71 protein-coding genes (1 of these 71 running past the window's edge) are annotated in these 80,947 nt (G+C 71.2%); 54 read left to right on the forward strand and 17 right to left on the reverse strand.

The window, feature by feature from the left end; genetic code table 11:
• A protein-coding gene (locus QZ500_RS09880) for an SGNH/GDSL hydrolase family protein (protein ID WP_295854505.1) crosses the window boundary here: on the forward strand, nt 1-309 show its final stretch. It extends 645 nt beyond the left edge of the window; only the last 309 of its 954 coding nucleotides appear in the window; its start codon lies off the left edge, out of view; its stop codon occupies nt 307-309.
• A 124-nt stretch (nt 310-433) separates the two neighbouring features.
• Here QZ500_RS09880 and QZ500_RS09885 read toward each other — a convergent pair whose 3' ends face one another.
• The 3 genes from QZ500_RS09885 to dacB all read right to left on the reverse strand — a co-directional run bounded on the left by QZ500_RS09885 (nt 434) and on the right by dacB (nt 4,242).
• A complete protein-coding gene (locus tag QZ500_RS09885) occupies nt 434-1,186 on the reverse strand; it encodes an OmpW family outer membrane protein (protein ID WP_295854508.1) in 753 nt (250 codons plus the stop codon).
• Nucleotides 1,187-1,218: 32 nt separating this feature from the next.
• Nucleotides 1,219-2,784, reverse strand: a complete 1,566-nt coding sequence (locus tag QZ500_RS09890; RefSeq protein ID WP_295854511.1) for a prolyl oligopeptidase family serine peptidase — start codon at nt 2,782-2,784, stop codon at nt 1,219-1,221.
• 75 nt (nt 2,785-2,859) lie between these two features.
• Nucleotides 2,860-4,242 carry a D-alanyl-D-alanine carboxypeptidase/D-alanyl-D-alanine-endopeptidase gene (gene dacB, locus QZ500_RS09895; RefSeq protein WP_295854692.1) on the reverse strand — a complete coding sequence of 461 codons (1,383 nt, stop codon included), beginning with the start codon at nt 4,240-4,242 and terminating at the stop codon, nt 2,860-2,862.
• A gap of 270 nt (nt 4,243-4,512) precedes the next feature.
• On the opposite strand from dacB, the gene tsaB reads away from it, so the two are divergent.
• The 6 genes from tsaB to QZ500_RS09925 all read left to right on the forward strand — a co-directional run bounded on the left by tsaB (nt 4,513) and on the right by QZ500_RS09925 (nt 11,081).
• On the forward strand, nt 4,513-5,226 hold the full coding sequence (tsaB, locus tag QZ500_RS09900) for a tRNA (adenosine(37)-N6)-threonylcarbamoyltransferase complex dimerization subunit type 1 TsaB (RefSeq protein WP_295854513.1): 714 nt from the start codon (nt 4,513-4,515) through the stop codon (nt 5,224-5,226).
• The gene (gene rimI, locus QZ500_RS09905; protein WP_295854516.1) at nt 5,223-5,696 is read left to right on the forward strand and encodes a ribosomal protein S18-alanine N-acetyltransferase; all 474 of its coding nucleotides are present in this window, start codon (nt 5,223-5,225) and stop codon (nt 5,694-5,696) included. Before tsaB ends, rimI begins: the two co-directional genes overlap by 4 nt.
• Complete coding sequence (locus tag QZ500_RS09910) at nt 5,693-6,460, forward strand: uracil-DNA glycosylase family protein (RefSeq protein WP_295854518.1); 768 nt, start codon at nt 5,693-5,695, stop codon at nt 6,458-6,460. Before rimI ends, QZ500_RS09910 begins: the two co-directional genes overlap by 4 nt.
• Nucleotides 6,461-6,570: 110 nt before the next feature.
• Nucleotides 6,571-7,398: an orotidine-5'-phosphate decarboxylase gene (gene pyrF / locus QZ500_RS09915; protein ID WP_295854520.1), complete on the forward strand. Its 828-nt coding sequence runs from the start codon at nt 6,571-6,573 to the stop codon at nt 7,396-7,398.
• 146 nt (nt 7,399-7,544) lie between these two features.
• A complete protein-coding gene (locus tag QZ500_RS09920; RefSeq protein WP_295854521.1) occupies nt 7,545-9,539 on the forward strand; it encodes a DUF1800 family protein in 1,995 nt (664 codons plus the stop codon).
• 81 nt (nt 9,540-9,620) lie between these two features.
• Nucleotides 9,621-11,081, forward strand: a complete 1,461-nt coding sequence (locus QZ500_RS09925) for a DUF1501 domain-containing protein (protein WP_295854695.1) — start codon at nt 9,621-9,623, stop codon at nt 11,079-11,081.
• On the opposite strand, the gene QZ500_RS09930 is transcribed toward QZ500_RS09925, so the two are convergent.
• The gene (locus QZ500_RS09930) at nt 11,071-12,429 is read right to left on the reverse strand and encodes a diguanylate cyclase (protein WP_295854523.1); all 1,359 of its coding nucleotides are present in this window, start codon (nt 12,427-12,429) and stop codon (nt 11,071-11,073) included. The genes QZ500_RS09925 and QZ500_RS09930 overlap by 11 nt on opposite strands.
• 95 nt (nt 12,430-12,524) lie before the next feature.
• Here QZ500_RS09930 and QZ500_RS09935 point away from each other — a divergent pair, with 95 nt between their 5' ends.
• From QZ500_RS09935 to QZ500_RS09955, 5 genes are all read left to right on the forward strand, one after another.
• Nucleotides 12,525-12,737 (forward strand): SlyX family protein, encoded by a 213-nt coding sequence (locus tag QZ500_RS09935; protein ID WP_295854526.1) that lies wholly within the window; start codon nt 12,525-12,527, stop codon nt 12,735-12,737.
• 257 nt (nt 12,738-12,994) lie between these two features.
• The gene (locus tag QZ500_RS09940; protein WP_295854529.1) at nt 12,995-15,244 is read left to right on the forward strand and encodes a cellulose synthase; all 2,250 of its coding nucleotides are present in this window, start codon (nt 12,995-12,997) and stop codon (nt 15,242-15,244) included.
• A gap of 19 nt (nt 15,245-15,263) precedes the next feature.
• The gene (locus QZ500_RS09945; RefSeq protein WP_295854532.1) at nt 15,264-17,537 is read left to right on the forward strand and encodes a glycosyl transferase family protein; all 2,274 of its coding nucleotides are present in this window, start codon (nt 15,264-15,266) and stop codon (nt 17,535-17,537) included.
• A 52-nt stretch (nt 17,538-17,589) separates the two neighbouring features.
• A complete protein-coding gene (locus tag QZ500_RS09950; protein WP_295854535.1) occupies nt 17,590-19,236 on the forward strand; it encodes a hypothetical protein in 1,647 nt (548 codons plus the stop codon).
• Nucleotides 19,236-20,162, forward strand: a complete 927-nt coding sequence (locus QZ500_RS09955) for a hypothetical protein (RefSeq protein ID WP_295854538.1) — start codon at nt 19,236-19,238, stop codon at nt 20,160-20,162. Before QZ500_RS09950 ends, QZ500_RS09955 begins: the two co-directional genes overlap by 1 nt.
• Nucleotides 20,163-20,211: 49 nt before the next feature.
• On the opposite strand, the gene QZ500_RS09960 is transcribed toward QZ500_RS09955, so the two are convergent.
• Entirely contained in the window at nt 20,212-20,652 is a 441-nt protein-coding gene (locus tag QZ500_RS09960) for an acyl-CoA thioesterase (protein WP_295854540.1), read from the reverse strand.
• Between the two features lie 218 nt (nt 20,653-20,870).
• Here QZ500_RS09960 and QZ500_RS09965 point away from each other — a divergent pair, with 218 nt between their 5' ends.
• Both QZ500_RS09965 and QZ500_RS09970 read left to right on the forward strand, forming a co-directional pair.
• Entirely contained in the window at nt 20,871-21,041 is a 171-nt protein-coding gene (locus QZ500_RS09965) for a hypothetical protein (protein ID WP_295854544.1), read from the forward strand.
• 130 nt (nt 21,042-21,171) lie between these two features.
• Entirely contained in the window at nt 21,172-22,131 is a 960-nt protein-coding gene (locus QZ500_RS09970; protein ID WP_295854547.1) for a tripartite tricarboxylate transporter substrate binding protein, read from the forward strand.
• A gap of 81 nt (nt 22,132-22,212) precedes the next feature.
• Here QZ500_RS09970 and QZ500_RS09975 read toward each other — a convergent pair whose 3' ends face one another.
• Nucleotides 22,213-24,723 carry an ATP-dependent DNA helicase gene (locus QZ500_RS09975; protein WP_295854549.1) on the reverse strand — a complete coding sequence of 837 codons (2,511 nt, stop codon included), beginning with the start codon at nt 24,721-24,723 and terminating at the stop codon, nt 22,213-22,215.
• Nucleotides 24,724-24,853: 130 nt separating this feature from the next.
• Between QZ500_RS09975 and QZ500_RS09980 the strand changes: the two genes are divergently transcribed.
• The 4 genes from QZ500_RS09980 to QZ500_RS09995 all read left to right on the forward strand — a co-directional run bounded on the left by QZ500_RS09980 (nt 24,854) and on the right by QZ500_RS09995 (nt 29,229).
• Nucleotides 24,854-26,041 carry an NAD(P)/FAD-dependent oxidoreductase gene (locus QZ500_RS09980; RefSeq protein WP_295854551.1) on the forward strand — a complete coding sequence of 396 codons (1,188 nt, stop codon included), beginning with the start codon at nt 24,854-24,856 and terminating at the stop codon, nt 26,039-26,041.
• Nucleotides 26,042-26,196: 155 nt separating this feature from the next.
• Nucleotides 26,197-27,342 carry an SLC13 family permease gene (locus QZ500_RS09985; protein ID WP_295854553.1) on the forward strand — a complete coding sequence of 382 codons (1,146 nt, stop codon included), beginning with the start codon at nt 26,197-26,199 and terminating at the stop codon, nt 27,340-27,342.
• Nucleotides 27,343-27,398: 56 nt separating this feature from the next.
• Nucleotides 27,399-27,944, forward strand: coding sequence for a hypothetical protein (locus QZ500_RS09990; protein WP_295854556.1), 546 nt, complete (start codon nt 27,399-27,401; stop codon nt 27,942-27,944).
• On the forward strand, nt 27,937-29,229 hold the full coding sequence (locus tag QZ500_RS09995; RefSeq protein WP_295854560.1) for an MFS transporter: 1,293 nt from the start codon (nt 27,937-27,939) through the stop codon (nt 29,227-29,229). The genes QZ500_RS09990 and QZ500_RS09995 overlap by 8 nt, the downstream gene beginning before the upstream one ends.
• Before the next feature lie 63 nt (nt 29,230-29,292).
• Here QZ500_RS09995 and uvrA read toward each other — a convergent pair whose 3' ends face one another.
• Together uvrA and QZ500_RS10005 are read right to left on the reverse strand one after the other, a co-directional pair.
• Nucleotides 29,293-32,358 (reverse strand): excinuclease ABC subunit UvrA, encoded by a 3,066-nt coding sequence (gene uvrA / locus QZ500_RS10000; protein ID WP_295854562.1) that lies wholly within the window; start codon nt 32,356-32,358, stop codon nt 29,293-29,295.
• Nucleotides 32,359-32,423: 65 nt separating this feature from the next.
• Nucleotides 32,424-34,004 carry a diguanylate cyclase gene (locus tag QZ500_RS10005; RefSeq protein WP_295854565.1) on the reverse strand — a complete coding sequence of 527 codons (1,581 nt, stop codon included), beginning with the start codon at nt 34,002-34,004 and terminating at the stop codon, nt 32,424-32,426.
• A 269-nt stretch (nt 34,005-34,273) separates the two neighbouring features.
• On the opposite strand from QZ500_RS10005, the gene QZ500_RS10010 reads away from it, so the two are divergent.
• Both QZ500_RS10010 and ssb read left to right on the forward strand, forming a co-directional pair.
• Entirely contained in the window at nt 34,274-35,461 is a 1,188-nt protein-coding gene (locus tag QZ500_RS10010) for an MFS transporter (protein ID WP_295854697.1), read from the forward strand.
• A 135-nt stretch (nt 35,462-35,596) separates the two neighbouring features.
• Nucleotides 35,597-36,130, forward strand: a complete 534-nt coding sequence (gene ssb / locus QZ500_RS10015; protein ID WP_295854568.1) for a single-stranded DNA-binding protein — start codon at nt 35,597-35,599, stop codon at nt 36,128-36,130.
• Nucleotides 36,131-36,259: 129 nt separating this feature from the next.
• Here ssb and QZ500_RS10020 read toward each other — a convergent pair whose 3' ends face one another.
• Both QZ500_RS10020 and mnmA read right to left on the reverse strand, forming a co-directional pair.
• A complete protein-coding gene (locus QZ500_RS10020; protein WP_295854570.1) occupies nt 36,260-37,033 on the reverse strand; it encodes an expansin EXLX1 family cellulose-binding protein in 774 nt (257 codons plus the stop codon).
• Nucleotides 37,034-37,154: 121 nt separating this feature from the next.
• Nucleotides 37,155-38,294, reverse strand: coding sequence for a tRNA 2-thiouridine(34) synthase MnmA (gene mnmA, locus QZ500_RS10025; RefSeq protein WP_295854573.1), 1,140 nt, complete (start codon nt 38,292-38,294; stop codon nt 37,155-37,157).
• Between the two features lie 62 nt (nt 38,295-38,356).
• Here mnmA and QZ500_RS10030 point away from each other — a divergent pair, with 62 nt between their 5' ends.
• From QZ500_RS10030 to QZ500_RS10070, 9 genes are all read left to right on the forward strand, one after another.
• A complete protein-coding gene (locus QZ500_RS10030; RefSeq protein WP_295854574.1) occupies nt 38,357-39,301 on the forward strand; it encodes a LysR family transcriptional regulator in 945 nt (314 codons plus the stop codon).
• Nucleotides 39,302-39,505: 204 nt separating this feature from the next.
• Nucleotides 39,506-40,936, forward strand: a complete 1,431-nt coding sequence (gene tcuA / locus QZ500_RS10035; protein WP_295854699.1) for an FAD-dependent tricarballylate dehydrogenase TcuA — start codon at nt 39,506-39,508, stop codon at nt 40,934-40,936.
• Complete coding sequence (gene tcuB / locus QZ500_RS10040; RefSeq protein ID WP_295854577.1) at nt 40,920-42,170, forward strand: tricarballylate utilization 4Fe-4S protein TcuB; 1,251 nt, start codon at nt 40,920-40,922, stop codon at nt 42,168-42,170. The genes tcuA and tcuB overlap by 17 nt, the downstream gene beginning before the upstream one ends.
• A 52-nt stretch (nt 42,171-42,222) precedes the next feature.
• Nucleotides 42,223-43,194, forward strand: coding sequence for a tripartite tricarboxylate transporter substrate binding protein (locus QZ500_RS10045; protein ID WP_295854580.1), 972 nt, complete (start codon nt 42,223-42,225; stop codon nt 43,192-43,194).
• Nucleotides 43,195-43,204: 10 nt separating this feature from the next.
• Nucleotides 43,205-43,984: a class II aldolase/adducin family protein gene (locus QZ500_RS10050; RefSeq protein ID WP_295854582.1), complete on the forward strand. Its 780-nt coding sequence runs from the start codon at nt 43,205-43,207 to the stop codon at nt 43,982-43,984.
• A gap of 61 nt (nt 43,985-44,045) precedes the next feature.
• Complete coding sequence (locus tag QZ500_RS10055; RefSeq protein ID WP_295854584.1) at nt 44,046-45,029, forward strand: tripartite tricarboxylate transporter substrate binding protein; 984 nt, start codon at nt 44,046-44,048, stop codon at nt 45,027-45,029.
• A gap of 20 nt (nt 45,030-45,049) precedes the next feature.
• Nucleotides 45,050-45,952, forward strand: a complete 903-nt coding sequence (locus tag QZ500_RS10060) for an amidohydrolase family protein (RefSeq protein WP_295854587.1) — start codon at nt 45,050-45,052, stop codon at nt 45,950-45,952.
• A 39-nt stretch (nt 45,953-45,991) separates the two neighbouring features.
• Nucleotides 45,992-46,981 (forward strand): tripartite tricarboxylate transporter substrate binding protein, encoded by a 990-nt coding sequence (locus QZ500_RS10065; protein ID WP_295854590.1) that lies wholly within the window; start codon nt 45,992-45,994, stop codon nt 46,979-46,981.
• Nucleotides 46,978-47,949 carry a D-2-hydroxyacid dehydrogenase gene (locus tag QZ500_RS10070; RefSeq protein ID WP_295854593.1) on the forward strand — a complete coding sequence of 324 codons (972 nt, stop codon included), beginning with the start codon at nt 46,978-46,980 and terminating at the stop codon, nt 47,947-47,949. Before QZ500_RS10065 ends, QZ500_RS10070 begins: the two co-directional genes overlap by 4 nt.
• Nucleotides 47,950-48,057: 108 nt before the next feature.
• Here QZ500_RS10070 and QZ500_RS10075 read toward each other — a convergent pair whose 3' ends face one another.
• Nucleotides 48,058-48,861 (reverse strand): IclR family transcriptional regulator, encoded by an 804-nt coding sequence (locus QZ500_RS10075; RefSeq protein ID WP_295854596.1) that lies wholly within the window; start codon nt 48,859-48,861, stop codon nt 48,058-48,060.
• Nucleotides 48,862-48,995: 134 nt separating this feature from the next.
• On the opposite strand from QZ500_RS10075, the gene QZ500_RS10080 reads away from it, so the two are divergent.
• Genes QZ500_RS10080 through QZ500_RS10100 form a run of 5 tightly spaced genes read left to right on the forward strand, consistent with a single transcriptional unit; the run spans nt 48,996 to nt 53,944 of the window.
• The gene (locus QZ500_RS10080; protein ID WP_295854599.1) at nt 48,996-50,372 is read left to right on the forward strand and encodes an MmgE/PrpD family protein; all 1,377 of its coding nucleotides are present in this window, start codon (nt 48,996-48,998) and stop codon (nt 50,370-50,372) included.
• A gap of 38 nt (nt 50,373-50,410) precedes the next feature.
• Nucleotides 50,411-51,376: a tripartite tricarboxylate transporter substrate binding protein gene (locus QZ500_RS10085; RefSeq protein ID WP_295854602.1), complete on the forward strand. Its 966-nt coding sequence runs from the start codon at nt 50,411-50,413 to the stop codon at nt 51,374-51,376.
• On the forward strand, nt 51,373-52,212 hold the full coding sequence (locus tag QZ500_RS10090; protein ID WP_295854604.1) for an alpha/beta fold hydrolase: 840 nt from the start codon (nt 51,373-51,375) through the stop codon (nt 52,210-52,212). The genes QZ500_RS10085 and QZ500_RS10090 overlap by 4 nt, the downstream gene beginning before the upstream one ends.
• Nucleotides 52,209-52,982, forward strand: coding sequence for a hypothetical protein (locus QZ500_RS10095; protein WP_295854606.1), 774 nt, complete (start codon nt 52,209-52,211; stop codon nt 52,980-52,982). Before QZ500_RS10090 ends, QZ500_RS10095 begins: the two co-directional genes overlap by 4 nt.
• Before the next feature lie 5 nt (nt 52,983-52,987).
• Nucleotides 52,988-53,944, forward strand: a complete 957-nt coding sequence (locus QZ500_RS10100) for an ornithine cyclodeaminase family protein (protein ID WP_295854607.1) — start codon at nt 52,988-52,990, stop codon at nt 53,942-53,944.
• Nucleotides 53,945-54,047: 103 nt separating this feature from the next.
• On the opposite strand, the gene QZ500_RS10105 is transcribed toward QZ500_RS10100, so the two are convergent.
• Genes QZ500_RS10105 through QZ500_RS10120 form a run of 4 tightly spaced genes read right to left on the reverse strand, consistent with a single transcriptional unit; the run spans nt 54,048 to nt 57,077 of the window.
• Nucleotides 54,048-54,539: an NUDIX hydrolase gene (locus tag QZ500_RS10105; protein ID WP_295854609.1), complete on the reverse strand. Its 492-nt coding sequence runs from the start codon at nt 54,537-54,539 to the stop codon at nt 54,048-54,050.
• A gap of 40 nt (nt 54,540-54,579) precedes the next feature.
• A complete protein-coding gene (locus tag QZ500_RS10110) occupies nt 54,580-55,569 on the reverse strand; it encodes a tripartite tricarboxylate transporter substrate binding protein (protein WP_295854613.1) in 990 nt (329 codons plus the stop codon).
• A 20-nt stretch (nt 55,570-55,589) separates the two neighbouring features.
• Complete coding sequence (locus tag QZ500_RS10115) at nt 55,590-56,381, reverse strand: cyclase family protein (RefSeq protein ID WP_295854614.1); 792 nt, start codon at nt 56,379-56,381, stop codon at nt 55,590-55,592.
• A gap of 21 nt (nt 56,382-56,402) precedes the next feature.
• Nucleotides 56,403-57,077: a TetR/AcrR family transcriptional regulator gene (locus tag QZ500_RS10120; protein ID WP_295854617.1), complete on the reverse strand. Its 675-nt coding sequence runs from the start codon at nt 57,075-57,077 to the stop codon at nt 56,403-56,405.
• Between the two features lie 193 nt (nt 57,078-57,270).
• Between QZ500_RS10120 and QZ500_RS10125 the strand changes: the two genes are divergently transcribed.
• The 5 genes from QZ500_RS10125 to QZ500_RS10145 all read left to right on the forward strand — a co-directional run bounded on the left by QZ500_RS10125 (nt 57,271) and on the right by QZ500_RS10145 (nt 62,982).
• The gene (locus QZ500_RS10125) at nt 57,271-58,404 is read left to right on the forward strand and encodes a Re/Si-specific NAD(P)(+) transhydrogenase subunit alpha (protein ID WP_295854620.1); all 1,134 of its coding nucleotides are present in this window, start codon (nt 57,271-57,273) and stop codon (nt 58,402-58,404) included.
• 20 nt (nt 58,405-58,424) lie between these two features.
• Nucleotides 58,425-58,760 (forward strand): NAD(P) transhydrogenase subunit alpha, encoded by a 336-nt coding sequence (locus QZ500_RS10130; protein ID WP_295854623.1) that lies wholly within the window; start codon nt 58,425-58,427, stop codon nt 58,758-58,760.
• A gap of 85 nt (nt 58,761-58,845) precedes the next feature.
• Nucleotides 58,846-60,333, forward strand: a complete 1,488-nt coding sequence (locus tag QZ500_RS10135) for an NAD(P)(+) transhydrogenase (Re/Si-specific) subunit beta (protein WP_295854626.1) — start codon at nt 58,846-58,848, stop codon at nt 60,331-60,333.
• A 152-nt stretch (nt 60,334-60,485) separates the two neighbouring features.
• Nucleotides 60,486-62,162, forward strand: a complete 1,677-nt coding sequence (locus QZ500_RS10140; RefSeq protein WP_295854629.1) for a long-chain-fatty-acid--CoA ligase — start codon at nt 60,486-60,488, stop codon at nt 62,160-62,162.
• 58 nt (nt 62,163-62,220) lie between these two features.
• Nucleotides 62,221-62,982: a 5'-methylthioadenosine/adenosylhomocysteine nucleosidase gene (locus tag QZ500_RS10145; RefSeq protein ID WP_295854632.1), complete on the forward strand. Its 762-nt coding sequence runs from the start codon at nt 62,221-62,223 to the stop codon at nt 62,980-62,982.
• Between the two features lie 50 nt (nt 62,983-63,032).
• On the opposite strand, the gene corA is transcribed toward QZ500_RS10145, so the two are convergent.
• Nucleotides 63,033-64,022 (reverse strand): magnesium/cobalt transporter CorA, encoded by a 990-nt coding sequence (corA, locus tag QZ500_RS10150; protein ID WP_295854634.1) that lies wholly within the window; start codon nt 64,020-64,022, stop codon nt 63,033-63,035.
• Between the two features lie 430 nt (nt 64,023-64,452).
• On the opposite strand from corA, the gene raiA reads away from it, so the two are divergent.
• The 3 genes from raiA (at nt 64,453) to hprK (ending at nt 66,352) form a co-directional block, all read left to right on the forward strand.
• Nucleotides 64,453-64,782: a ribosome-associated translation inhibitor RaiA gene (gene raiA / locus QZ500_RS10155; RefSeq protein WP_295854637.1), complete on the forward strand. Its 330-nt coding sequence runs from the start codon at nt 64,453-64,455 to the stop codon at nt 64,780-64,782.
• Nucleotides 64,783-64,908: 126 nt separating this feature from the next.
• On the forward strand, nt 64,909-65,376 hold the full coding sequence (locus QZ500_RS10160) for a PTS sugar transporter subunit IIA (protein ID WP_295854639.1): 468 nt from the start codon (nt 64,909-64,911) through the stop codon (nt 65,374-65,376).
• A 19-nt stretch (nt 65,377-65,395) separates the two neighbouring features.
• Nucleotides 65,396-66,352: an HPr(Ser) kinase/phosphatase gene (hprK, locus tag QZ500_RS10165; protein WP_295854641.1), complete on the forward strand. Its 957-nt coding sequence runs from the start codon at nt 65,396-65,398 to the stop codon at nt 66,350-66,352.
• A gap of 45 nt (nt 66,353-66,397) precedes the next feature.
• Here hprK and fur read toward each other — a convergent pair whose 3' ends face one another.
• Nucleotides 66,398-66,832 (reverse strand): ferric iron uptake transcriptional regulator, encoded by a 435-nt coding sequence (gene fur, locus QZ500_RS10170; RefSeq protein ID WP_295854643.1) that lies wholly within the window; start codon nt 66,830-66,832, stop codon nt 66,398-66,400.
• Nucleotides 66,833-66,927: 95 nt separating this feature from the next.
• On the opposite strand from fur, the gene QZ500_RS10175 reads away from it, so the two are divergent.
• The 12 genes from QZ500_RS10175 (at nt 66,928) to gshB (ending at nt 80,785) form a co-directional block, all read left to right on the forward strand.
• A complete protein-coding gene (locus tag QZ500_RS10175; RefSeq protein WP_295854645.1) occupies nt 66,928-67,479 on the forward strand; it encodes an outer membrane protein assembly factor BamE in 552 nt (183 codons plus the stop codon).
• Nucleotides 67,480-67,558: 79 nt separating this feature from the next.
• Nucleotides 67,559-68,392, forward strand: a complete 834-nt coding sequence (dapB, locus tag QZ500_RS10180) for a 4-hydroxy-tetrahydrodipicolinate reductase (protein WP_295854650.1) — start codon at nt 67,559-67,561, stop codon at nt 68,390-68,392.
• Between the two features lie 13 nt (nt 68,393-68,405).
• The gene (locus QZ500_RS10185) at nt 68,406-69,020 is read left to right on the forward strand and encodes a MotA/TolQ/ExbB proton channel family protein (protein WP_295854653.1); all 615 of its coding nucleotides are present in this window, start codon (nt 68,406-68,408) and stop codon (nt 69,018-69,020) included.
• Nucleotides 69,021-69,045: 25 nt separating this feature from the next.
• A complete protein-coding gene (locus QZ500_RS10190; RefSeq protein WP_295854656.1) occupies nt 69,046-69,498 on the forward strand; it encodes a biopolymer transporter ExbD in 453 nt (150 codons plus the stop codon).
• A gap of 81 nt (nt 69,499-69,579) precedes the next feature.
• Nucleotides 69,580-72,258: a leucine--tRNA ligase gene (gene leuS, locus QZ500_RS10195; RefSeq protein ID WP_295854661.1), complete on the forward strand. Its 2,679-nt coding sequence runs from the start codon at nt 69,580-69,582 to the stop codon at nt 72,256-72,258.
• A gap of 26 nt (nt 72,259-72,284) precedes the next feature.
• The gene (gene lptE / locus QZ500_RS10200) at nt 72,285-72,788 is read left to right on the forward strand and encodes an LPS assembly lipoprotein LptE (RefSeq protein WP_295854664.1); all 504 of its coding nucleotides are present in this window, start codon (nt 72,285-72,287) and stop codon (nt 72,786-72,788) included.
• On the forward strand, nt 72,788-73,858 hold the full coding sequence (holA, locus tag QZ500_RS10205) for a DNA polymerase III subunit delta (protein ID WP_295854667.1): 1,071 nt from the start codon (nt 72,788-72,790) through the stop codon (nt 73,856-73,858). Before lptE ends, holA begins: the two co-directional genes overlap by 1 nt.
• 35 nt (nt 73,859-73,893) lie before the next feature.
• On the forward strand, nt 73,894-75,174 hold the full coding sequence (locus tag QZ500_RS10210; protein WP_295854669.1) for a glutamate-5-semialdehyde dehydrogenase: 1,281 nt from the start codon (nt 73,894-73,896) through the stop codon (nt 75,172-75,174).
• A gap of 142 nt (nt 75,175-75,316) precedes the next feature.
• A complete protein-coding gene (gene gshA / locus QZ500_RS10215; RefSeq protein ID WP_295854672.1) occupies nt 75,317-76,609 on the forward strand; it encodes a glutamate--cysteine ligase in 1,293 nt (430 codons plus the stop codon).
• A gap of 115 nt (nt 76,610-76,724) precedes the next feature.
• Nucleotides 76,725-78,593 (forward strand): potassium transporter Kup, encoded by a 1,869-nt coding sequence (locus tag QZ500_RS10220; RefSeq protein WP_295854675.1) that lies wholly within the window; start codon nt 76,725-76,727, stop codon nt 78,591-78,593.
• 3 nt (nt 78,594-78,596) lie between these two features.
• A complete protein-coding gene (locus QZ500_RS10225) occupies nt 78,597-79,790 on the forward strand; it encodes a benzoate/H(+) symporter BenE family transporter (protein ID WP_295854676.1) in 1,194 nt (397 codons plus the stop codon).
• 44 nt (nt 79,791-79,834) lie between these two features.
• On the forward strand, nt 79,835-80,785 hold the full coding sequence (gene gshB / locus QZ500_RS10230) for a glutathione synthase (RefSeq protein WP_295854680.1): 951 nt from the start codon (nt 79,835-79,837) through the stop codon (nt 80,783-80,785).
• The last annotated feature ends 162 nt before the right edge of the window (nt 80,786-80,947 follow it).

An 80,947-nucleotide genomic window follows, 5' to 3' on the forward strand; every position in this document is an offset into this window, starting at 1 on the left:
GTGGCAATCGCCGACCTGGGCGCCAACGTGCTCGCGGTCGACGCGGCCTTCTACTTCAACCTGCTGACCGGCCTGCCCGGCAACTACAGCCTGAACGACGGCGTGACGCAGGTCTGCACCTCGGTCGATCCGGGCGTGGGCATCGGCACCGGCACCGGCCAGGTGAACTCCGGCCTGTGCACCCCCAGCACGATCAAGCCGGGCCTGGACTACAGCCGCTACGTGTTCGCCGACAACGTGTACTTCACGCCGCGCGCCCAGCAGCTGTTCGGCGACTACGCCTACGACCGGCTGCGCACGCGGTTCTGATCGCGGGAACGGCCGAGCGGCGAGGCCGCCGGGGTCGTTCGGACCGTCCGGGGTCCGGAGCGCACCCACAAAAAAGCCCGTGGACCTTCGCAGGTCCACGGGCTTTTTGCTGGCCGCTCGCCGGTCAGAACCGGTAGGCCGCCGCCAGCGTGAACACGACCGGCCGGAACTTGATGTCCAGTTCGCGCGCCTGGCCGGCGGTGGTGGCGACCAGATGGGTCTTCACGCGGGCGGTGGCCAGCGAACCGTGGATCGACCAGCGCTCGTTGATCTTGTAGTCCAGGCCGGCCTGCGCGGCCAGGCCCCAGGAGTCTTCCAGTTCGATGCGGGTCGGGCCGCCGTTCAGGCCGTTGCCGGCAGCCGTCGAGGTCCGCTTGTCGAACTTGGTGTAGTTCACGCCCAGGCCGACGAACGGCCGCAGGCGGCTGGTCGGCTCGCCGAAGGCGTAGTTGACGAACAGCGTCGGCGCCATTTGCCGGACCTTCGCGATCGTCTGGCCGTTGTAGCCCTGCACGTTGGCGGGCAGGTAGGAGGCGATCCGCGCGGTCACGTCGTGGGTGGGCGGATAGCCCAGGGCGAGCTCCACCTCGGTGTTCGGCGTGATCGCCCGGGCGATCGAGAAGAACGCGGTGGTCTTGTCTTCCACCCGCAGGCTGACGCCCGACGGGTTGGGCGGCAGGAGGGGGCCGGTCGCGTCGGTGGCGCGGGAGTGCGGCACGATGTGCGAGACGCCGCCGCGCACCGTCCACGGGGTGGACGGCGTGGGCGAGGAGAGCGACGCGAGGAACGACGGCGGCTCGGAGGCCTGCTGCGCCTGGGCGGCGGTGCCGGCGGCGGCCAGCACGCAGGCCGCGGCGAGGAGATGACGGTGCTTCATGGCAAAGAGTCCTTGTGACGGAGGGCCGGCGCTCAGCCGCCGGCGGCCAGCACCTGCTGGAAGAAGCCGCGGGCGGCCGCATTGCAGAACGGCGGCACCAGCGTGCCGTGGTAGGCGGTGGTGACCGCTTGGGCCTGCGCGGTGGCCGAGCCGCCGGCGGCAGCGACCTGGGCAGCGGTCGCGGCCTTGGCCTGGGCGAAGCCGCCCTTGGCAGTGGCGAACGGATCTGCGGCGCTGGTCGGCGCGGTCTCCAGATCGAGCACGGTCAGCGCCGCGGCCGGCACGCCGCGGGCGGCGAAGTAGCCGGCGGTGGAGCGGGTGCTCTCGAAGTTCACCGTCGGGTCGTTGGCGCCGCCGCAGAAGAACACCGGCCGGCTCGGCACGAAGTTGCGCAGGTCGTTGGCGACCGCCGCGCGGCGGAAGCCGACCGCCGGCGCGCAGGCGAGCGGCGACGTGCTGGTGCGCGATGCCGCGGTCGCCGGGAAGGCGTTGCCCGGGCAGGGATTGGCCGCGGTCGCATCGACGGCGCTGGCGGTCAGAAAGCGTTGGGTCAGCAGGTTGTTCGGGCCGTAGAAGGCCGCGAAGGCCGGCAGCGCCGGGCCGGGCACCGCGTTGGCCGGATACAGCGCGGTCTGCGGCAGGCGGCCGGTGGCGAACAGCGTATTGACCGGCGTGGTGCTCGGCAGCAACGTCTCGATGCCGGTGGCGTACTGCGCTTCGTAAAGGTCGGTCGGCGCCGTGTAGACGTTGCCGAACTGCTTCTGCCAGCTGGTCGACAGCAGTGGCGTGAATACCGTACCGCCGAGCGCCGGCGCGCCGAGCGAGGCGTAGTCCACCAGCAGGCTGATCGCCGACGGGGCCGACAGCGGCGCCGCAGCGGTCACGGTCTGGCCGGCGGCCTGCAGCGCGCGCTGGGTGGCCAGCGCCACATAGCCGCCCTGCGAATAGCCGGTGACCAGCAGCTTGCCGGAGTCGGTCGCGCCGCCCAGGCCCGGCAGCGCCTTGCGGGCCGCGGTGAGCGCGTCGATCATGTCCTTGGACTGCTGGTCGGCGTTCAGGTAGGGGTGGTAGGGCAGGGTGGAGCCGGTGTAGCCCGCATAGTTGGGCGCCACCACGGTGAAGCCCTGCGCCGCGTACAGCGCACCGACCAGCGAGCCTTCGCTTGCGCCCGGACGGGTGCTGTCGAGGATGTCGGCGATGTTGTAGTTCTTGTCGGTCGTGGTGCCGTGGGCATACAGCACGATCGGCTTCGGGCCCGCGCAGGCCGGGTCGGTGCCGGTCGGCACCATCAGTGCGCCGGAGGCGGTCGTCGCCTCGTTGGCGCCGCCGACCGTGCCGTACTGGATGTAGTGGAAGTTGACGCCGCACTTCGGCGTGCCGGCCACCGCCAGCAGCTGCTTGCCGCTCGCGGTCTCGTTCAGGCGGGCGGTGAATTCCGCGGCCGTCAGCGCGGTCACCCGCAGCGGCGGGTTGAACTGCAGCGTGCCGCGGCCACCGCTGTTGTCTACCGTCTCCGGGCCGCCGCTGTCCGCGCCGCCGCCGCCGCAGGCCGACAACACGACGGCGCTGGCGACCGCCAGCAGGGGGAATTTGGTCATCTCGACTCCTGAAAGAAAAATAGAACGGGCGTTCTTTTTGGTGGGCCTCATCGTAGCGAGAGGACTACCAAGGGCCTATCGGGTTAGTACCGAGCGCGCCGACCAATCCACCAATGCATCGAACACCGGCCGCGCCGCTGCGGCCTCCGGATGGTTCACCACCGCGACCAGCACCATGCGGCGGCCGTCGGCGCCGTGCACGTAGCCGGCCACCGCCGCCACGTCGCGCAGGCTGCCGGTCTTGAGATGCGCGGTGCCCTGGCGGGCCTGGCTGCGACGCAGGGTGCCGTCGATGCCGCTCTGCGGCAGGGAGGCGACCAAATCGGGCATCAGCGGCGAGCGCCAGGCGGCCTGCAGCATGCGGCCGAGGCCGGCGGCAGTCAGGCGCGCCTCGCGGCTCAGGCCGGCGCCGTTGCCGACGACCGGCGGCGGCGCGTCGCCGAAGCGCTCGCGCCACCAGCGGTCGAGCAGCTCGCGCGAAGCGTCGACGCTGCCGGTGCCGCGGGCCTGCAGCGACAGTGTCAGGAACAGCTGCTGGGCCATCACGTTGTTGCTGAATTTGTTGGTGTCGCGCACCGCCAGCGCCAGCGGTTCCGAGGCGAAGACGAAGGCCGGCCGCGCACCCGCAGGCGCCCGGCCGTCGCGTACCCGGCCGGCGAGCCGGCCGCCCATCGCCCGCCACAGTCCTTCGATGGCGCGGCCGGCGAAGCCGTCGGCATCGGCCGGCGCGAAGGGCCACTGGCGTTCGCCGCAGCTGGCGGGGTAACTGCCGGCGAAGGCGATGCGCTGCGGGTCGGCCAGCTCGGCGCGCAGGCCGCCGCGCCAGTCGCCGCAGTCGGTGCCGGCCGGCGCGAGCGGCACCGCGGCCGGCAGCCGCAGTCCGGCGAGCGGCGGCTCAATCGCCACCCGCGCCTGGCCGGTGGTTGGTTCGGGGATGAAGGTGAGCACCGCCGAGCGGAAGTTCACCAGCAGCGCGTCGGGCGCGGCGTTGTAGGGCTTGCTCGGCTCGCCGTCGAAGGCGGCCGGGTCGTGCGGCGGCAGCACGAAGGCGCTGCGGTCGAGCACGATGTCGCCGGCGATGCTGCGCACGCCCTGGGCCTGCACCCGCCGCAGCAGCAGCCACAGCCGCTCGGCGACGAGGGTCGGATCGCCCTGGCCGCGCAGGATCAGGTCGCCCTGCAGCGTGCCATCGACATCCACCGGGCCACCGAAGGTGACCGGCGTGCCCCAGGCATAGGCCGGTCCGAGCAGGTCGAGTGCGGCATAGGTGGTGACCAGCTTCATCACCGACGCCGGATTGACCGATGCATCGGCCCGGTGGGCGAGGCGCGGCGGGCCGCCCTGCGCATCGGCCACCAGCAGCGCGAAGGCCTCGCGCGGCAGGCGGGTGCGGGCGATCGCGGCATCGATCTCGGCGGGCAGCGGGGCGGACGCGGCCAGGGCGGCGGGCGGAACCAGCGGGCCGGCGGCAGGCGGCGGCTGCTGCGCCCGGGCAGCGCCGAGCAGCGCGGGCAGGACGGCGCAAGCGACGAGACAGGCGCCGGTGCGGAGCCGGAGGCGTCGGGACGCCGGTGCAGGTGGGGATACAGCTGTGGGCGAGAGGGCAGGGGCGAGGGTCACGGCAGACGGACCGCCCGCAGGCGGCGGAGATGGAACGGGCGCAGGGCGCAGGACGGCGGACCAGTCTAGCCCCCGGCTCCGCGCGGCCCAGCGTCCGATAATCGCCGGATGCAGATCGACCCCGCCGCGCCGTGCCTCGCCTTCGATACCAGCACCGAGCAGCTGTCGGTGGCGCTGTCCGCCGCGGGCCGGGTCTACCAGCGCAACGGCGCCGGCGGCGCGCAGGCGTCGGCCACGCTGATCCCGGCGCTGCAGGCGGTGCTGGACGAGGCGGGCATCGGCTTTGCCGACCTGGGCGCGATCGCATTCGGCCGCGGGCCGGGTTCCTTCACCGGCCTGCGCACCGCCTGCGCCGCCGCCCAGGGCCTGGCTTGGGGGGCGCGGCCCGGCGGTGTGCCGGTGCTGCCGGTCGACACCCTGCTCGCGGTCGCCGAGGACGCGCGGATGCGCCACGGCGCCGAGCGGGTCGTGGCTGCGCTCGATGCCCGGATGGGCGAGGTCTACACCGCTACCTACCTCTGGGAAAATGGTGCCTGGCGGCCAGACGGTGAGTTGCGGCTGGCCGCGCCGGAGGCGGTCGAGGTGCCCGCCGGCTGGACGCTCGCCGGCACCGCCCGCGCGGCCTACGGCGAGCGGATCGCGCCCGGTGCCGCATCGGTGCCCGCGCTGCCGACGGCCGATGCGCTGTTGCGGCTCGCGCCGGCGCTGATCGCCGCCGGGGGCCTGGTGCCGGCGGCCGGCGCGCTGCCGCTCTACATCCGCGACAAGGTCGCCAAGACGACGGCCGAACGGCTGGCCGAGCGGGCCGGGGCGCAGCCATGAGCGCCCGCATCGACGCGGTGGAGGCGCGCTTCGAAAGCCTGACGCCGCAGGACCTGGACCGGCTGCTGCCGGTCGAGGACGCGGCGTATTCCCATCCCTGGACCCGCGGCAACTTCCTCGATTCGCTGCGCGCCGGCTACGAGGCCCAGCAACTGCTCGCCGACGAGACGCTGCTCGGCTACTTCGTCGCGATGAAGGGCGTGGACGAGGTGCACCTGCTCAACCTGACGGTCGCGCCGGCGTACCAGCGCCAGGGCTGGGCCCGGGTGCTGCTGGATGCGCTGGCGGTGTGGTCGCGCGGCCAGGGCGCCCGCTGGCTGTGGCTGGAGGTGCGGATGAGCAACCTGCGCGCGCAGCAGATCTACGAGGCCTACGGTTTCCGCAGCGTCGGCACCCGCAAGCGCTACTACCCCGCCGACACCGGCACACGCGAGGACGCCCGGGTGATGAGCCTGGCGCTGTGGCCATGAGCGGCACCACCGCTGCAGGGCTGGTGCTCGACGACCGGCAGCGCGCGATGCTGCAGGAGATGGGCGTGACCGTGTGGCTGCCGCGCACGGCGCCGGCCACCGCAGAACCCCAACCGGCGGCCGATGTTGCGCCGGCGCCCGTCGCACGCACTCCGGCTGACGTGCCCCGACCGGCGGAGGCGGACGCCGCGCCCCGCGTTCCGAACGCGGCATTTCCGGCCCCGGCACCCGCCCGTGTGCCGCAACCCGCGCCGGCCCTGCAGCCGAGCCCCATCCCCGGCACCGCGCCGGTCGTCGCCCTGGCCTGGGAGGCGCTGGCCGACCCGCCGCCGGCCGGCGATGCCGCGCCGCTCTGGCTGGTGCTGGCCGAGGGCATCGGCGATTCGCTGCGGCACGGCGATGCCGGGCGCCTGCTCGACGCGATGCTGCGCGCCGCCCGGCTGCCGCAGCGGGTACGCCTGCAGGGGGCGCTGGTGCGCCGGGCACCCGACGGCAGCGCCGACGGCACCGCGCCGGCCGACGCGCTCGACGTCGCCGTCGCCCGCGAACGGCCCGCGATGGTGCTGGCGATGGGCCGGCTCGCGGCGCAGGCGGTGCTCGCCAGCGGCGAACCGCTCGGCCGGCTGCGCGGCCGGGTGCACGACCGTGCCGGCGTGCCGGTGGTCGCCACCTACGACGCCTGCTACCTGCTGCGCGCCCAGGCCGACAAGGCCCGTGCCTGGGAAGACCTGTGCCGCGCCCTGGACGCCGCGCCGCCGGGCTGATGCGCTCCTGTTTTCATAGCTGGTAGCGCAGGTGGGACGGGCGTTGGTGCCCGATTTACTTCTCAAATTCGACCTGTCCGGCGCAGGGCCCGCCCGTAGAATCGCCGCCCATGACCTTCCTCGACATGCTGCGCGCCGCCGAGCGGCAGAACGGCTCCCTGCTCTGCGTGGGGCTCGACCCGGAACCCGCCCGCTTCCCCGGCGGCTGGCGCGACGATCCGTCCAAAATTCACGACTTCTGCGCCGCCATCGCCGAGGCCACCGCCGACCTCGCCATCGCCTTCAAGCCGCAGATCGCCTACTTCGCCGCCCACCGGGCCGAGGACCAGCTCGAACGCCTGATGGCCACGCTGCGCCGCATCGCGCCGCAGGTGCCGGTGATCCTCGACGCCAAGCGCGGCGACATCGGTTCCACCGCCGAGCAGTACGCGGTCGAGGCCTTCGACCGCTACGGCGCCGACGCGGTCACGCTGTCGCCCTTCATGGGTTTCGATTCGGTCGAGCCGTACCTGCGGCGCGCAGGCAAGGGCGCCTTCCTGCTCTGCCGCACCAGCAACCCCGGCGGCGACGATCTGCAGGCACAGCGGCTGGCCGACGTGCCCGAGGCGCCGCTGCTCTACGAACACGTCGCGCGGCTGGCGCAGGGCGACTGGAACCGCAACGGCCAGCTCGGCCTGGTGGTGGGCGCGACCTACCCGGCCGAGATCGCGCGGGTCCGGGCCGTCGCGCCGACGGTGCCGCTGCTGATCCCGGGCGTCGGCGCCCAGGGCGGCGACGCGGCCGCCACCGTGCGCGCCGGCTGGCGGCCCGATGCGCCGATCGTCGTCAATTCCTCGCGCGCGATCCTCTACGCCTCCTCGGGCGAGGACTTCGCGGCCGCTGCCCGCCGGGCCGCGCAGGCCACGCGCGACCAGTTGCAGGCAGCCAAGCCGGCCTGACCGGCGCCTGACGGCGAAGCGGGGCCGCGGCCGACCGTGGCGCGGCGGCCGCAGACCGGCAAAAAAGGCAGATTTGGCACGCCAATTCCGGTGCTGAAAATGTAGGCAGTCTCCTACACTGGTGCATCTTTTTTCGGCACCCGACCATGGCCCCCTCGACCCTTCCGGATGCGTCCGCCGACTTGGCCGACGCGGGCGATCCCCACACTGCTGTTGCGCACTGCGGCGCTGACGCTGCGGACCCGGACCGCCGCTCCCCGGCGACGCTCGCCGCTCTTTCCGCCTTCGCCAGCTTCGCGCTGCAGGCCTGCGGCGGAGGCGGCAGCGATGCCGCAGCCCCCGCCACCCAGGCACCGACCGCAGGTAGCTTCGCGCCCACGGCCGACACGGCGACCGCAGGCACGGCCGGCGACAGCGATGCCCGCTTCGCACCGATGGCGGCCGAGGACATCGCCAACGTCGCCGGCGGCACCGCCGGCCCGCTCGGTGCCGCGCGGGCCTATCCGGCGCCCGCCAGCGATGCCGATGCCGCCCGCTTCCTGCTGCAGGCGCAGTTCTCCGCCTCCGACGAGGAAATCGCCGCGGTGCGCGCCCAGGGCTATGCCGCCTGGCTCGCCGGCCAGTTCGCGATGGCGCCCGACATCAGCGCCTGGGACTGGCTCAACCAGCGCGGCTACGCGGCGATCGACAACGCCACCCGCTACTACGACGCGACCTACCCGGCCGACTACATGATCTGGTCGCAGCTGATGACCGGCCGCGACGCGGTGCGGCAGCGCGTCGCGCTCGCGCTGTCGGAGATCTTCGTGGTGTCGGTCAACGGCGTGGAGACCGCCTGGCGCAGCCACCTGATGGCGAGCTGGTGGGACATGCTGTCGGCCAACGCGCTCGGCAGCTATCGCCAGCTGCTGGAAGACGTGACGCTGCATCCGGCGATGGGCGTGTACCTCAATACCCGCGGCAACCAGAAGGAAAACGCGGCTACCGGCCGCCAGCCCGACGAGAACTACGCCCGCGAGCTGATGCAGCTGATGACGATCGGCGTGTCGCGCCTGAACGCCGACGGCAGCGTGCAGCGCGGCGCCGACGGCCTGCCGCTCGACAGCTACACCCAGGCCGACGTGACCAACCTGGCGCGCGTCTTCACCGGCTACGACTTCGACCAGAGCCAGAACGTCAACACCGTCGAGCCGGTGCAGAACCGCACCGTCGGCAACACCGCCTTCGCGCGGCTGCCGATGACGCTGCGGGCGGCGCTGCATTCGACGCAGGACGTGAACTTCCTCGGCACCCGCATCGCCGGCAGCACCGACGGCGCGACCGCCCGGCGCATGGCGCTGGACGCGCTGTTCGCCCACGAGAACGTCGGCCCGTTCATCGCGCGGCAACTGATCCAGCGGCTGGTCACCAGCAACCCCGGCGGCGGCTACGTGGCGCGGGTCGCCGCGGTGTTCGCCAACAACGGCCGCGGGGTGCGCGGGGACCTGGGAGCGGTGGTCGCGGCGATCCTGCTCGACGACGATGCGCGCGGTCCCGCCGGTCTGCGCTGGATCGGATTCGGGCACCTGCGCGAGCCGATGCTGCGGCTGGTCCAGTGGGGCCGCACCTTCGGGCTGCAATCGGCGCGCGGCTCCTGGAAGATCGGCGACCAGTCCAACCCGGCGACCCAGCTCGGCCAGAGCCCGCTGCGCTCCGGGTCGGTCTTCAATTTCTTCCGGCCGGGCTACGTGCCGCCCAACACCATCGTCGCTGCGGCCGGCGGGGTGGCGCCGGAGTTCCAGCTGGTCAACGAATCGTCGGTCGGCGGATACCTGAACTTCCTGCAGAGTGTGGTGCGCAACGGCTTCTACGTGAACGCGCCCGATGTGCCTGCGGCGACCAGCAACGGCACGAACGGCTATGACATCACCGCCGCCTACACCCGCGAGAAGGCGATCGCGCACGACACGGTGGCGCTGATCCTGCGGCTCAACCTGCTGCTCGCGGCGGGTCAGCTGTCCTACGACACGATGGTCACCATCTACTACGCCTTGATCGCGACGCCGGTCAAGCCGACCGACACCGACGCGGTAAAGCTCAACCGCATCGCCGCCGCCGTCCTGCTGGTGATGGCCTCGCCCGAATACCTGATCCAGAAATAGCAACCGGACCCCCACGGACGCCCGACGGTCATGAACCCTCCTTCCGCTCACACCGCCTGCCCGGACGCCTATCCGGCCGACATGCACGGCAGCGACGCATCCGCCGTGCCGGATGCTGCCCGCCGCGCCTTCCTGCGCCGCTCCGGCCAGCTCGCGATGGCCGGCACCGCGCTGCCATTCGCGCTCAACCTCGCCGCGATGGGCGAGGCCGCGGCCGCCGGCGCCGACGACTACAAGGCGCTGGTCTGCGTCTTCCTCTACGGCGGCAACGACTACGCCAACACCGTCGTGACCTACGACGACGCCAGCTACAACGCCTATGCGCAGATCCGCGGCGGCAGCGGCCAGGCGGGCGGCGGCATCGCGCTGGCGAAGAGCGCGCTCGGCGCCACGCTGCTGCGGCCGACGGTGCCGCTGCCCGACGGTCGCCAGTACGCGCTGCATCCGGCGATGGCCGAGATGGCGACGCTGTTCAACAGCGGCAAGGCCGCGGTGCAGCTCAACGTCGGTCCGCTGGTGGTGCCGCTGACCCGTGCGCAATACAACAGCGCCGACCGCACGACCTACCCGCTGCCGCCCAAGCTGTTCTCGCACAACGACCAGCAGTCGGTCTGGCAGTCCTCCTCGCCCGAGGGTTCGACCGTCGGCTGGGGCGGCCGCATCGGCGACCTGGCGATGGGCGCCAACGCCAACAGCCTTTTCACCTGCATCTCCGCCACCGGCAATGCGGTGTTCCTGTCGGGGCGGCAGGCGCTGTCCTACCAGGTCAGCACCAGCGGCGCGGTGCCGATCAACGGCATCAAGTCGGCGGTGTTCGGCTCGACCGCGGTGCGCGATGCGCTCGGCCGCATCGCCCAGCAGCCGCGCGCCCATGCGCTGGAGAACGAATATGCCAAGGTGGTCGCCCGCTCGGTCTCGGCCGAGCAGCAGATCACCGGCGCGCTGGGCAGCACGCTCGCCACCGGCTTCGTCGCCGGCAATCCGCTGGCCGACCAGCTGAAGATCGTGGCCCGGCTGATCGCGGCGCGCAGCGCACTCGGCGCGCGGCGGCAGGTGTTCTTCGTCTCGCTCGGCGGCTTCGACCTGCACGACAACCTGATCGCGCAGCAGCCGACGGTGCTCGGCCGGATCAGCAATGCGATGGCGTCCTTCTACAACGCGACGGTCGAGCTGGGCGTGGCCGACCAGGTCACCGCCTTCACCGCGTCGGACTTTGGCCGCACGCTGGCCTCCAACGGCGACGGCTCCGACCACGGCTGGGGCAGCCACCATTTCGTGGTGGGCGGCGCGGTGAAGGGCCAGGCGTTCTACGGCACCGCGCCGCCGGTCAGCGTGGGCAACACGTCAGCCGCCCAGGACCAGTGGCACGTCGGCCAGGGCCGGCTGCTGCTGACCACCTCGGTGGACCAGTACGCCGCCACGCTAGCGCGCTGGTTCGGGGTGCCGGCCGACGCGCTCGGCGGGCTGCTGCCGAACCTGCGCCGCTTCGGCGCCGAAGCCGGCCGGCCGGACTACCCGACCGACCTCGGCTTCATGGGCTGAGGCCCGGCTGCTCCGCCGGCCCGCCGGCCGGCACGCGCTTGGCGCGGTACATCGCCGCGTCGGCGCGGCGCAGCAGCGCGGAGGCATCATCGCCGTGGTCCGGATAGCGCGCGATGCCGATGCTCGCGCCGACATGCACGCAACGGCCAACGAGGTCGAACGGTGGTGCCAGGACCGTCCGCAGGTGGTCGGCGACCGCATCAGGATCCGAGGCACCGTCGGGGCTTTCCAGCAGCACCAGGAACTCGTCGCCTCCCAGCCGGCCGACCGTGTCGGAGGCCCGCACCGCCGTCCGCAGCCGTTGCGCCACCTGGCGCAGCAGCAGGTCGCCGGCGGCATGGCCCAGGGTGTCGTTGACCGCCTTGAACCGGTCGAGATCGATGAACAGGAGCGACAGGCCACCACCGTGCCGGCGTGCCCGGTCCAGCGCATGGGCCAGGCGGTCGTCGAGCCGCAGCCGGTTGGGCAGGCCGGTCAGACCGTCGTGATGCGCCATGTGTGCCAGCCGGGCCTCGGCCTGGCGCCGTATCGCGGCCGCCGCAAGCTGCTGGCCGACGAACTGCAGCAGGGCGACGTCGTCCTCGCGATAGGCAGGTTCGTCGGGCTCGCGCTGCACGGCCAGGGCACCCACCACCCCATGCTCCGGCGTCGCAAGGGGCACGCCGAGCCACTGCGCTGCCGCCGGCGACACGTCAGCGGCGCAGCCGTGGTGCGCCGGCGCATCCTCCAGCAACGGAAGGCCGCTGCGCACCACCTGCGCAGCCCGGGTGGCGCCGGCGTCGGCCGGCGGTGCGGCCGGTCCGTCGGGCGTGAGGATGCACGGAAAGTCGATGGTGCCGTTCTCCACGTCACGCAGGGCCACGGCGAAATGACGGCAGGGCAGCAGCGGCAGCAGCGCAGTCCTGACCTGTGCGCACAGGGCGGCCAGGTCGTCCTCTGCGAAGCTGGCTTCGGCCACGGCGTACAGCGCAGCCTGGCGCATCTCTGCCTGTCGCAGCGCCGTGACATCGCGGGCGACCGCGACACGGACCTGCTTCTGCGGCGACCAGCGCGCCGTCCACATGATGTGGACCGTGCTGCCGTCACGGCGTACATAACGGTTGTGGAAATGCGGCTCCGCCGTGTCGGCGACGATGTGCGCCATTTGGGCGCGGGTGCGCTCCCGGTCGTCCGGATGCACGAGGTCCATGACCCGCAGGCTGCGCATCTCCTCGGCGGTGTAGCCGAACAGCTGTTCGCCCGCGGCACTGACGAACAGGAAGCGGCCCTCGACATCGACGACGCAGACCGCATCGACGAGCATGTGGATCACTTCGGCAAGCGGCAGATCGAAACCACGAAGCGGCATGGAGGGGGCGACGGTCATCGGATGCGGGTGACACATTCTGGCCGAGGACTCCGCCGGCGTGCCGCCCGTGGCGCGGCTGCGGTCCAATCGGCGCCATGGACGCATCCCTCACCATCCGCCGCCTGGACGACCTGGAGGTCAAGGCCGCCTATACCGAAGACCTGCTGGACCAGCTCAACCTCACGATCTACCGCCAGCAGCAGCAGATCGACCGCCTGACCGAGCAGGTGCGCCTGCTGCGTGAGCAGGCGCCGGAGGCCGGTCCGGGCGCCCGGGGGCCCGCAGACGAACGCCCGCCCCATTACTGAAAGACGCCGTGCGGCGCGCCTCGTTGTAGGACAGGAAGCCGAGGCGCCGGCGGACACCATGCGCGGTGCTCTCAAAAAAAGAGCATGCCACGGGCCTGGTGCATGGCCTAGTGGCCGATTGGGGCAACGGTCAAAACGCTACCGGTTGTTAAATCTGGTCACACATTGCACGGGTGGCGCTGTTCTCATCGACGGCGCCCGACCTTCCGGCGGACCGATGTCCCAGGCCGACCCTCCCGTTTTTTTCGTTTCGCACGATGTCCATCTTCCACTCCACCCGGCAGCGGTTCGCTGCGTTCGCCGTCTGCGTCGCAGCGGTCCTGCCCGGCCTCGCGGCCGCCGCGCCGGCCGACGTGTTCCGACAATGGGCGGCGGACCCGTCGCTGGAGCGGCAGATCACGCTGGCCGAGCTCGGCTTCCAGACGCCGATCGCGCTGCAGGGCGGCGAGAACGAAAGCCGGCGCGAATTCTTCCTGCCGGTGCCGGCCGGCCTGCAGCTGCAGGGCGCCACGCTGCAGCTTGATGCCGACTATCTGCGCGGCGACGGCGGACGCTCGGTGTTCGTGCTGTCGCTCGACGGCTACCCGGTGTCCTCGCGCCGCTTCACCGACGACAAGGGCGATGCCAGTCTGACGATCGGCGTGGACGGGGCACCGCGCGACAGCGGCTTCGTGCGGGTCGGCGCCGTCTGGAATTCGACCATCTCCGATGTGGTCTGCGCAGACCAGCGCGCGCCCGGCAACGTGCTGCGCATCCTGCCCACCACCCGGCTGCGCTACCGCATTGACCGCAACCGGCTGACCAGCTTGGCGAGCGTCTGGAGCACGCTGCCGCCGCGGCCGGTGCTGCTGGTGGCGGGCCGCAACCTGTCGCAGCCGGCCTACGACGCCGCTTGGCGCGTCGGCCTGGCGCTCGAACGCGCCGGCAAGCGGGTGCAGGTCCGGTCGCTGCCTGCGGTGGGCGACACGGTCGACGTGAGCGCCGACATGGTGCCGGCCGACCTGCGCAGCCTGCCGGCCTTCGCCGCCATCGCCGGTGACGGCGTGAGCGGCGCCACCGTGCGCAGCCACCGTATCGGCAGTCAGGCCGAAGTCGGCGCGCTGCTGGCGCTTGGCGCCCGCGGTCCGCTGCGGGCCGACATCGTCGTGGCCGACCCGGCGCTCGGCACTGCCATCGGCGGTGCGCTCGACGCGCTCGGCACGCAGATGGCGTCCGATGCGGCGGCCACGGCGTCCTATACCCAGTGGCGCACCGGCGCCTTCGGCGTGACCGGCCAGCCGCTCGCCGCCGGCGAAGTGTCGCTGCGCAGCATGGGCGGCGCGCCGGTGGTGGCGATCGCCTCCGACGCCGGCCCGCAGGCCGCACTGCTGTTCGACAGCCTGTGGCGTCCGGTGGCCGGCGGCGGCAGCATCGCGCCGGCGACCGTCGCGCGTCCGCGTCCGGACGACCGCATCCTGCTGTCGCAGCTCGGCGGCAAGCCCGGCTCGATCGACGTCGGCAACCGCAGCGACTGGACTGCCACCTTCTCGATCGAGGACGTGGTCGCCGACGGCCGCGCGCCCAAGGCCCTGGTGTTCGACCTGTCCGCCACGCCCGACAGCAGCGGCGCCGGCCCGGTCGCCTCGGTCTACCTCAACGACTACCTGCTGTCGGCCAAGACCCTGACGCCCGACGGCAAGCCCGAGCGCCTGCGCGCCGAGGTGCCGCAGCACATGCTGGCACCGCGCAACGTGGTGCGGGTGACCTTCCTGCGCCAGCTGACCAAGCCGCGCTGCCACGACCAGCAGACCGCCTACCCGGTCAGCGTGCTGCCGGCCAGCCATGTGGAACTCGGCAAGGTCGACACGGGCAACGACTTCTCGGGCGTGGCCCGTCGGCTGGCCGACGGCGGCGAGGTGCTGGTGCCGGCCTCCTGGCTGTCCGACGCCACCCGCAGCCTGCCGCGCGCGATCCGCCTGGCCGATGCGGCCGGCGTCACGCTCTCCAACACCAAGCTGGTCGTCGTGCCGTCCGATGCGGCCGCCAAGCCGGTGTCGCCGGGCAATACCTTCCTGGCGCTGGACCTGCCGGTGTCCGACGCGACGGCGCGGGTCGATGCCGCGCAGGGCCGGCTGGTGCTCGCCAACGGCAAGACGACGATGCTCGACGTGGCCCGGCTGAGCAGCGTCAGCGTGCTCGACGTGGCCAAGGCCGGCGGCCACCACGGCGTGGTCTGGCGGCCGGTCGGCAGCGACGTGCAGGTGCCGGTCAAGCCGATCCAGCTCGGCCGCGGCGACGTGGCGGTGCTCGACGCGAACGGCGTGGCGCTGGAGATCGACAGCCGCGATCCGCGCGGCGCCCAGCTCGCCGACGACGCCAATCCGGAGTCTCCGCTGGCGCGCTACGCCGGCTGGTGGATCGCGCTGATCGTCGTGCTGCTGCTGATCCTGCTCGCCGCCCGCATCGCACAGGTGCGCCGCCAACGCCGGGCACGCCTGGGTCGCCCGACGGAGACGCCGCTTTCGTGATGCAGCGGGTAGGACGGCCATGAACCTCGACTGGCAGATCGCGCTCGCGCAGCACTACAGCTGGCTGGAATGGTTCGCCGCGGCGGTCGCGGTGATCATCCTGCTGTCGAGCATCGACGACCTGGTGATCGACGCTTGGTACTGGACCAACCGCATCTGGCGCCGGCTGACGGTGCTGGAGCGCAAGGACTACCGGCCGCTCACGCCCGAGCAGCTGCACATCCGCGCCGAGCAGCCGCTGGCGATCATGATCCCGGCCTGGCTCGAGTACGACGTGATCGCGCAGATGCTCGAGACCATGGTCGGCACACTCGACTACCGGAACTACCGCATCTTCGTCGGCACCTATCCGAACGACCGCCGCACCATCGAGGAAGTCGAGCGCATGCGCGGCCGCTACCGCCAGCTCGAGCGGGTGGAAGTGCCGCACGCGGGGCCGACCTGCAAGGCCGACTGCCTGAACTGGATCGTCCAGGCGATCGTGCTGCACGAGGAGCGCAGCGGCGAGAAGTTCGCCGGCATCGTGCTGCACGACAGCGAGGACGTGCTGCATCCGCTGGAACTCAAGTTCTTCAACTACCTGCTGCCGCGCAAGGACATGATCCAGCTGCCGGTGGTGTCGCTGGAGCGCGAGTGGTTCGAGCTCGTCGCCGGCACCTACATGGACGAGTTCGCCGAATGGCATGCCAAGGATCTGGTCGTGCGCGAGGGCGTGACCGGCATCGTGCCGTCGGCGGGCGTCGGCACCTGCTTCTCGCGCCGGGCGATCCAGGCGCTGATCGACGGCACCCGCAACCAGCCCTTCAACACCGACAGCCTGACCGAAGACTACGACGTCGGGGACCGCCTGGGCAAGCTCGGCATGCGCTCCATCTTCGCGCGCTTCCCGGTCGAATTCCGGGTGCGCCGCAAGCGCTGGTTCGGGCTGCGCAAGGACCGGATGCTGACGGTCACGATGCCGCTGTGCGTGCGCGAGTTCTTCCCCGGCACGCTGCGTGCGGCCTACCGGCAGAAGTCGCGCTGGGTGCTCGGCATCGGGCTGCAGAGCTGGGAGCAGATCGGCTGGAAGGGTTCGCTGGTCACCAAATACCTGCTGTTCCGCGACAGGAAGGGCATCGTCACCTCGTTCGTCAACGTGCTGGCCTACCTGCTGGTGGCCGACTTCATCCTGCTGTGGCTGCTGGAGACCTTCGAGTTCACCACCGTGCGCTTCCCGTCGCCGGTGGACGAGGGCGGCTGGCTCGCCGGCCTGATCGCCATGAACGCGGTGGCGCTGGTGCTGCGGGTGGTGCAACGTGTCTACTTCGTCTGGAAGCTCTACGGCTGGGAGCAGTCGCTGATGTCGGTGCCGCGCATGGTGGTGGGCAACGTCGTGAACTTCATGGCGACGGCGCGCGCCTGGAAGCTGTTCCTCGGCCATCTGCTGCTCGGCCGCGACCTGGTCTGGGACAAGACCATGCACGACTTCCCGACCACCGACCAGATCGCACGCACCCGGCGGCGCCTGGGCGACCTGCTGGCCGGCTGGCAGGCGGTGGACGACGCACGTCTCGCCGCGGCGATCGCCGAGCAGCGCAGCCGCAGCGTGCCGCTCGGCCGCATCCTGGTGTCGCGCGGCTGGCTCGACGACGAGACGCTGGCGGAGGCGCTGTCCTACCAGTCGGGCCTGCCGCGGGCCCAGCCGGATGCCGACCAGATCGAGCGCGCCGCCGGTCTGCTGCCGGTGGCGGTCTGCGTGCGCTGGCGCGTGCTCGCGCTGGGCGTGGACACGCCGCAGATGATGCCGCTGCCGACCGGGCCGGCGCCCGAGCCGCACGAGCTGGAAAGCCTGGAATCCGCGCCGGCCCTGCGCATCGCCGTTGGCAGCCCGCTGTCGGACGAGGCGCGCGCGGCGATCGCCGAGGCCGCCGGCATGCCGCTGCTGCAATGCATCGTGCGCGAGAGCGAAATCGTGGCCGGCCTGCGCCTGCTGCGCGGCGGGCAGGACGGGTTCGCCCCCGATGCGGCGCCGCTGCTCGGCGAGATCCTGATCGACATGGGCCTGGTGGATCGCGAGGACTTCCGGCAGGCGCTGATCCGCTACCGGCCCGACCGCGACGGCCGCATCGGCGACTACCTGGTGTCGCGCAGCGTGGTGTCGCGCAGTGCGATCGAGCAGGGCATCGCGGCCCAGCGGGCCCGCTGGCAGGCGCCGCCGCCGGCGCCGCTGCCGCCCGGTCCGTGGAACGCGGCCACGGCGTCCGACGGGCGGTCGTCCGATCTGCCGCCGTCCGCGGGTATGGTGCAGGCATGACCCCGATTCCTTTCGCCCAACCGGTCCCGCACGGCCGTTCCAGGGCCCCACGATGACCCATTTCCGCCCCTCGCCGGCGCTGCTGCGCCGGGGTGTGCCTGCGCTGCTCGCCGCCGCCGTGCTGGTGCCGCTGGTGCCGCAGGCCCAGACCGACGAACTGCCCTTGACCGGCCCGGCCTACCGGATCGCCGACGAGGCCTACCGCGCCTACGAACGCGGCAACTACGCCGCCGCCGCGGCGCGCGCACGCGAGGCGCTGCGGCTGCGTCCCGACGTGCAGCGGCTGCATGCGCTGCTGCGAGACGCGGAAGCCGCCGCCCGGCGCCAGGCCGACTCCGCCGGCCGCACCGACGCCACGCCGCCGCCGACCACGACGGCGCGCCGCGCCGCGCCCGCAGGCCGCAGTGCGGCTCCGGCGACCGCCACGGCGCGGGCCGACCGGGCGCGTACCGGCGGTCGTACGGCCACGGCCCGGGCCGCTGCCCCCGCCTTCCCGCCCGGACCGGCGGATCGCATCGTCGCCGACGGGCCCGACGACGCCTACGGCGTGCCGATGCTGCGCATGGCCTGGTCGCTCGGTGCCGCGCCGCCGGCGGCCTCGCTCCAGGCCCTGGCCGCCGAGCCGCCTCCGCCGCCCCCCGCACCCCTGCCGGACGCGCCGCCGCCGAGCGATGCCGAACAGGCCTACCAGTACCTGCGCGAACGCCGTTCGCGCGAGGCCGCGGTCGCCTTCGCCCGCGCCGACCAGGCCGGGGCGCTGCGGCCGCCGCAGCTGCTCGATGCCGCCTACGCCAGCCTTGCCGCCGGCGACCCGACCGCATCGGCGGCCTACTTCCGCCGCGCGCTCGACGCGGCCGATGTCGGCCAGGTGCCGCTGACCCCGCAGCAGCGGCTGGACACCAAGCTCGCCGTGGCCGACCAAGAACGGACCAGCGGCGCGAGCGCGGCGCTCTTCTACCGCGGCGGCGGCACGCTGCCGGGCCTCACGCCCGAGCAGGGCGGCGACGGCAGCGGCGGTGGCCGCGACCGCAGCCTGCAGGCTGTCGCCGAGGCCTACTGGCGGCCGCGGCAGCTCAAGAGCTTCGCCGGACCCAACACCTATGTCGACCTGTACGGCCGTCTGCTCGGCACGCCCTACAGCGGCGCGGGCTTCGCCGAAGGCGGCGCGAGTGCGCAGGCCGCGGTCGGTGTACGGGTGCGGCCGCTGAGCTCGGTCAACGCCGTACTGGCGGCCGAGCGGCTGATCAAGGTGGGCTCGGCCAGCCGCAACGACTGGCTGCTGCGCGCGGCCGTCTCCGACGGCTTCGGCATGGCGCCGCGGGTGGACCGCGACAGCTGGTGGGCCGGCGACGTCTACGCGGAAGCCGGCCGCTACCTGGACGCCGGCGAAAAGTACGTCGTCAGCGAAGGCCGGCTCGGCCGTGCCTGGCGGCTGCAGCGCCTGGACGCGCCGGCCGTTCCCGGCCTGTCGCAGGCGGTGCTGATGCCGCATGCGGTGGTCGCGGCCGACTACAACACCGGCTTCGCCCGGCCGCGCGCCGTGGGCGCCGGCGTGGGCGTGAACCTGCGCACCTGGTGGCGGGAAGACGACCGGTCCGGTCCCAAGTCGTATTCCGACCTGACGGCCCAGTACCGCTGGCGCCTGGGCGGCGACGACCGCGCACAGGGCCTGGTCGTGCGGCTGTCGTACAACTACTGATGGGCCCCGCCCGCTTCTTCGGCCGGACTGCGGCCGTGCCGGGGGCTTCCGCTCGCGCTGCGGCCGTGGTGCTGGCAGCGGCCGCGGCACTGCTGCTCGGCGGCTGCCGCAACGCCACGACGGCGCCCGGCGCGCAGGCCGCCGTGCGCATCGCCGGCACCGTGTGGCAGCCCGATGCGCAGACGGTGCATCCGCAGGGCATCTGGGAACGTCTCGGCGCCCGCACGCTGCTGGTCCAGTGGACCGCCCGCGACGGCCACGCCTTCGTCGACGGCTGCCCCGCTGCCGGCGCGGTCGAGCCGCCGCAGCCCCGGCCCGACTGGGCGCGCATCGCCCGCGAACCGTGGGCGCAGAACGTGATCCTGGGGCTGGCCGCGCACGGCGACGAGACCGCGGCTCGCGCGAGCGTCGAGTCGCTGGTGGCGCGCTCGCGCTGCCTGGCGGCGCTCGCCACGCCGCTAAAGGTGACCGGCTGGTACTTCCCGGTGGAGGTCGATCCGACCTGGAAGGACGCCGCCGGCCTCGCCCGCCAGCTCGAAGGTCTGCCCCGGCCGCTCTGGATCAGCGCCTACGACGGCGCCAACGTCGGCCCGGCGGCGCTCGCCGACTGGCTGCACGGCTGGCTGCCAAAGGACGTGGGTGTCTTCTTCCAGGATGGGGTGGGTGTGCATGCGCGCAGTGCACCGGTGGCGCGCGACTACCTGCTGGCGCTGCGCCAGCGCCTCGGTCCGCGGCGGGTCAGGCTGATCGCCGAAGCCTTCCGGCCCGCGCCCGGCGGCGGTTTCCGGCCGGCGACGCCGGAGGAACTGGTGCCGCAGCTCGCCACCTACGGGGGCCACGAAGTGTTCCTGTTCGACGGGCCGCACTACGTCGATACCCGGCTGGTCGAGGTGTTGCGCGAAAAACTGGTGCCGGCAGGCCGTTAGCGCCTGTCCTGCCTGCGCAGGCAGCTATCGAAAAAGGAGCGACGGCCGTTCAGCTGGCGTTGCGCGACGCATCCAGGTGCGCCTTGGCGCGCTGGGCGAGCGCGATGTCGCCCGGCGTCTCCGGGTTCCAGGGCGTCACCGGGATCGGCCGGCCGTGCGAATCGACCGAGACGAAGACGATCAGGCATTCGGTCGTCTTCTCCATCTGGCCGCTCTTCATGTCGCCGCTGCGCACCTCCACCGAGATGTTCATGCTGGTCTTGCCGGTGTAGGCCATGCGGGCCTCCACCTCGACCAGATCGCCGATCATGATCGGCCGGTGGAAACGGATGCTGCCCAGGAATACCGTCACGCAGTAGCGCTTGGCCCAGCTGGTCGCGCAGGCGTAGCCGGCCTCGTCGATCCACTTCATGACGGTGCCGCCGTGGACCTTGCCGCCGAAGTTGACGGTGCTGGGCTCGGCGAGGAAACGCAGGACGATGCTGGACATGGTGGGGGCGTGCGCGCGTGCGCCTCTCTAAGGGTGGACGGACGGCAAGGGGCCGCAGGAGCGCGGATTATGGAGCTCGCGTTGCTGCTGCCGGATGGTCGGGACGGTAGGAATCGGACGACGGCATCTGGGTACGCGCCGCTACAGCACAGGTATGCGGATCATGGGAAGAATCCGCTCCACTACAACTCGCCGGCAGCCGGCAAGAGGAGCTTTTCATGTCTTTCGCCCTGTACATGGTTGGATTCGCGATCTTCCTGGGCGGCCTGATCTGGGCCGCGGTGGTGGCCGGTGTGCCGCAGCTCTACATCGGCATCGGCACCCTGATCCTGCTCGGCATCGGCATCTTCAGCGCCGTCGCGCGCACCCGCAGCAAGGACCCGTCCTGATCCAGCGCTCTGCGGGCAGGCGAGGGAAAGCACGCCTGGGCAGACATCGCAGGGCCGCCGACAATGGCGCCCCTGCCGCATCCGCACCCGGATGCGCTGCCGTTCCATCCTGATTCCGGGGTTCCCTCGCATGATCCGCAAGTTGCTTTCCTTCGCCGTCCTGGCGTTCGCCGTCGGCGCCCAGGCACAGACCTATCCCACCAAGCCGATCCGCCTGATCGTCCCGTTCCCGCCGGGCGGCGGCACCGACATCCTGTCGCGGCTGGTCGCCACCCGGCTGGCCGAAGCCACCAAGTGGACCGTGGTGCCCGACAACAAGGCGGGCGCCGGCGGCACCATCGGCATCACCGAGGCGGTGAAGGCGCCGCCGACCGGCTACGACATGGTGATGGGCCAGAAGGACAACTTGGTCGTCGCGCCCTACCTCTACAAGAACCTCAGCTACGAGCCGACCCGCGACCTGGCTGCGGTGGCGCACGTCGCCTACACCCCGGTCGTGATCGTGACCGCCGCCGGTTCGCGCTTCAAGACGCTGGCCGACGTGGTCGCCGCCGCCAAGGCCGCGCCCGACACCATCACCTACGGCTCGCCCGGCAACGGCACCACGATCCACCTGGCCGGCGAGATCTTCAACGGCGCGGCCGGCGTGAAGCTGCGCCACGTGCCGTACAAGGGTTCCAACCCCGCGATGGTGGACGTGCTGGCCGGCAACGTGGACCTGATGGTGTCGTCGGTGCCGTCGGCGATGGGTCAGCTCAAGGCGGGCAAGTTGCGGGCGCTGGCGGTCACCTCGGCCAAGCGCAGTTCTTCCCTGCCGGACGTGCCGACGGTCGCCGAGTCCGGCTACAAGGACTTCGACGTCAGCACTTGGTACGGCCTCTTCATGCCGGCCGCCACGCCGAAGGACATCGTGACCCGGGTGAACGGCGAGGTGAACAAGCTGCTCGCCACGCAGGAGATGAAGGACGCGATCCTGGCCCAGGGCGCCGAGCCGCAGGCGATGACGCCCGAGCAGTTCGGCAGCCTGCTGAAGACCGACTACCAGAAGTGGAAGGCGATCGTGCAGGCGTCGGGCGCCACGCTCGAGTAAAGGGCATATTCCGACCCCGAAGGGCGCGGCCGCAGAGCCTGCGCCCTTTTTTAGCGCCGACGGTGCCGCCGCCCGCCGCCGTCAATCCGGCAGCGCCCACCACGCCGGCAGCAGCCGCCGCGTCTCGGGCCGTGCGAAGCGGTCGTCCATCAGGCAGAGCACGCCGCGGTCGGTGGGCGTGCGGATCACCCGGCCGGCAGCCTGCACCACCTTCTGCAGGCCGGGGAAGCGGTAGGTGTAGTCGTAGCCCGCGCCGAAGGTCGCCTGCATCCGGTCGCGCATCCGCTCGTTGACCGGGTTGACCTGCGGCAGCCCGAGCGTCGCGATGAAGGCGCCGACCAGCCGGTCGCCCGGCAGGTCGATGCCCTCGCCGAAGGCGCCGCCGAGCACCGCGAAACCGATGCCGCGGCCGGCCGGCACGAAGCGCTGCAAAAAGGCGGTGCGGGCGGCTTCGTCCATGCCGCGCGACTGCTCCCAGACGGGGATGTCGGGTGCCGCGGCGCGCAGCGCGTCGGCGGCCTGGCGCAGGTAGTCGAAGCTGCTGAAGAAGGCGAGGTAGTGGCCGGGCGCCGCGGCGTACTGCGCGCCGATCAGCGACACGATCGCCGGCAGCGAGCGCGCCCGGTCGGGCCAGCGGGTGGAGATGTCGCGGGAGACGCGCACCTGCAGCTGAGCGGCGGCGAAGGGCGGCGGTACGTCGATCCAGGCGGCGTCTGCCGGCAGGCCGAGCAGGTCGCGGTGGAAGGCCTGCGGCTCCAGCGTGGCCGAGAACAGCACCGCCGACCGCGCGGCCGCCCAGCGGGGCGCGAGGAAGGGCGCGGGCACCACGTTGCGCAGGTGCAGCACCGCGGCCGGGCCGCCGCGCACGCCGGGCGGCGGCGCCTGGCGGGTAGCGTCGCAGAGCGAATGCGCACCGAACGATTCGGCCAGCCGCAGGAAGCGCGCGGCGTCGAACAGCAGCCGCTGCAGCGCGCCGCCGGGCGTGGTGTCGGGTTCGGCGGCGAGGTGGTCGGCGATCGCGGTGGCGGCCTGCTGCAGCGCGCGGCATAAGGCGGCGGGCACGGCGTCGTGCTCCTGGGTGGGCGCGTCGTCCGGCGGCAGCAGGGGCTTCCAGGCGCGGCGCAGTCGCTCCAGCGGCGTGCGCAGCGCGGCCGGGGCGGCGGCGCGGGCGGCGTGCAGGGCCGCCGGGTCGAGCGCGGCGGAGTACATGCCGCGGGCGCGCTCGACCAGGTTGTGGGCCTCGTCCACCAGCAGGCCGCAGCGCCAGTCGTTCTCGGCGGCCAGGGCCGGCAGCAGGGCGCTGGCGTCGAACCAGTAGTTGACGTCGCCGACCACCACGTCGGCCCAGCGGGCCATCTCCTGCGCGAGGTAGTAGGGGCAGACCCGGTGTGCGGCGGCGGCGCGACGCACGCCGGCGCGGTCCCAGAAGCCGTCGCCCGCGGCCAGCGCGGCGCGGGCGGCGGGCAGCCGGTCGTAGAAGCCCGCCGCCAGCGGACAGGAGGCGCCGTGGCAGGCGCGGTCCGGGTGCTCGCAGGCCTTGTCGCGGGCGACGAGTTCGAGGACGCGCAGCGGCAGGCGGGGCGGCGTGACAGCGGTCCCGGCGGGGGCCGCGTCGCCCGTGCCAGCCGCATCGTCAGCGACACGGATCGACGTAGGCGCGGATGCGGCCGGCGTAGGGCCCGCATCGCCCGCGCCGTCGGCACCACCTGCGCCGGCGGCCGCATCCACCCGGTCCACGGCCGTCCTGGCAGCCGCATCGGCGCCCGGGGCGGCCGGCACCGCCGGCCCGCGCAGCAGCGCCAGCGCATCGAGCGCCAGCTGCCGGCCGGAGGTCTTGGCGGTCAGGAAACACAGCCGGTCCAGCCCCGGGCGGTCCGGCCCGGCGGGCGGGCAGGCGCGCAGCGCCGGGAACAGCGTGCCGACCGTCTTGCCGATGCCGGTCGGCGCCTGCGCCATCAGCACCCGACCGCTGCGCTGGGTGCGGTAGACCGCCTCGGCCAGCCCGCGCTGGCCGGCACGGAAATCCGGATGCGGGAACGCGAGCACCGCCAGCGCCGCATCGCGCGCGGCGCGGTGGCGGCGCTCCTGGTCGGCCCAGGCGACGTAGCCGGCGCACAGGGCATCGAATTCCGCGTGCAGCGCCTCGGCGGTCCAGGTCTCGGCGAAGACAGTCTCGCGCAGGTCGGCGATATCGACGTAGACCAGCGCCAGTTCGACCTGCGGCAACCCCTGCGACTGGCACAGCAGCCAGCCGTAGACCCGCGCCTGCGCCCAGTGCAGGTGGCGCTGGTTAGCGGGCTGGCGCGCCAGGTCGCCGCGGTGCGTCTTGATCTCCTCCAGCCGCACCGCCTGCGGGTCGAAGCCGTCGGCCCGGCCGCGCACGGTCAATCGGCCGCGCCAGTCGCCCGACAGCACCAGCTCGCTGCGGTGGTGGGCCGGCCGGCGGGCGGCGATCGCGGCATGGCCGGCGATGCCGTCCTCGGCGGTGGGGGAGGGCGTGAAGCGCCGGTCCAGGTCACCCCGCCGCGCACCGAAGGCGCAGAGCGCCCGCACGGCGACGGTCGGGAGCGGGGTGGCGGGCGTACTGGACATAACGACAGTCGATGGTAGCGGGCAGAGGGGTGCTCCTGTTTCGATAGCGCGTTGCGCAAGCCCTACGGGCGCAGGAGGCGTTTTTCCGTCGAATCCTGCGATGCGGCACCGCATCGCCTACCCTTCGCGCATGCCGACCCGCTCCGCCCCGCCGTACCACCCGTCCCGCACCCCCCAACGTATCGCGATCGCCGGCGCCGGTCCGGCCGGGCTCGCGGCAGCGATCGCCCTGGCGCGCGACGGCCATGCGGTCGACGTATTCGAGCGCCACCCCGGCCTCGCACCGGTCGGCGCCGGCCTGCTGATCCAGCCGCAGGGCCTGGAGGCGCTGGCCGCGCTCGGCCTGGCCGACGCCTTCGCCGCGGTCAGCGTGCCGGTCACCCGGCTGCTCGGCCATGCGCACCGCGGCTGGACGCTGGTGGACCTGGACTTCGCCCGCCGCCCGGCGCGCGGCGTGAGCCGGGCCCGGCTGTCGTGGCTGCTGCACGGGGCGGCCATCGCGGCCGGCGCGCAGGTGCATTTCGGCCAGCCGATCGACACCCTCGGCCGCGACGGGCCCGATGCCGTGCTGCGCATCGGCGGCCGCGACGAACGCTATGCCCTCTGCGTGGTCGCCAACGGTGCCGCTTCCACGCTGCGCGAGTCCGCCGGGCTGGCCGCCGCCGCCCGGCCCTACGCCTGGGGCGCGTTGTGGGGCCAGTTCACCGTCGCGGACTGGCCGCAGGCCGACGTGCTGCTGCAGCGTTTCCGCGGCACCCGCGAGATGGTCGGCCTGCTGCCGACCGAGGCGACGCCGCAGGGCCTGCGGCTGTCGCTGTTCTGGAGCCTGCGCCGCGACCGCTACGACGCCTGGCGCACCGGCGACCTGGCCGCTTGGCGCGACGGCGAGCGGCGGCTCTGGCCCGAGGCCGCGCCGGTCCTGGAGCAGATCGTGCGGCACGACGACCTGGCGCTGGCCGTCTACCGCCACAGCTGGCCGCGCGCGATGGCGCGGGCGCCGTTCGCGGTGATGGGCGACGCCGCGCATGCGATGAGCCCGCAGCTCGGCCTGGGCACCACGCTCGCGCTGCAGGACGCGCTCGGCCTGGCCACAGGGCTGCGCGGCCACACCACCCTGGCCGACGGGCTCGCCGCCTACCAGCGGGCCCGCCTCGGCCCGTCGCGCGCCTACCAGACGCTCAGCCGGCTGCTCACGCCCTGCTTCCAGGCCGACCGCGGCGGCTGGCTGCGCGACCTCGCCTTCGCCGGTGGCCGGCGGCTGCCCGGCGTGCGCTGGGCGATGCAGCGCAGCCTGGCCGAGCCGCCGCCGCTGACCTGACGCTCCGCCGCGACGCGCTGCCGCCGCAGGCGCGCGATCCCGCGTCCGATGCAGCCCATCTGCTCCGGTTGCCGGCTTTCGCCTACAGCCCGGCGTGCGCCATTCGGCCCACACTGCGCGCCTGCCCGCTGCGCCACATCTGACCCTTTTGCCTCATGACTGACCCTGTCGCCGCCCGACCGCCTGCCTCGCCGACGGCCCCGGAGGACGGCGCACCCGCCGGCGGCAACGGCCTGCTGTGGGTGCTGCTGGCGGTCGCCGCGCTGTTCCTGGTGCTGCGCCCACGGCCGCCGATGGAACTGCTGCGGCTGGTCGACTGGCAGACGGTCGGCGCGCTGGCCGGGCTGCTGGCGATCACGCAGGGCGTGGAGAAGAGCGGCATGCTGCAGGCCACCGCCCAGCGGCTGCTCGGCCGCATGACCGACCTGCGCAGCCTGGCGCTGCTCTTGACCGGCGGCGCGGCGGTCCTGTCGGCCCTGGTCACCAACGACGTGAGCCTGTTCCTGCTGGTGCCGCTGACGCGGGTGCTGGCCACCCAGGCCGACCTGCCGCTGGCCCGGCTGGTGGTGCTGCAGGCGCTGGCCGTCAACGCCGGCTCGGCCCTCACGCCGATCGGCAATCCGCAGAACCTCTATCTCTGGCACCGCTCGGGCGACAGCTTCCTCGGCTTCATGGCAATGATGGCGCCGACCGTCGCGGTCATGCTGTTCTGGCTGTTCGTCGCGGTGTGGCTGCTGGTGCCGCGCAGCCCGATCGCGCTGCGACCGGCCACCGCGCCGACCGCCGTCCAGCCGCGCCTGCTGGCGCTCGCCGGCGTGCTGTTCGTCGCCTTCGTCGTCGCGCTGGAGCGGCACTGGCTGCCGGCGGGCCTGGCGCTGGTCTTCGGAGCCTTCCTGGTGTTCTTCCCGCGGGTGCTGCGCGGCGTGGACTGGGCGCTGCTGGCGATCATCGCGCTGATGTTCGTGGACCTGCGCCAGCTCGCCGAGCTGTCCGCGGTCGCGGCGCTGCTGCGCGACGCGCCGATCGCCGAGGGCTGGCGCGCCTACCTGGCGGCGATCGCGGCCTCGCAGGTGATCAGCAACGTGCCGGCCGCGATCCTGCTCGACGGCCCGGTGCGCGACCTGCCGGCGCTGGCCGCGGGCGTGAGCGTTGGCGGCTTCGGCTGCGTGCTGGGCTCGCTCGCCAACCTGATCGCGCTGCGGCTCGCCCGGCTGCCGCACGGGCTGCGCGCCTTCCACACGATCAGTATTCCGTTCCTGCTGGTGTGCGCCGTGTCGGCGCTGCTGCTGCGGCTCGGGTGACGGCCCCGACCGATCCGTTCCTTCCTGTGCTTCCCCCACCTTCCAGAAAGATGCCCATGTCCGCTTCCTCCCCCCGCGAAATCGATGTCTGGTCCGTCGAGGGCCGCTTCCAGCATCCGGTCTACGGCCCCAAGGGCACGGTCGAAGGCGTGCTGATCGACTGCGACGGCGCCCCGGCGCAGTTCGTGTTCGAGGCCCACCATCCGGCCGCTACGGCGCTGGCGGCCCTGCAGCCGGGCCAGGCGGTGGTGCTCGAAGGCACTGCCGCCGAGGCGTCGTCCAAGGGCGAGCCGGCGCACGAGGTGTTCGCTCTGGAGCGGCTGGTATCGGTGGACGGCCATCCGCACGCCCTGTCTGCGCCGCAGCCGGTGCAGGGCCGGGTGGTGCGCCTGAACTACGCCAAGCACGGCGCGCCCAACGGCGTGGTGCTCGACAGCGGCGACTTCGTGCACGTCAAGCCCGGCGGCTTCACCCGGCTCGGCCTGCAGGTCGGCGACACGGTCGAAGCCGAGGGCGAGGTGCGTCCGCTCGCAGGCGGCACCGGGAGGGTGATGGAAGCCCGCACGGTCAACGGCCGGCCGGTCGAGGCCGACCGTGGCTGAAGCCGCCGCCCTGTCGCCGGGCCGCGGGCTCGGCTCCGGTGCCGCTACGGACGGCGCCGAAGCGCTTCCGCGGTCCCTCGTGGCGCTCACGCTGCTCGCCTTCTTCATGGCCGACGTGCGCGACGGCCTGGGGCCCTTCCTCGCCACCTACCTGCAGGAAAACCGGGTCCGGCAGGAACTGATCGGCTACACCATGACCGCCGGCGGTCTGGCGGCCGTGGCGATGACGCCGTTCGCCGGCGCCTGGGTGGACCGCTCCACCGCCAAGCGGGCGCTGACCGTCGTCGCGGCGGTGGCGATCCTCGCGGCCAGCGCAGTGGCGTTCTCCACCCTCGACGGCCGCTGGCTGGTGGCCTCTCAGGTGGTGACCGGCGTGGCCGGCGCGCTGCTGGCCGCGACGATGGCCGCCCTCACGCTCGGCCTGGTGCGCGCCACCGGCTTCAAGCGGCAGACCGGCCGCAACGAGGCCTGGAGCCACGCCGGCAACATGGTGTCCGCCATCGGTGCCGGCTTGGCCGCCCACTGGTTCGGCGCGCCGTGGATCCTGGCGGTGATGGGGGCGATGGCGGTCGGAGTCATGCTGTCGGCCCTGTCGATCCGCGCCGCCGACATCGACCACCAGGCCGCGCGCGGCTGCGAATCGCCCGAAACGCTCGGCGAGACGGTGGAGCGCGACAGCGACGGCGGCTGGCGGGCGCTGCTGGCCAACCGGCCGCTGCTGCTGTTCGGCCTGACCTGCCTGTGCTTCCACCTCGGCAACGCGGCGATGCTGCCGCTGCTCAACCAGCGGCTGGCCGCCACCGTGCCGGACTCGGCACCGCTGCTCTGGACCGGCATCGCCATCGTGATCGCACAGCTCACGATGATTCCGGTGGCGCTCTGGGTGTCGCGTAGCCGGCGGTTCGACGTGTCGTGGTTCGTCTATGCGGCGATCCTGGTACTGCCGGTGCGCGGCGCGCTCGCCTGGCTGATCGCCGACAGCTGGGGCAACATCCCGGTGCAGATCCTCGACGGCCTGGCCGCCGGCGCGATGGGCGTCGCCACGCCGCTTTTGGTGCAGCGCTTCACCCAGGGCAGCGGCCGCTTCAACACCGCGCTCGGCTGGGTGATGACGCTCCAGGGCATCGGTGCCGCGCTGAGCCCCACGCTCGCCAACTCGGTGGTCGGCGCCGAACAGCGCTTCGGCTTCGCCTTCCTCGCGCTGTCGGCGGCGGCGCTGCTGGCGCTGCCGGTGTTCGCTTGGGTGCAGCGGCATGCGCCGAAGGTGGCGGAGCACGCCGCCTGACGGCACGTCGCTATCGAAATCGTAGCTGTCAGCGCAGGCGCCGCCTGCGCTGGGGCCGTATTTCTATCCCAGGTAGCGCTGCAGGTACCGCCCGGTGTGGCTCGCCGGGTGCGCCGCCACGTCCTCGGGCGTGCCCTCGGCCACCACCGTGCCGCCGCCGGCACCGCCTTCGGGGCCCATGTCGATCACCCAGTCGGCGGTCTTGATCACGTCCAGGTTGTGCTCGATCACGACGATGGTGTTGCCCGCGTCGCGCAGCTGGTGCAGCACCTTCAGCAGCAGGTCGATGTCGGCGAAGTGCAGGCCGGTGGTCGGCTCGTCGAGGATGTAGAGCGTGCGGCCGGTGTCGCGCTTGCTGAGCTCCAGCGCCAGCTTCACCCGCTGCGCCTCGCCGCCCGAGAGCGTGGTCGCGGCCTGGCCGAGCGTGATGTAGCTCAGGCCCACTTCCAGCAGCGTCTGCAGCTTGCGGGCGATGGACGGCACCGCGCCGAAGAAGCCGTGCGCCGCCTCGACCGTCATCGCCAGCACGTCGGCGATGTTGCGGCCCTTGTACTGGACCTCCAGCGTCTCGCGGTTGTAGCGCGCACCGTGGCAGACGTCGCAGGGCACGTACACGTCGGGCAGGAAGTGCATCTCCACCTTCACCATGCCGTCGCCCTGGCAGGCCTCGCAGCGGCCGCCGGCGATGTTGAAGGAAAAGCGGCCCGGGCCGTAACCACGCTCGCGGGCGGCGGGCACTTCGGCGAACAGCTCGCGGATCGGGGTGAAGAGGCCGGTGTAGGTCGCCGGGTTGCTGCGCGGCGTGCGGCCGATCGGCGACTGATCGACGTTGATCACCTTGTCGAAGTACTCGATGCCCTCGATCGCCTCGTGCTCCGCCGGCTCCTCGTGGGCGCGGTAGAGCTGGCGCGCCACGGCGGCGTAGAGCGTGTCGTTCACCAGGGTGGACTTGCCCGAGCCCGACACGCCGGTCACGCAGGTCAACAGCCCGACCGGGAATTCGACGCTCACGCCGCGCAGGTTGTGGCCGGTGGCGTTCACTACCCGCAGCGCCTGCAGGTCGCCCTGGGTGGCGCGGTGGGCGGCCTGGCGTTCGGCCCAGGCGACCGCGGCGGCGCTCGCCTTGCCGGTCTTCTTCGCGACCTTGGCTTCGGCCTTCGCGTCGTCGCGCACCACCGGCAACCACGCGGTGCGGTGCGCCGGCACCGCGATCGTCCGGATGCCCGCCATGTACTGGCCGGTGAGCGAATCCGGGTTCGCCTTGACCTCGTCGTAGGTGCCCTGCGCCATCACCCGGCCGCCGTGCACGCCGGCGCCCGGCCCCATGTCGATCACATGGTCGGCGGCGCGGATCATGTCCTCGTCGTGCTCGACCACGATCACGCTGTTGCCGATGTCGCGCAGGTGGCGCAGCGTGTCGATCAGCCGGTCGTTGTCGCGCTGGTGCAGGCCGATGCTGGGTTCGTCGAGCACGTACATCACGCCGGTCAGGCCCGAGCCGATCTGGCTGGCCAGCCGGATGCGCTGCGCCTCGCCGCCCGAGAGCGTCTCGGCGCTGCGGTCGAGGCTCAGGTAATTGAGGCCGACGTCGTTCAGGAACTTCAGCCGCAGACCGATCTCGCGCACGATCTTGTCGGCGATCTCGGCCTTGGCGCCGGCCAGGCGCAGCGCGCCGAAATGCGCCTGGCTGTCGCGCAGCGTCATGCGGCTCACGTCCTGGATCGGCAGCGCGCCCGTGCCCTCGCCGAGCCGCACGTGGCGCGCCTCGATGCGCAGCCGCGCGCCGTCGCAGGCCGGGCAGGGCTGGGTGGCGCGGTAGCGGGCGAGTTCCTCGCGCACCGCGGTCGAGTCGGTCTCGCGCCAGCGGCGCTGCATGTTGGGAATGACGCCCTCGAACGGATGCTTCTTGCCCAGCTTTTTGCCGCTCTGCGGGCCGGAGGCGAGCGTGTAGGCGAAGCGGATCTCCTCGTCGCCCGAGCCGTGCAGAACGACCTGGCGGACAGCGTCGGGCAGTTCCTCGAACGGCGTGTCTACCGAGACACCGTAGTGCGCCGCGACGCTTTCGAGCATCGCGAAGTAGAAGGCGTTGCGGCGGTCCCAGCCCTTGATCGCGCCGGCCGCGAGGGAGAGCGACGGGAAGGCGACCACCCGTTCCGGGTCGAAGACCTCCTGCACGCCCAGTCCGTCGCAGGCCGGGCAGGCGCCGACCGGCGAATTGAAGGAGAAGAGCCGCGGTTCCAGCTCGGCGATCGACCAGTTGCAGATCGGGCAGGCGAAGCGCGCGTTGAACAGGTGCTCGACGCCCGTGTCCATCTCCAGCGCCACCACCCGGCCGCCGCCCTCGACGCCGCCGACCCGCAGCGCCGCCTCGAAGCTCTCGGCCAGGCGCTGCTGCATGTCGGGCCGCACCTTCACCCGGTCGATCACCACGTCGATGTCGTGCTTCTCGGTCTTCTTCAGCGCCGGCAGGTTCTCGTGCTCGACCACCCGGCCATCCACCCGGAAACGCACGTAGCCCTGCGCCTGCATCTCGGCGAACAGCTCGGCGAATTCGCCCTTCCGGTCCCGCGCCATCGGGCACAGGATCATCAGCTTGGTCTCGGCCGGCAGCGCCAGCACCGCATCGACCATCTGCGAGATGGTCTGCGCCTGCAGCGGCACGCCGTGCTCGGGGCAGTGCGGCGTGCCGGCGCGGGCGTAGAGCAGCCGCAGGTAGTCGTGGATCTCGGTGACGGTGCCGACGGTGGAGCGCGGGTTGTGGCTGGTCGCCTTCTGCTCGATGCTGATCGCGGGCGACAGGCCCTCGATCACGTCCACGTCGGGCTTGTCCATCAGCTGCAGGAACTGCCGCGCATAGGCCGACAGGCTCTCGACGTAGCGGCGCTGGCCCTCGGCGTACAGCGTGTCGAACGCGAGGCTCGACTTGCCCGATCCCGACAGTCCGGTGATCACCACCAGCTGGTGGCGCGGGATGTCGAGGTCGATGTTCTTCAGGTTGTGGGTGCGCGCACCGCGGATGCTGATGCGCTGCTCGCGCAGCGCTCGCGCCAAGTAGCGGCCATCGGCGTCGTCCGGTGCAGCGGGGGAGGGGAGGGTCAAGGTGGGCGCGTCCGCGGGGAAACCGACCATGATAGTCAGGGCGGGGCCGCACCGCCGCAGGCGGGCATGGACCTGCGGCCCCATCCGCCGCCCGGTCAGGCGGACGCGTCCCTGGCCTGCACCCGGTTGCGGCCGGCGCGCTTGGCGGCGTAGAGCGCCTCGTCGGCCTGGCTCATCAGGCTGGCCGTGTCAGGGCACTGCGGATAGCAGGCGATGCCGCCGCTGAAACTGGCGGTGAAGATGCCCTCGTCGCAGGTGTGGAACACCCGGGCGAAGCTGTCGCGGATGCTCTCGACGAGCGCCAGCGCCTGGTCCGGGCCGCAGTCCAGCAGCACCAGCGCGAATTCCTCGCCGCCGTAGCGGCCGACGATGTCGGTCGCCCGCACCCGCCGCCGCAGGTGCCGGGCGAGGGTCATGATGACCTTGTCGCCGGTGCCGTGGCCGTAGCTGTCGTTGATCCGCTTGAAGTGGTCGATGTCGATCAGCGCGTAGGTCAGCGGGACACCCTGCCGCTCGGCCTGCGCCAGGCTCTGCTGCAGCAGCGCCTTGGTCTTGCCGTGGTTGTAGAGGCCGGTCAGGCTGTCCTGCTCCATCAGGCGGCGCAGTCCGCGGTAACGACGGGCGCGCTGGGTGATCGCCTCGTAGAGCTGCACGGTGGGCACCGGCTTGACCAGGAAGTCGTCGCCGCCCTGGCGCATCGCGGCCTGCTGCGCCGCCTCGCTGCGGTCGCTGGTCATGTAGACGATCGGCACCGACTCGAAGGCCTTGTGCTGGCGGATGATCTTCGCCACTTCGAGCCCGCTGCAGCCGTCCAGGTGCATGTCGAGCAGCAGCACGTCGGGGGTGAAGAACTGCAGCACGTCCAGCACCTTTTCCGGCTGGCTCAGGATGCCGAGCCGCACGTCCGGATAGGCCGCCATCGCCGTCCGCACGCTGGCCAGCACGGTGCGGGAGTCGTCCAGCAGCAGCACCCGGAAAGGTTCCTCGTCCGCGGGGAAGGCGACCGGATCGACCACCTCGGCGATCGCGTCGATCGACAGCGGGGCCACGAAATAGAACAGCGCGCCGTGCCGCACCGCCTCCAGCCGCAGGGCGTAGCTGCCGTGGCCGGCCATGGCGCACCAGGGGATGCCCCGGCGTTGCAGGGTCGCGACGGTTTCGGCCGTGCCGCTGTCGAAGCCGTCGCCGATGTCCACCACTGCCGCCACCGCGCCGCCCCGGACCGCCGCGGCAGCGCCTTCCCGGGGATCGGTGTACTGGGCCATCCGGTAGCCGTAGTGCTCCATGTGCAGCAGGGCGTCGCGCGCCGCGGCATCGTGGCCGCCGATGACGACGATCAGCGGCAGTTCGCCCTTGCGGCGATGGCCGGCCGGCCGTTGGAACGCCCGTGCCTGGAGGCTCGCCTGCTGCACCGCCGCTTCGAGCGCCAGCCACAGCTGCTCGACCTCGGCCACGTCCCGCTCGTCGGGCGTCGACACGGCTTCCAGCCGCAGCAGCAGCGGTGCGAGCGCAGCGAGGACGTCCGGCAGGCCATGCTCCTCCGCCAGGGTGCCGAGCCGGTCGCAGTGCAGCATCAGCACCGCCCAGTGGGCGATGTCCGCAGGCTGGGTGCCCACATCGTCCCAGGCCTGGGAGAGTCCGCTCCAGACGGGGTCGAGGTCGTACGGCATCTGCATATGAAAATTACAACATGCACGTACCGGAAGGGAAATAGAAGCCGGACCCGCGGCCGCGGAGGCCCGACCGGCGGCTTGGCGGACAATGCGGCTCGCCGCGGCCCGATCCGTCTGCGGCCTGTCCTGTCCCTCGTCCCTTCTCCGTCTGCCCGTCCTGCGCAGCCCGTGCCCACGGGCTCCGCGTCCCGGTTGTCCCTGCCGTGTCCGATCCTGCCGCCGCCTCCTCCGCCGCCCTGCCGCCCGCTGCCGGTGCGCCGTCCGCCCGCGCGATGACGCCCAGCGAGCGCCGCTCCGCCGTGTCCCTGGCGTCGATCTTCGCCCTGCGCATGCTCGGCCTGTTCCTGGTGCTGCCGGTGTTCGCGCTGGAGGCGCGCCGCTATCCCGGCGGCGACGACGCGGCGCTGGTCGGCCTGGCGATGGGCATCTACGGCCTGACCCAGGCCTGCCTGCAGATGCCGTTCGGGCTGGCGTCCGACCGGTTCGGCCGCAAGCGGGTGATCGTCGCCGGTCTGCTGGTCTTCGCGTTCGGCAGTTTCGTCGCCGCCCTGGCCGACAGCCTGACCGGGCTGGTGGCGGGCCGGGCGCTGCAGGGCGCCGGTGCGGTCTCGGCCGCCGTCACCGCCCTGCTGGCCGACCAGACCCGCGAGATCGTGCGCACCAAGGCGATGGCGCTGGTCGGCGGCAGCATCGGCCTGATGTTCGCGCTGGCGCTGGTGGTTGCGCCGGCGCTGTCGGGCTGGATAGGCCTGTCGGGCCTGTTCGCCTTCACCGGGCTGCTGGCGCTGGCGGGCGTGGCCGCCGTCGTGTGGTGGGTGCCGGCGGAGCAGCCGCACGGCGCCGGCCAGCCGCGCGGCCGGCTCGCCGACGTGCTGGCCCACCGCGACCTGCTGCGGCTGAACGCCGGCGTGTTCGCGCTGCATACGGTCCAGCTCGCGATGTGGGTGGCGGTGCCGGCCATGATGGTGCAGGCCGGCCTGCCGAAGGAGCACCACTGGTGGATCTACCTGCCCGCGGTGCTGGCATCCTTCGGGGTGATGGGCGGGGCGCTGTTCCCGCTGGAGCGGCGCGGCCACCTGCGGGCGGTGCTGCTCGGCTCGATCGGGCTGGTGATCGTGGTGCAGGCCGGCCTGCTGGCGCTGGCCTGGGCCGGGCCGGGCGCCGGCGGCGGGCTTTGGCCGCTCGGGCTGTTGCTGTTCGTCTTCTTCTGCGGCTTCAATGCGCTGGAGGCGAGCCAGCCGAGCCTCGTGTCGCGCATGGCGCCGGCACCGCTACGGGGGGCGGCGCTCGGGCTCTACAACACGCTGCAGTCGCTCGGGCTGTTCGCCGGCGGCGCCGTCGGCGGCGCCCTTGTGCATGGCGCCGGGCCGGTCGGCCTGTTCGCGGCCACGCTGGCTCTTGCGCTGGGATGGCTGGCCCTCACCTGGGGACTGCGGCCGGTCGGCCGGACGCTCCACTAGGCGGGCAGCGGGCCGGCACCTCCGGCGCAGGTCGATGCGGCACAATGGCGCGCTCCGGCGCCGCGCCCGCCGGCCCCGCGCCGCCGCGGCCCGCCAGCTTCCATTTCCCTCATCTCCCAGCACAGGCAGAGCACCATGGCATCCGTCAACACAGTCATCATCGTCGGCAACCTCGGCCGCGATCCGGAGACCCGCAGCTTCCCGAACGGCGGCCAGGTCTGCAACATCCGCGTCGCCACGACCGACCGCTGGAAGGACAAGCAGAGCGGCGAGATGCGCGAGATCACCGAATGGCACAGCATCGTCTTCAACGACCGGCTGGCCGAAATTGCGGCGCAGTACCTGCGCAAGGGCTCGCAGGTGTACGTCGAGGGCCAACTGCGCACCCGCAAGTGGACCGACAAGGAAGGCGCCGAGCGCTACACCACCGAGATCCGTGCCGACCAGATGCAGATGCTCGGCAGCCGCCAAGGCCAGGGCGGCCCCTCGTCCTCGTCGCAGGAAGACGACGGCTACGGCGGTGGCGGCGGCTACGACAGCGCGCCGCGCCGCGCACCGGCACCGGCCCCCCGTCCTTCGGCCGCGCCCGCACCCCGCGCCGCGCCGGCGCCCAGCCGCGCACCGCAGTCGTCGGGCTTCGACGACATGGACGACGACATTCCGTTCTGAAGTCAAGCGCGTTGCGCGCAGGGATCGACACCCGCCGGCTCCTTGCGAGCGGCGGGTTTTTTCATGCCCGGTGCCGCGGGGCAGGTTGTCGCCATCGCTCCGCCGCACGCCGTGGCGGTCGGCCGACGCTCAGGGGAACTGCCCGCCGCCGGCCACCTGCAGCGCGCTGGCGGGGGCGGGCAGCGTGTCGATCAGCACCGCGCCGGTCACGGCCGTGATCCGCACCTGCAGCGGACCGTCGGCGATCTGCTGCGGGTACACGAAATAGTTGTAGTCCATCCGGGCCACCGGCGTCCACGCGGTGGCGCCCGCCGGCCGGATCTCGAGCGCCGTCACCGGCCAGCGGTGGTTGCGCACCTGCAAAGCCACCCAGTAGCGGCTGCTGCCTTCCTTGTAGCGGTACTGCACTGGCCCCTGCACGTCGCCTGCCACCAGTTGCCAGCGGATCGGCACCCGACCGGCGACCGGATCGGCGATGCGGGCGAACGCCTGCTGGCTGAGGTCGAGGTGGCCGGTCGGGCATTCGGGGCAGCGGTCGGTCACCCGCACCGTGACGTTGCCGCGCGGCCCGGAGACGGCGAGGTAGGCGCCGCAGACCGCACTGTTGGCGTAGTCGGGCGCGTTCATCGCGGTGACCCGCAGGTCGCCCGGGCTCGGATCGAAGCCGCAGTTGCCGGCGCCGGTGGCGTCGTAGTAGGTGGCATTGCCGGTGCGGATCACGCCGGCGGTGGTCGGGGGCGGAGCAGGGGCCGGAGCAGGGGCGGGCGATGGTGCCGGTGCGGGCGAGGGCGCCTGCGCACCCGGTGCGGGCTCTGCCGCCGGTCCGCCATCGCCGCCGCCACCGCCGCAGGCAGACAGGCTGGCCAGAAAAAAGGGAGCGGCGGCGCGGAACAGTCGGGGCATGGAAAGACGCTGTAGAGAAGGCCGCGGAGTATTCGCCGGGGCCGGACCCTGTTCGCCGGAAACCTTGTGACCAATCATGTCGACATGCAGCCGCCCAGGCTGCAGCGGCCGTTGCGCCCTGTTACGACTGTGACGTATCGGCGCGGTCCACCCGGTCGATCACGCCGCCGCCCAGGCACACATCGCCGTCGTACAGCACCGCCGACTGTCCCGGCGTCGGCGCCCACTGGGCGTCCGCGAAGTCCAGCGCGAAACGGTCGGCGGTCGGGCCGCCGTCGGCCGACAGCGTGCAGCCGGCATCTGCCTGGCGGTAGCGGGTCTTGGCCGCATAGGCGCCCGGCGCGGGCGGTGAGCCGGCGACCCAGCTCGCGTCGCCCGCGGCGAGCCGGTGCGACAGCAGCCACGGATGGTCGTGGCCCTGCACCACGTACAACGTGTTGCGCTCGACGTCCTTGCGTGCGACGAACCACGGCGCATGCTCGCCGCCGCCCTTCTGCGCACCCTTGTCCTTCACCCCGCCGATGCCCAGCCCCTGGCGCTGGCCGAGTGTGTAGAACGACAGGCCCTGGTGCCGGCCCAGCGTGCGGCCAGTGTCGTCGCGGATCGGGCCCGGCGCATGGGCGATGTAGCGGTTCAGGAATTCCCGGAACGGCCGCTCGCCGATGAAGCAGATGCCGGTCGAATCCTTCTTCTTCGCGTTCGGCAGCCCGATCTCGGCGGCGATGCGGCGCACCTCGGTCTTGTGCAGCTCGCCCACCGGGAACAGCGCCTTCGACAGCTGGGCCTGGTTCAGCCGGTGCAGGAAATAGCTCTGGTCCTTCGACGGGTCCAGGCCCTTCAGCAGCTGGTAGCGCTGCGAGGCATCGTCGAGGCGCACCCGCGCATAGTGGCCGGTGGCGATCTTCTCGGCGCCCAGCCGCATCGCATGGTCGAGGAAGGCCTTGAACTTGATCTCGGCGTTACAGAGCACGTCGGGATTCGGGGTGCGGCCGGCCTGGTACTCGCGCAGGAATTCGGCGAAGACGCGGTCCTTGTAGTCGGCCGCGAAGTTCACATGCTCGATGTCGATGCCAAGCACGTCGGCCACCGCCGCCGCATCGACGAAATCGACGTTCGACGAGCAGTACTCGCTGTCGTCGTCGTCTTCCCAGTTCTTCATGAAAATGCCCACGACCTCGTGGCCCTGCTGCTGAAGGAGATGGGCGGTGACGGCGGAGTCAACCCCTCCGGAGAGGCCGACGACGATGCGGTGACGGGACATAGGTGTGCGATTATCCCGGGCCCCCTTTTCCGCCCGCCGGCACGCGGGATTGCCGCCCTGTCATGGAACTGCGCCAGCTCCGCTACTTCGTGCGCACCGTCGAGCTCGGCAGCATCAGCCGCGCCGCGGGCGAGCTGGGCATCGTGCAGTCGGCGCTCAGCCAGCAGATCAGCCGGCTGGAAGGCGAACTTTCGGCCCGGCTGCTGCAGCGCAGTGCCCGCGGCGTGCTGCCCACGGAAGCTGGCGCCGCCTTCTTCCGCGAGGCGCAACTGACCCTGCGCCATGCCGAGCAGGCCCAGCGCGCGGCGCAGCAGGCGCGGCTGTCGGGCACGGTGAGCGTGGGCCTCGCGCCCACCACCGCGGCGGTGCTGGCCATGCCCTTCCTGCGTGCGATGCGGGAGCGGTATCCCGACGTGCGGCTGCACATGGTCGAGGCGCTGTCGGGCCACCTGGCGACGATGCTCAACGCCCGCCAGCTCGACCTGGCGGTGCTGTTCTCTACCCAGGTCGGCCGGCGCTGGAGCGTGCTGCCAGTGCTGGAGGAAAAACTGCTGCTGATCCGCGCGCGGGCGCATCTGCCCGCCGGCGCGCCGCCGCAGAGCCGGCCGGTGACGACGCGGGCGCTCGCCGCGCTGCCGCTGATCCTGCCGACCCATTCGCACGGCCTGCGCGCGACGATCGACGCCGCGTTCCTGCGCGCGCGGGTCCCGCTGCGGCTGGTGGCCGAGATCGATTCGCTGGCCATGCTGATGGACGCGGTGGACCTGGGAATCGGGGCCACGGTGCAGCCGGGCGCCGCGGTCGGCCGGTTCGCCGACGCGGCCACGCGCTTCCGCCTCGCGCCGCTGGCCGACCGGCAGGCCCGCCGGCTGAACGCCGTCTGCAGCCTGTCGGACGACGAACTGCCACCGGCCGCGCTGGCCGCCCGGGTGGTGCTGGGCGACACCGCCCGCGCGCTGGTGGCCGGCGGCCAGTGGCCGGGCGCGGAACTGGTCGCGCCGACCTGATCCGGTTGCTTCCTGGGCGGGGAGCCATCACAAAAACCGATGGCCCCATGGCCCCCGCCGGTCTGGCGGGCCGCGGCGGCGGCGCCTACAGTCTGGCCTCCCCATGAGATACCTACAACATTCGCGCCCCGTGCGCACCGGCGCGGCCCCGCGCGCCCATTGTTCCCCCGGCGCACATCCGCGCCGGCCCCAGCCATGACCGCGATGCCCGATGTCCTCGTCATCGGCGGCGGCAACGCCGCGCTCTGTGCGGCCTTGATGGCCCGCGAGGCCGGCGCCTCGGTGCTGCTGGTCGAATCCGCGCCGCGTGCCTGGCGCGGCGGCAACTCGATGCATGTGCGCAACCTGCGCTGCATGCACGACGCGCCGCAGGACGTGCTGGTCGAGGCCTATCCCGAAGAGGAATACTGGCAGGACCTGCTGAAGGTCACCGGCGGCCTCACCAACGAGGCGCTGGCGCGGCTCGTCATCCGCCATTCGTCGCGCTGCCGGCCGTGGATGCGGCGGCACGGCGTGCATTTCCAGCCGCCGCTCTCGGGCGCGCTGCATGTCGCCCGCACCAACGCGTTCTTCATGGGCGGCGGCAAGGCGCTGGTCAACGCCTACTACCGGAGCGCCGAGAAGCTGGGCGTGCAGGTGCGCTACGACACGCCCGTCGCCCGGCTCGAACTCGACGGCGGCCGCTTCATGGCGGCCATCACCGAATCCGGCGAGCGCATCGAAGCCAAGGCCTGCGTGATGGCCTGCGGCGGCTTCGAGTCCAACCTCGCCTGGCAGCGCGAGGCCTGGGGCCAGAACGCGCGCGGCGAATGGACTGCCGAGAACTTCCTGATCCGCGGCACCCGCTTCAACCAGGGCGTGCTGCTGAAGTTCATGCTCGACGCCGGCGCCGACAGCATCGGCGACCCGACGCAGGCGCACTGCGTGGCGATCGATGCGCGCGCGCCGCTCTACGACGGCGGCATCTGCACCCGCATCGACTGCGTGTCGCTCGGCGTGGTGGTGAATCGCGATGCCGAACGCTTCTATGACGAGGGCGAGGACTTCTGGCCCAAGCGCTATGCGATCTGGGGCCGCCTGGTGGCCCAGCAGCCGGGGCAGGTGGCCTATTCGATCATCGACCAGAAGGCGATCGGCCGCTTCATGCCGCCGGTGTTCGACGGCACCAAGGCCGACACGCTGGAAGACCTGGCCCGCCAGATCGGCCTGGACGTGCCGACCTTCCTGAAGACGGTCGGCGACTACAACGCCGCCTGCCGCGTCGGCACCTTCGACCACACCGCGCTCGACGACTGCCACACCGAGGGCGTGTCGCCCGCCAAGACCCACTGGGCGCGGCCGCTCGACACGGCACCCTTCTACGCATACCCGCTCAAGCCCGGCATCACCTTCACCTACCTGGGCATGAAGGTCGACGAGACCACCGCAGTGCGCTTCGGCGGCGTGCCGAGCGAGAACCTGTTCGTGGCCGGCGAGATGATGGCCGGCAACGTGCTCGGCAAGGGCTACACCGCCGGCGTCGGCATGAGCATCGGCACGGCCTTTGGCCGCATCGCCGGCGTGGGCGCAGCGCGCTCGGCCGGTTTCCACCACCCTGCCTTCGACGAGGAATTCGCCCATGCCGCCGCTCGATGAACTGGTGCGCAGCGTGCAGGCCGAGACCGATGCCGTCGGCCTCGACGGCCGCGCGTCCGTCAACCCCCGCGTGATCCCGATCCGCCCCGCGCTGTTGCTGTCGGCCGGCGAGAAGGAAGTCGCCCGCATCCTGCAGATCTGCAACGCCTGCCGCTACTGCGAAGGCTTCTGCGCAGTATTCCCCGCGATGACGCGCCGGCTGGAATTCGGCCAGGCCGACACCCACTACCTGGCCAACCTCTGCCACAACTGCGGCGCCTGCCTGCATGCCTGCCAGTACGCACCGCCGCACGAGTTCGCGGTCAACGTGCCGAAGGCGATGGCCGAGGTCCGCATGCAGACCTACCACGACTACGCCTGGCCGCCCGCGCTCGGCGCGCTGTACAAGCGCAACGGGCTCACCGTGGCGATGGCGCTGGCCGGTGGACTGGCGCTGTTCCTGGTGCTGGCGGTGGCGATGAGCGGATCGCTGATCCACGAGCCGCTGGCGGGCAACTTCTATGCGATCTTCCCGCACAACTTCCTGGCCGCCGTGTTCGGCGTGGTGTTCGGCTATGTGGTGTTCGCGCTCGGCATGGGCGTGCGGCGCTTCTGGCGCGAGGTTTCGCCCGGCCACGACCACCAGCCCGGCCGCGGTCCCGAGATCGCGGAGGTGCGCACCGCCGCCGCGGCCGAGGCGGCGCACGACGTGCTGCGGCTGAAGTACCTGGGCGGCGGCCACGGCGAAGGCTGCAACAACGAGGACGACGCGTTCACGCTCTGGCGCCGGCGCTTCCACCACTTCACCTTCTACGGCTTCCTGCTGTGCTTCGCCTCGACCAGCGTGGCGACGCTCTACCACTACCTGCTCGACCTGCACGCGCCCTATGCGCTCACCAGCCTGCCGGTGATCCTCGGCACGCTGGGCGGCATCGGCCTGGTGGTCGGCCCGACCGGGCTGCTGTGGCTGAACCTGCGGCGCGATCCGCAGCACGGCGACCAGGCCCAGCGGCCGATGGACCGCGGCTTCATCGCGCTGCTGCTGCTGACCAGCATCACCGGCCTGGCGCTGCTGGCACTGCGCGACACCTCGGTGATGGCGCTGCTGCTGGCGGTGCACCTGGGCGTGGTGATGGCGCTGTTCCTGACGCTGCCCTACGGCAAGTTCGCCCACGGCATCTTCCGCAGCGCGGCGCTCTTGAAGCACACCATCGAGAAGCGCCTGCCCAACCGCCTCCAGCTCGGCAGCGATTGAGCGGCCGGCCGGCCGTATCCCGAGACAAATCCCCGATTCACGAAAGCACGACATGCACAAGCGCCTCTTCCTCGCCACCGCCGCCGCAGCCCTCGCTGCCGCGGCCCCCTTCGCCGCCTCCGCCCAGGACTTCCCGCCGAAGAAGCCGGTCACGCTGGTGGTCGGCTTCGCGCCCGGCGGTGCGGCCGACGCGGCGGCGCGCCTGATCGCCAAGAAGCTCGGCGAGAACATCGGCCAGTCGGTGGTGGTGGAGAACAAGGGCGGTGCGGGCGGCAACATCGCCCACCAGTTCGTCGCCACCGGGCCGGCCGACGGCAGCATGCTGCTGTTCGGCTCGATCGGGCCGCTCACCATCGCGCCGCACCTGATGAAGCTGCCCTACGACCCGTTCAAGGACCTGGCGCCGGTATCCGGCGGCGTCAATTTCCCGAACGTGCTGGTGGTGCACAAGGGGCTGGGCGTGAAGAACCTGGCGGAGTTCGTCGCGCTCGCCAAGAAGGGCGAGAAGGTCGAGTTCGCCTCCACCGGCGCCGGCTCGGCGTCGCACCTGGCGGGCGAACTCTTCAACCAGCGCGCCGGCATCGAGATGGTCCACGTGCCCTACAAGGGCGGGGCCCCGGCGCTGCAGGACATCCTGGGCGAGCGGGTCGCGTCGTACTTCTCGGCACCGCCCACCGCGATGCCGCAGGTCGAGGCCGGCAAGCTGGTGCCGCTGGCGACCACCGGCCTCACCCGGCCGGCCTACCTGCCGGGCATCCCGACGGTCGCCGAGGCCGGCTACCCGGGCTTCGAGGCGCTCAACTGGTACGCCTTCGTCGCACCCGGCAAGACGCCCGCGCCGCTGCTCGACCGGTGGAACACCGAGATCGTCAAGGTGCTGAACGACGCGGGCGTGAAGGACGCGCTCAACAAGCACGGCCTGACGCCGCAGCCCACCACCCGCCCCGAACTCGCCGCCTTCATGCGCAAGGAGTCGGACAAGTGGAACAAGGTGGTCAAGGAACGCAAGATCACCGCCGAATAAGGAGACCCGCATGCCCGACATCCGCATTCCCTCGATGCAGGACCGCTGCAGCCCCGCCGAATGGCAGGCCCGCGTCGACCTGGCCGCCTGCTACCGGCTGGTGGAGCTCTACGGCATGGCCGACATGATGGCCAACCACATCTCGTCGCGCGTGCCGGACGAGGATGGCGCCTTCCTCATCAACCCCTACGGGATGATGTACGAGGAGATCACTGCCTCCAGCCTGATCAAGGTCGACCACGACGGCACGGTGCTCAGCCAGCCCGACTTCGGCGACCTGAAGTACGGCGTCAACAAGGCCGGCTACGTGATCCACAGCGCGGTGCACGAGGCCCGGCCGGAAGTCGCCTGCGTGATCCACACCCACAGCTGGGCGTCGATGGCGGTGTCGTCGCTCGCCTGCGGACTGCTGCCGATCACCCAGACCGCGATGCGCTTCCTGAAGATCGGCTACCACGACTACCAGGGCGTGGTGCTCGACACCGCGGAGCAGGAATCCCTGGTGGCCGACCTGGGGCAGGGCGAGGCGCTTATCCTGCGCAACCACGGCGCGCTGGTCGTCGGCCGCACCGTCGGCGAAGCCTTCAACTGGATGCACCGGCTCGAACTCGCCTGCCGCTCGCAGCTGGCCGCGATGGCCTGCAACACACCGCTGCAGGCGGTGCCGCAGGACGTGCTGGAGGAGACCTGGAACAACTACCAGCCCGGCACCCGCCGCCCCTACGGCGTGATGGAGTGGCCGGCGCTGCTGCGCAAGCTCGACCGGATCGATCCCGGCTACGCGAGCTGAGGCGCTACACGGGTGCCGGCGTGGCCGGCGCCGCCTTTACGACAAGAACCGAGACAAAGCCATGCATCGCAGACCCCTCCTGACCCGCGCCGTGCTGCTGGCGTGGGCCGCCACCGCCGGCATCGCCGCGCCGGCCTTCGCCGCCGACCCCTTTCCCTCCAAGCCGGTGACGCTGGTGGTCCCGTTCGCGCCGGGCGGCAACCTCGACGTGGTGGCGCGCACCGTGGCGCCGGCGCTCGAGCGCGCGCTCGGCCAGCCGGTGATCGTGGACAACCGCGCGGGCGCCGGCGGTGCCATCGGCGCGGGCTATGTGGCGCGCGGCGATGCCGACGGCCACCTGCTGCTGGTGACCACGCCCAACGCCGTCGCGGTGCTGCCGCGCATGGCGAAGACGCCGTATCAGCTCTCCTCCTTCCAGGCGGTGGGCCTGGCGGCCACCACGCCGCTGGTCGTGGTGGTGCGCAACACGTCGCGCTTCAAGGACGTGGCGGCCCTGCTGGCGGAGGCCCGTGCCAAGCCCGGCCGGGTGAGCGCCGGCCATGCGGGGCCGGGCACCACCAACCACGTGGCCACGCTGCAGCTGGAGACGGCCGCGAAGATCGAACTGAACGCCGTGCCGTACAAGGGGTCGGCACCGGCGCTGGTCGACCTGATCGGCGGCCAGACCGACATGGTGGTGGACCAGCTCACCAGTTCGGCCACCCACATCCAGTCGGGCGCGGTGCGCGCGCTGGCGGTGATGTCGCGCGACCGCGATCCGGCGCTGCCCGGCGTGCCGACCCTGCGCGAGTCCGGCCTGGCCGACTTCGAGGCGACCACCGCCACCGGCATCCTCGCGCCGGCGAAGACGCCGGCCGCCACCGTGGCGCTGCTCAACGCCGCGCTGCGCAAGGCCCTGGCCGAAGACGCCGTGAAGGCCCGCCTGGCGCAGCTCGGCAGTCCCGCGCGGCCCTCGTCCGTCGAGGAATGGCAGCGGCTGCTGCAGCAGGAAGACGGCCGCGCCGCCGCGCTGGCCCAGGCCGGCAAGCTCCAGTCCGAGCCCTGACCGCCGATCCGGAGAGTTCCATGACACGCCCCTGCCTGCCCGCGCTGGACGTCCCCAGTCCGCCGTCCTTCACCCCGCCGCCCGGCGCCTGCGACAGCCATGCGCACGTGTTCGGTCCCTTTGCCCAGTACCCGCTGGCCGACGACCGCAGCTACACGCCGGCCGAATACCCGGGCGCGGCCTTCGTCGCCCACCTCGACCGCCTCGGTTTGTCGCGCGGCGTGCTGGTGACCGGCAGCGCCAGCGGCACCGACAACGGCGCCGTGCTGGAGGCGCTGCGGCGCTATCCTGACCGGTTGCGCGGGGTCGCCGTGCCGGCGCCCGACACCACCGATGCCGACCTCGATGCCTGGCATGCCGCCGGCATCCGCGGCGTGCGGGCCAACCTGTTCCGGCGCGACGGCCACGCGGTCTACCGCAACGGCGTCGGCATCGAGGTGCTGGAGGCCCTGGCGCCGCGCCTGGCCGAGCGCGGCTGGCATGCGCAGATCTGGATCCATGCGCCCGACCTGGTGGAGATGGCGCCGCGTCTCGTGCGCCTGGGCGTGCCGCTGGTGGTGGACCACATGGGCCGCATGGCCAGCGCCCGCGGCGTGCAGGACGCGGGCTTCCAGCAGCTCTGCCGCATGCTGGCCGACGGCACCGCCTGGACCAAGATTTCGGGGGCCGACCGCAACGGCGCCTCGGGCGCGCCCTACACCGACATCGACCCGTTCGCGCGCGCCCTGCTGGCGGCCAACGATGCGCGGGTGGTCTGGGGCACCGACTGGCCGCACATCAACTATTTCGAGGCCGCGCAGATGCCCGACGACGGCGTGCTGCTCGACCTGCTGGCGCGCTGGATGCCCGACGAACGCCAGCGACGCCGCGTGCTGGTGGACAACCCGGCCGCGCTCTACGACTTCGCGCCCGTACCCGGCTGAGGCCGGGCGCCGTTCCCGATGCACTGGAGGAGACACCCCATGGATTCGATCGCATCCCATTCTTCGCGTCGCGCGCTGCTCGCCGGCGCCGGTCTGTACGCCGCGGTATGCGCGCTGCCGGCATGGGCGCAGGCCCCGGCCTGGCCCGCTAAGCCGGTCAAGGTGGTGGTCGCCTTCACCGCCGGCGGCACCACCGACATCCTGGCACGCGCCGTGACGCAGAAGCTCACCGAGAAGCTCGGCCAGCCCTTCGTCATCGACAACAAGCCCGGTGGCGGCGGCAACATCGGCACCGAGATGGTGGTGCGCGCCCCGGCCGACGGCTACACGCTGATCGTCAACTCGGTCGGGCCGATGGCGGTCAACCAGACGCTCTACAAGAACCTGCCGTACGACCCGCTCAAGGACCTGATGCCGGTGGTGCAGATCGCCGACGTGCCCAACGTGCTGGTGGTGCATCCCGACGTGCCGGCGAAGACCTTCGAGGAATTCATCGCCTATGCCAAGGCGAACCCGGGCAAGCTGAGCTACGGCTCCACCGGCGTCGGCACCTCGTCGCACCTGTCGAGCTACATGCTGAGCCAGCGCATCGGCGCCGACACGCTGCACGTGCCCTACAAGGGCGCCAATGCGCTCAACGACCTGCTGGCCGGCCGGCTGCAGTTCATGTTCGCCACCATCCCGTCGGTGATCCAGCACATCCGCGCCGGCAAGCTGCGCGCCGTGGCGGTGTCGAGCGACAAGCCTTCGCGCTCGCTGCCGGGCGTGCCGACCGTGGCCAGCAAGGGCTTCCCGGGGTTCGCGGCAGGGTCCTGGTTCGGCTTCTTTGCACCCAAGGGCACGCCGCAGCCGGTGATCGCGCTGCTGAACAAGTCGGTCAACGAGGTGCTGCCCTCGCTGGAGGAGCAGATGGTGCGCGAAGGCGCCGATCCGGTGGGCGGCACGCCCGCGCAGTTCGGCGCCTTCACCCAGCGCGAATACGAGAAGTGGAAGGTAATCGTGCGCGACTCCGGCGCCACAGCGGAATGAGCGGCGCCGCGCCGCTGCGCATCCTGGTGTCGGCCGAGGCGGCGGCCCGCCATGCCGACGCGATCGCCGACGCCACCGGCGGCCGGCCGCACCGGCTGGTCCTGCCGGGCGCAGGCGATGCCGACGTCGCCTTCGTCTCGCGCGACGTGACCGGCCTGTCGACCAAGCACCGGGTGCTGCCGGAGACGCAGCTGTTCTACGACGCGCTGACCGCGGCCCCGTCGCTGCGCTGGGTGCATGTGCACTCGGCCGGCGCCGACCGGCCGGTGTTCGTCGCGCTGCGCGCGGCGGGCGTGGCGATCACGACCTCGTCGGGCGCGAATGCCGAGGTGGTGGCGCACTCGGCGCTGGCCGGCATCCTGTCGCTGGCGCGGCGCTTTCCGCAGCTGATGGCGGCGCAGCGCGCGCACGCCTGGGCGCCGCTGATCGCCGGGCCGCTGCCGCGCGACCTGCCGGGCCAGCGCGCCACCATCGTCGGCTGGGGCCCGATCGGCCGGCACATCGCCCGCCTGCTGCAGGCATTCGGGCTGGAGGTCGCGGTGGTCCGCAGCCGGGCCGAGCCGGTGCCGTCGGCCGTCGCGACCGTGGCCTTCGAGGACCTGCACGGCCTGCTGCCCGTCACCGACTGGCTGGTGCTGGCCTGCCCGCTGACCGAGCGGACCCGCGGCCTGGTCGGTGCGGCGGCGCTGGCACGGCTGCCGGCGGGAGCGCACGTCGTCAACGTGGCGCGCGGCGAGATCGTGGACGAGCCCGCGCTGGTCGAGGCGCTGCGGTCCGGGCACGTCGCCGGAGCCTTCCTGGACGTGTTCGCCCACGAGCCGCTGCCGGCAGATTCGCCGCTGTGGGACCTGCCGCAGGTGATCGCCACGCCGCACAGCGCAGGCTTCGCCGACGGCAACGCGGCGCGGGTGGTGGAGATGTTCCTGGCGAACCTGCGGCGCTGGTGCGCGGGCGATGCGCTGGCGTAGGCCGCGCCCGCCTTTTCACAAGAAAAATGGCACTTTGCGAAGGTCCTGCCTGCGCCGCTTGCTATCGAAAGAAGAGCGAACGGCTGCCGGCGATCCCGGCCCGTCCGGTCAGGCCCAGCCGAGCCGGCGGGTGAGTTCGGTCGCGGCGTCGCGCAGCAGGGCCAGCCACCGGTCCTGCCGGGACGGATCGAACCGGAAATGCGGCACGGTCAGCATCACGTTGCCGCGCACCTGGCCGTCGCTGTCGAAGAAGGGCACCGCCAGGCCGTGCATGTCGGGCGCCCGCTGGGCGTACGAGCAGGCGTGGCCGTCGCGCCGGATCGTCTCCAGGGCGGCGCGCAGTTCGGCCGCGTCGAGCGGGCGGCCGTCGAGCGGCGAGGCTTCCTCGCGCGCGATCACCGTGTCGATCTCCGCCGGGTCCAGGTAGGCCAGCAGCGACCGGCCGGCCGCGCCCCAGGCCAGGGATGCGAGCCGGTTGCGCTCCAGCGCATAGCGCAGCGGATGCGCGGGCGACGCCCAGTGCGAGAAGAACATCTTCAGATCCTGGCGGGCCAGCAGCACCAGCATGGTGGTCTCGTCCGTCTCGTCGCGGATCGCCTGCAGCAGCGGATCGGCCAGGCGGTTGATCGGCATGTCGGTGCCGATCCGTCCGGCCACGCGGTAGTACTCGATGCCGGGGCGGTACAGGCCGTCGGCGTCCTGCTCCACATAGCCCAGCGGCTTGCACAGGTTCAGCAGCCGGTGGGCGGTGGCGCGCGGCAGGTTGAGGGCCCGGGCCAGGTCGTTGAGCGCCCAGCGGTCCTTCGCGGCGAAGGCCGACAGGATGCGCAGCGTGCGGTTGACGGTGCCGCTGTCGGCGGCCGGACGGTCGGTGGAAGGGGAGGCGGAAGAGGGGGCGGAAGTGGTGGCCATCGGCGACGAAAGAAGCGCCGCCGGACGCGGGCATCTGAGGATAACCCTCATTGGCGAGACCACCGCTTGGCCGTATCGTATCGATATTCGATATGAAGTTCCGTTAAACGGAACAACGCGAGAAGGTCGATTCCATGGATCACACCGTTTCCCCGCCGTCCGCCTTGTGCGCGGACGCACCGCCCGCCGCCGCCCAGGAAACCGTCGCCGCCCGGCTCGGCGCCTTCGTGGCGGGGACGGATGTCGCCCGCATGCCCGCTGCGGTGGTGGCGCTGGCCCGCAGCCGCCTCCTCGACGCCTGCGCGACCGCGATCGCCGCACGCGGCCTGCCGGTGCCTACGGTGGCGTGCGCCTTCGTCGGCAACGCGGCCGGCGCCGCCAGCGTGATAGGGCAGGCGCAGCGGGTACCGGCGGCCGATGCGGCCTTCGTCAACGCCACCCTGGTCAACGGCTGCACGCACGACGACTTCCTCGCCAAGTCGCATGCCGGCGCGGTGGCGATCCCCGCGGCGCTGGCGGCGGCGGAGGAGTGCGGCGCTTCCGGGGCCGACCTGCTGGCCGCGGTGGTGGCCGGCTACGAGGTGACGGCCCGTGCCTACCGCGGGGCGCCGGGCATGCTGCCGCGCTTTCGGGCCACCGGCGTGCCCGGGGCGGTCGGCGCGGCGGCGGCGGCGGCCCGCGCGCTGCGGCTCGGTCCGGTGGCGACGGCGCAGGCCCTCGGACTCGGCGCGATGTTCGCCTCGGGCTTCGGCGAGGGCTTCGTCGCCGGCACGATGGACGTGAAACTCAACGTCGGCTGGGCATCGCGCAGCGGCGTGTCGGCCGCCCGGCTGGCCGCCTGCGGCGCCACGTCGGCGCCGACGGTGTTCGAAGGCGCCTCGGGCTTCTTCGCCGCGTTCGGCGACAGCACCGCCGACGCCGGCGCAGCGCTGCACGGTCTGGGGGAGCGCTTCCTGATCGAGGACACGGTCTACAAGGAACGCCCGGTCTGCATCTTCGTGCAGACGCCGGTGCAGCTCGCCCGCACGCTGGCCGGCGAACCGGGTTTCGACGCGGGGCGCATCGAGGCGGTGCGCATCCGTGCGCCAATGGCCACCCTCACCAATCCGGGCTACCGGAACGTCGCGCCCTTCGCCACGCAGCTGCAGGCGCGGATCAGCGCACGCTTCACCGTCGCGGCGGCGCTGCTCGGCCGGCCGGTGGACACCTACCGGTACTTCGACAACCTCGGCGATGCCGACGTGCTGGCCCTGGCCGAACGCATCGAGCTGCTGCCGCCCGGCGGAGACGACACGGTCGTGGTGCAGGTGCAGAGCGCCGGCCGCACCTTCGAAGCCGCAGGCGTCGAGATGGACCACCTGCTGCCGACCGCGGACAAGGTGCTCGCCAAGTTCCGCCGGCTCACGGCGGACCTCGCGCCCGGCCGCGCCGACCGGTTGCTGGCGGAACTGTCGGACCTCGAGGCCCGCCCCGACGTCGCGGGTCTCGCCGCGGCCCTGCGCGATCTCTGACCCCGCCGATCACCGGCCCCTTTCCAGGAGACCTTGCCATGCTGACGAAACGATCCCTGCGCACCGTGCTGGCCGCCCTTGCCGCCGCCGGGGCGGCCCTCGCCCACGCGGCGTATCCCGAGCGTCCGATCCGGCTGGTGGTGCCGTTCCCGACCGGCGGCTCCACCGACGTGGTGACCCGCATCGTGGCGCAGAAGGCGCAGCAGCTGCTCGGCCAGCCGCTGGTGGTCGACAACAAGGGCGGTGCCGGCAGCCTGCTCGGCTCCGATGCGGTCGCCAAGGCGCCGGCCGACGGCTACACGCTGCTGGTCACCCAGACCGCGTTCGCCGTCAATGCGTCGCTGATGAAGAAGCTGCCCTACGACACGCTGAAGGACTTCACGCCGATCGCCCTGCTGGCCGACCACCCCGGCGTGGTCGTGGCGGCCACCGCGAAGCCGTACAACACCTTTGCCGAATTCGTGCAGACGGCCAAGGCGAACCCCGGCAAGCTCAACTACTCGTCGGCCGGCAACGGCACCTGGCCGCACCTGTCCATGGCACTGCTGGCGAGCGAGGCGGGGCTCGACATGGTCCACGTGGCCTACAAGGGGACCGGCCCGGCCAAGGTCGACCTGGTGGCCGGCCGGGTGGACGTGAAGATCGAGGCCTATGCCACGACGATGGAGATGATCAAGGGCGGGCAGCTCAAGGTGCTGGCCGTGACCAGCAAGGCCCGCATGCCGGAGCTGCCGCAGGTGCCGACCGTCGCGGAACTCGGCTATCCGCGCTACGAGACCTCGTACTGGATCGGCGTGGCCGGACCGGCCGGCCTGCCGGCCGACGTCACCGCCCGGCTGGAACGCGCGTTCGTCGAGGCGCTCCACGATCCCGAGGTCAAGCGCCAGCTCGCCGCGCAGAGCATCTATCCGCGCGGGCTGCCGGCGCGCGACCTGGACACGCTCACCCGCGCCGAGATCGACAAATGGGGCCGGGTGGTGCGCGCCACCGGCATCCAGGAATGACGCAGACACAGTCCACCCGGCTGCCGTCGGGCGTCTCGATCGCCTGGCGGCAGGACGACTTCACCGACGGCTGGAAGGCGGCCGACACCGTCATGCTGCTGCACGGCATCGCCGAGGACGGCGACGCGTTCTCCGCCTGGGTGCCGCACCTGGCGCGCGATTTCCGCGTGTTGCGGCCCGACCTGCGCGGCTTCGGCGCGTCGTCGCCGATCGACGGCGACGCACCGCTCGACATCGCGATGTTCGCCGACGACCTGGACGCGCTGGTGCAGGCGCTGGGCCTGGCGCGGGTCCATGCGGTGGCGACCAAGCTCGGCGCGCAGGCCGCGCTGGTCCTGGCCCAGCGCGGGGTGCCGTGGCTCGCGTCGATGGCGCTGGCCGGCATGCAGATCTCGCCGGGCGGCGCGCTCGGCCGCTGGGTCGACGCCTGGATCGACCTGGTCGACCGCGAGGGCGTCGAGGGCTGGGCCCGCGCCACCATGCCCGGCCGGCTGGGCGCCACGCTGCCGCCCGAGGCGATGGACTGGTGGGCGCGAGCGATGGGCCGCGCGCCGGCGGCGTCGGTGAAGGCGTGCCTGCGCATGCTGCCCGGCCTGGGCGAGGCGCCGGCGCTGGAATCGATCCGCTGCCCGACGCTGGTGCTGGCGGCCGTGCAGCCCGGCGAGGCCGACGGCTTCGACCAGCGCACGCCGCTGGCCAAGATCGCGCGCTGGCAGCAGCGCATCCCCGGCTCGCGGCTGTGCCGCATCAAGGCCGACGCCTACCACGTCGCCGCATCCCATCCCGACCTGTGCGCCGCGGCGGTGCGGTCGTTTCTCCTGGAGGTGTCCCGATGATGGGCTGGCGCGGCCGCATAGGCTTTCTGATTCCCCCCGGCAATCCGACCGTCGAGCCCGAGATGGCGTCGCTCGCGCCGCGCGGCGTATCGGTGCATTTCCACCGCATGGTGGCCAGCGGCGCGACCGGGTCGCTGTCCGGGCAGGACGAGCGCAACCGCTCGCAGATCGCGCACCTGCAGGACACCGCCGACCTGCTCGCGCTGGTGAAGCCGGGCGTGATGGTGATGGCGCACACGGCCATGAGCTACACGCTCGGCCGCGAGGCCGAGGCGGCCCTCGTCGACCGCATGCAGGCGCGCTACGACCGGCCCTTCGTCACTGCCTTCGGCAGCGTGGTCGCGGCGCTGCGCCACCTCGGCATCGACCGTGTGGCCTACGCCACGCCGTACAGCCCCGAGACGACCCTGCAGGGCAAGGCCCACCTGGAGTCCTACGGCTTCGCGGTGCCGGCCTTCGGCCACCTGCCGGGCGTCACCAACATCTACGACGAGACGGCCGAGCGCGCCTATGCGCTGGCCCGCCTGGTGGACCGGCCGGAGGCGCAGGCGGTGTTCCTGAGCGGTGTCGGCATGCCCACCCTGGAGGCGATCGACCTGCTGGAGCGCGACCTCGGCAAGCCGGTGATCTCCAGCGCCTCGGCCATGATGTGGAACGCGCTGCGGGCCCTCGGCGTCGGCGCCTCGGTGCCGGGCGGCGGGCGCCTGCTCGCCACGATGGGCACCGCGCCGGCCGCCACGGCCCTTTCTTCACCCGACCCTGGAGCCTGACGTCCATGGCCCTGTTCCTGAACGAAGCCGACGTGCGCGCGCTGCTGCCGATGGCGCTGGCAATCGAGTGCGTCGAATCCGCCTTCCGCGACCGTGCCGCCGGCCAGGCCTTCGACGTCCCGCGCCGGCGCACCCGCCTGCCCGGCGGCCACCTGCACATCCTGCAGGGTGCCTCGGTCGCGCTGAACCTTGTGGGCTACAAGGCCTACTACATCCAGCCCGACCGGTCGCGCACCTCGCTGCTGCACCTGATCGACCGCGCGCAGGGCTGCGTGGTGGCGGTGATCGAATCCGACGGCCTGAGCCAGATCCGCACCGGTGCCGCGACCGCGGTGGCGGCGCGTGCGCTGGCCCGGCCCGAATCGTCGGTCATGGGCCTGTTCGGCTCGGGCCGCCATGCCGTCACCCAGCTGGAGGCGGTGTGCGAAGTGCTGGCCCTGGAGGAGGTGCGCGTCTTCGGCCGCGACCGAACGCGGCTGGACGCCTTCTGCCGCACGATGGAAGAACGGGTGGCGCCGCGCGTGGTGCCTGCGGCCACGCGCGAGGAGACGGTGCGGGGCTGCGACGTGGTGGTCGCGATGACCCGCGCGGCCGAGCCGGTGTTCGACGGCCGCTGGATCGAGCCCGGCCAGTTCATCGCGGCGACCGGCTCCAACGCGCTCGACCGCCGCGAGATCGACCTGGAGACGGTACGGCGCGCCGACCGGCTGGTGGTCGATTCGCGCGAGGTCGCCCAGGGCGAGAGCGGCGACCTGCTGCCCGCGTTCGAGAACGGCCTGCTGTACTGGGAGAACGTGGCCGACCTGGGCGACGTCCTGGCCGGCCGCTGGCCCGGTCGCACCGATGCCGCCGAAGTCACGCTGTTCGAGTCGCACGGCATGGCGCTGCAGGACATCTACTGCGGCGAACGCATCCTGGCGCTGGCCCGCGCGAGCGGCCGGGGACAGGCCCTGCCGTACTGACGACCGGTTTAGGCGCTAAAAGTCATCTAGCGCCCGTTGCGCTTGCGTTATCAGCTATCGAAAAAGGAGCGGATGCGGTGCGGCCGCCGCCGCCGGGTGCTGGTCAACCGCCGGTCACGCTCGGATCGCAGTACACCGTCTCCAGCGGCAGCCGCCGGCCGCCGAGGTAGTCCTCCAGGCAGCGCAGCAGCAGCGGGCTGCGGTGGCGCTCGGGGCAGGCGCGGATCTCGTCGGCCGTCATCCACACCGCCCGCACGATGCCCTCGTCCAGCGGCTGGTCGGGGAAGTGCTCGCCGACCTCGCCGCAGAAGGCGAAGCGCAGGTAGGTGATGTCCTCGCCGTCGCGGCTGCGGACGAAACGCGAGATGTAGACGCCCACCAGCGCGGTGGGTGTGAAAACGTGGGCCGATTCCTCCAGCGCCTCGCGGGCGCAGCCCTGGGCCGGCGTCTCGCCGAGGTCCAGGTGGCCCGCCGGGTTGTTGAGCTTCAGGCCATCGGCGGTGTGCTCCTCCACCAGCAGGAATCGGCCGTCGCGTTCCATCACCGCCGCGACGGTGACGTTGGGTTTCCAGCGGGGGGAGGCGGCGTGGTGCATGGGCCGGCATTATCCCGGCCCGCGGGGCCGCCGCCGTCGCCTAGTCGACCTTGATGTTCGCCTTGCGGATCACGTCGCGCCAGCCGTCAGCCTGCGCATGGATGAAGCGGCCGAAATCCTGCGGCGTGCCGGGCACCGCGCGCAGCGCCTGGGCCTGGAACAGGCTGCGCAGCGCAGGCGTCTCCAGCGCCGCATGCACCTCGCGGTTGAGCCGCGCGACGATGTCGGGCGGCGTCTGGCCGGGCGCCAGCATGCCGAGCCAGGACTGCGCCACGTAGCCCGGATAGGTCTCGGCGACGGTCGGCACGTCGGGCAGCTGCGGAATGCGCTCGGGCGTGGTGGTCGCCAGCACCTTCATCTTGCCGGCCTTGATGTGCTGCAGCACCGAGGTGGCGCTGACGAACATCACGTCCACCCGCCCGCCGAGTACGTCGGTGATCGCCGGCGCGCCGCCCTTGTAGGGCACGTGCGCCATGTCGATGCCGGCCGTCATCTTGAACAGCTCCGCCGCGAGCTGGTTGGAGCTGCCGGCGCCGGTCGAGGCGTAGTTGAGCGCGCCCGGCCTGCTCTTGGCGAGCGCGACCAGCTCGCGGATCGACTGCACCGGCGCGTCGGCCGGCGTCACCACCAGCAGCGGCGACACGCCGATCAGCGCCACCGGCGTCAGGTCCTTGTCCGAATCGAAGGGCAGCTTGTAGAGCAGCGGGTTGACCGCATGCGTGTCGAAGGCCATCAGCAGCGTATAGCCGTCGGGCCGGGCCTTGGCGACCACCGCGCTGCCGATCGAGCCGCCCGCGCCGGCGCGGTTCTCGATCACCAGCGGCTGGCCGAGCGTGGCTTCCAGCCGCGGCTGCAATGCCCGGGTCACGTTGTCGATGATGCCGCCCGGCGGGAACGGCACCACCACCTGGATCGGCTTGGACGGCCAGGCGCCCTGGGCGCGCAGGGCGGGCGCGGCCAGGGCCAGCGCGAGGGCGGAGCCGCCGGCGCGCAGCGCGGCACGGCGGTCGGACGAGAACGGATGGTCCATCGGAGGTGTCTCCTGCAGGGTCAGGGGGTGTCGAGGATCGCGACCGTGCGGCACCAGCCCGCCGAGCCGCGCTTGATCTTGATCGGGAAGCAGCTCACGGTGAAGCCGGTGGCGGGCAGCTGCTCCAGGTTCACCAGCTTCTCCATCTGGTAGTAGCCGATGTCGCGGCCGGCCTTGTGGCCCTCCCAGATGACCGAGGCGTCGCCGGTGGCGCGGAAGCGCTCGATGACGAACGGGAAGGCCGGGTCCCAGCTGTACGAGTCGGTGCCCACCACCCGCACGCCGCGCTCCAGCAGGTAGAGCGTGGCGGCCCGGCCGAGGCCGCAGGCGCTCTTCCAGTAGTCCTCCTCGTCGTGGCGGGTGCCGGCGCAGGTGTTGACCAGCACGATGTCCAGCGGCTGCAGCGTGTGGCCGATGCGGGCCAGCTCGGCCGCCACCTCCTCCGCCGTCACCAGATGGCCGGCAGGCAGGTGGCGGAAGTCCAGCTTCACGCCGGACTGCAGGCACCAGTCCAGCGGTACCTCGTCGATGCCCGGCGACGGTCGGCCGCCGGGCACCAGCGCATGGTCGGTGGTCGGGTGGTAGTGCCAGGGCGCGTCCATGTGGGTGCCGGCATGGGTCGAGAGCGCGACCTGCTCGACCGCCCAGGCCTTGCCCTCGGGCAGGTGCTCGGGCCCCACGCCCGGCAGCAGCTTGCCGAACAGGTCCCAGGCGGAGTCGTGGTCGGTACGGGTGATCTGCGGACGGTGGTGCGCAGGCGAGGTGGGCTTGTCGTCGAGGGTGACGGAGAGGTCGATGATGCGGCGGGGCATGGCGGTCCTGGGCGCGGGTATTCAGGGACGGCCGGCGCGGATGCCGGCGGTGATGAAGGCGACCAACTGGCGCACGATGGCCTGGGGGTCGTCGGTGTCGCAGAGGCCGCCCGACAGCCGGTGCAGCCGGTGGTAGCCCTGGTCGGAGTCGCTCACGATGTACATCAGCGCGCCGATCGCGAAGGCGTAGCGCCAGAAGGCCTCCTCCCGGGGCAGGCCGGGTTCGGCCGCGATCAGCGCATCGACGAAGCGCACCGCCATCGCGTCGTACTGCTCGAAGATCGCCTGGTTGGTGGTCTCGCGCGGCAGCGCCCGGGCCTGGACCAGCAGCCGGATCAGCAGCCGCGATTCGCCGGTCGCCTCGAAGCTCATCGTCACCGGCGGGCCGACCAGCGCCTCGACCACTGCCGCCAGGTCGGGCCGGCCGGCGGCACAGGCGCGGTCGAGCGCCTCCAGCCGCAGCCGGTTGAGCGGGCCGGCCACCGCCCGCAGCACTTCCTGCGCCAGCGCCTCGCGGCTGCCGAAGTGGTAGTGCACCGCGGCCACGTTGGCCTCGGCCCGGTCGGTGATCTCGCGCAGGGAGGCGGCCTCGAAACCCCGCGTGGCGAACACCTCCAGCGCTGCCCGCAGGATGCGGGAGCGGGTGGCCTTTTCCCCGGCGAACAGGTCGGCGGAGGCGGGCGGGGCAGGGGCCACGGTGGCGGGAATCGGCGGTCTCCAGAATTCAAATGGTTGTTTGAATTCTGCGGTCGGCGCAGTCGTGGCGCCACCGGGTTTGCCCTGCGCCCCGCGTCGCGCGGCAGGGCGGGCCGGGCACCGGAAGCGGCGCCGGAAGGCCAATCCTTTAAGCTCCGCCCCCACACCTTCCTGATCACACAGAGGAGAAGCCATGCAGATAGGCGTTCCGTCGGAAACGACGGCAGGGGAGACAAGGGTGGCCGTCACGCCGGAGACGGCGAAGAAGCTGGTGGCGCAGGGCCATGCGCTGCAGGTGCAGGCGGGCGCCGGCCTCGCGGCCAGCGCGACCGATGCGGCCTACGAGGCGGCGGGCGCCCGGATCGTGGATGCGGCCGCGGCCTTCGGCGCCGACCTGGTACTGAAAGTGCGCAGCCCCTCGCCGGACGAACTGCCGCTGCTGCGCCCCGGCACCGCGCTGGTCGGCATGCTCGACCCCTTCGATGCCCCCGGCCTGCAGCGCCTCGCCGCCGCCGGCCTCACCGCCTTCGCGCTCGAGGCCGCGCCGCGCACCACCCGCGCGCAGAGCATGGACGTGCTCTCGTCGCAGGCCAACATCGCCGGCTACAAGGCCATCATGGTGGCGGCCGACCGCTACCAGCGCTTCTTCCCGATGCTCATGACCGCCGCCGGCACGGTGAAGGCGGCCCGCGTGGTGATCCTGGGCGTCGGCGTCGCGGGCCTGCAGGCCATCGCCACCGCCAAGCGGCTCGGCGCGGTGATCGAGGCCTCCGACGTCCGGCCGTCGGTCAAGGAGCAGGTCGAATCGCTGGGCGCCAAATTCATCGACGTGCCCTACGAGACCGAGGAGGAGCGCGAGGCCGCGCACGGCACCGGCGGCTATGCCCGGCCGATGCCGCAGGGCTGGCTCGACCGGCAGAAGGCCGAGGTCGCCAAGCGGGTGGCTGCGGCCGACATCGTGGTCTCCACCGCGCTGATCCCCGGCCGTGCCGCGCCGACGCTGGTGACCGAGGAGATGGTCCGGGCGATGAAGCCGGGCTCGGTCATCGTCGACATCGCCGCCGGCAAGGGGCCGGGCGGCGTCGGCGGCAACTGCCCGCTGACCCAGGCCGGGCGCACGGTGGTGAAGCACGGCGTGACGATCGTCGGCGAGACCAACCTGCCGGCGCTGGTCGCGGCCGATGCGTCGGCGCTCTACGCACGCAACGTGCTCGACTTCCTGAAGCTGGTGCTGCCGAAGTACGCGGCGGCGCTGCAGATCGATACCGCCGACGACATCGTCGCCGCCTGCCTGGTCGCCCGCGACGGCCAGGTCACCCGCAGTTGACCGACGAGGACCCCGACGCCATGGACATCTCCCCCACCATCGTCAACCTGATCATCTTCGTGCTGGCGATCTACGTCGGCTACCACGTGGTCTGGACCGTGACCCCCGCGCTGCACACCCCGCTGATGGCGGTGACCAACGCGATCAGCGCCATCGTCATCGTCGGCGCCATGCTGGCCGCCGCGCTCACCACCACGCCGCTCGGCAAGACCATGGGCGTGCTGGCCGTGGCGCTGGCGGCGGTCAACGTCTTCGGCGGCTTCCTGGTGACGCGCCGCATGCTGGAGATGTTCCGCAAGAAGGAGAAGAAAGCGCCCGCTGCCGCCGCCGACGGCAGCAAGGGGAATACAGCATGAGCGCCGCCCAGTGGCCCGAAGGCACCCGCTCCCGGAGGGGAGTGGGTGCCGTACACGAAGCGACAAGCCTGGGGGGGAACGAATAATGTCCATGAACGTCGTCACGCTGCTCTACCTGGTCGCCAGCGTCTGCTTCATCCAGGCGCTCAAGGGCCTGTCCCATCCCACCACCTCGATCCGCGGCAATGCCTTCGGCATGGCCGGCATGGCGATCGCGGTCGCCACCACCGCGGCGCTGATCGTCACGCTCGCCGGCAGCGCGCTCGGCCTGGGCTGGGTGCTGCTCGGCCTGCTGATCGGCGGTGCGGCCGGCACGGTGATGGCGCAGCGGGTGGAGATGACCAAGATGCCCGAGCTGGTCGCCTTCATGCACAGCATGATCGGCCTGGCGGCGGTGTTCATCGGCATCGCCGCGGTGGTCGAGCCCTGGGCCTTCGGCATCACGCCGGCCCCGGTCGCCGCCGCCGTCGGGGTGCCGACCGCCGACGGCGCGGTGATCGTCGACGGCTTCCTGCGCTACGCCATCCCGTACGGCAACCGGCTGGAGCTGTTCCTGGGCGCGGCCATCGGCGCGATCACCTTCAGCGGATCGGTGATCGCCTTCGGCAAGCTGTCGGGCAAGTACCGGTTCCGGCTGTTCCAGGGCGCGCCGGTGGCCTTCCGCGGTCAGCATGCGCTGAACCTGGTGCTGGGCCTGCTGCTGATCGGCCTGGGCCTGGTGTACGTCGCGACCGAGAGCTGGGCGGCGTTCGCCGCGATGCTGGCGCTGGCCTTCGTGATGGGCGTGCTGATCATCATCCCGATCGGCGGGGCCGACATGCCGGTGGTGGTGTCGATGCTCAACAGCTACTCCGGCTGGGCGGCCGCGGGCATCGGTTTTTCGCTCAACAACAGCATGCTGATCATCGCCGGCTCGCTGGTCGGCAGCTCGGGCGCGATCCTGAGCTACATCATGTGCAAGGCGATGAACCGCTCGTTCTTCAACGTGATCCTGGGCGGCTTCGGCGGCGATGCGGTCGGCGCGGCCACCGGCGGCGCGGCCGAGCAGCGGCCGGTCAAGAGCGGCAGCGCCGACGACGCGGCCTTCGTGCTCGGCAACGCCGAGACGGTGGTGATCGTGCCGGGCTACGGCCTCGCGGTGGCCCGTGCGCAGCATGCGGTGAAGGAGCTGGCCGCCAAGCTCACCGAGAAGGGTGTCACCGTCAAGTACGCGATCCATCCGGTGGCCGGCCGCATGCCGGGCCACATGAACGTGCTGCTCGCCGAGGCCGAGGTGCCCTACGACCAGGTGTTCGAGATGGAGGACATCAACGGCGAATTCGGCCAGGCCGACGTGGCGATCGTCCTGGGCGCCAACGACGTGGTGAACCCGGCCGCGCACACCAAGGGCAGCCCGATCTACGGCATGCCGATCCTGGAGGCCTACAAGGCCAAGACGGTGATCGTCAACAAGCGCTCGATGGCCGCGGGCTACGCTGGCCTGGACAACGACCTGTTCTACCTCGACAAGACCATGATGGTGTTCGGCGATGCCAAGAAGGTGGTCGAGGACATGGTGAAGGCGCTGGAATAGCCGCCGCGCCCGCCGCAGGGCGGTCGGCGGCCTGCCGCCCGTCGGTCCCGGCTTGGCACCGTCCGGGCACTTCGGCAGAGTGCGCGACTTCTCGAAAACCCGATTTGCGAACGGTCGTGCTGAATTCAGAATCGACCGGTTCAGGAGAGACGATGGAAAAAATCTGGTTGTCCAGTTACCCGCCGGGCGTGCCCGCGGAAATCGACACGCGGCAGTACCGCTCGCTGGTCGCGCTGATGGAGGAGAGCTTCCGCCAGTACGCCGATCGCACCGCCTATTGCTTCATGGGCCGCAGCATCAGCTACGCCGAGACCGACGCCACCAGCCGCAAGCTGGCGGCATACCTGCAGAGCCTGGGCCTGGCCAAGGGCGACCGCGTCGCGATCATGATGCCCAACGTGCCGCAGTACCCGGCCGCGGTGGCGGCGATCCTGCGTGCGGGCTGTGTGGTGGTGAACGTCAACCCGCTCTACACGCCGCGCGAACTGGAGCACCAGCTCAAGGATTCGGGCGCCAAGGCGATCGTCATCGTCGAGAACTTCGCCCATGTGCTGCAGCAGTGCATCGCCTCCACCCCGGTCAAGCATGTAGTGCTCTGCGCCTTCGGCGACCGGCTCGGCTTCCTGAAGGGCGCGATCGTCAACTACGTGTTGCGCAGCGTGAAGAAGCTGGTGCCGGCCTACGACCTGCCGGGCGCGGTGCGCTTCAACGATGCGCTGGCCCGCGGTGCCGGCGCGACGTTCACGCCGCCCGAGATCGGCCCGGACGACGTCGCCCTGCTGCAGTACACCGGCGGCACCACCGGCGTCGCCAAGGGCGCGGTGCTGCTGCACCGCAACGTGATCGCCAACGTGCTGCAGTCCGAAGTGTGGAACGCACCCTGCATGAAGAAGGTGCCGAAGGACGAGCAGCCGACGAGTGTCTGTGCGCTGCCGCTCTATCACATCTTCGCCTTCACGGTGAACATGATGCTGTCGATGCGCACCGGCGGAAAGACGCTGCTGATCCCCAATCCGCGCGACATCGCCGCCACGCTGAAGGAGCTGTCGAAGCACCGCTTCCACAGCTTCCCGGCGGTCAACACGCTGTTCAACGGCCTGATGGCCCATCCGGATTTCGGCACGGTGGACTGGAGCCACCTCAAGGTGTCGGTCGGGGGCGGCATGGCGGTGCAGGGCGCGGTGGCGCAGCGCTGGCTCGAGAAGACCGGCTGCCCGATCTGCGAGGGATACGGCCTGTCTGAAACGTCCCCGTCGGTCAGCTGCAACCCGACGACCAGCCGCAGCTACACCGGCACCATCGGCGTGCCGCTGCCGTCCACCGAGATCAAGCTGATCGACGATACCGGCCGTGAGGTGCCGCCGGGCGAGCCCGGCGAGATCGCGATCCGCGGCCCGCAGGTCATGGCCGGCTACTGGCAGCGGCCCGACGAAACCGCCAAGGCGATGACCGAGGACGGCTTCTTCAAGTCCGGCGACATCGGCGTGATGGATGCGCGCGGCTTCTTCAAGATCGTGGACCGCAAGAAGGACATGATCCTGGTGAGCGGCTTCAACGTCTATCCGAACGAGATCGAGGACGTAGTCGCGGGCCTCGCAGGCGTGGCCGAATGCGCGGCCGTCGGCGTGCCGGACGACAAGACCGGCGAGGCGGTCAAGCTGGTGATCGTCAAGCGCGATGCGGCGCTGACCGAGCAGCAGGTGCTCGACCACTGCCGGCAGCACCTCACCGGCTACAAGCGCCCGCGCGTCGTCGAGTTCCGGACCGACCTGCCGAAGACGCCGGTCGGCAAGATCCTGCGGCGCGAGCTGCGGGACGCCAAGGCTTGAGCGGCCGCAGCGTCCACCGGGCACGGCACGCCGGTCGCGCCGTCCACGCGAGCGCCGCATGACGATCGCGATCCTGAGTGCGCTGCCCGAGGAGCAGCACGGCTTGGCAGCCCGCATGTCGTCCTCCGCCGGCGCCGTACAGCAGGCCGGACGCAGCTTCACCCGCGGCGTGCTCGCGGGCCACGACGTGGTGCTGGCGCTGTCGGGCATCGGCAAGGTCGCGGCGGCCACCACGGCAACGGTGCTGGCCGAGCGTTTCGGCGTGCGCCGGGTACTGTTCACCGGCGTGGCGGGCGGCCTCGGCGCGGGGGTCCGGGTGGGCGATGTGGTGGTGGCCGAAGCCTGCCTGCAGCACGACATGGACGCCTCGCCGCTTTTCCCGCGACACGAGGTGCCGCTCTACGGCATCGCGCGATTTCCCTGCGATGCGGCGCTCACCGCGGCACTGCGGCAGGCCGCCGATGCGGTCGCGGCCGATGCTGCGGCGGTGTTCGGCCCGGCGGTCGGCACGCGCTACGGCCTCGACCGGATGGGCGCGCACACCGGCCTGCTGTTGAGCGGCGACCGGTTCGTATCGTCGCAGGCCGCGTCCGCCGCGCTGCGTGCCGAGCATCCGGACGCGCTGGCCGTCGAGATGGAGGCCGCGGCCGTCGCCCAGGTGTGCCACGACTACCGCCTGCCGTTCGCCGCGATGCGCACCATCTCGGACCGGGCCGACGATGCGGCGCATGTCGATTTCCCGGCCTTCCTGCGCGACGTGGCCGGGCTGGCGGCCTGCGCCGTCGTCGGGCGCTGGCTCGATCTGCTATCGAAAGAGTAGCTTATTGCGCAGGCAGGACGGGCGCCGGAGCCCGAAAACCATCCGGAATCTCAGGACAGCCAGCCCTTGCGGCGGAAGAACCACATCGGCAGCAGTGCGCTGGTGATCAGCATCAGGATCACGTAGAGGTACGAGAACCGGCCCAGGAACTCCAGTTCCGGGAAGCGCATGTTCATGCCGTAGATGCTCGCCACCAGCGTCGGCGGCAGCATCGCCACGCTGCCCACCGAGAAGATCTTGATGATCTTGTTCTGGTTGATGTTGATGAAGCCGACGGTCGCGTCCATCAGGAAGTTGATCTTGTCGAAAAGGAACGCGGTGTGGTTGTCCAGCGATTCGATGTCGCGCAGGATCTGCCGCGCTTCCTCGAACTGCTCGGCATTGAGCATCTTCGAGCGCATCATGAAGCTCACCGCGCGGCGGGTGTCCATCACGTTGCGGCGGATGCGGCCGTTCAGGTCTTCCTGGCGGGCGATCGCGCCGAGCACCTCGCTCGCCAGCGCATCGGTCACGTCGCCCGACAGCACCTGGGTGCTGGCCTTTTCCAGCTCGTCGTAGATGTTCTCCAGCGTGTCGGCGGAGTATTCGGCGTCCACGTCGAACAGCTTCAGTAGCACGTCCTTGGCATCCTCGATCAGGCCGGGCGCGCGCCGGGCCCGCAGCCGCAGCAGCCGGAACACCGGCACGTCCTCGTCGTGGATCGAGAACAGCACGCCGCGGCTCTTGTGGTCCACGTTGTGCTGGTTGAGGATGAACGCGACCCGCACCGAACGCGGCTCGTCCTCGTCGGCGATCAGGAAGTCGCTGCGCACATGGAGGTCGCCGTTGTCTTCCTCGTAGAAGCGGGCGGATTCCTCGATGTCGTCGTCGGTGACGTCCTCGGGAATCGACAGCGCGTAATGCTGCTTGATCCAGCGCTTCTCTTCGGGGGTGGGCGACTCCAGGTCGACCCAGATCGGCTGGAAGCGGGCGAGTTCCTCGAGCGACTCGATCTCTTCCTGGAAGAGTCGGCCGTTCACGAGCGTGAAGATGTTGAGCATGGCGTGCTCCGTGGGTGGGCGGGTTCGGGCGGGGCGAAGGGTAGGGCGCGCTTTCCGCTTCCGATGGTTCCACGGGAGCGGAAAGCTACCGACTCGGGTAGGTTTCCAAGGCACGTTCTCCAGGTGTTGGGGCCGCGCGGATTATGGCACCGCAGCAATGCTGGGAGGGCCGCTCCAAAGGCCTGCGCGGCAGGGGGGCATCGACGGCTTTTGCGGTCATCGGAGGTCCGAATTTATCCAGTGATTTCAAAGAGTTGCAGTCGAACGTCATCAGCCTGACACGTTCCGTTGCGCGACCTTGGGCCGCACCCGATTGATTTCCGGCGGACACGGGCGCATAGTGATTCGACCTGCAGGTTCAAGCGTTCGTATCCGTTCCGGTATCCCACCGGGGCGTCTTTCAACTGGAGCATCCTTCGGAGCCTTCCTTATGAATCTGACGATCAGCGGCCACCATCTCGATGTCACCCCCGCCCTGCGCAATTACGTGACGACCAAGCTCGACCGGATCACCCGGCACTTCGACCAGGTCGTGGACGTGAAGGTCCTCCTCACGGTCGAGAAGCAGAAGGAAAAGCAGCGCCGGCAGCGTGCGGAGTGCAACATCCACGTCAAGGGCAACGACATGTTCGCGGAAAGTGCCCATGCCGATCTGTACGCAGCGGTGGACGAACTGTTCGACAAGCTCGACCGCCAAGTGGTCCGCCACAAGGACCGGGTGCAGGACCACCACCACGCCGCACCCAAGCGCCTGATGTGATTGGCGCAGGCGGCGCCGGGCGGCCCTCGCCCGGTGCCGTTTGTTGCTTTTTTGAGACGTCCTGCTGCCTCCGCGGGATGAGGGCTTTTCCGGATGGTCGGGTGCATAATCCGCGCAGATTCGCCTATGAACCGCCTCGCCTCCATCCTGCCCGCCGCTCAGGTTCTCGTGAGCGTCGACGCGACTAGCAAGAAACGTGCATTCGAGGAAGCGGGGCTGCTGTTCGAGAGCCTGCACGGCCTGAGCCGCGCACTCGTCACCGACAGCCTCTTCGCCCGCGAACGCCTCGGCTCCACCGGCCTCGGACATGGCGTCGCCATTCCGCACGGTCGCATCAAGGGCCTCAAGGCGCCGATGGCCGCCGTCTTCCAGCTGGCCCAGCCGATCGGCTTCGATGCGCCGGACGAGCGTCCGGTCGCGCTGCTGATCTTCTTGCTCGTGCCCGAAGCCGCCACGCAAAAGCATCTGGAGATCCTCTCCGAGATCGCCGAGCTGCTGAGCGACGCACCGCTGCGCGAGAAGATCAAGGCCTGCACCGACGCGGGCGAACTGCACGGCACGATCGCCGGCTGGCAGTCCACCCAGCCGGCCTGAGCGGTCCAGGCGCCGCGCGGTGAAACCCAACGTCGTCAGCGCGGACGCGCTTTTCGAGGAATTCCGCGCAGCTTTGCGCTGGGAGTGGATCGCCGGACTGGGTGCCTCGGAACGCCGGTTCGAGGAAGTGGTCGTCCGCGCGGCCCGTTCGGGCGCCGATCTGGTCGGCTACCTCAACTACATCCATCCCTATCGCGTCCAGATCCTGGGCGAGCGCGAGGTCGCCTACCTGACCAGCGCGACGCCGGAGGACTGCGCCCGCCGCATCGCCCGCATCGTCACGCTGGAGCCGCCGGTGCTGGTGCTGGCCGATGCGCAGGCCGCGCCCGAGGCGCTGGTGTCGATGTGCGAGCGGGCGCAGATCCCGCTGTTCGCGACTTACGAGTCTGCGGCCTTCGTCATCGACGTGCTGCGGGCGTACCTGTCCAAGCATTTCGCCGACCGCACCACGATCCACGGGGTGTTCATGGACATCCTGGGTCTGGGCGTGATGATCACCGGCGAATCCGGCCTGGGCAAAAGCGAACTGGGCCTGGAACTGATCTCCCGCGGCAACGGACTGGTCGCCGACGATGCGGTCGACCTGTTCCGGATCAACCAGGCCGCCATCGAGGGACGCTGCCCCGAACTGCTGCAGAACCTGCTGGAGGTGCGCGGCATCGGCCTGCTCGACATCCGGGCGATCTTCGGCGAGACGGCGGTACGCCGGAAGATGCGCCTGAAACTCATCGTCCACCTGGTCCGCAAGGAAACGCTGGAGCGGGAGTACGAGCGCCTGCCCTACGAGCCGCTCACGCAGGACGTGCTGGGCGTGCCGATCCGCAAGGCAGTCATCCAGGTGGTGGCCGGCCGCAACATCGCGGTGCTGGTGGAGGCGGCGGTGCGCAACACCATCCTCCAGATGCGCGGCATCGACACCTACCAGGAATTCGTCGAGCGGCACCAGCGCGCGATGGAACGCGGCACGCCGGGCTGACGGTCGGGCGAAGGGCGGGCCGCGTCTCCGGCGGCCCGCAGGGCGTCAGCGCGACTGCTGGCCCTTGGCAGCCGCTTCGGGTGAGAGTCCGTACAGCACCACCGTGTGGTCCTGCAGCACCCAGCCGCGGGCCTTGGCGATCGCCTGCAGCCGCTTCTCGATCTCGGCGTCGTGGAACTCCTCGACCTTGCCGCTCGCGGTGCAGATCAGGTGGTCGTGGTGCTCGCCCTCGTACAGTTCGTACACCGCCTTGCCGCCCTCGAAGTGGCGGCGGCTCAGGATGCCGGCCTGCTCGAACTGGGTGAGCACCCGGTAGACGGTGGCAAGCCCGATGTCCGAACGCTCTTCCAGCAGGACGCGGAACACGTCTTCGGCGGTGAGATGGCGTTCCTTGCTGCGCTGGAAGATCTCGAGGATCTTCAGGCGCGGCAGGGTGGCCTTCAGGCCGGTGCTCTTCAACTCGTCGATGGTGCTGTGCATGGAGGTATCCGGATGGGCCCGCGTCGGCGCGGCAGGGCGTCCGCGAAAGGGGCTGCCGCTACAATGGGTCGATCATATCGCCTGCTTTCCCGGTCATGCCCCATCCCCTCATTCGTCCCTGGGCCGCTTCGGCGGCGGCGCTGGCCCTGTGCGGGTTGCTGCCGGCCTGCGGCACCGTGGACGGGGCGAGCAACCGCATCGCCAGCGCCATCACGCCCTACAAGATCGAGATCGTGCAGGGCAACTTCGTGTCGAAGGAGCAGGTCGCCGCGCTGCAGCCCGGCATGAGCCGCCTCCAGGTACGCGAGGTGCTCGGCACGCCGCTGGTGTCGAGCATCTTCCACGCCGACCGCTGGGACTACGTCTTCACCATCAAGCGGCCCGGCGTCGATGCGCAGTCGCGCAAGCTGAGCGTGTTCTTCAAGAACGACGTGCTCGAGCGTTTCGAGGGCGACGAGATGCCGAGCGAGGCCGAGTTCGTCGCGCAGCTCGACACCCGGCGCAAGGCCAGCGGCAAGGTCCCCCGGCTCGAGGCCACCGAGGAAAGCCTGAAACGTTTCCCTGCCCGCGCGGCGCCCGCGCCCGACGCGGCCACCTCCGCTGCCGCCGAGCCGCCGCTGCCGCGCGCCTACCCGCCGCTCGAATGACGGCCTGCCGGCTGCGGCGGGGCGCATCGCCCGCCGTACCGGTCTTCTCTGCCTGCAACCTGCCCTTCCTGGAGTCCGCATGAACGCGACGTCCCCGACTTCCGCCGCCCCCCGCAGGGTCGCCATCGCCGGAGCGTCCGGCCGCATGGGCCGCATGCTGATCGAGGCGGTCCGCAGTGCCGACGACTGCGTGCTCGCCGGCGCGCTCGACCTGCCGTCGAGCCCCGCCATCGATTCCGACGCCTCCGCCTTCCTCGGCTATGCGAGCGGCGTGGCGATCACCGCCGACCTGGTGCGGGGCATCGCCGGCGCCGACGTGCTGATCGATTTCACCCGCCCCGAAGGTACGCTGGAGCATCTGGCGGTCTGCCGCGAGCACGGCGTCGCCGCGGTGATCGGCACCACCGGCTTCACCGCCGCGCAGAAGGCCGACATCCAGGCCGCGGCGCGCGACATCGCGATCGTCATGGCGCCCAACATGAGCGTGGGCGTCAACGTCACCTTGAAGCTGCTCGAGATGGCGGCCAAGGCGCTGTCCACCGGTTACGACATCGAGATCATCGAGGCCCACCACCGCCACAAGGTCGATGCGCCGTCGGGCACCGCGCTGAAGATGGGTGAGGTGATCGCCAGCGCGCTCGGCCGTTCGCTCGACGACTGCGCCGTCTATGCGCGCGAAGGCGTCACCGGCGAGCGCGATCCGTCGAGCATCGGCTTCGCCACCGTACGCGGCGGCGACATCGTCGGCGACCACACGGTGCTGTTCGCCGGCACCGGCGAGCGTATCGAGATCGCGCACAAGTCCTCCAGCCGCGCCGGCTATGCGCAGGGCAGCCTGCGCGCGGTGCGGTTCCTGGCGGGCCGGCCGGCCGGGCTCTACAGCATGCTGGACGTGCTCGGCCTGAACGGCTGAGGCGCGCAGGCCGATGGACGCCACCGCGTTCTGGACGCAGGGCGACGGCGTGAGCCGCACGGTGGCCGTGGCGCTGCTGCTGCTGTCGATCGCGAGCTGGGTGATTATCGCCTGGAAGGCCTGGCTGCTCGCGCGTGCGCGCATGGGCGTGCTGCGCGGCATCGCCGCGTTCTGGCAGGCGCCGTCGCCGGCCGAGGCGCGGCGCACGGTGCCGGCCTTCGATCCGCAGGGCTGGATCGTGCCGTTCCTCGCGGCGCTCGAGGGGCCGGCCGCGCAGGCGCAGCACCGTACCCGCCTGCTGCGCAGCGCCCTGCATGTCGCGGCCGACCGGCTGCAGTTCGGCCAGGTGCTGCTCGCCAGCACCGGGGCGGTCGCACCCTTCATCGGGCTGCTGGGCACGGTGTGGGGTATCCACCATGCGCTGGCCGACATCGCCGGTGCTGGCCAGATCACCATCGAGCGCATCGCCGGGCCGGTGGGCGAGGCGCTGGTGATGACCGCCGCGGGCCTCGCGGTCGCCATCCCCGCGGTGCTTGCCTACAACCTGTTCGGCCGCCGCATCGGCCGCATCGAGGCCGAGCTGGAAGGCTTCGCGCACGACCTGCGCGATCTGCCGCCGGCGGCCTGATCCCGGCGCCGCCGCCTCCATCGCCATGGCCTTCGGACGCCTGCACCGCGACGAGCGCCCCGCGCCGATCGGCGAGATCAACGTCACCCCGCTGGTCGACGTGATGCTGGTGCTGGTGGTGATCTTCCTGCTCACCGCGCCGCTCTTGGCCAGCAGCATCCGGCTCGACCTGCCGCGCGCCGTATCGGCTGCGGCCGCGCCGTCGCCGCAGGCACCGCTGAAGCTGTTGGTGAATCGCGAGGGCGCCGTATTCCTGGACGACCAGCCGATCGGCGACGCCGCGCTCGCCGCCCGCCTCGCCGATGCCGCACAGCACGATGCGGCGACCGAGCTGCAGCTGCGCGCCGATGCCGCCGTGCCCTACGGCCGGGTGGTCGCACTGCTCGGCCTGGCGCAGAAGGCCGGGCTCTCGCGCATCGGCTTCATGGCCGAGGCGCCGTCGCCCGCCGCGCCGGTGACCGACGGGCGGAAACCCTAAAATCGCGGGCGTCGTCCGCCGCGCCCCGCGGCACGCCTGCCGCGGCTCGTGCGGCGGCGCCCCGGCTCCTCCACCGTTCCGATGCAAGACAAATACCACCACACCGAGGTCGAGCGCGCCGCGCAGGCCGACTGGACCGCCCGCGACGCCTACCGCGTGTCCGAGGACGCCGACCGCCCGAAGTTCTACGCCTGCTCGATGCTGCCGTACCCGAGCGGCAAGCTGCACATGGGCCATGTGCGCAACTACACGATCAACGACATGCTCACCCGCAGCCTGCGGATGAAGGGCTACAACGTCTTGATGCCGATGGGCTGGGACGCCTTCGGCCTGCCGGCGGAGAACGCGGCGCTGAAGAACGGCGTGCCGCCGGCGCAGTGGACCTACGACAACATCGCCTACATGAAGCGCCAGATGCAGGCGATGGGGCTGGCGATCGACTGGTCGCGCGAGGTCGCCACCTGCGACCCGGCCTACTACAAGTGGAACCAGTGGCTGTTCCTGAAGATGCTGGAAAAGGGCATCGCCTACCGCAAGACCCAGGTCGTCAACTGGGACCCGGTGGACCAGACGGTGCTGGCCAACGAGCAGGTGATCGACGGCCGCGGCTGGCGCACCGGCGCGCTGGTGGAAAAGCGCGAGATCCCGGGCTACTACCTGAAGATCACCGACTACGCCGAGGAACTGCTCGGCCATGTGCAGAACGAGCTGCCCGGCTGGCCCGAGAGGGTCCGGCTGATGCAGGAGAACTGGATCGGCAAGTCGACCGGCGTGCGCTTCGCCTTCCCGCACACGATCGCGGACGAGAGCGGCGCGCTGATCGGTGACGGGAAGATGTACGTCTTCACCACCCGCGCCGACACGATCATGGGCGTGACCTTCTGCGCCGTGGCGCCCGAGCACCCGCTCGCGCAGCACGCCGCGAAGACCAACCCCGAGGTCGCCGCCTTCATCGCGGAATGCAAGGCCGGCGGCACCACCGAGGCCGAACTCGCCACGCAGGAGAAGAAGGGCGTGCGCACCGGCCTGACGGTGATCCACCCGTTCATGGAAGAGCCGGTGGATGTCTGGGTCGGCAACTACGTGCTGATGAGCTACGGCGACGGCGCGGTGATGGGCGTGCCGGCCCACGACGAGCGCGACTTCGCCTTCGCGCAGAAGTACGGCCTGCCGATCCGGCAGGTGGTGCTGGTCGACGGCGAGCACTACGACTACCACCGCTGGCAGGACTGGTACGCCGACAAGACCGAGGGCGTCACCGTCAATTCCGACACCTTCAGCGGTCTGTCCTACCCCGAAGCGGTCGATGCGGTCGCCCACGCCCTGCAGGTCCGCGGCCTGGGCGAGAAGAAGACCACCTGGCGGCTGCGCGACTGGGGCGTCTCGCGCCAGCGCTACTGGGGCACGCCGATCCCGATCATCCACTGCGAGGACTGCGGCGCCGTGCCGGTGCCCGAACAGGACCTGCCGGTGGTGCTGCCGGTGGACCTGGTGCCCGACGGCAGCGGCAATCCGCTCGTCAAGTCCGAGGCATTCCACGCCGGCGTCGTCTGCCCGCATTGCGGCAAGCCCGCCCGGCGCGAGACCGACACGATGGACACCTTCGTCGATTCGTCGTGGTACTTCATGCGCTACTGCGATCCGCAGAACGACCAGGCGATGGTCGCCGACGGCGCCCGCTACTGGATGCCGATGGACCAGTACATCGGCGGCATCGAGCACGCGATCCTGCACCTGCTCTACGCCCGCTTCTGGACCAAGGTGATGCGCGACCTGGGGCTGGTGAACATCGACGAGCCGTTCACCAAACTCCTCACCCAGGGCATGGTGCTCAACCACATCTATTCCCGCCGCACCGAGAAGGGCGCCAAGGAATATTTCTGGCCGCACGACGTGGAACACGTGCTGGACGAGGGCGGCAAGATCGTCGGCGCGAAGCTGAAGAACGCGGTGGGCGCGCTGCCCGCCGGCACGCCGATCGACTACGAGGGCGTGGGCACCATGTCCAAGTCGAAGAACAACGGCGTGGACCCGCAGGACCTGATCGAGAAGTACGGCGCCGACACGGCCCGGCTCTACACCATGTTCACCGCGCCGCCCGAGGCGACGCTGGAATGGAACGACGCCGCGGTCGAGGGCAGCTACCGCTTCCTGCGCCGGGTCTGGAACTTCGGCGTCAAGCTGTCTGCTATCGATTCAGTAGCTGCCAACGCGAGCGTGGCGGGCGCCAGCAGCCTGAAAGATGTCGAATTCGGCAAGGAAGCCAAGGCGCTGCGGCTGGAAGTGCACACCGTGCTCAAGCAGGTGGACTACGACTACCAGCGCATGCAGTACAACACCGTCGTCTCCGGCGCGATGAAGCTGCTCAACGCGCTGGAGGACTTCAAGGCGCAGGGCACGCCCGGCGCCGAGGTCGCGCTGATCGAGGGCTTCGGCATCCTGCTGCGGGTGCTCTACCCGGCCACGCCGCACATCGCCGATGCACTCTGGAAGCAGCTCGGCTATGCCGGCGAACTCGGCCACCTGCTCGACGCCGCCTGGCCGAAGGTCGACGAATCGGCGCTGCAGCAGGACGAGCTCGAACTGATGCTGCAGGTCAACGGCAAGCTTCGCGGCTCGATCCTGGTGCCGGCCGGTGCGTCGAAGGAGGCGATCGAGCAGATCGCCCTCGCCAACGAAACCTACCGCAAGCTCGCCGACGGCGCCCGGCCGAAGAAGGTCGTGGTCGTGCCGGGCCGCCTCGTCAACGTGGTCGTCTGAGCGACGCCGCCCGCCGAAAGTCCGCCATGCAGCGCCGTGACCTCCTGCTCCCCCTCGCCGCCGCGGCACTGCTGCCGGGCTGCGGCTTCCAGCTGCGCCAGGCGCCGACCTTCGCGTTCTCGACCATCTACCTGACGGTCAACCCGAACTCGGCCTTCGGCGCCGAGCTGCGCCGCAACCTGGAGGCCGGCGGCCGGATCCGGGTGATCCGGGACCTGGCGCAGCGCGACACCGCCGACGTGATCCTGGAGATCATCCAGGACCAGCGCGAGCGGGTCGTCCTCGGCTACAACGCCAACGGCCAGGTCCGCGAATTCCAGCTGCGGGTGCGGGTGCGCTTCCGGCTGCGCACCCCGCAGGACGTCGAGGTGCTGCCGCCGACCGAACTGCTGCTGCAGCAGGACCAGAGCTACGACGAAACCCTGGCGCTCGCCAAGGAGCAGGAAGCGCAGCTGATCTACCGCAACCTGCAGTCCGACGTGGTGCAGCAGATCCTGCGCCGGCTCGCGGCGATCAAGACGCTCGGCTGATGCAGGTCGCGCTGCCGCAGCTCGCGGCCCACCTGCAGAAGGGGGTGCGGCCCCTCTACACCGTGCACGGCGACGAGCCGCTGCTGGTGCAGGAGGCAGCCGACGCGATCCGCGCCGCAGCCCGGGCCCTGGGGCCGGCCGAGCGCACCGTCCACACCGTCGCCGGCGCGCATTTCGACTGGAGCGAGGTGCTGGCTTCGGGCGGGTCGCTGTCCCTTTTCGCCGACCGCCAGCTGGTCGAGATCCGCATCCCGTCGGGCAAGCCCGGCAAGGACGGCAGCGCCGCGTTGCAGCAGATTGCCGCCCAGGCCGCCGCGCAGGACGGCACGCTGACCCTGGTGCTGCTGCCGCGGCTCGACAAGGCCACCCGCAGCGGTGCCTGGTTCGCCGCACTGGAGCAGAACGGCGTGGCGGTGCAGGTCGATCCGGTCGAGCGCGCCGCGCTGCCGCAGTGGATCGCCCAGCGGCTACAGGCCCAGGGCCAGCAGGTGGCGCCGGGCGAGGAGGGCACCCGCACCCTGCAGTTCTTCGCCGACCGGGTGGAAGGCAACCTGCTCGCCGCGCACCAGGAGATCCAGAAGCTCGCGCTGCTCTACCCGGCCGGCGTGCTGTCGGCCGAGCAGGTCGCCTCGGCGGTGCTCAACGTCGCGCGCTACGACGTGTTCAAGCTGTCCGAAGCGGTGCTCGGCGGCCAGGCCGCGCGGGTGCAGCGCATGCTCGACGGCCTGCAGGCCGAGGGCGAGGCCGAGGTGCTGGTCCACTACACGCTGGCCGAGGACATCCGGGGCCTGAAGCGGGTGCGCGACGCGATGGACGCGGGCCGCCCGTTGCCGATGGCGCTGCGCGAGCAGCGCGTCTGGGGCCCGCGGGAAAAGCTGTTCGAGCGGGTGCTGCCCCGGCTCGACGGCCGCACCCTCGCCCGGCTGCTGCAGGCGGCGCACCAGGTCGACGGCATCGTCAAGGGCCTGCCGCAGGACGGCTGGCCGAAGAACGGCTGGCAGGCGCTGCACCGGCTGGCGCAGCAGCTCTGCCGGGCCTGCGCCGCGCCGCCGCCCACCCGCCGGGCCTGAGGCGCCCCGGCAGGGCGCGTGAGAAAATCCCGTCCATGAACGCCCTCCACGTCGCCGAATACGTCACCACCCTCGGTTTGCAGGCCAAACAGGCGTCCGCGCTTATGGCGCGTGCGGATGCTGCTACGAAAAACAGAGCATTGAAGGCGCTGGCCCGGCGGTTGCGGGAGAGCGTCGCGCCGCTCGCCGAAGCCAACGCCCGCGACCTGGCGCGTGGCGAGGCCGCCGGCCTGGCCGGCCCGATGCTCGACCGGCTGCGGCTCACGCCCAACGTGATCGAGACGGTCGCCCTGGGGTGCGAACAATTGGCGGCCATGCCCGAACTTATCGGCGAGATCTCCGGCCTGCGCCAGCAGCCCAGCGGCATCCGGGTCGGCCAGATGCGGGTGCCGCTCGGCGTCTTCGGCATGGTGTTCGAGAGCCGGCCCAACGTGACCATCGAGGCGGCGAGCCTGTCGATCAAGAGCGGCAATGCGGCGATCCTGCGCGGCGGCTCCGAGGCGATCGAGTCCAACAAGGCGCTGGCCGCGCTGGTGCAGCAGGCATTGGAAGAGGCCGGCTTGCCGGCCGAGGCGGTGCAGCTGGTCGCCACCACCGACCGCGAGGCGGTCGGCCGGCTGATCGCGATGCCCGAATACGTGGACGTGATCATCCCGCGCGGCGGCAAGTCGCTGATCGAGCGGATCAGCCGCGAAGCCAGGGTGCCGGTCATCAAGCATCTGGACGGCAACTGCCACACCTATGTGGACGATCCCTGCGACATCGCGATGGCCGTCACCGTCGCCGACAACGCCAAGACCCAGAAGTACAGCCCCTGCAACGCGAGCGAGGGCCTGCTGGTCGCCCGCGGCGTGGCGGCGGCGTTCCTGCCGCGGATCGGCGCCGTCTATGCCGAGAAGGGCGTCGAGATGCGCTGCGACGCCGAGGCGCGCGCCCTCCTGGCCGACGTGCCCGGCGCCCGGCTGGCCGACGCCACCGAGGCCGACTGGTCGGAGGAATACCTCGCGCCGATCATCAGCATCAAGGTGGTGGAGGGGGTGGACGAGGCGATCGCCCACATCAACCGCTATTCCTCGCACCACACCGACGCGATCCTGACCCGCGACCACATTCACGCCCAGCGCTTCCTGCGCGAGGTCGATTCGGCGAGCGTGATGGTCAACGCCAGCACCCGCTTCGCCGACGGTTTCGAATACGGCCTGGGCGCAGAAATCGGGATCAGCACCGACAAGTTCCATGCGCGTGGTCCGGTGGGGCTGGAGGGTCTCACCTCGCTCAAATGGGTGGTGCTGGGCAAGGGCGAGATCCGCACCTGAGGCGCCTGCGCCGCCCGCGGCGCGGCGCGGCGCGGCGCCTTACGCTTGCACACGGAGGCGCCGGCCCGGCGTTCCTAGAATTCTCTGCGCCACCCGGTCGCAGTCGCCGCATGTCGGTCGTTGTCAGTCACTAGAGGGCCGCATGGTTCCGCATCTCATCACCGCCCTCACGGGCCCGATCAACGAGCTCGAGCAGCGCATCCTCGACTCCATGCCGGCGATCGAGCGCTGGTTCCGGCTGGAGTGGATGGAGCACACGCCGCCGTTCTACAGCTCGGTGGATCTGCGCAATGCCGGCTTCAAGCTCGCCCCGGTCGACACCAGCCTGTTTCCGGTCGGCTGGAACCACCTCACCAGCCAGATGGTGCCGCTGGCGGTGCAGGCGGCCATGGCCGCGATCGAGAAGATCTGCCCGGAAGCCCGCAACCTGCTGCTGATCCCCGCCAACCACAGCGACAGCCCCGACTACCTCGCCAACGTCGCCCAATTGGCGAAGATCTTCCACTCGGCCGGCCTGAACGTGCGGATCGGCTCGGTCGACCCGACGATCACCGACACCACCGTGCGCCAGCTGCCCAGCGGCGAGATCGTCACGCTCGAACCGGTGGTGCGCATCCGCGGCCGGCTCGCGACCCGCTATTTCGACCCCTGCACCGTGCTGCTCAACACCGACCTGTCGGCGGGGGCCCCCGGCATCCTCGAGGACCTGCACGAGCAGTACCTGCTGCCGCCGCTGCACGCCGGCTGGACGGTGCGCCGCAAGAGCACCCACTTCCGCAACTACGAGGACGTGTCCAAGCGCTTCGGCAAGATGCTCGGCATCGATCCCTGGCTGGTGCATTCGCTCTTCGGCGCCTGCGGCGACATCGACCTGGCGGCACCCGAGGGCCGCGCCACCCTGGCCGAGCAGGTCGATGCGGTGCTGGCGCGGGTGCGGCGCAAGTACAAGGAATACGGCATCGGCGAAAAGCCCTTCGTCATCGTCAAGCCCGACAACGCCGGCGAAGGCGTGCTGGCAGCCGAGACCCGCGGTGTCGCCACGGTGCGGGACGCCCGCGACCTCGACGGCATCGACCTGCGCGGCGACGACGGTACCCTGCCGCGCAACCTGATCGTGCAGGAAGGCGTGCCCACGTCGGAACACGTCGGCAAGGCGTCGGCCGAGCCGGTCGTCTACATGATGGACCGCTATGTGGTCGGCGGCTTCTACCGGGTCAACGGCCGGCGCGGGCCCGACGAGAGCCTGGCCTCGCCGGGCGCCAGCGTCGTCCCGCTGGATTTCGACGACAGCGCCCACCTGATGCAGCCCGGCGGCAAGTCCGCTGCCGAGGCGCCCAACCGCTTCTACATGTACGGCGTGATCGGCCGCCTGGCGATGCTGGCGGCCAGCTACGAGCTGGAGGCCACCGACCCCGAAGCCGAGGTCTACGAATAGCGCTGCGCCGGGGGCGCATCCAGTTGTTGCGCCGCCACATCACTTCTGCGACCCGGGCGCACAATAGCGGTCCCCCTCGCTCCAGACCGGCTCCCGGGGCCGGCTCCGTGCCCGCGTGTCCACCTCCAAATCCTCGCTTCCGGCCCTGACCCTGGGCGCCATCGGTGTCGTCTACGGCGACATCGGAACCAGCGTCCTGTATGCGGTGAAGGAGGTCTTCCACACCGGCCACGTCCCCTTCCTGCCCGAGAACGTCTACGGCGTGCTGTCGATGTTCTTCTGGACGCTGGTGATCATCGTCGCGCTGAAGTACGTCGTGCTGGTGCTGCGGGCCGACAACAACGGCGAGGGCGGCCTGGTCGCGATGCTGGCGCTGGCCTCGCTCGCGGTGAAGGACAAGCCCCGGCTGCGGGCCGGGCTGCTGCTGATCGGCATCTTCGGCACCTCGCTCTTCTACGGCGACGGGGTCATCACCCCAGCGATCTCGGTGCTGTCGGCGGTCGAGGGGCTGGAGGTCGTCTCGCCCACCTTCCGGCAGTACGTGATCCCGCTCACCCTGATCGTGCTCTTCGCGCTGTTCGCGGTGCAGAAGCGCGGCACCGGCGGCATCGGCAAGTTCTTCGGGCCGATCACACTGGTCTGGTTCGGCGCCATCGCGGTGCTCGGGGTGAGCCACATCGTCGGCCATCCGGAGATCCTGAAGGCGCTGAACCCGTACTACGCGCTGCGCTTCATCGTGCTGCATCCGCTGGTCACCTTCATCATCCTCGGGGCGATGGTGCTGTGCGTGACCGGTGCCGAGGCGCTCTACGCCGACCTCGGCCACTTCGGCAAGCGGCCGATCCGCATCGCCTGGTTCGCGGTCGTGATGCCGGCGCTCACGCTCAACTACTTCGGCCAGGGCGCGCTGCTGCTGGCCGATCCCACCGCGGTGCAGAACCCCTTCTTCAAGATGGCTCCGGACTGGGCGCTGGTGCCGCTGGTGCTGTTGGCCACGATGGCGACGGTGATCGCCTCGCAGGCGCTGATCTCCGGCGCCTTCAGCATCACCAAGCAGGTGATCCAGCTAGGCTACCTGCCGCGGCTCAACATCGAGCACACCAGCGAACGCGATACCGGCCAGATCTACATCCCCTTCGTCAACTGGGGTCTGTTCGTCGCGATCGTGCTGGCGGTGGTGATGTTCCGCTCGTCGAGCAACCTGGCGGCCGCCTACGGCATTGCGGTCACGCTCGACATGCTGATCACCACGGTGCTGACCTTCTTCGTGATCCGCTACGGCTGGAAATACCCGCTGGCGCTGTGCATCGGCGCGACCGGCGTGTTCTTCGTGATCGATCTGGCCTTCTTCTCGTCGAATTTGCTCAAGCTGTTCGCCGGCGGCTGGTTCCCGCTGCTGATCGGCGGCGCGGTGTTCACGCTCATGACGACCTGGAAGCGCGGCCGCGAGCTGCTCAACACCAAGCTGCGCGAGGACGCGATCGAGCTGCCGGCCTTCCTCGAGGCGGTCTTCGTGCATCCGCCCACCCGGGTCGACGGCACCGCCGTGTTCCTTACCGCCGAGCCCGGCACCGTGCCCAACGCGATGCTGCACAACCTCAAGCACAACAAAGTACTGCACGCGCAGAACATCTTCGTCACCGTCCGCAGCCATGAGGTGCCGCGGATCGGGCCGGAGCGCCGCCTGGACGTGCAGCCGCTGGACGACAACTGCTGGCAGGTGGTGATCCACTACGGCTTCAAGGACGATCCGGACATCCCGCAGGCACTGGCCCAGCTGCGCCGCCACGGCTGCACGCTCGACGCCATGACCACCAGCTATTTCCTGTCGCGCGACACCGTCATCCCGACCATCGGCAGCGGCATGGCGCCCTGGCGCGAAAAGCTGTTCGCGCAGATGCACCACAACGCCAGCGCGGCCGCCGACTTCCTCAATCTGCCGAGCAACGCGGTGGTCGAGATGGGCTCGAAGATCGAGATCTGAGGCGTGGCCGAGCGCGTCCGCCGCAGCGTCTTCCGCGACCTGAGCCTGTCGGCGGCGACCGCCGGCTTCGTCGCGGTGCTGGTCGGCTTCACCAGCTCGATCGCGATCGTCTTCCAGGCGGCGCGGGCGTTCGGCGCGACGCCCGAGGTCATCACTTCCTGGGTCTGGGCGCTGGGGATCGGGATGGGGCTCTGCACCGCGGTGCCGTCGCTCTGGTGGCGCAAGCCGGTCATGGTCGCGTGGAGCACGCCGGGCGCCGCGGTGCTGGCGACCGCGGGCGCGGGTTTCGGCATGGGCGAGGCGGTCGGCGCCTTCATGGTCTCGGCCGCACTGGTGGTTGTTGCCGGCGCGACCGGCTGGTTCGAGCGGACGATGAACCGCATCCCCGTCGCCCTGGCATCGGCGCTGCTCGCCGGCGTGCTGGCGCGCTTCGGCCTGCAGGCGTTCACCGCCGCGCAGACGGCGTTGCCGCTGGTCGTCGCCATGCTGCTGGCCTATCTGCTCGGCCGGCGCCTGGCGCCCCGCTACGCAGTGCCCTGGACTTTGGTAGTTGCTATCTTTTTCGTAGCTGCTCGCGGAGAGCTGGCGGGCGCTGAAGTGCATTTTTCCTTGGCGACTCCGGTATTCACGATGCCGGTCTTCTCGTGGCAGTCGTGCATCGGGCTGGCGCTCCCGCTTTTCATCGTCACCATGGCATCGCAGAACCTGCCGGGCGTCGCGGCGATCCGGGCGGCCGGCTATGACCTGCCCGTCTCGCGGATCGTCACGCTGACGGGCATCGCCACGCTGGTGCTGGCGCCGTTCGGTGCGTTCGCCCTCAACCTCAGTGCGATCACCGCCGCCATCTGCATGGGCCGGGAGGCCCATCCCGATCCGGACCGCCGCTACACGGCGGCAGTGAGCTGCGGGTTGATCTACCTGCTGCTCGGCATCTTCGGGGTGGCGGTCACCGGTCTGTTGACCGCCTTCCCGGCCGAGCTGGTGGCGGCCATCGCCGGCCTGGCGCTGCTCGGGACGATCGGCAGCGGCCTGCAGGCCGCCCTGCACGACGAGCGGCATCGCGAGGCGGCGCTCATCACGTTCCTGGTCACCCTGAGCGGCGTGGTCATCGCCGGCATCGGCTCAGCCTTCTGGGGCGTGGTCGCCGGCGCGATCGCGCTGTTCGTACAACAATATCGCGCCCAGCCCCGCGCCTGATGTCCGGTGCGGCGGCCGTCCCCTCTTCAGCAAGCGTCCGCCCCATGCACCTGCTCTTCATCGCCGATCCGCTCGAGTCCTTCAAGATCTACAAGGACACCACCTTCGCCATGATGCGCGAGTTCCAGCGGCGCGGGCACACGCTGGCGGCCTGCGAGCCGCAGGACCTGGCGTGGCAGAGCGGCGGTGTCGTCACTGCCCGGGTCCGCGAACTCCGCCTCACCGGCGATGCACAGGACTGGTTCGCGGCCAGTCCGGTGACCGAGCCGCAGCCGCTGCACCGCTTCGGCGCGGTCCTGATGCGCAAGGACCCGCCGTTCGACTCCGAATACTTCTACGCGACCCACCTGCTGGAGCAGGCCGAACGTGAAGGTGCCCGCGTCTTCAACAAGCCGCGGGCGCTGCGCGACCATCCCGAGAAGCTGGCGATCATGGAGTTCCCGCAGTTCATCGGGCCGACGCTGGTCACCCGCGATGCGGCCGCGATCCGCGCGTTCCATGCAGAGCACCGCGACGTCATCCTCAAGCCGCTCGACGGCATGGGCGGCATGGGCATCTTCCGCGTGAAAGACGACGGGTTGAACCTGGGCGCAATCATCGAGACGCTCAACCGAAACGGCGATACGACCGTCATGGTGCAGAAGTTCCTGCCCGCCATTGCCGAAGGCGACAAGCGGGTGCTGATCATCGGCGGCAAGCCTGCACCGTTCTGCCTCGCCCGCATCCCCCAGGGGGGCGAGGTGCGCGGCAATCTCGCCGCAGGCGGGAGGGGCGTCGCGCAACCGCTGACGCCACAGGACCGTGCGACTGCGGAGGCCTTGGGTCCGCTGCTGATGGAGCGCGGCCTTCTACTGGTGGGGCTGGACGTGATCGGACATAACGTGACCGAAATCAACGTAACCAGCCCCACCTGCTTCCAGGAGATTCATCAGCAGGCTGGATTCGACGTAGCTGCGATGTACGCCGACGCCTTCGAGAATTCGATAGCGGCTTAAGTCAGTAAGTTAGAAACGCTGTAAACCTGTGCTACATTCGAGGGCTTCGCTGCAGCGGCCTGGAGTTTTCCGGTGGCAGTTGGCGGGGCGGGGTTGATGAGGTGGTGTCGGGATTCTTTTTCAGGCGGGTCGAAAGATTTGTCTGGATGGGTGGAAAAACCG

This window comes from uncultured Xylophilus sp., from assembly GCA_913776965.1.
GTDB lineage: Bacteria > Pseudomonadota > Gammaproteobacteria > Burkholderiales > Burkholderiaceae_C > Xylophilus.

Coding starts and splice junctions, on each gene's coding strand:
- QZ500_RS09885 (WP_295854508.1), bottom strand. CDS start 1,186: ATGAAGCACCGTCATCTCCTCGCCGCGGCCTGCGTGCTGGCCGCCGCC.
- QZ500_RS09890 (WP_295854511.1), bottom strand. CDS start 2,784: ATGACCAAATTCCCCCTGCTGGCGGTCGCCAGCGCCGTCGTGTTGTCG.
- tsaB (WP_295854513.1), top strand. CDS start 4,513: ATGCAGATCGACCCCGCCGCGCCGTGCCTCGCCTTCGATACCAGCACC.
- rimI (WP_295854516.1), top strand. CDS start 5,223: ATGAGCGCCCGCATCGACGCGGTGGAGGCGCGCTTCGAAAGCCTGACG.
- QZ500_RS09910 (WP_295854518.1), top strand. CDS start 5,693: ATGAGCGGCACCACCGCTGCAGGGCTGGTGCTCGACGACCGGCAGCGC.
- pyrF (WP_295854520.1), top strand. CDS start 6,571: ATGACCTTCCTCGACATGCTGCGCGCCGCCGAGCGGCAGAACGGCTCC.
- QZ500_RS09920 (WP_295854521.1), top strand. CDS start 7,545: ATGGCCCCCTCGACCCTTCCGGATGCGTCCGCCGACTTGGCCGACGCG.
- QZ500_RS09925 (WP_295854695.1), top strand. CDS start 9,621: ATGCACGGCAGCGACGCATCCGCCGTGCCGGATGCTGCCCGCCGCGCC.
- QZ500_RS09930 (WP_295854523.1), bottom strand. CDS start 12,429: ATGCCGCTTCGTGGTTTCGATCTGCCGCTTGCCGAAGTGATCCACATG.
- QZ500_RS09935 (WP_295854526.1), top strand. CDS start 12,525: ATGGACGCATCCCTCACCATCCGCCGCCTGGACGACCTGGAGGTCAAG.
- QZ500_RS09940 (WP_295854529.1), top strand. CDS start 12,995: ATGTCCATCTTCCACTCCACCCGGCAGCGGTTCGCTGCGTTCGCCGTC.
- QZ500_RS09945 (WP_295854532.1), top strand. CDS start 15,264: ATGAACCTCGACTGGCAGATCGCGCTCGCGCAGCACTACAGCTGGCTG.
- QZ500_RS09950 (WP_295854535.1), top strand. CDS start 17,590: ATGACCCATTTCCGCCCCTCGCCGGCGCTGCTGCGCCGGGGTGTGCCT.
- QZ500_RS09955 (WP_295854538.1), top strand. CDS start 19,236: ATGGGCCCCGCCCGCTTCTTCGGCCGGACTGCGGCCGTGCCGGGGGCT.
- QZ500_RS09960 (WP_295854540.1), bottom strand. CDS start 20,652: ATGTCCAGCATCGTCCTGCGTTTCCTCGCCGAGCCCAGCACCGTCAAC.
- QZ500_RS09965 (WP_295854544.1), top strand. CDS start 20,871: ATGTCTTTCGCCCTGTACATGGTTGGATTCGCGATCTTCCTGGGCGGC.
- QZ500_RS09970 (WP_295854547.1), top strand. CDS start 21,172: ATGATCCGCAAGTTGCTTTCCTTCGCCGTCCTGGCGTTCGCCGTCGGC.
- QZ500_RS09975 (WP_295854549.1), bottom strand. CDS start 24,723: ATGTCCAGTACGCCCGCCACCCCGCTCCCGACCGTCGCCGTGCGGGCG.
- QZ500_RS09980 (WP_295854551.1), top strand. CDS start 24,854: ATGCCGACCCGCTCCGCCCCGCCGTACCACCCGTCCCGCACCCCCCAA.
- QZ500_RS09985 (WP_295854553.1), top strand. CDS start 26,197: ATGACTGACCCTGTCGCCGCCCGACCGCCTGCCTCGCCGACGGCCCCG.
- QZ500_RS09990 (WP_295854556.1), top strand. CDS start 27,399: ATGTCCGCTTCCTCCCCCCGCGAAATCGATGTCTGGTCCGTCGAGGGC.
- uvrA (WP_295854562.1), bottom strand. CDS start 32,358: ATGGTCGGTTTCCCCGCGGACGCGCCCACCTTGACCCTCCCCTCCCCC.
- QZ500_RS10005 (WP_295854565.1), bottom strand. CDS start 34,004: ATGCAGATGCCGTACGACCTCGACCCCGTCTGGAGCGGACTCTCCCAG.
- QZ500_RS10010 (WP_295854697.1), top strand. CDS start 34,274: ATGACGCCCAGCGAGCGCCGCTCCGCCGTGTCCCTGGCGTCGATCTTC.
- ssb (WP_295854568.1), top strand. CDS start 35,597: ATGGCATCCGTCAACACAGTCATCATCGTCGGCAACCTCGGCCGCGAT.
- QZ500_RS10020 (WP_295854570.1), bottom strand. CDS start 37,033: ATGCCCCGACTGTTCCGCGCCGCCGCTCCCTTTTTTCTGGCCAGCCTG.
- mnmA (WP_295854573.1), bottom strand. CDS start 38,294: ATGTCCCGTCACCGCATCGTCGTCGGCCTCTCCGGAGGGGTTGACTCC.
- QZ500_RS10030 (WP_295854574.1), top strand. CDS start 38,357: ATGGAACTGCGCCAGCTCCGCTACTTCGTGCGCACCGTCGAGCTCGGC.
- tcuA (WP_295854699.1), top strand. CDS start 39,506: ATGCCCGATGTCCTCGTCATCGGCGGCGGCAACGCCGCGCTCTGTGCG.
- tcuB (WP_295854577.1), top strand. CDS start 40,920: ATGCCGCCGCTCGATGAACTGGTGCGCAGCGTGCAGGCCGAGACCGAT.
- QZ500_RS10045 (WP_295854580.1), top strand. CDS start 42,223: ATGCACAAGCGCCTCTTCCTCGCCACCGCCGCCGCAGCCCTCGCTGCC.
- QZ500_RS10050 (WP_295854582.1), top strand. CDS start 43,205: ATGCCCGACATCCGCATTCCCTCGATGCAGGACCGCTGCAGCCCCGCC.
- QZ500_RS10055 (WP_295854584.1), top strand. CDS start 44,046: ATGCATCGCAGACCCCTCCTGACCCGCGCCGTGCTGCTGGCGTGGGCC.
- QZ500_RS10060 (WP_295854587.1), top strand. CDS start 45,050: ATGACACGCCCCTGCCTGCCCGCGCTGGACGTCCCCAGTCCGCCGTCC.
- QZ500_RS10065 (WP_295854590.1), top strand. CDS start 45,992: ATGGATTCGATCGCATCCCATTCTTCGCGTCGCGCGCTGCTCGCCGGC.
- QZ500_RS10070 (WP_295854593.1), top strand. CDS start 46,978: ATGAGCGGCGCCGCGCCGCTGCGCATCCTGGTGTCGGCCGAGGCGGCG.
- QZ500_RS10075 (WP_295854596.1), bottom strand. CDS start 48,861: ATGGCCACCACTTCCGCCCCCTCTTCCGCCTCCCCTTCCACCGACCGT.
- QZ500_RS10080 (WP_295854599.1), top strand. CDS start 48,996: ATGGATCACACCGTTTCCCCGCCGTCCGCCTTGTGCGCGGACGCACCG.
- QZ500_RS10085 (WP_295854602.1), top strand. CDS start 50,411: ATGCTGACGAAACGATCCCTGCGCACCGTGCTGGCCGCCCTTGCCGCC.
- QZ500_RS10090 (WP_295854604.1), top strand. CDS start 51,373: ATGACGCAGACACAGTCCACCCGGCTGCCGTCGGGCGTCTCGATCGCC.
- QZ500_RS10095 (WP_295854606.1), top strand. CDS start 52,209: ATGATGGGCTGGCGCGGCCGCATAGGCTTTCTGATTCCCCCCGGCAAT.
- QZ500_RS10100 (WP_295854607.1), top strand. CDS start 52,988: ATGGCCCTGTTCCTGAACGAAGCCGACGTGCGCGCGCTGCTGCCGATG.
- QZ500_RS10105 (WP_295854609.1), bottom strand. CDS start 54,539: ATGCACCACGCCGCCTCCCCCCGCTGGAAACCCAACGTCACCGTCGCG.
- QZ500_RS10110 (WP_295854613.1), bottom strand. CDS start 55,569: ATGGACCATCCGTTCTCGTCCGACCGCCGTGCCGCGCTGCGCGCCGGC.
- QZ500_RS10115 (WP_295854614.1), bottom strand. CDS start 56,381: ATGCCCCGCCGCATCATCGACCTCTCCGTCACCCTCGACGACAAGCCC.
- QZ500_RS10125 (WP_295854620.1), top strand. CDS start 57,271: ATGCAGATAGGCGTTCCGTCGGAAACGACGGCAGGGGAGACAAGGGTG.
- QZ500_RS10130 (WP_295854623.1), top strand. CDS start 58,425: ATGGACATCTCCCCCACCATCGTCAACCTGATCATCTTCGTGCTGGCG.
- QZ500_RS10135 (WP_295854626.1), top strand. CDS start 58,846: ATGTCCATGAACGTCGTCACGCTGCTCTACCTGGTCGCCAGCGTCTGC.
- QZ500_RS10140 (WP_295854629.1), top strand. CDS start 60,486: ATGGAAAAAATCTGGTTGTCCAGTTACCCGCCGGGCGTGCCCGCGGAA.
- QZ500_RS10145 (WP_295854632.1), top strand. CDS start 62,221: ATGACGATCGCGATCCTGAGTGCGCTGCCCGAGGAGCAGCACGGCTTG.
- corA (WP_295854634.1), bottom strand. CDS start 64,022: ATGCTCAACATCTTCACGCTCGTGAACGGCCGACTCTTCCAGGAAGAG.
- raiA (WP_295854637.1), top strand. CDS start 64,453: ATGAATCTGACGATCAGCGGCCACCATCTCGATGTCACCCCCGCCCTG.
- QZ500_RS10160 (WP_295854639.1), top strand. CDS start 64,909: ATGAACCGCCTCGCCTCCATCCTGCCCGCCGCTCAGGTTCTCGTGAGC.
- fur (WP_295854643.1), bottom strand. CDS start 66,832: ATGCACAGCACCATCGACGAGTTGAAGAGCACCGGCCTGAAGGCCACC.
- QZ500_RS10175 (WP_295854645.1), top strand. CDS start 66,928: ATGCCCCATCCCCTCATTCGTCCCTGGGCCGCTTCGGCGGCGGCGCTG.
- dapB (WP_295854650.1), top strand. CDS start 67,559: ATGAACGCGACGTCCCCGACTTCCGCCGCCCCCCGCAGGGTCGCCATC.
- QZ500_RS10185 (WP_295854653.1), top strand. CDS start 68,406: ATGGACGCCACCGCGTTCTGGACGCAGGGCGACGGCGTGAGCCGCACG.
- QZ500_RS10190 (WP_295854656.1), top strand. CDS start 69,046: ATGGCCTTCGGACGCCTGCACCGCGACGAGCGCCCCGCGCCGATCGGC.
- leuS (WP_295854661.1), top strand. CDS start 69,580: ATGCAAGACAAATACCACCACACCGAGGTCGAGCGCGCCGCGCAGGCC.
- lptE (WP_295854664.1), top strand. CDS start 72,285: ATGCAGCGCCGTGACCTCCTGCTCCCCCTCGCCGCCGCGGCACTGCTG.
- holA (WP_295854667.1), top strand. CDS start 72,788: ATGCAGGTCGCGCTGCCGCAGCTCGCGGCCCACCTGCAGAAGGGGGTG.
- QZ500_RS10210 (WP_295854669.1), top strand. CDS start 73,894: ATGAACGCCCTCCACGTCGCCGAATACGTCACCACCCTCGGTTTGCAG.
- gshA (WP_295854672.1), top strand. CDS start 75,317: ATGGTTCCGCATCTCATCACCGCCCTCACGGGCCCGATCAACGAGCTC.
- gshB (WP_295854680.1), top strand. CDS start 79,835: ATGCACCTGCTCTTCATCGCCGATCCGCTCGAGTCCTTCAAGATCTAC.